The organism is Agromyces bauzanensis (assembly GCF_014645655.1).
GTDB lineage: Bacteria > Actinomycetota > Actinomycetes > Actinomycetales > Microbacteriaceae > Agromyces > Agromyces bauzanensis.
In genome coordinates this window covers 168,250-282,294 of the sequence record NZ_BMMD01000001.1, presented here as the reverse complement: position 1 = coordinate 282,294, position 114,045 = coordinate 168,250, and the positions used below count along the sequence as shown (strand labels likewise).

The 114,045-nt window shown below is 70.9% G+C and carries 99 protein-coding genes, 3 tRNA genes, 1 other RNA gene and 2 pseudogenes (2 of these 105 cut by a window edge); 47 read left to right on the top strand and 58 right to left on the bottom strand.

The window, feature by feature from the left end; all coding sequences use genetic code 11:
• The 3 genes in view from IEX31_RS01370 to IEX31_RS01360 are tightly spaced (at most 44 nt apart) and all read right to left on the bottom strand, a layout consistent with a single transcriptional unit that may run on beyond the window.
• Nucleotides 1-152, bottom strand: the 5' end (the start) of a protein-coding gene (locus IEX31_RS01370; RefSeq protein ID WP_188741630.1) for an acetolactate synthase large subunit. It extends 1,651 nt beyond the left edge of the window; only the first 152 of its 1,803 coding nucleotides appear in the window; the start codon lies at nt 150-152; its stop codon lies beyond the left edge, outside the window.
• Nucleotides 153-196: 44 nt separating this feature from the next.
• A complete protein-coding gene (gene ilvD / locus IEX31_RS01365; protein WP_188741629.1) occupies nt 197-1,891 on the bottom strand; it encodes a dihydroxy-acid dehydratase in 1,695 nt (564 codons plus the stop codon).
• A gap of 10 nt (nt 1,892-1,901) precedes the next feature.
• Nucleotides 1,902-4,154, bottom strand: a complete 2,253-nt coding sequence (locus IEX31_RS01360) for a bifunctional alpha,alpha-trehalose-phosphate synthase (UDP-forming)/trehalose-phosphatase (protein WP_188741628.1) — start codon at nt 4,152-4,154, stop codon at nt 1,902-1,904.
• A 135-nt stretch (nt 4,155-4,289) separates the two neighbouring features.
• Between IEX31_RS01360 and IEX31_RS01355 the strand changes: the two genes are divergently transcribed.
• Nucleotides 4,290-5,156 carry a sugar phosphate isomerase/epimerase family protein gene (locus IEX31_RS01355; RefSeq protein WP_188741627.1) on the top strand — a complete coding sequence of 289 codons (867 nt, stop codon included), beginning with the start codon at nt 4,290-4,292 and terminating at the stop codon, nt 5,154-5,156.
• Nucleotides 5,157-5,178: 22 nt separating this feature from the next.
• Here the strand turns inward: IEX31_RS01355 and IEX31_RS01350 are convergent, their stop codons facing one another.
• Genes IEX31_RS01350 through IEX31_RS01340 form a run of 3 tightly spaced genes read right to left on the bottom strand, consistent with a single transcriptional unit; the run spans nt 5,179 to nt 10,660 of the window.
• Complete coding sequence (locus IEX31_RS01350; protein ID WP_188741626.1) at nt 5,179-7,140, bottom strand: YhgE/Pip family protein; 1,962 nt, start codon at nt 7,138-7,140, stop codon at nt 5,179-5,181.
• Between the two features lie 17 nt (nt 7,141-7,157).
• Nucleotides 7,158-10,046: an MMPL family transporter gene (locus IEX31_RS01345; RefSeq protein WP_188741625.1), complete on the bottom strand. Its 2,889-nt coding sequence runs from the start codon at nt 10,044-10,046 to the stop codon at nt 7,158-7,160.
• Nucleotides 10,047-10,054: 8 nt separating this feature from the next.
• Nucleotides 10,055-10,660 carry a TetR/AcrR family transcriptional regulator gene (locus IEX31_RS01340; RefSeq protein WP_188741624.1) on the bottom strand — a complete coding sequence of 202 codons (606 nt, stop codon included), beginning with the start codon at nt 10,658-10,660 and terminating at the stop codon, nt 10,055-10,057.
• Between the two features lie 110 nt (nt 10,661-10,770).
• Here IEX31_RS01340 and IEX31_RS01335 point away from each other — a divergent pair, with 110 nt between their 5' ends.
• The 7 genes from IEX31_RS01335 (at nt 10,771) to IEX31_RS01305 (ending at nt 15,217) form a co-directional block, all read left to right on the top strand.
• On the top strand, nt 10,771-10,959 hold the full coding sequence (locus IEX31_RS01335) for a hypothetical protein (RefSeq protein WP_188741623.1): 189 nt from the start codon (nt 10,771-10,773) through the stop codon (nt 10,957-10,959).
• Between the two features lie 182 nt (nt 10,960-11,141).
• Entirely contained in the window at nt 11,142-11,573 is a 432-nt protein-coding gene (locus tag IEX31_RS01330; protein ID WP_188741622.1) for a hypothetical protein, read from the top strand.
• A 131-nt stretch (nt 11,574-11,704) separates the two neighbouring features.
• A complete protein-coding gene (locus tag IEX31_RS01325) occupies nt 11,705-12,361 on the top strand; it encodes a biotin transporter BioY (RefSeq protein ID WP_188741621.1) in 657 nt (218 codons plus the stop codon).
• Entirely contained in the window at nt 12,358-13,038 is a 681-nt protein-coding gene (locus tag IEX31_RS01320; RefSeq protein WP_188741620.1) for an energy-coupling factor ABC transporter ATP-binding protein, read from the top strand. The genes IEX31_RS01325 and IEX31_RS01320 overlap by 4 nt, the downstream gene beginning before the upstream one ends.
• Complete coding sequence (locus tag IEX31_RS01315) at nt 13,035-13,628, top strand: energy-coupling factor transporter transmembrane component T family protein (protein WP_188741619.1); 594 nt, start codon at nt 13,035-13,037, stop codon at nt 13,626-13,628. Before IEX31_RS01320 ends, IEX31_RS01315 begins: the two co-directional genes overlap by 4 nt.
• A 45-nt stretch (nt 13,629-13,673) precedes the next feature.
• On the top strand, nt 13,674-14,249 hold the full coding sequence (locus tag IEX31_RS01310; protein ID WP_188741618.1) for a GNAT family N-acetyltransferase: 576 nt from the start codon (nt 13,674-13,676) through the stop codon (nt 14,247-14,249).
• A gap of 29 nt (nt 14,250-14,278) precedes the next feature.
• The gene (locus IEX31_RS01305; protein ID WP_188741617.1) at nt 14,279-15,217 is read left to right on the top strand and encodes a 5'-3' exonuclease; all 939 of its coding nucleotides are present in this window, start codon (nt 14,279-14,281) and stop codon (nt 15,215-15,217) included.
• A 75-nt stretch (nt 15,218-15,292) separates the two neighbouring features.
• On the opposite strand, the gene IEX31_RS01300 is transcribed toward IEX31_RS01305, so the two are convergent.
• Nucleotides 15,293-18,253 (bottom strand): metallophosphoesterase, encoded by a 2,961-nt coding sequence (locus IEX31_RS01300; RefSeq protein ID WP_188741616.1) that lies wholly within the window; start codon nt 18,251-18,253, stop codon nt 15,293-15,295.
• 188 nt (nt 18,254-18,441) lie between these two features.
• Nucleotides 18,442-18,514 (bottom strand) — tRNA-Lys (locus IEX31_RS01295).
• 116 nt (nt 18,515-18,630) lie between these two features.
• On the opposite strand from IEX31_RS01295, the gene IEX31_RS01290 reads away from it, so the two are divergent.
• The 4 genes from IEX31_RS01290 to IEX31_RS01275 all read left to right on the top strand — a co-directional run bounded on the left by IEX31_RS01290 (nt 18,631) and on the right by IEX31_RS01275 (nt 21,441).
• Nucleotides 18,631-19,533, top strand: a complete 903-nt coding sequence (locus tag IEX31_RS01290) for an inositol monophosphatase family protein (protein ID WP_188741615.1) — start codon at nt 18,631-18,633, stop codon at nt 19,531-19,533.
• 1 nt (nt 19,534) lies between these two features.
• Nucleotides 19,535-20,458 (top strand): LLM class F420-dependent oxidoreductase, encoded by a 924-nt coding sequence (locus IEX31_RS01285; RefSeq protein ID WP_188741614.1) that lies wholly within the window; start codon nt 19,535-19,537, stop codon nt 20,456-20,458.
• A gap of 96 nt (nt 20,459-20,554) precedes the next feature.
• Complete coding sequence (locus IEX31_RS01280) at nt 20,555-20,755, top strand: hypothetical protein (RefSeq protein ID WP_188741613.1); 201 nt, start codon at nt 20,555-20,557, stop codon at nt 20,753-20,755.
• Nucleotides 20,756-20,925: 170 nt separating this feature from the next.
• Complete coding sequence (locus IEX31_RS01275) at nt 20,926-21,441, top strand: septum formation family protein (RefSeq protein ID WP_188741612.1); 516 nt, start codon at nt 20,926-20,928, stop codon at nt 21,439-21,441.
• Between the two features lie 34 nt (nt 21,442-21,475).
• Here IEX31_RS01275 and mgrA read toward each other — a convergent pair whose 3' ends face one another.
• Nucleotides 21,476-22,537 carry an L-glyceraldehyde 3-phosphate reductase gene (gene mgrA, locus IEX31_RS01270; protein WP_188741611.1) on the bottom strand — a complete coding sequence of 354 codons (1,062 nt, stop codon included), beginning with the start codon at nt 22,535-22,537 and terminating at the stop codon, nt 21,476-21,478.
• Between the two features lie 153 nt (nt 22,538-22,690).
• Nucleotides 22,691-23,060, bottom strand: a transfer-messenger RNA (tmRNA) gene (ssrA, locus tag IEX31_RS01265).
• Between the two features lie 294 nt (nt 23,061-23,354).
• Here ssrA and IEX31_RS01260 point away from each other — a divergent pair.
• From IEX31_RS01260 to IEX31_RS01250, 3 genes are all read left to right on the top strand, one after another.
• Nucleotides 23,355-25,553: a glycoside hydrolase domain-containing protein gene (locus IEX31_RS01260; protein WP_188741610.1), complete on the top strand. Its 2,199-nt coding sequence runs from the start codon at nt 23,355-23,357 to the stop codon at nt 25,551-25,553.
• 92 nt (nt 25,554-25,645) lie between these two features.
• Complete coding sequence (locus IEX31_RS01255; RefSeq protein ID WP_188741609.1) at nt 25,646-26,935, top strand: glycosyltransferase; 1,290 nt, start codon at nt 25,646-25,648, stop codon at nt 26,933-26,935.
• Between the two features lie 119 nt (nt 26,936-27,054).
• A complete protein-coding gene (locus IEX31_RS01250; RefSeq protein WP_188741608.1) occupies nt 27,055-27,720 on the top strand; it encodes an SIMPL domain-containing protein in 666 nt (221 codons plus the stop codon).
• Nucleotides 27,721-27,727: 7 nt separating this feature from the next.
• Here IEX31_RS01250 and IEX31_RS01245 read toward each other — a convergent pair whose 3' ends face one another.
• Nucleotides 27,728-28,462, bottom strand: a complete 735-nt coding sequence (locus IEX31_RS01245) for a tyrosine-protein phosphatase (protein WP_188741607.1) — start codon at nt 28,460-28,462, stop codon at nt 27,728-27,730.
• 83 nt (nt 28,463-28,545) lie between these two features.
• On the opposite strand from IEX31_RS01245, the gene IEX31_RS01240 reads away from it, so the two are divergent.
• Both IEX31_RS01240 and IEX31_RS01235 read left to right on the top strand, forming a co-directional pair.
• Nucleotides 28,546-29,034, top strand: a complete 489-nt coding sequence (locus IEX31_RS01240) for a hypothetical protein (protein ID WP_188741606.1) — start codon at nt 28,546-28,548, stop codon at nt 29,032-29,034.
• Nucleotides 29,027-29,335, top strand: coding sequence for a transcriptional regulator (locus tag IEX31_RS01235; protein ID WP_188741605.1), 309 nt, complete (start codon nt 29,027-29,029; stop codon nt 29,333-29,335). Before IEX31_RS01240 ends, IEX31_RS01235 begins: the two co-directional genes overlap by 8 nt.
• A 1-nt stretch (nt 29,336) precedes the next feature.
• Here the strand turns inward: IEX31_RS01235 and smpB are convergent, their stop codons facing one another.
• The 3 genes from smpB to ftsE form a co-directional block, all read right to left on the bottom strand.
• Nucleotides 29,337-29,813 carry an SsrA-binding protein SmpB gene (smpB, locus tag IEX31_RS01230; protein ID WP_188741604.1) on the bottom strand — a complete coding sequence of 159 codons (477 nt, stop codon included), beginning with the start codon at nt 29,811-29,813 and terminating at the stop codon, nt 29,337-29,339.
• A gap of 116 nt (nt 29,814-29,929) precedes the next feature.
• Nucleotides 29,930-30,841: a permease-like cell division protein FtsX gene (gene ftsX / locus IEX31_RS01225; RefSeq protein ID WP_188741603.1), complete on the bottom strand. Its 912-nt coding sequence runs from the start codon at nt 30,839-30,841 to the stop codon at nt 29,930-29,932.
• Nucleotides 30,838-32,193, bottom strand: coding sequence for a cell division ATP-binding protein FtsE (gene ftsE / locus IEX31_RS01220; protein ID WP_188741602.1), 1,356 nt, complete (start codon nt 32,191-32,193; stop codon nt 30,838-30,840). The genes ftsX and ftsE overlap by 4 nt, the downstream gene beginning before the upstream one ends.
• 149 nt (nt 32,194-32,342) lie before the next feature.
• Between ftsE and IEX31_RS01215 the strand changes: the two genes are divergently transcribed.
• On the top strand, nt 32,343-33,092 hold the full coding sequence (locus IEX31_RS01215) for a gamma-glutamyl-gamma-aminobutyrate hydrolase family protein (protein WP_188741601.1): 750 nt from the start codon (nt 32,343-32,345) through the stop codon (nt 33,090-33,092).
• A 21-nt stretch (nt 33,093-33,113) separates the two neighbouring features.
• Complete coding sequence (locus IEX31_RS01210) at nt 33,114-33,542, top strand: cupin domain-containing protein (protein WP_188741600.1); 429 nt, start codon at nt 33,114-33,116, stop codon at nt 33,540-33,542.
• A 30-nt stretch (nt 33,543-33,572) separates the two neighbouring features.
• Here IEX31_RS01210 and prfB read toward each other — a convergent pair whose 3' ends face one another.
• The gene (gene prfB, locus IEX31_RS01205; protein WP_188741599.1) at nt 33,573-34,679 is read right to left on the bottom strand and encodes a peptide chain release factor 2; all 1,107 of its coding nucleotides are present in this window, start codon (nt 34,677-34,679) and stop codon (nt 33,573-33,575) included.
• 70 nt (nt 34,680-34,749) lie between these two features.
• Between prfB and IEX31_RS01200 the strand changes: the two genes are divergently transcribed.
• On the top strand, nt 34,750-36,021 hold the full coding sequence (locus tag IEX31_RS01200) for an MFS transporter (RefSeq protein ID WP_188741598.1): 1,272 nt from the start codon (nt 34,750-34,752) through the stop codon (nt 36,019-36,021).
• Between the two features lie 10 nt (nt 36,022-36,031).
• On the opposite strand, the gene IEX31_RS01195 is transcribed toward IEX31_RS01200, so the two are convergent.
• Nucleotides 36,032-36,991: a hypothetical protein gene (locus IEX31_RS01195; RefSeq protein WP_188741597.1), complete on the bottom strand. Its 960-nt coding sequence runs from the start codon at nt 36,989-36,991 to the stop codon at nt 36,032-36,034.
• Between the two features lie 533 nt (nt 36,992-37,524).
• On the opposite strand from IEX31_RS01195, the gene IEX31_RS01190 reads away from it, so the two are divergent.
• Together IEX31_RS01190 and IEX31_RS01185 are read left to right on the top strand one after the other, a co-directional pair.
• Nucleotides 37,525-37,713 carry a hypothetical protein gene (locus tag IEX31_RS01190; protein WP_188741596.1) on the top strand — a complete coding sequence of 63 codons (189 nt, stop codon included), beginning with the start codon at nt 37,525-37,527 and terminating at the stop codon, nt 37,711-37,713.
• Nucleotides 37,714-38,043: 330 nt separating this feature from the next.
• Nucleotides 38,044-38,697, top strand: a complete 654-nt coding sequence (locus IEX31_RS01185; RefSeq protein WP_188741595.1) for a hypothetical protein — start codon at nt 38,044-38,046, stop codon at nt 38,695-38,697.
• Between the two features lie 3 nt (nt 38,698-38,700).
• Here IEX31_RS01185 and IEX31_RS01180 read toward each other — a convergent pair whose 3' ends face one another.
• The 10 genes from IEX31_RS01180 to IEX31_RS01135 all read right to left on the bottom strand — a co-directional run bounded on the left by IEX31_RS01180 (nt 38,701) and on the right by IEX31_RS01135 (nt 45,949).
• A complete protein-coding gene (locus IEX31_RS01180) occupies nt 38,701-39,150 on the bottom strand; it encodes a pilus assembly protein TadG-related protein (RefSeq protein WP_188741594.1) in 450 nt (149 codons plus the stop codon).
• A complete protein-coding gene (locus IEX31_RS01175; RefSeq protein ID WP_188741593.1) occupies nt 39,147-39,593 on the bottom strand; it encodes a hypothetical protein in 447 nt (148 codons plus the stop codon). Before IEX31_RS01175 ends, IEX31_RS01180 begins: the two co-directional genes overlap by 4 nt.
• Nucleotides 39,568-39,921, bottom strand: a complete 354-nt coding sequence (locus IEX31_RS01170; RefSeq protein ID WP_229662016.1) for a TadE/TadG family type IV pilus assembly protein — start codon at nt 39,919-39,921, stop codon at nt 39,568-39,570. The genes IEX31_RS01175 and IEX31_RS01170 overlap by 26 nt, the downstream gene beginning before the upstream one ends.
• 32 nt (nt 39,922-39,953) lie before the next feature.
• The gene (locus tag IEX31_RS01165; protein WP_188741592.1) at nt 39,954-40,133 is read right to left on the bottom strand and encodes a hypothetical protein; all 180 of its coding nucleotides are present in this window, start codon (nt 40,131-40,133) and stop codon (nt 39,954-39,956) included.
• Between the two features lie 54 nt (nt 40,134-40,187).
• Nucleotides 40,188-41,135: a type II secretion system F family protein gene (locus tag IEX31_RS01160; RefSeq protein ID WP_188741591.1), complete on the bottom strand. Its 948-nt coding sequence runs from the start codon at nt 41,133-41,135 to the stop codon at nt 40,188-40,190.
• A complete protein-coding gene (locus IEX31_RS01155; RefSeq protein WP_188741590.1) occupies nt 41,123-41,986 on the bottom strand; it encodes a type II secretion system F family protein in 864 nt (287 codons plus the stop codon). The genes IEX31_RS01160 and IEX31_RS01155 overlap by 13 nt, the downstream gene beginning before the upstream one ends.
• Nucleotides 41,983-43,215, bottom strand: a complete 1,233-nt coding sequence (locus IEX31_RS01150) for a TadA family conjugal transfer-associated ATPase (protein ID WP_425549679.1) — start codon at nt 43,213-43,215, stop codon at nt 41,983-41,985. Before IEX31_RS01150 ends, IEX31_RS01155 begins: the two co-directional genes overlap by 4 nt.
• A gap of 127 nt (nt 43,216-43,342) precedes the next feature.
• The gene (locus IEX31_RS01145; protein WP_188741589.1) at nt 43,343-44,128 is read right to left on the bottom strand and encodes a sulfite exporter TauE/SafE family protein; all 786 of its coding nucleotides are present in this window, start codon (nt 44,126-44,128) and stop codon (nt 43,343-43,345) included.
• Nucleotides 44,129-44,200: 72 nt separating this feature from the next.
• Complete coding sequence (locus tag IEX31_RS01140; protein WP_188741588.1) at nt 44,201-44,503, bottom strand: rhodanese-like domain-containing protein; 303 nt, start codon at nt 44,501-44,503, stop codon at nt 44,201-44,203.
• Nucleotides 44,504-44,512: 9 nt separating this feature from the next.
• Entirely contained in the window at nt 44,513-45,949 is a 1,437-nt protein-coding gene (locus tag IEX31_RS01135) for an MBL fold metallo-hydrolase (protein WP_188741587.1), read from the bottom strand.
• Between the two features lie 217 nt (nt 45,950-46,166).
• Between IEX31_RS01135 and IEX31_RS01130 the strand changes: the two genes are divergently transcribed.
• Nucleotides 46,167-47,840: an alkaline phosphatase D family protein gene (locus tag IEX31_RS01130; RefSeq protein ID WP_188741586.1), complete on the top strand. Its 1,674-nt coding sequence runs from the start codon at nt 46,167-46,169 to the stop codon at nt 47,838-47,840.
• A gap of 46 nt (nt 47,841-47,886) precedes the next feature.
• On the opposite strand, the gene IEX31_RS01125 is transcribed toward IEX31_RS01130, so the two are convergent.
• On the bottom strand, nt 47,887-49,011 hold the full coding sequence (locus IEX31_RS01125) for an aminopeptidase P family protein (RefSeq protein WP_188741585.1): 1,125 nt from the start codon (nt 49,009-49,011) through the stop codon (nt 47,887-47,889).
• Nucleotides 49,012-49,202: 191 nt separating this feature from the next.
• Here IEX31_RS01125 and IEX31_RS01120 point away from each other — a divergent pair, with 191 nt between their 5' ends.
• Together IEX31_RS01120 and IEX31_RS01115 are read left to right on the top strand one after the other, a co-directional pair.
• Nucleotides 49,203-50,438 carry a cation:proton antiporter domain-containing protein gene (locus IEX31_RS01120; RefSeq protein ID WP_188741584.1) on the top strand — a complete coding sequence of 412 codons (1,236 nt, stop codon included), beginning with the start codon at nt 49,203-49,205 and terminating at the stop codon, nt 50,436-50,438.
• Between the two features lie 95 nt (nt 50,439-50,533).
• Entirely contained in the window at nt 50,534-51,211 is a 678-nt protein-coding gene (locus tag IEX31_RS01115) for a hypothetical protein (RefSeq protein ID WP_188741583.1), read from the top strand.
• Here the strand turns inward: IEX31_RS01115 and IEX31_RS01110 are convergent.
• From IEX31_RS01110 to IEX31_RS01090, 5 genes are all read right to left on the bottom strand, one after another.
• Entirely contained in the window at nt 51,208-54,111 is a 2,904-nt protein-coding gene (locus IEX31_RS01110; protein WP_188741582.1) for an arylsulfatase, read from the bottom strand. The two genes, IEX31_RS01115 and IEX31_RS01110, sit on opposite strands and share 4 nt — an antisense overlap.
• A gap of 161 nt (nt 54,112-54,272) precedes the next feature.
• A complete protein-coding gene (locus IEX31_RS01105; protein WP_229662049.1) occupies nt 54,273-55,175 on the bottom strand; it encodes an SMP-30/gluconolactonase/LRE family protein in 903 nt (300 codons plus the stop codon).
• A 13-nt stretch (nt 55,176-55,188) separates the two neighbouring features.
• The gene (locus IEX31_RS01100; RefSeq protein ID WP_188741580.1) at nt 55,189-56,880 is read right to left on the bottom strand and encodes an FAD-dependent oxidoreductase; all 1,692 of its coding nucleotides are present in this window, start codon (nt 56,878-56,880) and stop codon (nt 55,189-55,191) included.
• A gap of 61 nt (nt 56,881-56,941) precedes the next feature.
• Entirely contained in the window at nt 56,942-58,396 is a 1,455-nt protein-coding gene (zwf, locus tag IEX31_RS01095; protein WP_229662015.1) for a glucose-6-phosphate dehydrogenase, read from the bottom strand.
• Complete coding sequence (locus IEX31_RS01090) at nt 58,393-60,273, bottom strand: glycoside hydrolase family 15 protein (protein ID WP_188741579.1); 1,881 nt, start codon at nt 60,271-60,273, stop codon at nt 58,393-58,395. The genes zwf and IEX31_RS01090 overlap by 4 nt, the downstream gene beginning before the upstream one ends.
• Before the next feature lie 145 nt (nt 60,274-60,418).
• Here IEX31_RS01090 and IEX31_RS01085 point away from each other — a divergent pair.
• Nucleotides 60,419-60,500, top strand: a tRNA-Leu gene (locus IEX31_RS01085).
• A 32-nt stretch (nt 60,501-60,532) separates the two neighbouring features.
• Here IEX31_RS01085 and IEX31_RS19490 read toward each other — a convergent pair.
• Nucleotides 60,533-60,802, bottom strand: a complete 270-nt coding sequence (locus tag IEX31_RS19490) for a three-helix bundle dimerization domain-containing protein (protein WP_373285484.1) — start codon at nt 60,800-60,802, stop codon at nt 60,533-60,535.
• Nucleotides 60,803-60,873: 71 nt separating this feature from the next.
• On the opposite strand from IEX31_RS19490, the pseudogene IEX31_RS18600 reads away from it, so the two are divergent.
• The 3 genes and pseudogenes from IEX31_RS18600 to IEX31_RS01065 form a co-directional block, all read left to right on the top strand.
• Nucleotides 60,874-61,185, top strand: a pseudogene (locus IEX31_RS18600) (nitroreductase/quinone reductase family protein); the annotation flags it as partial.
• Between the two features lie 71 nt (nt 61,186-61,256).
• Nucleotides 61,257-61,364: pseudogene (locus IEX31_RS01070) on the top strand (short-chain dehydrogenase); the annotation flags it as partial.
• Between the two features lie 93 nt (nt 61,365-61,457).
• A complete protein-coding gene (locus IEX31_RS01065) occupies nt 61,458-62,168 on the top strand; it encodes a GNAT family N-acetyltransferase (protein WP_188741576.1) in 711 nt (236 codons plus the stop codon).
• Between the two features lie 165 nt (nt 62,169-62,333).
• Here IEX31_RS01065 and IEX31_RS01060 read toward each other — a convergent pair whose 3' ends face one another.
• The gene (locus IEX31_RS01060; RefSeq protein ID WP_188741575.1) at nt 62,334-63,203 is read right to left on the bottom strand and encodes an LLM class flavin-dependent oxidoreductase; all 870 of its coding nucleotides are present in this window, start codon (nt 63,201-63,203) and stop codon (nt 62,334-62,336) included.
• Between the two features lie 210 nt (nt 63,204-63,413).
• On the opposite strand from IEX31_RS01060, the gene IEX31_RS01055 reads away from it, so the two are divergent.
• Nucleotides 63,414-64,232: a DedA family protein gene (locus tag IEX31_RS01055; protein WP_188741809.1), complete on the top strand. Its 819-nt coding sequence runs from the start codon at nt 63,414-63,416 to the stop codon at nt 64,230-64,232.
• Nucleotides 64,233-64,394: 162 nt separating this feature from the next.
• On the opposite strand, the gene IEX31_RS01050 is transcribed toward IEX31_RS01055, so the two are convergent.
• The gene (locus IEX31_RS01050; protein WP_188741574.1) at nt 64,395-65,330 is read right to left on the bottom strand and encodes a cation diffusion facilitator family transporter; all 936 of its coding nucleotides are present in this window, start codon (nt 65,328-65,330) and stop codon (nt 64,395-64,397) included.
• Between the two features lie 60 nt (nt 65,331-65,390).
• Nucleotides 65,391-66,326: an NAD-dependent epimerase/dehydratase family protein gene (locus IEX31_RS01045; RefSeq protein WP_188741573.1), complete on the bottom strand. Its 936-nt coding sequence runs from the start codon at nt 66,324-66,326 to the stop codon at nt 65,391-65,393.
• A gap of 93 nt (nt 66,327-66,419) precedes the next feature.
• Here IEX31_RS01045 and sigJ point away from each other — a divergent pair, with 93 nt between their 5' ends.
• A complete protein-coding gene (gene sigJ / locus IEX31_RS01040) occupies nt 66,420-67,361 on the top strand; it encodes an RNA polymerase sigma factor SigJ (protein WP_188741572.1) in 942 nt (313 codons plus the stop codon).
• Here the strand turns inward: sigJ and IEX31_RS01035 are convergent.
• The 3 genes from IEX31_RS01035 to murI are packed head-to-tail and all read right to left on the bottom strand — an operon-like array spanning nt 67,358 to nt 69,608.
• Complete coding sequence (locus tag IEX31_RS01035; RefSeq protein WP_188741571.1) at nt 67,358-67,978, bottom strand: non-canonical purine NTP pyrophosphatase; 621 nt, start codon at nt 67,976-67,978, stop codon at nt 67,358-67,360. The two genes, sigJ and IEX31_RS01035, sit on opposite strands and share 4 nt — an antisense overlap.
• A gap of 5 nt (nt 67,979-67,983) precedes the next feature.
• Nucleotides 67,984-68,757, bottom strand: coding sequence for a ribonuclease PH (gene rph / locus IEX31_RS01030; RefSeq protein WP_308423461.1), 774 nt, complete (start codon nt 68,755-68,757; stop codon nt 67,984-67,986).
• Complete coding sequence (gene murI / locus IEX31_RS01025; RefSeq protein WP_188741570.1) at nt 68,754-69,608, bottom strand: glutamate racemase; 855 nt, start codon at nt 69,606-69,608, stop codon at nt 68,754-68,756. Before murI ends, rph begins: the two co-directional genes overlap by 4 nt.
• Nucleotides 69,609-69,719: 111 nt before the next feature.
• Here murI and IEX31_RS01020 point away from each other — a divergent pair, with 111 nt between their 5' ends.
• Nucleotides 69,720-70,994, top strand: a complete 1,275-nt coding sequence (locus IEX31_RS01020) for a nicotinate phosphoribosyltransferase (protein WP_373285489.1) — start codon at nt 69,720-69,722, stop codon at nt 70,992-70,994.
• Between the two features lie 79 nt (nt 70,995-71,073).
• Here the strand turns inward: IEX31_RS01020 and IEX31_RS01015 are convergent, their stop codons facing one another.
• The 3 genes from IEX31_RS01015 to IEX31_RS01005 form a co-directional block, all read right to left on the bottom strand.
• On the bottom strand, nt 71,074-71,361 hold the full coding sequence (locus IEX31_RS01015) for a DUF3039 domain-containing protein (RefSeq protein ID WP_188741568.1): 288 nt from the start codon (nt 71,359-71,361) through the stop codon (nt 71,074-71,076).
• A 63-nt stretch (nt 71,362-71,424) separates the two neighbouring features.
• Nucleotides 71,425-72,999 carry a hypothetical protein gene (locus IEX31_RS01010; RefSeq protein WP_188741567.1) on the bottom strand — a complete coding sequence of 525 codons (1,575 nt, stop codon included), beginning with the start codon at nt 72,997-72,999 and terminating at the stop codon, nt 71,425-71,427.
• A complete protein-coding gene (locus IEX31_RS01005) occupies nt 72,975-73,820 on the bottom strand; it encodes an ABC transporter ATP-binding protein (RefSeq protein ID WP_373285488.1) in 846 nt (281 codons plus the stop codon). The genes IEX31_RS01010 and IEX31_RS01005 overlap by 25 nt, the downstream gene beginning before the upstream one ends.
• 409 nt (nt 73,821-74,229) lie before the next feature.
• Here IEX31_RS01005 and IEX31_RS01000 point away from each other — a divergent pair, with 409 nt between their 5' ends.
• Together IEX31_RS01000 and IEX31_RS00995 are read left to right on the top strand one after the other, a co-directional pair.
• Nucleotides 74,230-74,784 carry a hypothetical protein gene (locus IEX31_RS01000; protein ID WP_188741566.1) on the top strand — a complete coding sequence of 185 codons (555 nt, stop codon included), beginning with the start codon at nt 74,230-74,232 and terminating at the stop codon, nt 74,782-74,784.
• A gap of 232 nt (nt 74,785-75,016) precedes the next feature.
• Entirely contained in the window at nt 75,017-75,709 is a 693-nt protein-coding gene (locus tag IEX31_RS00995) for a phosphocholine cytidylyltransferase family protein (protein WP_188741565.1), read from the top strand.
• 86 nt (nt 75,710-75,795) lie between these two features.
• Here IEX31_RS00995 and IEX31_RS00990 read toward each other — a convergent pair whose 3' ends face one another.
• On the bottom strand, nt 75,796-76,332 hold the full coding sequence (locus IEX31_RS00990; protein WP_188741564.1) for an ECF transporter S component: 537 nt from the start codon (nt 76,330-76,332) through the stop codon (nt 75,796-75,798).
• Between the two features lie 83 nt (nt 76,333-76,415).
• On the opposite strand from IEX31_RS00990, the gene IEX31_RS00985 reads away from it, so the two are divergent.
• Both IEX31_RS00985 and IEX31_RS00980 read left to right on the top strand, forming a co-directional pair.
• Nucleotides 76,416-77,231: an ABC transporter permease gene (locus IEX31_RS00985; protein WP_188741563.1), complete on the top strand. Its 816-nt coding sequence runs from the start codon at nt 76,416-76,418 to the stop codon at nt 77,229-77,231.
• Entirely contained in the window at nt 77,231-78,004 is a 774-nt protein-coding gene (locus IEX31_RS00980; protein WP_188741562.1) for an ABC transporter ATP-binding protein, read from the top strand. The genes IEX31_RS00985 and IEX31_RS00980 overlap by 1 nt, the downstream gene beginning before the upstream one ends.
• A 29-nt stretch (nt 78,005-78,033) precedes the next feature.
• On the opposite strand, the gene IEX31_RS00975 is transcribed toward IEX31_RS00980, so the two are convergent.
• Nucleotides 78,034-79,278: an HNH endonuclease signature motif containing protein gene (locus IEX31_RS00975; RefSeq protein ID WP_188741561.1), complete on the bottom strand. Its 1,245-nt coding sequence runs from the start codon at nt 79,276-79,278 to the stop codon at nt 78,034-78,036.
• A gap of 190 nt (nt 79,279-79,468) precedes the next feature.
• Here IEX31_RS00975 and IEX31_RS00970 point away from each other — a divergent pair, with 190 nt between their 5' ends.
• Nucleotides 79,469-80,479, top strand: a complete 1,011-nt coding sequence (locus IEX31_RS00970; RefSeq protein WP_188741560.1) for a hypothetical protein — start codon at nt 79,469-79,471, stop codon at nt 80,477-80,479.
• Here the strand turns inward: IEX31_RS00970 and IEX31_RS00965 are convergent.
• From IEX31_RS00965 to IEX31_RS00945, 5 genes are all read right to left on the bottom strand, one after another.
• On the bottom strand, nt 80,476-81,720 hold the full coding sequence (locus IEX31_RS00965) for a CDP-glycerol glycerophosphotransferase family protein (protein WP_188741806.1): 1,245 nt from the start codon (nt 81,718-81,720) through the stop codon (nt 80,476-80,478). The two genes, IEX31_RS00970 and IEX31_RS00965, sit on opposite strands and share 4 nt — an antisense overlap.
• A 162-nt stretch (nt 81,721-81,882) precedes the next feature.
• The gene (locus IEX31_RS00960; RefSeq protein ID WP_188741805.1) at nt 81,883-82,728 is read right to left on the bottom strand and encodes a glycosyltransferase family 2 protein; all 846 of its coding nucleotides are present in this window, start codon (nt 82,726-82,728) and stop codon (nt 81,883-81,885) included.
• 85 nt (nt 82,729-82,813) lie between these two features.
• Nucleotides 82,814-83,626 (bottom strand): CDP-alcohol phosphatidyltransferase family protein, encoded by an 813-nt coding sequence (locus tag IEX31_RS00955; protein WP_188741559.1) that lies wholly within the window; start codon nt 83,624-83,626, stop codon nt 82,814-82,816.
• Between the two features lie 5 nt (nt 83,627-83,631).
• A complete protein-coding gene (locus tag IEX31_RS00950; protein WP_229662013.1) occupies nt 83,632-84,687 on the bottom strand; it encodes a glycosyltransferase family 2 protein in 1,056 nt (351 codons plus the stop codon).
• Nucleotides 84,688-84,796: 109 nt separating this feature from the next.
• Nucleotides 84,797-86,416, bottom strand: coding sequence for a S1C family serine protease (locus tag IEX31_RS00945; RefSeq protein ID WP_188741558.1), 1,620 nt, complete (start codon nt 86,414-86,416; stop codon nt 84,797-84,799).
• A gap of 167 nt (nt 86,417-86,583) precedes the next feature.
• Here IEX31_RS00945 and IEX31_RS00940 point away from each other — a divergent pair, with 167 nt between their 5' ends.
• Nucleotides 86,584-87,819: an aminotransferase class I/II-fold pyridoxal phosphate-dependent enzyme gene (locus IEX31_RS00940; RefSeq protein ID WP_229662012.1), complete on the top strand. Its 1,236-nt coding sequence runs from the start codon at nt 86,584-86,586 to the stop codon at nt 87,817-87,819.
• Between the two features lie 27 nt (nt 87,820-87,846).
• Here the strand turns inward: IEX31_RS00940 and IEX31_RS00935 are convergent, their stop codons facing one another.
• Complete coding sequence (locus tag IEX31_RS00935) at nt 87,847-88,671, bottom strand: carbon-nitrogen hydrolase family protein (RefSeq protein ID WP_188741557.1); 825 nt, start codon at nt 88,669-88,671, stop codon at nt 87,847-87,849.
• A 129-nt stretch (nt 88,672-88,800) separates the two neighbouring features.
• Between IEX31_RS00935 and IEX31_RS00930 the strand changes: the two genes are divergently transcribed.
• The gene (locus IEX31_RS00930; protein ID WP_188741556.1) at nt 88,801-89,487 is read left to right on the top strand and encodes a hypothetical protein; all 687 of its coding nucleotides are present in this window, start codon (nt 88,801-88,803) and stop codon (nt 89,485-89,487) included.
• Here IEX31_RS00930 and IEX31_RS00925 read toward each other — a convergent pair.
• Nucleotides 89,421-89,696: a hypothetical protein gene (locus IEX31_RS00925; protein ID WP_188741555.1), complete on the bottom strand. Its 276-nt coding sequence runs from the start codon at nt 89,694-89,696 to the stop codon at nt 89,421-89,423. The two genes, IEX31_RS00930 and IEX31_RS00925, sit on opposite strands and share 67 nt — an antisense overlap.
• A gap of 232 nt (nt 89,697-89,928) precedes the next feature.
• On the opposite strand from IEX31_RS00925, the gene IEX31_RS00920 reads away from it, so the two are divergent.
• The 3 genes from IEX31_RS00920 to IEX31_RS00910 all read left to right on the top strand — a co-directional run bounded on the left by IEX31_RS00920 (nt 89,929) and on the right by IEX31_RS00910 (nt 94,167).
• Nucleotides 89,929-90,498 carry a PadR family transcriptional regulator gene (locus IEX31_RS00920; RefSeq protein ID WP_188741554.1) on the top strand — a complete coding sequence of 190 codons (570 nt, stop codon included), beginning with the start codon at nt 89,929-89,931 and terminating at the stop codon, nt 90,496-90,498.
• 37 nt (nt 90,499-90,535) lie between these two features.
• The gene (locus tag IEX31_RS00915) at nt 90,536-92,233 is read left to right on the top strand and encodes an ABC1 kinase family protein (protein ID WP_188741553.1); all 1,698 of its coding nucleotides are present in this window, start codon (nt 90,536-90,538) and stop codon (nt 92,231-92,233) included.
• Nucleotides 92,234-93,123: 890 nt separating this feature from the next.
• The gene (locus tag IEX31_RS00910; protein WP_188741552.1) at nt 93,124-94,167 is read left to right on the top strand and encodes an MBL fold metallo-hydrolase; all 1,044 of its coding nucleotides are present in this window, start codon (nt 93,124-93,126) and stop codon (nt 94,165-94,167) included.
• 1,030 nt (nt 94,168-95,197) lie between these two features.
• On the opposite strand, the gene IEX31_RS00905 is transcribed toward IEX31_RS00910, so the two are convergent.
• From IEX31_RS00905 to IEX31_RS00895, 3 genes are all read right to left on the bottom strand, one after another.
• Nucleotides 95,198-95,271 (bottom strand) — tRNA-Met (locus IEX31_RS00905).
• 213 nt (nt 95,272-95,484) lie between these two features.
• Nucleotides 95,485-98,409: a UPF0182 family membrane protein gene (locus IEX31_RS00900; protein WP_373285483.1), complete on the bottom strand. Its 2,925-nt coding sequence runs from the start codon at nt 98,407-98,409 to the stop codon at nt 95,485-95,487.
• Nucleotides 98,410-98,503: 94 nt separating this feature from the next.
• Entirely contained in the window at nt 98,504-99,571 is a 1,068-nt protein-coding gene (locus IEX31_RS00895) for a YlbL family protein (protein WP_188741550.1), read from the bottom strand.
• Nucleotides 99,572-99,837: 266 nt separating this feature from the next.
• On the opposite strand from IEX31_RS00895, the gene IEX31_RS00890 reads away from it, so the two are divergent.
• Nucleotides 99,838-101,157 (top strand): zinc-dependent metalloprotease, encoded by a 1,320-nt coding sequence (locus IEX31_RS00890; protein WP_188741802.1) that lies wholly within the window; start codon nt 99,838-99,840, stop codon nt 101,155-101,157.
• Between the two features lie 814 nt (nt 101,158-101,971).
• Here the strand turns inward: IEX31_RS00890 and IEX31_RS00885 are convergent.
• Both IEX31_RS00885 and nudC read right to left on the bottom strand, forming a co-directional pair.
• Complete coding sequence (locus IEX31_RS00885; RefSeq protein WP_229662011.1) at nt 101,972-103,759, bottom strand: ATP-dependent helicase; 1,788 nt, start codon at nt 103,757-103,759, stop codon at nt 101,972-101,974.
• On the bottom strand, nt 103,744-104,709 hold the full coding sequence (gene nudC, locus IEX31_RS00880; RefSeq protein WP_188741549.1) for an NAD(+) diphosphatase: 966 nt from the start codon (nt 104,707-104,709) through the stop codon (nt 103,744-103,746). The genes IEX31_RS00885 and nudC overlap by 16 nt, the downstream gene beginning before the upstream one ends.
• 104 nt (nt 104,710-104,813) lie before the next feature.
• On the opposite strand from nudC, the gene IEX31_RS00875 reads away from it, so the two are divergent.
• Complete coding sequence (locus IEX31_RS00875; RefSeq protein ID WP_229662010.1) at nt 104,814-106,058, top strand: phosphotransferase; 1,245 nt, start codon at nt 104,814-104,816, stop codon at nt 106,056-106,058.
• Here IEX31_RS00875 and IEX31_RS00870 read toward each other — a convergent pair.
• Both IEX31_RS00870 and IEX31_RS00865 read right to left on the bottom strand, forming a co-directional pair.
• Nucleotides 105,980-109,291: an ATP-dependent DNA helicase gene (locus IEX31_RS00870; RefSeq protein WP_188741548.1), complete on the bottom strand. Its 3,312-nt coding sequence runs from the start codon at nt 109,289-109,291 to the stop codon at nt 105,980-105,982. The two genes, IEX31_RS00875 and IEX31_RS00870, sit on opposite strands and share 79 nt — an antisense overlap.
• Complete coding sequence (locus tag IEX31_RS00865; protein ID WP_188741547.1) at nt 109,288-112,392, bottom strand: UrvD/REP family ATP-dependent DNA helicase; 3,105 nt, start codon at nt 112,390-112,392, stop codon at nt 109,288-109,290. Before IEX31_RS00865 ends, IEX31_RS00870 begins: the two co-directional genes overlap by 4 nt.
• Before the next feature lie 94 nt (nt 112,393-112,486).
• On the opposite strand from IEX31_RS00865, the gene IEX31_RS00860 reads away from it, so the two are divergent.
• The 3 genes from IEX31_RS00860 to IEX31_RS00850 form a co-directional block, all read left to right on the top strand.
• Complete coding sequence (locus IEX31_RS00860; protein ID WP_188741546.1) at nt 112,487-112,711, top strand: DUF3107 domain-containing protein; 225 nt, start codon at nt 112,487-112,489, stop codon at nt 112,709-112,711.
• A gap of 2 nt (nt 112,712-112,713) precedes the next feature.
• A complete protein-coding gene (locus IEX31_RS00855; protein ID WP_188741545.1) occupies nt 112,714-113,064 on the top strand; it encodes a hypothetical protein in 351 nt (116 codons plus the stop codon).
• Nucleotides 113,065-113,927: 863 nt separating this feature from the next.
• Nucleotides 113,928-114,045 carry the 5' portion of a beta-ketoacyl-ACP synthase III gene (locus IEX31_RS00850; RefSeq protein WP_188741544.1) on the top strand. Its footprint extends 923 nt past the window's final position, so only the first 118 of its 1,041 coding nucleotides appear in the window; its start codon is at nt 113,928-113,930; its stop codon lies beyond the right edge, outside the window.

Below are 114,045 nucleotides of genomic sequence, written 5' to 3'. Positions count from 1 at the left end.
ACGGGGAGGATCGCGCCGCCGGGCAGCCCGAAGACGTCGGTGATGCCGAGCATCTCGAGCGAGCGGACGACCGCCTCGGCACCCGTGAGCTCCACGGGTGCGCCAGGCGGCACTGGGGCGGGCGACGGCACGGGGGTCGATTCCGTGGTCATTCGGTTCCTGTTCTGATGGCGGTTGTGTGCGGGAGACGCAGCACTCAGCCCGTCGTGGCGCCTTCTGCGGCGGAGCGCACGAGCTTCGAGTACTTCGCGAGGACGCCACGGGTATAGCGCGGGGGAAGCGGAGCCCAGCCTTCACGGCGGGCAGCCAGCTCGGCATCGTCGACCAGTAGGTCGATGGAACGAGCTGCGATATCGACCCGTATCAGATCACCATCGCGCACGAAGGCGATGGGACCTGCGTCCACCGCTTCGGGTGCCAGATGGCCGATGCACAGCCCGGTTGTGCCGCCTGAGAATCGACCGTCCGTCAAGAGTAGTACATCTTTCCCGAGGCCCGCGCCCTTGATGGCCGCCGTGATGGCGAGCATCTCGCGCATGCCGGGGCCGCCCTTCGGGCCCTCGTAGCGGATCACCACGACGTCGCCGTGCTTGATGTCGCCGGCGGTCAGCGCGTCCATCGCGGCGCGCTCGCGCTCGAAGACCCGGGCGGGTCCTTCGAACGTCGCGGCGTCGAAGCCCGCGGTCTTCACGACCGCACCGTCGGGCGCCAGCGAGCCGTGCAGGATCGTGAGACCGCCGGTGTCGTGGATCGGGTTGTCGAGCGTGCGCAGCACTTCGCCGTCCAGCGGCGGGATGTCCAGCTCGGCGAGGTTCTCGGCGAGCGTCTTGCCGGTGACCGTGAGCGCGTCGCCGTGCACGAGCCCCGCGTCGAGCAGCGCCTTCATGAGCACGGGGAGGCCGCCGCGGCGGTCGACGTCGTTCATGACGTACTTGCCGAAGGGCTTCAGGTCGCCCACGTGCGGCACCTTCGCGCCGATGCGGTTGAAGTCGTCGAGCGTGAGCTCGACGTCGGCCTCGCGCGCGATCGCGAGCAGGTGCAGCACGATGTTGGTCGAACCACCCAGCGCCATGCCGACCGCGATCGCATTCTCGAACGCCTTCTTGGTGAGGATCTTCCGCGCCGTGATGCCCTGCTCCAGCAGGTTGACGACGGCCTCCCCGGAGCGGTGGGCGTAGTGGTCGCGGCGGCGGTCGGCCGCGGCCGGCGACGCCGACCCGGGCAGCGACAGCCCGAGGGCCTCGGCGACCGATGCCATCGTGTTCGCGGTGTACATGCCGCCGCACGCACCCTCGCCTGGCGCGAACGCGCACTCGATGCGGTGGGCGTCCTCCTCGCTCATCTTGCCGGCCCTGACCGCGCCGACCGCCTCGAACGAGTCGATGATCGTGATGTCCTTCTCCGTGCCGTCGGACAGGCGCACCCAGCCGGGCGCGATGGAGCCGGCGTAGAGGAACACGGAGGCGAGGTCGAGTCGGGCGGCGGCCATGAGCATGCCCGGGATCGACTTGTCGCAGCCCGCCAGCAGCACCGAGCCGTCGAGGCGCTCGGCCTGCATCACGACCTCGACCGAGTCGGCGATGACCTCGCGCGACACGAGCGAGAAGTGCATGCCCTCGTGGCCCATCGAGATGCCGTCGGAAACCGAGACGGTGCCGAACTGCAGCGGGTAGCCGCCACCGCCATGCACCCCCTCCTTGGCAGCCTGCGCCAGGCGTGCGAGCGAGAGGTTGCAGGGCGTGATCTCGTTCCAGGAGCTCGCGATGCCGATCTGCGGCTTGTCCCAGTCGGCGTCGCCCATGCCGACGGCGCGGAGCATCCCCCGGCTCGTGGTGGCTTCGATGCCATCGGTGACGACGCGACTACGGGGCTTGGGATCGAACTCCGACATGCATCCGAGTCTAGGACCAGTGCGCGACGGCCTCGCGCGCGCTGTCGCGGGCATCGGCGAGCACCTCGAGCAGGGTCGCGACATCCTCGGGACTGCGCACCCGGTAGGTCGCGATCGACTTGCCCTGGCCGACCTTCACGCCCACGTCCTCCGCGTAGAGGGCGGCGAACGCGTCCTCGTCGGTGACGTCGTCGCCGACGTAGATGACGGCGCTCGCGCCGACGTGCTGGCGCAGCCGCGTGAGCGACTCCCCCTTGTCGCTCGAGCGAACCGAGAACTCGAGCACGGACTTGCCCGCGCGCACGGTGATGCCCTGCACCTCCCATTCGACGCGCTGGCGCGCCGCCTGCTGCAGTGCAGTGCCCGCCGTGGAGCTGAGCTGCCGCGTGTGCAGGGCGAGGCCGGCGGGCTTGCGCTCCACCCAGGCGCCGTCGGACCCTGCGGCGACGTCCTCGAGGATCTCCGCGAGTCGCTGAAGCCGCGCGAACTCCGAGTCCCGGAGGTCGATCGTCACCTCGCCGGCGTCGAGCTGCAGTTCGACGCCATGCGAACCGCTGAGCAGCGTGCCCTCTGGCGGGCTCGCCACCTCGCCGAGGCTCGCGAGCGCGCGGCCCGAGACGATCGCCACGCGCGTGTCGTCGGTCTCGGCGAGCCGCTGGATCGCCGAGCGCGCCCGCTCGGGCGCGCGGGCGTCCTCGGGCCGGTCGACGAGCGGGGCGAGCGTGCCGTCGAAGTCGAGCGCGACGAGCAGCAGCTCGGTCTCGGCGATGCGCCCGAGCGCGGTGCGCAGCGGGTCGGACACGCCGGGCTGGATGATCCCGGCGCCCGTGAGCGTCTCGAGGAACGTGGCCGACCAGTTGGCGACGTCGTTTTCGCGCACGCGCTTGCGCAGGGCTCGCATGCGACGGGTGCGTTCGCGTTTCGGCATCCGAACCGCCTCGACCATGGCGTCCTTCAGGCCCTCGATGTCGTGCGGATTCACGAGCACCGCCTGTCGGAGTTCGTCGGATGCCCCGGTGAACTCGCTGAGCAGGAGCACGCCGTCGTCGTCGAACCGGCAGGCGACGTACTCCTTGGCGACGAGGTTCATGCCATCGCGGAGCGCCGTGACGAGCATGACGTCGGCGGCGAGGTAGAGCGCGACCATCTCCTCGCGGGGGTAGCCGTGGTGGAGGTAGGCGATCGCCTGGTGCCCGAGCGTGGAGTGATCGCCGTTCAGGCGCCCGACCATGAGCTCGATCTCATCGCGGAGCTGGCGGTACGTCTCGACGCGTTCGCGCGACGGACTCGCGACCTGCACGAGCGTGGCCGTCTCGACCGAGAGTCGCCCGTCGCGCAGGAGCTCGCCGAACGCCTTCATGCGGTGGCGGATGCCCTTGGTGTAGTCGAGGCGGTCCACGCCGAGCATGATCGTCTCGGGGTCGCCGAGGCTCGACCTGATCTCGCGCGCACGCGCCTGCACCTCGGGCCGGCGCGCGATCTCCTCGAAGCCCGCGACGTCGATCGAGATCGGGAAGTGGCGGGCGACCACGCGACGCGTCTCGCCCGCCTTCCGGCTGTCGGGCACGTCGATGATGGTGCCGCGGGTGGTGTAGCCGAAGAGGCGCCGGACTGCGCGCGAGAAGTTGCCCGCGTCGGCGGCGCGCTGGAACCCGATGACGTCGGCTCCGAGCAGCCCGTCGATGACCTGGCGCCGCCACGGCAGCTGCGAGTAGATGCCGTAGGCCGGGAACGGGATGTGGTTGAAGAAGCCGATCACGAGGTCCGGACGGCTCTCGCGGAGCATCCGGGGCACGAGCTGCAGCTGGTAGTCGTGCACCCAGACGACGGCGCCGTCGGAGGCCGCGCGCGCGGCCGCCTCGGCGAAGCGGCGGTTGACGCGCACATAGGCGTCCCACCATTCGCGGTGGAACGAGGGCGGGGCGATCACGTCGTGGTAGAGCGGCCACAGCGTGTCGTTCGAGAAGCCCTCGTAGTACTCCTCGAGCTCCGATGCGGTGAGCGGCACGGGGATGATCGAGATGCCGTCGTGTTCGAAGGGGTCGAACTCGCGGTCGGCGATCCCCGTCCATCCGACCCAGGCGCCGTCGGCGGCGCGCATGACAGGCTCGAGCGCGGTGACGAGTCCTCCGGGCGAATTCCGCCACTGCGTCTCGCCGTTCGGGCCGGCCTGATAGTCGACGGGGAGCCGGTTCGAGACGACGATCATGTCGTAGGCGTGCTCGACATGGAGCTCGTCGCGTTCAGGTCCAGGGGCGTGCATGTGGCGGATGTCCCTCCTCCTCGCGCTCCGTTCAGGCTAACAGCCCACCGCTCACGGCCCCCGGCTCACCGCCTCCGCGGCCTCCGTCCACAGCCCCCCGCCGACGCTCAGGGTCCGCGGATAGACTGCCGCCTGATGATCCGCGTCGGCATGAGCACCACCTGCGTCTACCCACTCGAGCCCGAGCACGCCTTCCGCCTTGCGAAGCTCGCCGGCTACGACGGCATCGAGATCATGGTCACGCAGGAGGAGTCGACGCAGCAGCCCGAGCCGCTGCTCGAGCTCTCGCGTCGCTACTCGCTGCCGATCCTCTCGATCCACGCGCCCGTGCTGCTGCTCACGCATTTCGTGTGGGGCCGGGACCCGCGCGTGAAGCTCGACCGAACGGCCGCGCTCGCAGCCGCGGTCGGCGCCGGCAGCGTGGTGGTGCATCCGCCGTTCCGCTGGCAGGCGACGTACGCGTCGAACTTCCTCTCCATCGTCCGCGAGATCTCGGAGAAGTACGACGTCGAGATCGCCGTCGAGAACATGTTCCCCTGGCGCGCGGCGGGGCGGAACATGAAGGCCTACGCGCCGGGCTGGGATCCGCGCATCATGGACTGCGACGCGGTCACGCTCGACTTCTCGCACGCTGCGCTCTCGGGCGTCGACAGCCTGCAGTTCGCGAACGACCTGGGAGATCGCCTGCGCCATGTGCACCTGTGCGACGGGTCGGGCGCGATCGGCGAGGGGCAGATCTTCGACGAGCACCTGTTGCCGGGCCACGGCCGGGAGCCCGTCGCCGAGGTGCTCGAGACCCTCACCGCGCGGGGTTGGACCGGATCGATCGTCGCCGAGGTCAATACGCGCAAGGCGAAGTCCGAACGCGAGCGGCTGGAGCTGCTCCGGGAGACCCTCGAGTTCGCCCGCCGGCACACGCAGCCGACCCGTCGTCGCCGCGTGCTGACGCGGTCGCGCCGGGCGCTCGAGGCGATCATGCCGGGCCACCGGCACGAGACCTGACGCATCCGTCCCTGCTTCGCCGTCACCCGAGCGCGGTCGCCGCGAGGCCGATCGAACGGATGCCGCGCCGCCGGCCCACCACCACGGCCGTGCCGATGACGCCGACGAGTCCGAAGAGCGACACCATGCCGGCGGCCGTCGCGACCGCGGCGCCGCCCGCGCCCGCCACGATGAGCTGCATCCCCTGCACCGCCCACGTGAGCGGAAGGAACGGGCTGATCGCCTGGAACGGGCCGCTCAGCACCTCGATCGGGTAGAGCCCGCCGGATGCCGCAAGCTGCAAGGCCACGAGCACGAGCGAGACGAGCAGTCCCGCCCGCCCGAGCCACGCCGTGAGGAACGCATGCACGGCGGTGAACGCGAGCGCGAGCAGCGCGGCGAACGCGAACGTCTGGGGCAGGAGCGTCCAGGCGACGCCGAGCGCGCCGTGCATGAGCAGTACGACCGCCACCGCCTGCGCGAGGGCCACGAGGCCGGCGCGCGTGAGCGTACGAGCCACGAGGCCGCCCGTGGAGGCCGTGCTCCGCAGCGCCTCCCGGCCGAACGGCCGGAACACGAGGAACATTGCCATCGCGCCGAGCCATAGCCCGATCGCGGCGAACAGCATGCCGATGACCTCGCCGATCGTGCCGATCTCGTTGTCGCGCCCGGTGGTGGAGGTGACGGGCTCGGCGACGACGTCGGCGGTCGCCTGCGCGTCGATGTCGGTGAGCGCCTTCGCCTCCTCCGCGCCGGTGGCGAGGCCGTCGGCGAGCGCGGCCGCGCCGCCCGCCAGCTCGGTGGCGCCGCTCGCGGCATCCGCGGCACCGCTCGAGAGCTGGGTCAGGCCCCCGGCGAGCTCGCCGACCCCGCCCGCCATGCCGTACCCGCCGTCGCGGATGCCGACCGAGCCCGCCGAGAGCTCCGCGGCGCCCCCGGCGAGGCCGGAGATGCCGCCCTGGATGCCGTCGATGCCGGAGCGAGTCGCGGCGGCGAGGGTCTGGCCGCCCGTGGAGAGCTGGTTGAGATCGCCCCGGATCGCGTCGATGGCCCCTGCGGCCTCGGCGATCTGCGGATACTGGGCGATGAGCTCGGCGTTCGCGGGGTCGGCCACGAACGCGTCGAGGCGATCCGCGATGGGACCGACGTCGGTCTCGATCTGCGCGACGCCCGCGCTGATGCCGCCGACGTACTGGTCCCATCCATCAGAGAGCCCGTCGAGGCCCGCCGCGCCGGCGTTGAGCTCGCCGAGGCCGTCCGCGATCCCGTCGACGCCGCTCGTGTACTGCGCCACGCCGTCAGCGTAGTCGGTCATGCCGTCGGCGAGCTCGGTCGCCCCGGCCGCCGAGGCCGCGACGCCGCCCGAGAGCTCGCCGAGGCCGCCGGCGAGCGAGCCGACGCCCGAGGAGATCTGGGCCGCGCCGTCGGCGGCGTCGCCGAGCGAGCCGCCGAGCGCCGCGAGGTTCGTGTAGAAGCCCTCGAGGTACTGCTGGGTGAGCTCCCGGCCGAACGTCGTCGTCATGGCGTCGCCGACCGACTGCGCGACCGAGCCCGCGAGGTAGCCGTGGGCGTCGTCGGTGCGGATGTCGAGATTCGCCTTGGTGGGCTCCTCGCCCGAGAGCGACGTCACCGAGGCCGAGAAGTCGTCTGGGATCGTGAGCACCGCGTACGCGTCGCCCGCGGCGAGGAGCTCGGCGGCCTCCTCGTCGTTCGAGATCGTCCAGTCGAAGCCCGCGGTGTCGGGATCGGTGAGCTCGGTGACGAGCAGGCGCCCCGCGAGCACGGGCTGCTCGGTGCCGTCGGGCAGCGTCAGCGTGACCATCTCGTCGTTGTTCACGACGACGGCGGGAATGGCCTTCATGTTGTCGTCGGCACCCGCGAACGCCCCCGAGACGAGGCCGGCCACGGCGAGCGGCACGGCGACGACGGCGGCGACCAGCACGCCGTAGCGCACGCGGCGCTGGACCGGGGTGGATCCGAAGAGCCGGGAGAGCTTGCCGCTCATCGGTGCACCATCGTTTCTCATCGGTTGACCTCCTGCAGGGACGAGACGGGTTCGATGATGCGGATGCCGCGTGCGGCGAGTTCGGGGGCGGTGCCGGGTTCCACGGCCGACGTGCCCAGCCCGACGATGATCGTGACCGACGCGGGGACGAGCCGGGCGAGCGCGCGCCAGAGCCCGACGCTCGCCGAGCCGGGGTCGTCGTCGAGATCGATCGACACGGCCTTCGGACGCTCGGCGAGCGCCGCCGAGACGGCGACGAGCGCGCGCGCCTCGGCGCCGAGCGAGGCCAGCGGGGTGTCCACCGAGAAGCGCGGACCGTCGGGTCCGTGGCCCGCCGCGTCGGCGGCGCGGGCGACCCACGAGCGCACGAGGCGGTTCGACGGGGCGACGCGGTACCACGGGCGGGTGGCGTCGACCCGGCGGGCGACGAGTTCGCCCACGCTCCCGCCGGTCGCGACATCCGTCGGCAGTTCGGCGATCGCGACGCCGCGCATGACGGAGCCCGACCCGGTGGGCAGCGGATGGCCGAGCACCGCGAGGCGGCCCGACACGGGTGCGAGGCGGCCGGCGAGGGTCGCGGCCACGACCCGGCGATCGACCGCGTCTCCGCGCACGACGAGCACGCCGCCGGCGGGCACGTCGACCGTGAGGGGGCCGATCGGCCGCTCGGGGAGGCCGAAGACGCCGTCGTCGATGTTGACCGCGGCCGGACGTGCGGCGGCCCACTCCTCCTGATCGAGGTGCGAGCGAAGCCCCTCGCCCTCGATGTCGACGTCGGGCAACCGCTTGTCGAGCCACTTCGGCAGCCACCAGGCCGCGCGCCCGGCGAGCGCCATGGCGGCGGGGACGAACGTCATGCGCACGAGGAAGGCGTCGAAGGCGACGCCGACGGCGAGCGCGAACGCGATGCCCTTGATGACGCCCGAACCCTCGGGCACGAAGGCGAAGAAGACGAAGAACATGATGAGCGCGGCGGCGGTCACGACGCGCGCGGCGTGCTGGAAGCCGTGCACGATCGAGCCGCGCGGCTCCCGCGTCTTCACGAACTCCTCGCGCATGCCCGAGACGAGGAAGACCTCGTAGTCCATGGCGAGTCCGAACAGCACCGCGAGCAGCAGGATCGGCAGGAAGCTCAGGATCGGGCCGGGCTGGACGTGCAGGAGGTCGGCGAACCACCCCCATTGGAAGATCGCGACGGTCGCCCCGATCGCGGCGAACGCCGAGAGCAGGAAGCCGAGCGCGGCCTTCACGGGCACGAAGATCGAACGGAATACGAGCAGCAGCAGCAGGATCGACAGCCCGACCACGATGAGCGCGAACGGCACGAGTGCGTCGTTCAGCCGGTTCGAGATGTCGATGGTCACGGCGGTGTAGCCCGTGACGGCGATGGGCGTGCCGTAGTCCGCCGCGATCTCGGGCGCGAGGTCGCGGATCTCCTCCACGACCGCCTTCGTCTCGGGCGAGTCGGGTGCGCTCTCGGGGATGACCTGGATGATCGCCGTGTCGGCGGTCTCGTTCGGCAGCCCCTCGCCCACGTACGCGATGCCGTCGAGCTCGGCGATGCGCGCCCCCACAGCGTCGAGGTCGTCGAAGATGTCGGTCGTCTGCGTGATGTCGACGGTGACGATGAGGGGGCCGTTGTAGCCCGGCCCGAAGCCGTTCTCGATCATCTCGTAGGCCTCGCGCTGCGTGGAGCCCTCGGGCTCGGACGCGCCGCTCGGGAGGTTCAGGTCGAGGCTGGCAGCGGGAATCGCCGCGGTGCCGAGCAGGCCGATGACGAGCACGACGAACACGACGGGCGCCTTCAGCACGAGGTCGACCCAGCGGCGGCCCATGGTGTGCCGGCCGCGGTCGTCGTCGGCGTTCGCGCGGCGGTGGGCGCGGCTGCCCGGCTTCGGGATGAGCCGCTTCCCGAGCACGCCGAGCAGCGCCGGCAGCAGCGTGACGGCGCCGAGCACCGCGACGAGCACCGCGAACGCCGCGGCGATGCCCATGACGCTGAGGAACGGGATGCCCACCACGAGGAGCCCGAGGAGCGCGATGATGACCGTCAGGCCCGCGAAGACGACGGCGCCACCGGCGGTGGCGACGGCCTCGGCGGCGCTCGCTTTCGGATCCTGTCCGCGCGCGAGCTGCGTGCGATGTCGCGACAGGATGAAGAGCGCGTAGTCGATGCCGACCGCGAGGCCGATCATCACGGCGAGCATCGGCGCCGTGCTCGACACCGTCGCGAAGGCCGCGACGAGCGAGATGCCGCCGAAGGTGGCGCCCACGCCGACGAGGGCGGTGAGCAGCGGCATCCCCGCGGAGAGCAGCGACCCGAACGTGATGAGCAGCACGACGCCGGCGAACAGCACGCCGAATACCTCGGTGATGGTGAGGCCGAAGGTCGTGTCCTGGAACACCTCTCCGCCGAACGCGACCGTGAGGCCGGCGTCGCGGCCGATGTCGCCCGTGGCAACCACCGCGTCGATCGATTCGTCGGTGACGCCCGTCGTGGGGGCGTCGAACTGCACCTGGACGTAGGCGGTGCGCGCGTCGCCCGAGACCTGGTCGCCCGCGTACTCGTCGAACGGCCCGAGCACGCTCGCGACGCCGTCGACCTGCTCGAGCTCGGCCTCCATCGCCGTGATCGCGTCGCGGTAGGACTCGGATTCGACGGATGCCCCGTCGGGCACTTCGACGACGGCCTTCGCCGAGGCGCCCGACGTCTGCGGGAACACGGCGGCGAGCTGGTCGATCGCATCCTGCGACTCTGTGCCCGGGATGGCGTAGGACTCCTGGAGCTGGCCGCCGAGCCCGATGCCGACGCCGAGGAGCGCGGCGAGGGCCACGGCCCAGGCGATGATGACGAGCCAGGCCCGCCGGAAGGCGAATCGTCCGATTCGGTGGAGGAACAGCGCCATGAGCGGCCTTATCGGGTCGGGCGGCCCTCGGCCGGGATGAGCAGTTCGGAGAGCACGGAGATGAGCGCGGCGCGCACGTCGGCGTCCTCGGCCTCGGCGCGCCGGCCCTCCTCGAGAAAGGTCGCGCCGGCGACGAGCGTGTAGGCCGCGCCGGCGAGCGCGACGCCGAATCGCATCTGCTCGCTGAGCGGGGCATCCGCTTCGCAGATCGAGTCGGCGAGGCCGCGGATGGCCGTGTTCGCCCGCTCGATCACGGGGGTGCCGCGCAGGGACTGGCCCTGGTTCACGAAGGTGTGCACCGCAAGCCGGTTGCCGAGGAGGAAGTCGACGAACCGCTGGATGAACTCCGCCCGTGCCTCGACGGACCGGCCGCTCGCGACGAAGTCGTCGAGGAGCTCCTCGAGGGCGTCGACCGCGGGACCGATGGCGGCCTCGAGGAGGGCCTCCTTGGACGAGTAGTGGTAGAGGACGCTCGACTTGGAGTAGCCGGCCTGGTCGGCGATGTGCTGCAGCGAGCTCGCGGCGAACCCGATGGTCGAGAACTGCTCGAGGGCGACCTGGCGGAGTCCATCGCTGGCGCGCACGCGTGACGGCGTTGGGGCGTCGGTGGGCATGCCATCGACCGTACTTGACCGATCGGTCAGCTCCTGACCGATCGGGCAGATACACGGTTGACTCACAGACGTGCTCACGGTCGCGGGAGGCGAACGGGTAGCGTTGCGGCATGCGCAAGTACCTCTTCAGTGGAGCAGTGCTCAGTTCGATCTTCGGGGGCATCGCGGTCATCCGGTCCACGATCGCCGGGCCGCGGGACTGGCGCCTCATCCTCATGTGGATCTCATGGGCAGCGAGCCTCGCCATCGCGATCGGCACCGTCGCCGACGAGTCGAAGCGCGCCGAGCTCACCGAGTAGCATCGTCGACGGAGCCCCCCTCCCCCCGCCTCGCTCCCCCCGCCTCGCCGGTTCCGAGCATTTCGTGCAAGCCGGCGAACGCGGCGTGTCAGCCGCGATCCGCGAGTCGAGGCCCGAGACTGAAGTAGACCGACCGCACGGCCCGAACCGTCCGGCCCGAACGCCACCGAGAGGGGTCACCGATGTTCCGCCGCTGGCGCAGAGCGAGGCTCGCAGCCCAGGCCTCCGCCCACGCCGCCGCCTCGGCGCCGCGCCCCACCGCGGCCGACCTGCGTGGCGAACACCTCTTCGAACTGCTGAACGCGAAGCTCGCCGAGTTCATCGGACCCGGCGGTTCCTGGTCGCTCGTGCGGCGCACCGAACAGGACACCGACCAGATCTTCCGCGCGATGCTCACGCACCAGATCGCCGCGGAGCTCACCCGCACGGTGCTCGACGAACGGGAGTCCGTCGCGGTCGTCGTGCCGGCCGAGAACGAGCCGCTCGCCCTCAGCTGGGTGCCCGCGCCGCTCGTCGTCTGGGCCGACCCCGTGGTCGTGGCCGAGACCGAGACGGATGCCGCGACGCTCCCGTCGATCGGCCAGTCGGCCGACCTCGAGGCCCGCGCCGCCTGAGCGGCCCGCGGCATCCGCGTTCCAAAATCCGCCGCCGATTCTTGTACGGCCGGATCGAGCAGCCGCTCCCCGGCATTCGTAGCGTGAGTTCACGAGCCGTTCGGCTCCACGCCACGAACCCAAGGGGAACGATGACCGTCGCCCAGACTCCAAGCGGCCGCACCGCCGTGCGCAGCTCGGCGCGCGACCTCGCGCAGATCGCCGTCTTCGCCGCGCTCATCGCGGCGCTCACGCTGCCCGGCACCATTCCGGTCGGCATCGGCGTGCCGATCACCCTCCAGACCCTCGGCGTCATGCTCGCCGGCGCCATCCTCGGCGCGCGGAAGGGCGCCCTCGCCGTGACCGTGTACGTCGCGCTGGGCCTCGCCGGCCTGCCGATCCTCGCGGGTGCCACGGGCGGGCTCGCCGTGCTCGTCGGCCCGACCGGCGGCTACCTGGTCGGTTTCATCCTCGGCGCCCTCGTGATCGGCTGGCTCGCCGAGCGGCTCACACCGCGGCTGCAGTTCTGGACTCTGCTCATCGCGACGTCCGTCGGCGGCATCCTCGCGGTCTACCTCGTCGGCATCCCGTGGCTCACCGCCGTGACCGGCATGCCGATTTGGGCGGCGATCGCCACCGGCAGCCTGCCGTTCCTCGTCGGGGACGCGATCAAGGCCGTCATCGCTGCGCTCGTCGCCGCCGGCGTGCACCGCGCCTGGCCCGGGCTCATCGCCGAGAAGTCATGGCCATGGCGCCGATCGCGCGCCGCCGCACCCTCGACCGAGACGGCCGCGACCGACATCGGATGAGCGAGATCGTCTTCGAGCAGGTCACGCATCGCTACGACGGCGAGGTGGTGCTGAGCGACGTCTCGCTGCGCCTCGCGGAGCGGCGCATCGGCGTGATCGGGGCGAACGGCTCAGGCAAGTCCACGCTGGCGCGACTCGTCAACGGACTCGTCGCTCCGACCGCCGGCCGCGTGCTCGTCGACGGGCTCGACGTCGCGCGCCATGGCCGCGAAGTGCGCCGCCGCGTCGGCTTCGTCTTCACCAACCCCGACAACCAGATCGTGATGCCCACGGTGCGAGAAGATGTCGCGTTCTCCCTGCGTCGGCTGCGGCTCGATGCAGCAGATGCCGCTGCGCGCGTCGATCGCGCGCTCGACCGGTTCGGCCTCGCCGAGCTCGCCGATCGCCCGGCTCACCGGCTCTCGGGCGGGCAGAAGCAGCTGCTGGCGCTCGCCGCGGTGCTCGTGGCGGAGCCCGCGATCGTCGTCGCCGACGAGCCGACCACGCTGCTCGATGCCCGCAACGCCCAACTCGTCGAACGGCACTTCGCGGAGCTCGACCAGCAGCTCGTGCTCGTCACGCATCGGCTCGAGTCCGTCGAGTCGTTCGACCGGGTGCTCGTGGTGGAGGGCGGTCGCATCGTGGCCGACGGCTCCCCCGCCGAGGCGGTCGGCGCGTACCGGAATCTCATCCGATGATCGGGTCGTACCGGCCCGGCACCTCGGCGCTGCACCGGCTCGGCGCAGGCGCCAAGCTCGTGGGGCTGGCGGCATCCGTCGTCGTGATCGCCCTGCTCCCTGAATGGTGGATGCTGCTGATCGCCCTCGTGCTCGCACTGCTGGGTTTCGCGGTGGCGGCCATTCCGCCACGCGACGTCGTGACGCAGCTCGTGCCTGTGCTCTGGATCCTCCTCGTCGCCGCCCCGCTCAACGCCCTGTTCTCGGGGTGGGAGTCGGCGGTCGAGATGTCGCTGCGCGTGACGGCCTGCGTCGCGCTCGCAGCGCTGGTGACCCTCACGACCCGCGTGTCGGCGATCCTCGACTCCGTGCGGGCGGGCCTGCGCCTGTTCGGTCGTCGCCTCGACCCCGAGCGCGTCGGCATCGTGCTGGCGATGACGATCCGAGCGGTGCCGCTCATGACCGAGATCGTCCGCGCGGTGCTCGAGGCCCGACGCGCGCGCGGCGTCGAGGGGTCGCTGCGTGCGGTGGCGGTGCCGGTCATGGTGCGGTCGCTGCAGACCGCCGACGCGATGGGCGAGGCGCTGGTGGCGAGGGGCTTCGACGACTGACGCGGCTCGCGTTTCGGCGCCGGGTGTCACTGCAACAATGGGACGGTGAACACCTCGTCCCGCCCGCCGCTCTCCGCGCTCGACGTCGGTGTCGAGCCGGCGGAATCCGCCGACGACCACGAGCGGGCCAGTGCGATCGCCGAACTCATCAACGTCGTGTACGACCAAGCCGAGGCCGGCCTGTGGACCGCCGGTGCCCGCCGCACGGACCCCGAGGAGGTCGCCGGGCTGATCCGCCACGCGGAACTCGTGACGGCGCGCGCCGATGGCCGCGTGGTGGGCGCCGTTCGGGTGCAGCGCCTCGACGACGGCCTCGCCGAATTCGGGATGCTGGCCGCGGATCCTGAGCGCCGTGGACTCGGCATCGGCCGCGCCCTCGTGGCCTTCGCCGAACGCTGGGCGGTCGAGCACGGACACTCGGACATGCAGCTCGAACTCCTTGTGCCGACGACGTGGACGCATCCGTCGAAGGAGTTCCTCCGCGAGTGGTACACCCGCATCGGATACTGCGAGGTGCGCACCGGCGAACTCGGCGAGCTCTACCCCGAGCTGGCGCCGCTGCTCGCCACGACGTGCGATCTGGTCGTGTATCGCAAGGGGCTCGGCGCCGCCGACCGGTGATCGTGGGCGGCACATGGCAGGATCGCGGTGTGACCGACCGCCTCATGTTGCTCGACACCGCCTCGCTCTACTTCCGCGCCTTCTACGGCGTGCCCGACTCGATCAGGCGTGCTGACGGCACCCCCGTCAACGCGGTGCGGGGCCTCGCCGATATCATCGCCCGGCTCGTGTCCGACTTCGAGCCGACTCACCTCGTTGCCTGCTGGGACGACGACTGGCGACCGCACTGGCGAGTCGAGTTGATACCGAGCTACAAGGCGCACCGCGTTGCCGAGCTCGTGCCGTGCGGGCCCGACGTCGAGGAGGTGCCCGCCGCGCTCGCGGCCCAGGTACCGATGATCCGCGAGTTGCTCACGGAACTCGACGTGACGGTGATCGGCAAGCCCGATCACGAGGCCGACGACGTCATCGGCAGTCTGGCCGCACAGGCCACCATGCCGATCGACGTCGTCACCGGCGATCGCGATCTCTTCCAGCTCATCGACGACGCACGTGCCGTGCGCGTCATCTACACCGCTCGCGGAATGAGCAGGCTCGAGGTCCTCACCGACGTCTCGGTCGTCGCGAAGTACGGCGTGCTGCCCGCGCAATACGCCGACTTCGCGGTGCTGCGCGGCGACGCGTCCGACGGCCTGCCCGGCGTCCCGGGCATCGGCGACAAGACCGCGGCGAGCCTGCTGCGGCAGTTCGTCGACCTCGACGGGCTCGTGGCCGCGGCATCCGACCCGACCGCACCTCTCTCAGCGGGAATGCGCGCGAAGATCATCGGAGCTGCCGACTACCTCGAGGTCTCGCCGACCGTCGTCGAAGTCGTGCGCGACCTCGACCTCGGCGAGTTCGCCGCCCGCATCCGGCCGCTCGACACCGCCCACCTCGCGGAGGTCGAACGCCTCGCCGCCGAGTGGAACCTCGGCGGTTCGGCGCAGCGCGTGCTGCGTGCGCTCGGCAACGACGTCGCCGCCACCTGACCCGCGGTCGTTCCCCGGCTTGCGTCGGTCTTGGGATGCCGCGTACCCCTCTCGATGTTCCTCAACGTATGGCGTCTACTTCTTGCCGACTCCGACGGTGATCGGCGTCTCGGCCGTCGACGCGACATTCCAGCCGTCGCTGACCTCGATGTAGTACTGCAGCTCAGGCGACTCCAGGAATGCCTGGGCGATCTCGGCCGTGAGACGGTCGCCGTCGATCGACATGTCGACCGAGACGTAGTGTTCGTCCGGTGCGGTCCGGTAGTACAGCCGGCCCCACGCGATGCGGAGGTTGTCGATCGCCTCTGCGCTGATGACGGCGTTCGACTTCTTGTCGACATCGGACTGCGAGATGACGCCGATCACCGGCGGCTCGCCGTCGAGGTTGTACTGCTGAGGATCGACGAGCCCGGGCCTCCGGGCGCCGAACGTCTGGAACACGTCCATCGTGGTGCCCGAGGCCGGGACCTTGAACCGCGCCGCGCCCGCCTCGCTCGCCTCCGCGGTCGACCACCGGAGGGTGCTCAGCACGGTGCCGGCCTTGTCGCGAAGGGTGGTGCCTCCGCTCCGGGCCCACCCGTCCTTGCCCTGCACGATGTAGACGGGCACCTCTGCAGGCACACTGTAGGTGCGGCGGAAATCGTCGATCGTGAGGCGGTCGGCATCGCCCCATTCCGGGTGGGGGCTGCGCTTCGCCCACAGGACGGCCGCAGATCGCGCCGGAAGCACCACCCCCGTGGTGTTCGTCCCGTCCGTGGTCACGGTGAGCGGCGTGCTGTCGTAGAGCAGGTCGTACGTCGCGTTCAGGTCGATGGCCTCGTCGGAGCTGTTGTAGAGCTCGACGTACTCGAACAGGTGATTGCCGCCCGCCTGCGGGTACTGCACCGACCGGTTGAGGTCGGTCGGGTTGACGGCGCTCACGAAGACCGGCATCGCCGGCGATGGCGTACCCAGCTGCGGGATCACGGTCGGGATCACCGGCAGGCCGGTCGCCCAGCTCGCGACATCAGCGAAGTCCTGCGCGATCTCCTCGCCGGGGAGGGCGAGGTTCTTGAGGTTCAGGTACGCGACGCTGCCGTTCAGGGGGTAGTACATGGCGAGGGCGTCGGCATAGGGTGTGGCGCCGATCGAGAACGGGATCTCGTTCGTCTGGCCCAGCACGGCAGCGCCCTGGCTGCCGCTGCGCGCCACCTCGGTGCCGTTGAGGTAGGCGCGAAGGATGTCGCCGTCGTAGGTCATGACGGCTCGGTAGTGGCTGCCGGGCTCGATCTGGCCGAGGTACAGGTCCTTCGCACGCCCACCGACGAAGGTGCGCCCCACGAGCTCGTTGTGCCCGTCGACGAAGAGGCCGATGCCGGTCGTGTTGGAGTTGCTCGCGATCACCTGGCCCACCGGCACGGTCGCGTGCACCTTGAACACCACATCGAGCGTGTACCGGTTGGCGATCTCGGCGTGCTGGCGCTCGGTCAGGTCGAAGGTGATGGTGTTGTAGCGCCCGTCGGTGGTGAACGCCTGCCTGCCGATCGTCGAGTCCTCGGCGATGCGAACGGTTCGGAACGGCTCTGCCGGGGTCTTGTAGGCCGAGCGGTCGTCGGGCTTGCCGTTCGCGAAGTCGACGAGCAACACGTCTTCGGCTTCCGTCTCGGCCGGCGGAGTCTGGATGGTCGTCGTGAGCGGAGCGCTGGCCTTGCCGAACGATTCCGTCGCGACGACGGCCAGGGCATATTCCCGGCCGGGGGTGAGCCCGGAGATGGTCCACTGATGCCGTTTCGCCTGCTCGTCGAAGTCGAGGTAGAAGTCCGACGGCTTGCTCAGCGTGGCGGCTATCGCGCCGGTCGGCGGATCGGTCGCCGTCAGGGCGTACGAGTACACGAAGTCCGCTGCCGTCGCCGCGTCGAACTCGACGGTCGCGTGATGCGGTTGCACGTCGACCACCCTGAGCTTCGCGTTGCCGGAGAAGGACGGCGCCACGCTCTGCTGGGCGCGCTCGTCGGTGTAGACGAAGGTGCTCGGATCACCGAATGGGGCTCGGATCACCCAATCCTGCTTGATCGGATGCGAGTTGTGGAAGTCGCGGCGTTCGATCTCGACCTGTTCGGGCCGGATGTCGACGACCAGGCCGTTCGCCGCATCGAAGCGATCGGGCACTTCGGCGAACGAGCCCTCGAGGCCGCTGAGATACCAGAGCGCGCCCGTGTTCACCGAGGTGAAGTCCCGTTGGTGGATGGCGCGTTCGTCGGCGAGTGGCGAGTGGGTGTGCCCCGCGAACACGATGGCCTGCGGGTACTTCGCGAGCACGGGCCCCAGTGCCGCCGGGCTGTTCGCGCTGCGAAGTGTCGTGTTCCGCACCGGCTGGTGCACGAACACGAAGATCGGCTTGTCGGGATCTGCTGCCTCCGCGGTGGCGAGCTGCGCCTCCAGCCACTGCGTCGAGTGTTCACGGAAATCTCCCGCGGGTATGCCGCTCTCCGTGGTGAGGCCGATGAACGTGTACCCGCCGACGTTGATCACGTTGTCGACCGAATCCGAGCCGTTGTTGACCACGGCGTTCATCGCACCCCGGTTCACCTGCTCGACGAACAGCCGGCGCACCTCGTCGACCGACCAGTCGCCCTCGTACTCGGGGCGGAACTCGTGGTTTCCCCCCGTCGCGAGCACGGCCGGAGCCGAGCCGGGCTCGGCGAAGACCTCGTTGAAGACGCGTGTGAACCGCTCGTACTCACCTTCGAGCCCGTTGTCGACGAGGTCGCCGTTGAGGACGAGCAGATCGACATCGCGTTCCTGGTAGAAGTGGAGGGCGTTTCGAAGGTGCTCCTCGCGCAGCCGATTGTCGACCGCGCCGCCCTCCGGGGCCTCTTCGTCGACACCGAAGTGCAGGTCGCTGATCACGCCCACCTCGAGCCCCTCGGCAGATGCGGTCTGCGAAGGAGCCGCCAGCGCAGCGGTCTGCCCTGCGAGCGGAGCCGATGCGAGCGCCAAGCCGAGAGCGGCAACCGTCGCAATCGACCGAGTGATGCGGTAGACGTGGAACGACATGTTGATCCCCCCGGCGAGTACCTGAATTCGACGAGGAGGCTATTCCGGTCGCGTCACGTCGGACTGGAGCGGGCATGAAATGCCCGCAGCCAACGGGTGAACGGGCGCTGTCAGGTGCGCCGTCCATTGCCGAACGCGCGGCGTGAAATGAAGAGGCCCCGAACCTGGCGAGAGGTTCGGGGCCGCAGTGCACCCCCAGGGACTTGAACCCTGAACCCACTGATTAAGAGTCAGTTGCTCTGCCGATTGAGCTAGAGGTGCATGGTTCGGGATGTCTCGACGAGCCCGAACCGAAAGATCACATTATCAGGCGAGAGGCTGCGAGCGCCAATCGGAGTGCGGCCGGGCGCGTCAGGCGCGTCGGTAGGCTGGGTCGAGTGACCGCCGCCCCTGACGAACACCTCACCCCAGACCTCACCGACGACCTCAGGCTCGCCCTCGAGCTCGCCGATCGCGCCGACGCCGTCTCGCTCGCCCGCTTCCGCGCGGTCGACCTCGACGTGCAGACGAAGCCCGACCGCACACCTGTGACCGAAGCCGATCTCGCGGTCGAGCGCGCCATCCGCGACCGGCTCGCCGCGGCGCGCCCCGGCGACGGCATCCTCGGCGAGGAGTTCGGCACCGAGGGCGACTCCGCACGGCAGTGGATCATCGACCCCATCGACGGCACCGCGAACTTCCTCCGCGGCATCCCCGTCTGGGGCACCCTCATCGCGCTCGCGATCGACGGCGTGCCGGTCGTCGGCGTCGCGACCTCCCCCGCCATGGGCCGACGGTGGTGGGCCGCCCGCGGCATGGGCGCGTGGACAATCGAGTCGGCCGCCGAGGCGGGCGCACGTGTCGACGCACCCGACGAGACGGCAACGGACGAAGGGCGGGCGGATGCGGCATCCGCTCGCTTCCCCGGCGCCCGGCGCCTGCGCGTGTCGGTCGTCGAGCGACTGGCGGACGCCTCGCTCAGCTTCCAGAGCCTCGCCCAGTGGCGGCAGGCCGGCTACCTCGACCGCCTGCTCGCGCTCGGCGACCGGGTGTGGCGGGACCGTGCCTACGGCGACCTGTGGTCGTACATGCTGCTCGCCGAGGGGCTCATCGACATCACGGGCGAGTTCGACGTGAAGCCATACGACCTGGCCGCGCTCGTGCCCATCGTCGAGGAGGCCGGCGGCCGGCTCACGTCGATCACGGGTGAGCCCGGTCCGTGGCACGGCAGTTCGCTCGCCACGAACGGCCGACTGCACGACGCGGTGCTCGCCGTGCTGGCCGAGGGCCGGGAGGTCTGACATGGAACTCTGCATCTTCACCGAGCCGCAGCAGGGCGCGAGCTACGACGACCAGCTCGCGCAGGCCGCCGCGACCGAGCGCCTGGGCTTCGACGGCTGGTTCCGTTCCGACCACTTCCTGCGCATGGGCTCAGGCGACCCGCTTCCGGGACCGACGGATGCCTGGACCACGCTTGCGGGCCTGGCCCGCGAGACCCGTCGCATCCGGCTGGGCACGCTGGTCTCCTCGGCGACGTTCCGGCACCCGTCGATCCTCGCCGTCCAGGTCGCGCAGGTCGACGCCATGTCGGGCGGGCGCGTCGAGCTCGGGCTCGGCACGGGCTGGTTCGCCGCAGAGCACACGGCCTACGGCATCCCGTTCCCCGAGAAGCGGTTCGGCATGCTCGAGGAACAGCTCGACGTCATCACGGGACTCTGGTCGACGCCCGTCGGCGGCACCTTCGGCTTCGCGGGCGAGCACTACACGCTCGCGGGCTCCCCCGCCCTGCCGAAGCCCGTTCAGGAGCGCGTGCCCGTGATCATCGGCGGCGCCGGTCCGCGCCGCACGCCCGCGATCGCCGCACGCCACGCGACCGAGTTCAACATCGGCTTCCGTTCCGAAGAGGTCATCGTGCGGGCCTTCGACGGCGTGCGCCGGGCCTGTGAGGAGGCGGGCCGCGACCCGGCGACGCTGCGCCGATCCGTCGCGCTGCCCACCGTCGTCGCCACCGACGACACCGACTACCTTCGACGGCTCGAGGCCATCGGCGCCGATGTCGACACGTTCGCCGACGTGAACATCGCCGGGACCCCGGATGCCGCCATCGACAGGCTCCTCCGCCTGCGCGAACTCGGGGCCGATCGCGTCTACCTGCAGCTGGTCGACCTGCGCGACCTCGAGCACCTGGAGCTTCTCGCCGCGGAGGTGCTTCCCCACCTGCACTAGGGGTCGCGCCGGGGCCGACTTCGGGGTTATCTTGCTCACAAGAGGGGGCGGGGCTCTCAGGGGGAAGAGTCGGCGATGCAACGCAGACGGACTCGGGTGCCGGACCAGCACGACGCGCTGGGCCCGGAGGACGACCCGTACCTCGCGTACCTGATCTGGCGCGAGGAACGGGACGCCGCGGCGCGCTCCGAGCAGCCGTCGGAGGATGAGCAGGCGATCGCCGAGCCCGGGCGTCGATCGTGGGTGCGGCGCCTGGCCGTCTGGCGCCGCACGGACTCGGACGAACACGACCGCTGAGCGCATGGGCAGGCCCGGCTGGGCGCAAGGGAGCCCATGGGGACTTCCATCCCATCGCGCGGAGTGGGTGGCCGCCGATAGGCTGGCGCCGCCGCGCTCCCACGGACCCCTTCCACTGCCCGGCGACGCGGCATCCGCTCACCCCCGCCCTCGCCCCGAAAGGCCGCCGCATGACCGCTCGCCGCTCCCTCGTCCGCACCCTCATCGCCGCCGCGGCCCTGACCGTGGCGCTCCCCCTCACCGGCTGCAGCGCGGTGCTCGACCTGCTGCCGATCGGCGCGCCGCAGCCCGAACGCGACGAGACCACGCGGGAGATCGTGGAGGAGGGCGACGCCGATGTCTTCGCGCTTCGTGTCGGCGACTGCATGAACATGGTCGAGGAGGAGGTCGTGAGCGAGGTGCCCGTGGTGCCGTGCGGTGAGCCGCACGACGAGGAGGTGTACTTCGACTTCACGCTCGACGACGGCGACTACCCCGGCGACGACGCGGTGCTCGAGGCATCCGATTCCGGATGCCTCGGCGAGTTCGAGCCGTTCGTGGGCCTCGCCTACGAGTCGTCGATGCTGGACTTCTACGGCTACCGCCCGACCGCCGAGGGCTGGGCCGCCGGCGACCGCACCGTGTCGTGCGTGATCTGGGACCCGGCCGGCCCGGTCTCGGGCTCGCTCGCCGGCGCGGCGTACTGACGCGGCCGTGACCGGCGCCCGTCGCGGCCGCCGGTCACGGAGACGGGCGCAGCACCGGCAGCCCCCCACCGTGCCGGGCATCGGCCCAGAGGTCGATGCCGGCGTCGCCTGCGAACCGGTCGATCTCGGCCAGCTCCTCGGCCGTGAAGTCCAGGTGCTCGAGCGCGGCCACGTTCTCCTCGAGCTGACCGACGCGGCTCGCACCGATGACGAGGCTCGTGACCCGCTCGTCGCGGAGCGCCCACGCGAGCGCCAGCTGTGCGAGCGACTGGCCGCGCCGCTCGGCGAGCGCCGCGAGGGCCCGCAGGCGATCGAGGTTCTCCTCGCTCAGCATCCCGCGGTCGAGCGAGCCGTCGGTCGCCGCGCGCGAGCCTTCGGGGATGCCGCCCAGGTACTTGTCGGTGAGCATGCCCTGTGCGAGCGGCGTGAAGCCGATGACGCCGAACCCGAGTTCGCCCGCCGCGTCGAGCAGCCCCTCGGTCTCGATCCACCGGTTCAGCATCGAGTACGAGGGCTGGTGGATGAGGAGCGGCGTACCGAGCTCGGCGAGCATGGCCGCGATCGTCCGGCTGGCCTCGGCACTGTACGACGAGATGCCGACGTGGAGCGCCCTGCCCGAGCGCACCGCATGGTCGAGCGCGGCGGCGGTCTCGTCGAGCGGCGTCTCGGGGTCGGGCCGGTGCGAGTAGAAGATGTCGACCGAGTCGAGCCCGAGCCGGGCGAGCGAACGGTCGAGCGACGAGAGCAGGTACTTCCTGCAGCCGCCCACGCCGTAGGGACCCGGCCACATGTCCCACCCGGCCTTGGTCGAGAGCACGAGCTCGTCGCGGTGGGGCCGGAGGTCGGTCGCGAGCAGTCGGCCGAAGTTCTGCTCGGCGGCCCCATACGGCGGGCCGTAGTTGTTGGCCAGGTCGAAGTGCGTGATGCCGAGATCGAATGCGCGGCGCACGATCGCGCGCTGCGAATCGAGCGGCCGGTCGTCGCCGAAGTTCTGCCAGAGGCCGAGGGAGATCAGCGGGAGCTTCAAGCCCGATCGCCCGGTGCGGCGATAGGACATGCGGTCGTAGCGGTCGGGTGCGGCGAGGTACGTCGACATCGCTCCATCATGCACCCAGCAGCGGGACACCGGTCCGCGACCGGCGGCGGGCCGTGAGCGCACGAGAGGGGCGGCCCGAACCAGACCGCCCCTCTCGGGACCGCAACATGCGACAACGGCCAGGCCGCCGGAGGCGTTGCTCCGGCCGGCACCGTGTGGAGATGGGGGGAATTGAACCCCCGTCCATCGCTGTGATTCCACGCCTTCTCCGGGCGCATCCTGTGCAAGCGTTCTGCTCGGCCCCGACCTTTGCCACAGGCACCCAAGTCGACAGGCCCAGCCTGAAGAAAGTCCCGCACGACGCTCAGGCGACGACGTGCAGCAAGTTCCCTAGATGACGCCAGCGACCGGGGCGGGAACAGACCCGGGCTGACGGACTATCGGGCTCGCTTAGGCAGCGAGGGCGAAGTCAGACTGCTTCTTTTCGGCAGTTATTGGTTTGCAGGGAGCGTTCACGAGATAACCCTGCATCCTCGGCCCGCTTCTCGTGGGTTCGCAGACGATGTCGAAACCGATCATCCCCGTGTGTCGCCTGACCGGTTCCAAGACCGGTTCGGCGGGCCGTTGTCGCACGCTGTGGAGTTTCCAACCCGCCGTGCCCGAAGGTTCGGCGGCCTTTCAGGATACAACAGGCGACCGCGCGTCGCCATTCCCCGACGACGGGATGCCGCAGCCGATCCCTCGGCAATCGTTCATCAGCCGGTAACCCACGGGAGGTCGCGAGCACATATCGTCCCGGCATGGACATTTTCGCCCGTGCCGTCCGCAGTGCGCGAACATGCCTGCAACACGGCGCCCGGCGCCATCCGGGAGCCGCATGATCGGCCGTGTCGATCCGTTCATCGGCACCGAGATCACCGACCTTCCATCCCCCACCGGCATCGCCGCCACGTGGTGGTGGCCGAAGCCGCAGGTGGGCAACACTCATCCTGGGGCGACGTATCCGCTCGGGATGGTGTCGGCGTGCGCGTACTCGGGCGCGTATCCCACCGGCTACGGGCGATACGACCTCAGCACGGAGGGGGTGCCGACCACGATCCACGACGACGACGTGGCATCCGGGTTCACGCACTTCCAGCAGTCGGGCACCGGCGCGATCCGCAAGTACTACAACTACTTCCGCGTGACGCCGATGCTCGAGCCCCTCGACGTGCTCGGTCGCACGTGGGAGATCCTCGACGAGGCGGCGGAGCCGGGCTACTACGCCGCGACGCTGGGCTCCGGCATCCGCGCAGAACTCACCGTCGGGCCGAAGAGCGCCGTGCACCGGTACACCCTCCCGCGCAATCCGAACGCGCGCATCGTGATCGACTTCTCGCTCGGCGGGCTCGCGATCCCCCATGGCGAGACGATCCCGCTGAGAGCGAAGCTCGAGTCGATCGGACCGGGCATCGCACAGGGCGAGATCGTCGTCGAGGGCGCGCCGCTCGCCGTCTACATCGAGTGCGACGCGAAGTCGTGGCGCCAGATGCTCTGGTACGACCGTCGGCTCATGCCGGGCGGCACACGACTCGCGTTCGACCACATCCGACCGACCACGCTGCGCCCGTTCGGCATGATGTGGGCCGGGCCGAGCGAACCCGGCCAGACCATCGAGGTGCGCATCGGCTTCTCGCTGCGTGGCGTGGAGCAGGCGCGTGAGAACCTGCGGCGCGACTGCGGCGTCGGACCCGCTCGATTCCCCCACCGGCGCGACCGAACGAAGAAGGCCTGGCGACGTCACCTGAAGACGATCACGGTCGACGCGCCGACCGCCGACCGGGAGACCGTGTTCTCGACGGCGCTGTACCACTCGCTCATCAAGCCGTGCCTCGCACCGGAGGAGAGCCCGTTCTGGCCGTCCGAGGGGCCGTTCGTGTTCGACCTCAGCACGATGTGGGACATCTACCGCACGCAGCTCCCGCTCATCACCGCGTTGCTGCCCGAGAAGGCGGTGGAGCTCGGCACCGCACTCCTCACGATCTGCGAGGAGGAGGGCAACTTCCCGATCGGGTATCGGATGGCGCGGGGCAGCGACCGTTTCTCGAGGCAGGGCTCCGCGCTCGCGCAGACGTTCCTCGCCGACCTCTGCCAGCTCGGCCTGCCCGGCCTGGACTGGGAATGGGCCCTCGTGCACATGCACACCGACCTGCGCCGAACATACGGCGAGGACTTCCTCCTGCGCGGAGTCGCACATCCGATCAGCCACACGCTCGACCTCGCCCACGGCTACTGGTGCACCGCGAAGGTCGCCCAGCGCGTCGGCGACCGGGCGCTCGTCGACGAGTTCACGACGCTCGCCGCCCGCTGGGTGAACGCGTTCGACGACACCACCGGCCTGTTGCTCGACTCGACGTTCTACGAGGGGAGCAGGTACAACTACTCGTTTCGCCTGCTCCACGACATGCGCAACCGGATCGGACTGGCCGGCGGCGACGACGCCTTCGTGCGGATGCTCGACGCGTTCTTCGGCTTCGGTGCCGAGCCGGTGCGCCAGCCCGGCGTGCGGCCCGGTGTGGAGGAGCTCGCGAACGGCTACGCGCTCGGGCGCTTCGAAGGACTCAACAACGAGCCCGACATGGAGGCGCCGTGGGCCTACCAGTACGCCGGCCGACCCGACCGCACCGCCGAGGTGGTCCACGCCGCCGTGCACCAGCAGTTCGGCACCGGGCGCGGCGGCCTGCCCGGCAACGACGACTCCGGCGGCCTGAGCTCCTGGTACGTCTGGGCCTCGCTCGGGTTGTTCCCGGTCGCGGGCCAGAACCTGTTCCTCCTCAATGCACCGTCCTTCGCCGAAGCGGAGCTGCGCCTCGGCGAGGGCGAACTGCGCATCGAGACCACGGGCTTCGTCGAACCCCGTCGCGACGGTCCGCCGCAGTACGTTCAGTCCATGGCGTTCAACGGGGACCGGCTCGACCGCACCTGGCTGCGGGGCGACGAGCTCCACCGCGGTGGCCGATTACTCGTCGAGCTCGGTCCCGAACCGAGCGGATGGGGCCGAAGCGCCCGCCCACCGTCGGCGTCCGACGCCGACTGACCGACTCGCCGACCGCGAGCCGGCGCCGCGACCCGAACGGCGCCCGCCCGCACGCCACGACCGCACGCCCGCATCGAACGAAGGACGCGCCCATGAACACCAAGCCCCGCAACCGCCTCGTCATCGTCAACCGCGCCGATCCCGTGATCTGCGGCCACTCCGTCGAGGGGCGCAATCTCGCCGAAGCGGCGCTCGAACGGGGCTTCGACGAAGTGCGCATCATCACGTGGCCGATCGAACGACTCGAGGCCACCGGCCTCCCGCTGAAGCCGCTCGACCGGATGCTCCCATACAGTCCCGGCATCTTCGTCGAGCGTCCCGAGCCCGTCGGCGACTACAAGGTGCCCGATGGCCGCTACGTCGCGGGCATCACCGGTCGGCTCGTCGAGCTGTTCACCGACGGCGTGCCGACCGTGTGCCTCTCGCTCTACCTGAGCCCCCACACGGTCGCGGTCACCGACGCGGTGCGGGCCGCCTGGAGCACCGGGCTCCCGGTGCGGGTCACCACGATCGCCGAGGCCGTGGGGTCGGATATCACGAACGTCGTGCGTTCGTCCGTCAACGAGGGTCGCTTCGGCGCGGCGGCGCACATCCTCTCCAGCTACCTCGCGCAGGACCACTGCGTCGCCGTCTCGGAGTACACGCGCGAACTCATCATCGCCTCGGCGGCCGAGATCGACGCGTGCCACGGCACGCACTTCGCCGAGCAGTGCCGTGACCGCATCCGCATCTCCTACCCCGCCATCGACACGTCGCAGTACCTCGACCTCGATCCCGACCTCGTCGACGGCGTGCTCGCCGCCCGTGGGCTCGAGCGCGACGGCTACGTGCTGTTCCTCTCGCGCCTGACGACGGCGAAGGGGATCGACGACCTCATTGCGGGGTTCGAGCGCACCCCTGCCAACATGCGCCTGCACCTCGTGATCGCGGGGCGTGGATCCGAGGCCGGCGCATTGCGGGCACGTGCCGACGCGTCTTCGATCTCCGATCGCATCGTCTTCCTCGACGACGTCGACGATGCGGAGAAGCCCTACCTGATGGCCGGATGCGCCGCCTACGTGCTGCCCAGCAAGCCGCGTCCCGAGTTCGTCGAGACGTTCGGCATCGCCCTCGCCGAGCAGATGCTCGCGGGCGGCGGCGCCGTGATCACGACGGAGACGGGCGGCATCCGGGAGGCCGTCGGAGAGCACGCCACCATCGTGCCCGTCGACGACCCCGATGCGATCGCGACGGCCATCGACGAGGCGCTCGCACTGCCGCCCGAGGAGCGCGCCGCTCGCGCCGCGCGCGCCCGCGCCCACGCGCTGCAGTTCGACCGCGGTGCGGTGTTCGACCGGCTCTTCGCCGGCGCGGGGGCGCTGCCCGCGCGGGCGCCCGCTTGAGCACGAGCGCCACCGACGTCGGCCGTGCCGGCCGGACTCGGTCGTATGCTGGGGGCGACCGCACGGACGCGACCGCGAGCGCGCGACCCAGCATCGTCCGCACGCAGAGGGGGCCACGCATGCCGACCACGATCGCCGTCACCGGCCGTGCCGAGGAACGCATCGCTCCCGAGCTCGGCGCGGTCGCCCTCTCGATCGGCGCGCAGGGCGCCGTTCGCGACCACGTGGTGGGCAGCACCACGGCCGCGCACGACCGCGTGCTCGCCCAGGTGCGTGAGCTCGAGGCATCCGGTGTCCTCGACACCTGGTCGGCCGGCCAGCTTCGCGTGTGGTCGTACCGGCCTTGGAACAGCGAGGGCAAGCAACTGCCGCTCGTGCACCAGGCGAGCGCCGAGGTCGAGGTGGTGTTCACCGACCTCGCACGACTCGGCGAGTGGGTCGGCGACGCGGCCGGGGCGGCTGAGGTCGCCATCGGCGGCATCGAGTGGCGGTTGACGGATGCCACCCGCCGACGTGTGCGGGAGGCGGCGCAGCGGGCAGCCGTCGCCGACGCGCTCGCGAAGGCGCGGGTCTACGCGTCGGCCCTGGGTCTCGGCGATCCCACGCCCGTCGAGCTCGCCGATCACGGCATGCTGAGTGCGCAGCCGATGCCCGGTGCGCCGAAGACGATGATGATGCGCACGGCAGCCGACCTTGGCGGCGGATCGCAGGGCACGGAGTTCGCCCCCGCAGAGATCGTGATCGAGGCATCCGTCGATGCCCGCTTCACGGCGGAAGCGGCCTGACCACTCTTCAGTCGGTGATGAGCAGGCCCTCGAGGGCGGCGAGCTCGTGCAGGGCGAGCCCGGCCGCGAGCAGGTACTCGCGGGTCGACCCGTGCGTGCGCTCGACCGTGTAGAGCATCCCTTCGATGGCCTCGGGCGGGCTCCCGCCCATGAGCACACGCAACTCGGGGGTGTCGGGAATGCCATTCTCGCCGATGAGCGCGACCATCTGCTCGAGCCATTCGCCGGCGAGGTTCGCCTCGGTGCGCGCGTAGTCCTCGATGACGGCGTCGCGGTGCACGCCCACGGCGCTGAGGGCGAGGGCGACGACGACCCCCGTGCGGTCCTTGCCTGCCGTGCAGTGCACCACGACCGATCGCTCGCTGGCGCCGGCGATCTCCCGGAGCGCACCGACGACGACTGAGGTGTGCTGCGTCACGATGCGGTGGTAGAGCGCGTCGAGCGAGATGCCGCGCGCACCCTGCGAAGCGCCCGACCCCTCGAAGACCGGCAGGCGCAGCACCTCAACGTCGAGGCCGTCGAGGTCGTCGGGCATGACCGCCGCCTCGTTCTCGTCGCGGAGATCGATCACCCTGCCGACGCCGAGCCGCCGGAGCTGGGCGCGGCCCTCGTTGCCGAGCCGGTGCAGCCCGTCGGAGCGGAAGAGGACCCCCTCGCGCACCCGCCCGCCGACCGCCGGAAGCCCGCCGACGTCGCGGAAGTTGTACGTGCCGGGGATCGGGATGCGCGTCGAGGTCTCCATCGCGATGAGCCTACTCGCGCAGCTTCAGGAATCCTCCGAGCGTTGACTTTCTACACAGGAAAGTACTTGCTATGCTGGCGAGCATGAGCGACCACGACGACCACTCCCCTATCGACGACTCCCCCGTCGATCGCGACGCCATCGACCGCGACGCGGCCGGGGCGCAGCTTCACGAAGCCCGTGCCGCAACCCGCCGGGTCGCCGTCGAGGGCTCCGCCTCGGCGTCCGCGTGGCTCACCGGGCTCGCCGCGGCATCCGCTGTGTATCTCGCCGCGCTCGGGTGGTTCGCACGCACCGACGAAGCCGAGGTGCTCGGCGTCTCGCTGGCCTTCGCGGCCGTGCTGGGCGTGCTCGCCGTCGTGCACCTCCGGCGCGTCCGCGCGTCGAGCCTCGGCTTCTCGCGACGTTTCGGCACCGCCATGGGCGCGTGGGGCGCGTGCTTCGCGGCGTCCCTCGGCGCGGGGCTCCTGATCTTCCCCGGATCCGTGGCGTTCTTCGCCGTCGCCGGAGCGATCACGGCCGTGCCGCCGCTCTGGGGGTCGCTGCGCGAGCTGGTGGTGGTCCGTGGCTGATCGGCCGGATGCCCCGCACCCGCGCCACCGGCTCGACCCGTTGCTGCAGCGTCCGGTGCCGTTCTCGATCGCCGCGCTCCTCGCCGCGGCCGACGAGGCCGAGTTCGCCTTCGTCCGCGATGCGGTGGAGTTGAGCGACTCGGCACTCAGCAAGCAGGCCGCCGCCCTCGAGGCGGCCGGCTACGTCACCGTGCGCAAGGGCTACCTCGGCAGGGTTCCCCGCACCTGGCTGTCGATGACGTCGAAGGGGCGGGCGGCCTTCGCCGTGCACCTCGACGTGCTGCGCGAGATCGCCGGCTGACCTAGTCGCCCAGGTTGCGCCGGGTCGCGATCGCCCGCGCGGCCTCGCGCTTGTCCTGCCGCTCGCGCAGCGCCTGCCGCTTGTCGTACTCGCGCTTGCCCTTCGCGACCGCGATCTCGACCTTGGCCCGCCCTTCGCTGAAGTAGATCGAGAGCGGGACGAGCGTGTAGCCGCCCTCCTTGGTCTTGTGGCTGATCTTCACGATCTCCTGCTTGTGCAGCAGGAGCTTGCGCTTGCGTCGCGGCGCGTGGTTGTTCCACGTGCCTTCGGTGTACTCGGGGATGTGCACCGAGTCGAGCCACATCTCGCCACCGTCGATGAACGCGTAGCCGTCGACGAGCGACGCGCGGCCCTCTCGGAGCGACTTCACCTCGGTGCCGGTGAGCACGATGCCCGCCTCGTACGTGTCCTCGATCGTGTAGTCGTGCCGCGCCTTGCGGTTGGTCGCGACGACCTTCTGACCGCGTTCCCTGGGCACGGTTCACTCCTCGGTTCGATGACGGATCCGTCCGGCGCATCCGGAGGCAGCCGTTCAGTCTAGCCGACCACGGTGATCGACGAGGCACGCCGACGCGGATCGAGCCTCGGTCGCACCTAGACCTTGAGGTACCTCGTGATCGCGATGCCCGCCGAGGCGGCCGCGAGCAGCACGCCCACGAGGATGAGCAGCGGCACCACGATGAGCGCGTCGCCCAGGTCGACGAACGTGAACGAGAGCGTGTCGGAGAGGTAGCCCTGCACGAAGAACTGCACGATCGCGATCACCGCGCCGCCCGCGAGCAACGATCCGAGGAGCCCGGCGAACACGCCCTCGAGCACGAACGGCGTCTGGATGAACCGGTTGGAGGCGCCCACGAGCCGCATGATGCCGAGCTCGCGCCGTCGCGAGAACGCCGAGAGCCGGATGGTCGTCGCGATGAGCAGTGCCGCCGCGACGAGCATGATCGCCGCGATGGCGATGGCCGTGTAGCTCGCCGCGTTGAGCACGTCGAAGATCTGGTCGAGGTATCGACGCTGGTCGACGACCTGCTCGACGCCCGCGAGCCCCGCGAGGCTCTCGGCGAGCACGGCCGCCTGCGACGGATCGACGAGGTTCACCCAGAACGTCTCGTTGAGCACCTCGGGCGTCACGTAGTCGGCGGCGGGCGTGCCCTCGAACTGCTCCTGGAAGTTCTCGTAGGCCTGCTGGTGGTCCTCGAAGTAGAACTCGTCGATGAACGGCGCGAGTGTGTCCGAGGCGAGCTGCGACTCGACGGCGGCCTTCTGCTCCTCGGTAGCCTCGCCGTCGATGCACCCCGCGGCCGTCGACACCGACGTGCAGAGGTACACCGCGACCTGGGCCCGGTCGTACCAGTAGTTCTTCATCTGCGCGATCTGCAGTTGCATGAGCGCCGCCGTGCCGACGAACGTCAGGGAGATGAACGTGACGAGCACGACCGACACGACCATCGAGGCGTTGCGGCGCAGGCCGTTCGCGGCCTCGGACAGCACGAGCCCGAGCCTCATCTCGTCGGCCCCACTTCCTGGTCGTCGTCGCCCGCGCGCGGTCCGCCCGGGGCACGCAGTCCGAGTCGCTCTGCGAGCGTCAGGTGCTCGGATGCCGCGGATTCGGGCGCGCCGGGGGCGGTCGCATCGGATCCGGCTTCGGGCTCTCCATCGGGGACCGTCACCACGCCGGTGGCGGCCGCGGTGATCGCCGCCGCGGCATCCGTCACCTCGTCGCGTTCCTCGGGCTCGACGTAGAGCGGCTGCTTCTCGTCCATGACCTTCCTGCCGACCTTCGGCGCCGCCCGCGTGATGGGCGCGCGCGCGGCTGCCGTGCTCGGCGTGCCCTCGGTGGCCGCGCCGTCGGGGGCGGCGGCGGGCTTCGCGGGCTTGGCGGGCTTCGCGGCCTTCGCCGTCGTCGAGGACTTCGCCGTCGTCGAGGACTTCACGGTCGTCGAGGACTTCGCGGTCGTGGACGTCTTCGCGGTCGAGGTCTTCGCCGTCGTCGCGGCCGTCGCGGCCTTCGTCGGCCCGGGCGCCCTCGCCCTCGCCTTCGCCGTCGTGCCGGATGCCGCGGCCGCGGCCTGCGCGGACGACCCACCCAGCACCGCGGCGACCGCGTCGGCGTCGGCGTCGGTCGCCGCCGCGGGCTCCGCGATCTCTGGGGTCTCGGCCTGCTCCTCGGCGACGCCGGCCCCGTAGCCGGCGGCGCGTTCGTCGCGCACGACCTCGCCTGCGGAGAGCTCGATGACGCGTCGCTGCATCTGGTCGACGATGCCGGCCTCGTGCGTCGCCATGACGACCGTCGTGCCGCCCGCGTTGATGCGTTCGAGGAGCGTCATGATGCCGGCGCTGGTCACCGGATCGAGGTTGCCCGTCGGCTCGTCGGCGAGGAGGATCTGCGGCTTGTTCACGATCGCGCGGGCGATGGCGACGCGCTGCTGTTCGCCACCGGAGAGCTCATGCGGCATCCGCTTGCCCTTGCCGTCGAGCCCGACGAGCTTCAGCGTCGCGGGCACGGCCGAATGGATGAATCCGCGTGACTTGCCGATGACCCGGAGCGTGAACGCGACGTTCTCGAAGACGTTCTTGTTCGGCAGCAGCCGGAAGTCCTGGAACACGACGCCGAGGTCGCGCCGGAAGTAGGGCACCTTGCGGCTCGAGATCGTGCCGAGGTCCTGCCCGAGCACGTGGATCCTGCCCTTCGTGGGCTTCTCCTCCTTGAGGATGAGCCGGAGGAAGCTCGACTTGCCGGAGCCGGAGGCGCCGACGAGGAAGACGAATTCACCGCGCAGGACCTCCACCCCGATGTCGTTCAGGGCGGGCCTCGACTGGCCGGCGTAGGTCTTGGTGACGGAGTCGAATCGGATCATGTCGGATCGAGCCTAAGCAGCATGGCGGGAAACGGCACCCACGACTCGCCAAACTCCCAACTTGGGAGACCCGCCCACATCCCGCAGGCGCCGCGCTGCACTTCCGTGAGTAGGTTGGAACGTGAGACGAACACGACACGGGAGACGTGATGACCGTTCCGACCATCGGGATCGTGGCCGACCGCAAGGCGGCCAGTTCGGGAGCGTGGGTCGACATCCCCACCGACGGGATCCCCCATGCCTACGTCGCGGCGATCGAGGAGGCGGGCGGCGCACCGCTCCTGTTCCCCAGCCTCGAGGTGCACCTGGGCGAACCGGGGCGGCTCCTGGACCTCGTCGACGGCCTGTTCCTGCCGGGCGGCCGAGACCTGGACGCGACGCTCTACGGCAGCGAGGCGCATCCGACGAACGACGCCCCGCTGCGGGTGCGCGACGAGCTCGAGATCGCCCTCACGCAGCTCGCGCGCGAACGCGGCATGCCCGTGCTCGGCGCCTGCCGCGGGATGCAGGTGATCAACGTGGCCCTCGGCGGCACCCTCGAGCAGCACCTGGGCGACCGGCTCGACCTCACGCCGCACCGCGCGGAGTACGGCATGCACACGTCGCATCCCGTGGCGATCGAGCCGGACACGCTGCTCAGCAGCATCACGCACGAGCTCGAGTTCGACATCTCGTCGCATCACCACCAGGGCGTCGACCGGCTGGGCGAGGGACTCGTCGCCGCCGCGACCGCACCCGACGGCGTCGTCGAGGCCATCGAGGCGACCGAGGGGGCCTTCTGCCTCGGGGTGCAGTGGCATCCCGAGGAGCGCCTCGACCCCGAGGGCATCGCCCTCATCCGCGCGTTCGTCGCCGCGGCGGGCTCGAAGACCCTCGCGAAGTTCGCGATCAGGTCCTGAGTGCGCCGATACAGTGGCTTGGTGACTGATTACCAGGTGCTGGAGATGGGCGGACTCGACGAGTGGCGGGAGCACTTCGGTGGCTTCCGTCCCACGACCTCGCGCGACGGTCGACGCGTCGTCGATCACGACCTCACGATGCAGTACATCGGCATGACCGCGAACGCATTCGAGCCGGGCGAGGAGGCGGGCTACTGGCACACGCACCACCGCGTCGAGGAGCTGTACGTCTTCCTCGCCGGACGTGGCCAGATGGGCCTCGACGACGAGGTCGTCGACGTCGGGCCCGGCACCGTCGTGCGAGTGGGCCAGGGCGTCTGGCGCACGTGGCGTTCGGTGCCCGACAGCCCCGAGCAGCTGCGCTGGCTGTGCATCCGTGCCGGGGGCCACGAACTACCGCACCTTCCCGACGACGCCACGCGCGACGAGGAGCGTCCGTCGCCCTGGTGAGCGCGCTGCGCACCGCGCGTCAGCCGTGCGTCAGTCCTGCTTGCGCTTGCGCCACTTGATGCCGGCGGCGATGAACCCGTCGAGGTCGCCGTCGAACACCTGGCTCGGGTTGCCCACCTCGTACTCGGTGCGCAGGTCCTTCACCATCTGGTACGGCGCGAGTACGTAGGAGCGCATCTGGTCGCCCCAGCTCGCGGTGATGTTGCCCGCCATCTCCTTCTTCTGGGCGGCCTCCTGCTCCTTCTGCAGGAGGAGCAGGCGCGACTGCAGCACGCGCATGGCGGCGGCGCGGTTCTGGATCTGCGACTTCTCGTTCTGCATCGACACGACGATCCCCGTGGGCAGGTGGGTGAGGCGCACGGCGGAGTCGGTCGTGTTCACCGACTGGCCGCCGGGGCCCGACGAACGGAAGACGTCGACCCGGATGTCGGACTCGGGCACGTCGATTTCGCCGGCCTCCTCCATGAGCGGGATGACCTCGACCGCGGCGAAGCTCGTCTGCCGTTTGCCGGCGGCGCCGAACGGGCTCATGCGTACGAGCCGGTGCGTGCCGGCCTCGACCGAGAGCGTGCCGAACGCGTAGGGCGCGTCGATCTCGAATGTCGCCGACTTGATGCCGGCCTCCTCGGCGTAGCTCGTGTCCATGACGGTGGCCTTGTAGCCGTGCTGCTCGGCCCAGCGCAGGTACATGCGCATGAGCATCTCGGCGAAGTCGGCGGCGTCCACGCCGCCGGCGCCGGCACGGATCGTGATGACGGCAGGGCGGTCGTCCCACTCGCCGTCGAGCAGCGTCTGCACCTCGAGGTCGCCGATGGTCTGCTGCAGCGCGGCGAGCTCGGTGCGCGCCTCGGCGGCGCTCTCCTCGTCGCCCATCTCGTTCGCGAGCTCGACGAGAACCTCGAGGTCGTCGAGCCGAGAGTCGATGCTCTTCACCCGGGCGAGCTCGGACTGCCGGTGGCTGAGGGCGCTCGTGACCTGCTGGGCCTTCTCGGTGTCGTCCCAGAGGTCGGGCGCGCCGGCCTCCCCGGAGAGCCGGGCGATCTCGGCCTCGAGGGCGTCGACGTCGACGACGGCACGGATGTCGCGGAAGGTGGAGCGCAGCGCGGCGATCTCCTGCGTGAGGTCAAGATCCAACATGGCGTCACCAGCCTAGTGGCCCGCGCTGGGCGCGACCTGCGCGGTCGACCCAGGTGTACCGTCGAGGGTGATGACCGACTCGACGCCCTCGTTCTCGTGGCGCTCGATCATCCTCCCGGCTTACCTGCCGACCTTCATCTTCTCGTTCGGCGAAGGCGCGCTCATCCCGGTCATCCCCGTCGTCGCGACGGAGCGGGGCGCCTCGCTCGCGATCGCCGGCCTCATCGCGTCGATGCTCATGGTCGGCGAACTCGTGGGCGACCTGCCGGCCGGATGGCTCGTCGCCCGCATCGGCGAGCGCAACGCCATGATCGGCGCGGCGATGCTCGCGGTCACGGGCGCCCTCATCGCCGTCGTCTCCCCCACGGCACTCGCGCTCGGCATCGGCGTCTTCCTCCTCGGTCTCGCGACCTCGGTCTTCGGGCTCGCACGCCACGCGTTCCTCACGAGCTACGTGCCGGCACGCGTGCGGGCGCGGGCCCTGTCGACCCTCGGCGGCGTGTTCCGCGGGGGCTGGGCGGTCGGCCCGTTCGCCGCGGCGGCGATCATCGCGTGGTCGGGTTCGCCCGAGCTCGTGGTGTGGGTGCTCGTCGCCGCATGCTTCGCGGTGGTCATCGTGCTGCTGCTCCTGCCCGACCCCGAGCGCACCTTCGGGGCGGCGCGGATCGTGCGGTCGGCATCCGTCGGCGCGCTCACCGAGGGCGAGGCCGAGGCGGATGCCGCGTCGCACGGCGTGTTCCGCGCGATCGCCGCGAACCGCGCGGTGCTCGCCCGCGTGGGCACTGGCGTCGGGTTCCTCGGCGCGGTCCGCGCGAGCCGCACCGTGATCCTCCCGCTCTGGGCGGTATCGATCGGCATGCAGGCCGACACCGCCTCGCTCGTGATCGGCATCGCGGCCGCGATCGACTTCGGGCTGTTCTACGTGAGCGGTCAGGTCATGGACCGGTTCGGGCGGCTCTGGGGAGCGATCCCAGGTCTCATCGGGCTCGGCGCCGGGCACATCCTGCTGGCCTTCACGCACGACGTGTCCGACAACGACGTCTGGTTCGTGGTCGTCGCCGTGCTGTTCGGCATAGCGAACGGGCTCACGAGCGGCGTGCTGCTGACGCTCGGCGCCGACCTCGCACCGAAGGGCAACCCCGCGCCGTTCCTCAGCGCGTTCCGCACGATCGGCCATGCGGGTCACGCGGTGGCGCCGCTGCTCATCTCCGCGATCACCTCGGTCGCCTCGATCATGGCGGCGAGCGCGGCCGTCGGCGTGCTGGGCTTCGCGGGCGCCGCGATCCTCTGGCGGTACGTGCCGCGCTACGTGCCCCGCCGCCCGCGCGACACGCACGACTGAGGCGAGCGGTTCACTCGAGCTCGGCGAGCGCCGCCTCAGCCGCCTCCACGTCGCCGCGCGCCCGGTCGACGGCGACCGCGGCCTTGGCGCGCACCCGCTCCGCCTCGCGCTCGTCACGCTCTGCCTCGGCGATCTCGGCACGGAGTTCCTTCAGCCTCGCCTCGAGATCGTGGCGCTCGTCGCGGAGCTCGTCGGCGTTCCACTCGGCGGCCTGCAGCTGGTCCTCGGCATCGGCGAGCGCACGCTGGGCCGCCTCGGCGCGGTCCCTGGCATCGCGAAGGTCGGCTTCGGCCTGCCTGCGGGCCGCGCGAATCCGCTCGTCCTGCGCATCCTGCTCGGCCTGCTCGCGGGCGGCGCGGCGCTCGCCCTCGTCCACCGACTTCGCCGCTCCGGCTCGCACCGTACGTCGGTCCGATCGTGCGGGACGCTCGGCCCGCCGTTTCGAGGGGGCGGCGGATGCCTCGCCGGCGACGGCGCCGTCGAGCTCCACGGGTTCGAACCCGACGGCTTGCAGGCTCCGCACGAGCCTGCCCGTGTCCAGCGCCTGCGACGCGGCCTCGTCGACGGTGGCTGCGATCAGCGTCTGCTCGACCTCGTCGAGCACGGCACGGGAGGGAGAGCGGTCCGCGGCATCCGCGAGTTCGATCGCCTGCTGCAGGAGGGCCGTGAGCAGCCGCCGCCGCTCGCCGCCGATGCGGGTGAGCGCCCTGCCGTCGCCCGCGGCCTGCGCCTCGCGCAGTTCCTCGCCGAGGTCGTGCAGCTCGTCGAGGTCGTCGGGGTGTCGCCGCACGAGCTGGTTCGCGATCCACGCGGCGGGCGACGGCTTCTTCAGCTCGCCGATGCGGTCGCCGAGCGCCCGATCGCCGGCGGCCCTGGCGTCCTTCGCCAGGGCGTTCCGAACCGCCGTGAACTCCTCGGGCACGAGGGCGTAGAGCTCGTCGGCTGCGGCGGTGAGCGCGTCGGTCGCCATGCGCTCCATCATGGCGGGCGGGCGCGTCGGCCGCCGGTGACGCCGCGCCGCGGCATCCCGATGCCCCCGTTCCTGGGGGCGGCCGCGAACGGGCAGTGGCGACCTGGGTCCATGTCTTCGCGCTCGCAGGCCTCGTCGCCGCCCTCGCGGCCGGCGCCGCGCTCCTTCCCCCGCCCGCCCACGCCGCCGAAGGCAACGTGCACCTCACGGCACGGTGGAGGGCATCGGCGAGATCGGGTTGTCCGAGGGGCACTACACGCCCTCGAATCCCGACTTCAGTGCGGGTGCCGCCACGGTCGCGCAGGGCGGTTCCACCGACTGGTGGGTTTACGAGCCCCGCCCACGATCGAGTTCGAGTATCGAATCGTCGAACGGGGCGCACCCACGAAGTACTGGTTCGTCGGCAAGGCGAACGTCGACTCGGGCGACTCGGCGACCGCCTCGTGCTCGATCCTGCGGGAGAAGCCCGACGGCAGCCGCGTCTGGGTCGACCGGGCATCTGGTGGTTCTCCTCCCCGCACGCGACCTTCAAGGTGCATTCCCAGACCTGGGCGACCGTACGCGCGGTCATCGAGCCGACGAGTTCCGAGTACGACGAGATCGCGCTCGCGGGCGGCACGTTCAACCCCGAGAACACCGATGTCGTCGTGAACGGCGCGACCAGTGTCCGCATACCTCAGGAATACCGAAGGGGGCGTCGCGCGAGTCACGCGGACGGGTAGTCGTTGCTCAGTCCGACGGGAGTGATGCTCAAGTCGGCACGGGACATCCGGCTCAGCGCGGACTGCTCGGCGTCAGGGGGCGAAGCACGCTACGGCGAGAATGACCGCCTGCGACGCGAAGACGAAGCCGCCGATGATGATGGCGGCGAGCGAGCCGAATCGACCCTCCGTTTCCTGAGGACGACACGCGGGCGACGACTCAGACTCGCCAGATGACTCCTGAAAACGGAGGCGTGTCGCCCCGCACTGCTGCGCGGGATGTGTCAAGCCGTCGGGTAGATTCGGCTTGAGGGCCGTGGCCCCGAGGCACAGAGAGCGGAGTCACTGCGGATGGAACGACCTGACCCGGAGCAGCCCACCGCGAGTGACACGGACGCCATGGTGAACCGGATCGTCGCAGGCGAGCTCGAGTCGCTGCGGCAGGCGTTCGGTGACGGCGCCGAGTTCGCGGTCGCGGGTGCGGACGCGAGCAAGGACCGCGAACGCGTGCTGCATCGCCTCGAGTGCCCCGTGCTGGAGCCGCATCTCGATCGTCACTCGCGATGGGACGACCGGCATCGCTCGCGGCTGGCCGGCGACCCCGACTTCCGGCTGCCCGTGCCGGTGCTCATGACCCGGGAGTCCGCTCAGCACCTCGACGGCGTGCGCAGCTGCAAGATCTGCTGGCCCAACGTGCACGGCACCGACCCCAAGCCCCTGCGGCAGTTGCAGGCGAAGGGGCTGCGCCCGCACCACGTGGGCCACATGCTCTCGTCGGAGGACGGCGCCTCGCTCGGCACCATCATCCGTTCGGCGCTGCAGAGGGAGCCGATCTTCGACGGGCGCCCGCGTGACGAGGTCGAGGTCGTCACCTCGTGGCGCACGCTCTACTACGCCCCCACCGAGCCCGTCTACATCTGGGACCTCCCGACCGACGACGTGGCCATCGAGCGGAAGATCCGGTTGTTCCAGCTCCTCGGCTCGGGGCTGACGCAGATCAACTGACCCTCAGTGGAACACCGACCGCGCCGTGACGGTCACCTCGATCGGCACGACCATCGGCACCAGTTCGGTGTCGATCGGTGCCCGCCACGCCGAGCGGAGGGTGACCGTGGCGCTGCGTCCGTCGTCGGATGCCGCGCGCACGAGTTCGACGTCGTCGAGACCGGATGCCGCATCACCGAGGTACGCCGAGACGGCGGCACGCACCTCGGCGTCGTCGAGCTCGACCGCGAGCCGGTCGCCGTCGACCCGCACGGCGTCGAGCTGCCACGCCTCCGCCCCGGCGAGCGCGGCCCCGTCGGCGATCGTGAGGAGCCGCTTGCGTTCGAGGTACAGCGTGGTCGCCGAGGCCACCACGAGCACGATCGCGAGGCCGAGCACGCAGTACGAGATGGTCAGCAGCAGGGTCGATCCCCCATCGTCGCCGCCGAAGCGCGAGCGCAGGCCGGCGATCACGGTCGCACCCCCGCGAACCGCGACACGGTCTGCGTCGCGGTCGCCTCGACCGGCACGCTCGCGATCGTCGAGAGCGACAGCACGTCGGGCACGAGCGGCAGCTCCACGCGGGCGACCACCGAGACCCTGACCCTCGCCCCTGGTTCGAGGCAGTCGGCGCGGTCGCAGGCGACGCTGACGGATGCCGCGGCCGCGTCGATGCCGTAGTCGGCGAGCGTGATGCGCACCGCACGATCGACCGCGGCATCCGATGCGTCCGTGTCGGCCGCGAGCACGGCGACGCGGGCAGCCTGCCGCGCGGCACCCTCGACGCCCAGCGCGCCGGCCTGCACGGCGGCGACCGCGAGCACGAGGTAGACGAGCGGCACGAGCAGGATGACGCCGACCGTGAGGAACTCGAGCGACGCCGAGCCGTCTTCAGTCGACCGTCTCGACCGCTGCATGGCCCGAGACCTCCAATGCGCGCTCGGGTCCGAGGAGGCCGACGACGGGGAGCGTCGTCCGCACCGTCACCTGGATCGCGGGGATCCCTCCGATCGACGTCGACGTCGCGCTGACGCCGTCGGCGTAGTCTGCGGAGATGGCCGCGGCGATGAGGTCCTGCGTGCGCGCTACGCCGTCGGCGGCGGACGAACCAGCGAGCGCCGCGTACCTCGCGCCCTCTGCGGCCGCATCGAGGAGCGTGTTGCGTACGTGCAACGCCAGCGCGAGCTGCACCACCGCGAGGGCGAGCACCGTCAGCAGCACGCCCACGAGCGTGAACTCGGCCACGGCCGACCCCCGCTCGTCCCGGATCAGGATGGTCAGAACCCGAGCACCCGGCTGATCGCCTGGTCGAAGACGCCGCTCAACGCGGGCCCGGCGAGACCCCAGATCACGATCACGAGCCCGGCCGTCATGAGCGTGATGAGCACCCAACCGGGCACGTCGCCGTGTTCCTCGCGCAGGCGCTCGATGATCCGGTTCGGCATGGTCATGGTCATTCCTCTCGTCGGTACACCTTCGGGTGTGTCGATGGTTCATCGTGCGGGCCGGCATCAGAAGCCCGCCTGGAGAACGAGGTAACCCGGGAACAGGGCGAAGGCCACCGTCACGGGAAGGATCAAGAAGATGAGCGGCACCAGCATCGCGATCTCCTTGCGGCCGGCGAGCTCGATGATGGTGCGCTTCGCCTCTTCGCGCGCATCGCCCGCCTGGGAGCGCAGTACGGTCGCGAGCGGCGCGCCCCGATCGAGTGCGCCCAGCACCTGGTCGAGGGCACGAGCGAGCGCCGGATGGTCGAGTTCGTCGCGGAGGTCGGCGAGCGCGCGCCCGAGCGACGCCCCGGCGCCGACCGAGGTGACGACGCGTGCGAACTCGCCGGGCAGCTCACCGGAACCGGCCGTCGCGACGCGTCGGATGGCGTCGAGCATGCCCTCGCCCGCGGTGAGGCTCAACGTGAGGAACTCCAGCACCGTGGGCAGTTCGGAGGAGATGCGGGCGAGCCGTCGACGCGCACGTCGCTGCAGCATCCAGTCGCGCACGACTGCGCCGAGCGCCGCCGACACGAACGGGAAGGCGATCCGCACCATCGCCGGCATGGCCGTGAATGTCGGCACGACGAGCGCGAGTGCCGAGGCGACCGCGAACGCCCCGGCAGCCCATGCGAGTTGCTCGCCGCGGAAGCGTTCGACCGATGCCGACGAACCGGCCTGGCGCAGGCGCCTGGCGACCGCCTCACCGCCGCCCAGCCATGCCGAGAGGAACGAGCGAAATCGACGAGCGGCGGGCATCACGACGAGGCCGAGCACCGGGGTGGGATCCGCAGATCGGCGGGCGAGCAAGGCGCGCGCCTCGGGCGAGAGGTCGGCGACGTACGGTGCGACGCGCTCCATGAGGCGGGGGCGTCCGATGCGCGGCACCGCGGACGTGACGAGCCAGAGCCCGATCCCGAGGACGATGCCCAGGGCGATGCCGAGCGGCGACACCGCACTCAGCGGAACCATCTTCGCTCCTCCGGGAGGCGTCCGAGCGCTATCATCGCGCGGTAGGCGACGAGCGTGACGGCGACGCCGACCACGATCAGCATGCTCCCAGCCGCCGAGTCGTAGGCCTCGAGCGTCTCGGGGCGCGAGGCGAGTATGAGCAGGAGCAGCCAAGGGGCGGCGACGCCGAGCCGCGCCGCGTTCCGGATCCACGACTGGCGGGCGACGACCTCCGCGCGAAGTGCGGCATCCTCACGCAGGTAGCCGGCGAGTCCCCGCAGCACCGCGGTGACGTCGCTGCCCCCGACCTCGCGTGCCATCCGCAGCGTCTCGAGGATGCGGTCGGCGGTCGGGTCGGCGAGGGCGGACTTCAGCCGGTCGAGGCAGAGCGTGAAGTTGGCGTTCTGGCGGTAGTCGGCGTCGAACTCGGCGAACGCGGCCCTGGTCGGCGCCGGCCCGAGCCCGCCGAGTGCGGCCACGCTGTCGGGCAGCGACATCCCCGCTCGCACCGATGCGACCAGGTGATCGACGACATCGGGCCAGACCGCGCGATTGGCAGCGCGGCGCCGCTCGGCGCGGGCGCTCGCGAGCATCGGCACGATCGACGCCCCGAGCACCGATGCGACGACCGTGAGCACCGGCACCTGGAACACGGCGTGCGCGAGCGCCCCGACGAGCATGCCGAGCGCGCCGCAGACGATGGCGACGACGGGCAGCGGCACGGCACCGAGTCCTGCAAGCGAGAGGACGTCGCGAACAGCGGCGAGCGCTCCATTCCGCTCGGAGCGCGTGTCCGCCCGCGCCGGCCACAGCAGCGGCGAGAGCACGAGGAGCACGCCCAGACCGAGCACGGCGCCCAGCATGAGGCTCATGCGACGGCCCGTCCGAGCACGATCTCGGGGTCGAGCCCTGCAGCCGCGTATTTCTCGAGGCGCACGGGTCGTGCGCCAGTCGGCTCGAGAGCGCCTCGGCGACGGTCGAAGATCGCCTCGGCGACGATGGCGGAATCCGTCGTCGCTCCCGTGACCGCCGCGATCTCCATCACGCGGCGCGAGCCGTCGCGCTCGATGCCGAGGTGCACCACGACGTCGATGCAGCTCGCGACCGTCGGAACGACGAACGACGCGTCGATGTTGCGTCCGGCCAGGAGCGGCAGTGTGCACAGCTTCACGAGCGCGTCGCGCGCGGTGTTGGCGTGGATGGTGCACATGCCCGGCAAGCCGGAGTTCAGGGCGATCAGGAGGTCGAGGCTCTCGGCCTCGCGCACCTCCCCCACGACGAGCCGGTCGGGGCGCATGCGCAGCGCCTCCTTGATGAGGCGGCGGAGCGTGATCTCACCGGTGCCCTCGAGACTCGCCTGGCGGCACTGCATCGCCACGACGTCGCGCACGCCGAGCTCGAGCTCGAACGTCTCCTCGACCGTCACCACGCGATCGTCGAGACGCGCCGACGACATCAGGGCATTGAGCATGGTCGTCTTGCCGGTATGCGTCGCCCCCGAGACGAGGATGTTGGCGCCGGCGAGCACGCTCATGCGCAGGAACTCCGCTGCCTGCCGGGTGAGCGAGCCGAGCTCGACGAGCTGGCCGAGCGTGCGGATGCTGCGATGGAACTTGCGGACGTTCACCGCCCAGTGCGCCCGCGTGACGTCGGGAATGGCGACGTGCAGCCGCGAGCCGTCGGGCAGGGACGCGTCGACGAAGGGCGACGACAGGTCGACCCGGCGACCCGAGTGCTGGAGCATCCGCTCGACGAGCTCGCGCACCTCGCGGTCGGAGAGCACGACCGTGGTGAGCTCGGCGACGCCGTCACGCGCGACGAACACGCGCGTCGGCGCGTTGATCCAGATCTCCTCGACCGTCGGGTCGTCGAAGAACGGCTGCAACGGTCCGTAGCCGGTGATGGCCGCCACGACGTCGCGTGCCGTGCCCGGCTCGTCGCCGAGCTGCGCGTGCGCACCGGCGAGTGCACGCTCGCTGTACCGCCGCACCTCCTCGTCGGCATAGCGGGCGGCGAGCGCGCCGTCGCCGATGAGATCGACCCCGTCGCGGAGCACCCGCGTGCGCACCCGCTCGGCGATCGTGCGCACGGGGTCGGTCATGCGCACCATATTGGCGGCGAGCGGATGCCCCGCCGCGGACTTATCCACAGGCTGGCGCGCCAGCGGGCCCACTCCGTCGCGCACTCCAGGTGCGAGCCGCGGCAGGATCGACCTGCTGCGCGGTCGGTCAGCCGCCCGAGAAGAGGGCGACCAGCGCGGGCGCCTCCTGGAAGATGACGAACCCGCCGACGACGAGCACGAAGATGCCGAAGCCCTTGCGCAGCGCGGTCTCGGGGACCTTCCCGGCCAGGGCCGAGCCGATGAACGAGCCGGCGATCGCGATCGCTGTGAAGGCGAGCACCACCGGCCAGTCGAGCTGCACGCTGAGGAGGTAGCCGCTCAGGCCGGCGAACGACTTCATCGCGATGACCAGCAGCGACGTGCCGACCGCGACCGCCATGGGAAGTCCGCCCAGGAGGTTCAGGGCCGGAACGATGAGGAATCCGCCTCCGGCGCCGACGAGCCCGGTGGCGATGCCGACCGCGAATCCGTCGAGGAGGATGCGCGCCACCGGCAGCGTTCGCGGTTCGCCGGTCGGGTCGGCCGTCTTCCTGCGGCCGCGGATCATGGCGGTCGCCGTGGCGATCATCATGATGGCGAACAGGACCATGAGGACGGGGCCGGGGATGTAGCCGCCGAGGATGCCGCCGAGGAACGCGCCGGCCATCCCGGCGGCGCCGAAGATGAGGCCGGTCTTCCACCGCACTCGTCCGGCGCGTGCGTGCGAGAAGACGCTCACGGCGCTGGTGACCCCGACGATGAACAGGGATGCCGCGATCGCCTCCTTGGGGCCCATGCCGAGCACGTAGGTGAGGATCGGCACGGTGAGGATCGACCCGCCGCCGCCCATGAGCCCGAGCGCCACGCCGACGAGCACCGCGAGCAGCAGCGCGATGACGAGTCCGATTTCCATGTACCGACTTCCGTGGGTGTTCAGCGGCGTGGCCCGCGACCGTGAGGTGCGGGCCACGCTGCGGGGAGGGTGTCACCGATCGACAGGCAGTCCCGCCCGGGACCAGGCGATCATGCCGCCCTCCATGTTGTCGACGCGGAAGCCGGCGGTCTTCAGGACCTCGGTCGCCTGACGCGATCGGTTGCCCGACCGGCAGATCGCGATGACCGGCCGAGCGCGGTCGATCTCACCCAGCCGCGACGGCAGCGTGCCGAGCGGGATGTTCTTCGCGCCCGGAACCATGCCCTCGGCGACCTCGTGGATCTCGCGTACGTCGATGAGCTGGTCGGCGCCGCCCAGGCGCTCCCGGACCTGTGCGACGGTGATGTCCGCCATGGTCGCCTCCTATGCAGCCTTCGAAACGGGGGATGCCTCGGTGACCGGCACATTGCCGGGAACCCGGGTCCAGCCGAGGTACGAGCCGTCGAGCTCGACGACGTCGTATCCGGCGCGGCGCAGGGCACTGGAGGCGACGCTGTTGCGCACGCCGCTCTGGCAGTAGGTGACGATGGTGCCGTGCTCGGGCAGCTCATCGGTGTGCCACATCACGCGACCGCCGCTGAGCTGGGCGGCACCGGGCAGGTGCCCTTCCGCGTACTCGGTCCGGTTGCGTACGTCGAGGAGCAGGTCGTAGTCGAACCCGGGGAGCTCCTCGGGCTGCAGCAGCCTGGGTGCGACCAGGTCCACGCCCTCGAGCGAGGCGATGAACCCGGCGACGGAGTCGATGCCGACGCGCACCAGATGGTCGCGCAGCTGCGTCGCCTCGTTCACGTCGGCGGCCAGGAGCACGAGCGGTCGCTGCTCGACCTCGGGGTCGACCACCCACGCCCCGTAGCTCGCCGCCTTGGCGATGCCCGGGATGTTCAGCGATCGGGCGACGGTGCCCTCGTGCACGGCCGTGTTGTGCCGCGTATCGACGAGGATGACCTCGTCGGCGGCGAGCTCGGCGCGCAGCCGCTCGGGCGTGTACTCGGCGAGTTCGTCGGACTCGCCGATGACCGCCGGTCCGACCTTGTTCTGCACCTTCATCCGCGCGAAGTAGGCGTGCGCGTCGGGCTGGCCACTGAGCAGCTCGTCGACGAATCCCTGCTCGTCGTTGTCACGCAGGTACCCGCTCCACCAGGAGAACGCCCGCTCGTATCCGACGGTCGACGATGCGATCGCGCCGAGCGCCTTGCCGCACGCGCTCCCGGACCCGTGCGCGGGTAGCACCTGGACGTAGTCGGGCAGGGTGAGGAACCGGTTGCGCAGGCTCACGAAGAGATCGTGCGCGCCGCGGAAGCGAGTGTCGACGCCACCCGCGGCCTCATCCAGCAGGTCGGGACGCCCGAGGTCGCCGACGAAGACGAAGTCGCCGGTGAGCATGAAGCCGGGCTCCTCTGCCTGGGCGCCGTCGGTCACGAGGAACGACAGGTGCTCGGGGGTGTGACCCGGCGTATGCACCGCCGTGACGGCGATGTTGCCGAGGGTGATCTCGTGCCCGTGCTTCATGCGAACGGCGCCGTCGAAGGCGGGGCCGTAGGTCCAGTCGGGGCCGCCCTCGTCCGACACGTACATCGTCGCGCCGGTCCGTGCCGCCAGTTCCCGCGTGCCCGACAGGTAGTCCGCGTGGATGTGCGTCTCGGTCACCGCGGTGATCGTCATGCCGTTCTTGCGCGCGAGCTCGAGGTACACGTCAAGGTCGCGACGCGGGTCGACCACGATCGCCTGGCCTTTCGCCTGGCAGCCGACGAAATAGCCGGCCTGGGCGAGGTCCTCGTCATAGATGCGTTCCAACAGCATGTCGGCTCCTTGTCTCAAGATCGCGAGTCGATGGGCGACGAACTCATCGACGTCGATACCCTAGGGGTATCACTCATAATACCCCCCGGGTATCGAGAGTTGTCAACTCGGCCGCGTCGACGGCACGCGTCTGGCGTGACGAAGCCCCTCGTGACGGGGCACCGCCGCCGCGTCAACCCGTGGCCACGCCGCCGGTTCGCGCGATAGAACGGAATCCATGTCAGCATCGCCCCTCGTACTCGGCCCGATGCTGCGGTACGTCGACGAGACCTCCGCCAGCGTCTGGGTCGAGACGCGCGCGGACTGCCGGGTGAGCGTCCACCGCGACGGGCGCACGTGGCACGCCCGCACGTTCGCGGTGCACGGCCACCACTACGCCCTCGTCGAGCTCGACGGCCTCGAGCCCGGCACGGAGCACCCGTACCGCGTCGAGCTCGACGGGGAGCAGGCGTGGCCGGAGCCCGAATCCGAGTACCCGCCACCCCTGATCGTCACGCGAACGCCGGGCCGACCGCTGCGGATGGCCTACGGCTCCTGCCGCACGAGCGTGCCGCACGACCGCTCGGGCAACCGCACGCACGGTGTCGACTCGATGCGCACGTTCGCCTCGGCGATGGCGGCCGGCCGCGACATCCGACCCGATCTGCTGCTCTTCCTGGGCGACCAGGTCTACGCCGACCTGACGTCGAAGGAAATGCAGGAGTTCATCCGGGCCCGGCGTGACATCCGCAAGGAACCCGGCAAGGAACTGAAGGACTTCGAGGAGTATGCGCACCTCTACTGGCTCGCCTGGTCGGATGAGGCGAACCGGTGGCTGCTCTCGACCGTGCCGACCGCCATGATCTTCGACGACCACGACGTGCGCGACGACTGGAACGCCTCGCTCGACTGGAAGAAGAGGATGGAGGCCACCTCGTGGTGGCACGGCCGCATCGTCGCGGGCCTGGCGTCGTACTGGGTGTACCAGCACCTCGGCAACCTGTCGCCGAAAGAGCGCGCCGACGACGAGCTGTGGCAGCGCGTCGCTGCGCACCACGGCACCGAGGAACTCGACCTCAGCGAGGCACTCGACGCGTTCGCCGACCGGGCCGATCAGGACCCCACGAGCTTCCGCTGGAGCTACTCGCGCGACGTCGATGACGTGCGCCTCATCGTGGTCGACTCGCGGGCCGCGCGCGACCTCACGCCGTCCGCCCGAGGGCTGCTCGACGCCGAGGAGCTCGCGTGGTTCGACGACCGGCTGCGCGGCGGGTTCCGGCACGTGATGGTGGCCACGTCGCTGCCGTTCCTCCTGCCCATGGGCCTGCACCATGTCGAGGCGTGGGACGAGGCGATCGCGCAGGGCGCGTGGGGAAGGGCGGCTGCCTGGGTCGGCGAGCGACTGCGGCAGGCCGTCGACCTGGAGCACTGGGCGGCGTTCCAGGACAGCTTCCAGGCGGTGGCCCGCATGGTGACCGAGGTCGCCGACGGCGAACGCGGCCCGGCCCCACAAACCGTCACGTTCCTGTCGGGCGACGTGCACTTCTCCTATCTCGCCGAGGTCGAACGCGAGGGCGGCGGGCGCATCCTGCAGTCGGTCTGCTCGCCCGTGCGCAACCCGCTCCCCCGCTTCCTGCGCTGGTTCGCGGTGGTCATGTCGTACGGCGCCGCGACCCCGGTGGGCGCGGCGGCCGCGCGCTCGGTGAAGGTTCCAGATGCCCCGTTCCGCTGGCACACCGTGAAGGGTCCGTGGTTCGACAACAACCTGGTCCTGCTGCAGGACGGACCCGACGGACTGAAGCTGACGTGGCACACCGGCGTGGTGGTGAGCGACGACGAGCTGCACCCGAAACTCGAGGAGGTGGCATCCGTCACCGTGCCCGCCGTCAGCGGCGCACCGATCGAGTCATGACGGCCGGCCCTCTGAGAACCGAAGAGGCGAGACCGCGGGCCGCCTCCTATTCGACGATGTGGAGGCCGTGGTCGGAGTTGTTGAACCGCTCGCCGCCCGTGTCGGTGACCGTGACGATGTCCTCGATGCGCACACCGAAGCGCCCGGCGAGGTAGATGCCCGGCTCGATCGAGAAGCACATCCCGGGCCGGAGCGGCTGCTCCTCGCCTTCGACCATGTACGGCGGCTCATGGGTGGTCACGCCGATTCCGTGGCCCGTGCGGTGGATGAACGCCTCGCCGTACCCCGCGTCGGTGATCACCGCCCGGGCAGCCCGGTCGACCTCCTGGCACGGCACTCCCGGACGCACCGCCTGGAACGCCGTCTGCTGCGCCCGCCTGACGATCTCGTGCACCTCCCGCACCAGCGCAGACGGCTCGCCGACGCAGACCGTGCGGGTGGTGTCCGACCCGTAGCCGTGCATGAGGCCGCCGAAGTCGAGCACGACCGCATCGCCCTGCTCGATCACACGATCGCCGGCCTCGTGATGCGGGTTCGCCCCGTTGGGGCCCGAGCCGACGACCGTGAAGTCGACCTGCTCATGCCCGAACTCGCGCAGGAGCGCGTCGAGGTCTGCCGCCACCTCCGTCTCGCGCCGGCCGGCGAACCGCACGTTCACGATCTCTCCGTAGGTCGCGTCGGCAGCGGCGCCCGCCATCGCCAGACGAGCGAGTTCGTTGGCGTCCTTGATCGCGCGCATCATGGGCAGGCCCTGGCTCGACGCCCGGTACCGGGTGTCGGGCAGGGTCGACTGCAACCCGAGCAGGTGCATCGCCCACGCCGAATCCGAGATCCCGAACCGCCCCTCGTGGCGCAGCAGTCGAGCGGCCGACTCGTAGGGGTCCGCTCCGTCGACCCAGTCGACGATGGCCACGCTCGCGGCGCCCTCGGCGGCCTCGGCATCGGGTCGCTCGAGCACGGGCACGAGCAACGTCGGCTGCACGTCGGGCGCGAGGGCCAGCATGGTCAGTCGCTCCGTTATGGCGGTGGGGCGGTAGCCCGTGAGCCACGCCAGGTCAGGTCCGGGCGTCACGATGACGCCGTCGAGTCCCGCCGCGAGCGCATCGTCGACCGCGCGAGCCATCCGGGCCGCGTAGTCGTCGCTCGTGAACGGGATGGGTGCCGAGCTCATCGGTCGATTCATCATGGGCCTCCGTGCCGACATGCTCCCACCGCACCGCACCGCCCGTCGGGGCGAAGGTCCCGACCTGACGGAGCGACAGGACCAATGGCCCCTCTCTCCCGTCGACCCACAGAGATGCTGAGACCACCTCGGCATGGGCGCCGTGCGGTCACAGCGACGACGCAGTGAGGCAGGTGGGAATGGACGCGGTGGCGGTGCTGCTGGTGCTGGCGGCGATCTTCCTCTGGGGAACCGTCGCGGCTCGGTTGGAGCGAGCCGACCTCGCCGCACCGATCGTCTTCACGGCCCTCGGCGCGGGCCTGGTGGGCCTCGGGCTGGTCGACGCCGGCGCGGCGCCGGAGACGCTGAAGCCGCTGGCCGAGATCGCCTTGGTCTGGGTGCTCTTCTCCGATGCCGCACGAGTGCGCGTCCAGGACCTGCGCGCCGACCTCGGCCGGTACTCCCGCCTGCTCGGCATCGGCCTGCCCCTCACCATCCTCGCCGGGTGGGGGCTGGCGAGGTGGCTCTTCCCGGAGCTCGACGGCTGGCTCGCGCTGCTGGTCGCCGCGGCGCTCGCCCCCACGGACGCGGCGCTCGGCGTGCCTGTTGTGACGAACCCGGCCGTGCCGTCGCGGATACGACGGCTGATCACCGTCGAGAGCGGCCTGAACGACGGCATCGCGACGCCCGTCGTGATGTTCGCGATCGCCGGTGCGGCGGCCGTCGAGGGCGTGGAGGGCGCAGCGGGCCTCGCCACGGCCCTCGCGCAACTCGCGATCGGCGCGCTCATCGGCGTCGTGATCGGCGGAGCGGGCGGCGCCCTGTTGCGCCTGACACGCCGCATGGGCTGGGTCGCCGAGGACTTCGCCGGGATCGCCGTCCTGGCGCTCGCCCTCGTCTCCTACGTGCTGGCCGTCGTCGTCGGCGGCAACGGATTCGTCGCGGCGTTCTGCGGCGGGCTCGCCTTCGGCGCGACCGCGGGGCGTCGCGGCCGGGCGGAACTGGTATTCCTCGAGCAGGCCAGCGGCCTGGTCTCACTTCTGGTCTGGCTGGCCTTCGGTGCGATCGCGATCCCGATTCTCCTGGACCGCCTCAGCCCGGCCCTGGTGCTGTACGCAGTCCTGAGCCTCACCATCGTGCGGATGCTCCCGGTCGCGATCGCGACGATCGGGTCGGGCCTCGACCGCAACACGGTGCTGTTCGTGGGCTGGTTCGGTCCGAGGGGGCTCGCATCGTTGGTATTCGCCCTGCTCGCGCTGGAGGAACTGGGCGAATCCGACGCCGCCCTCGCCGTCACCGTCATCGCCGCCACCGTATTCCTCAGCGTCGTCGCGCACGGCGCCAGCGCGGCACCCCTCGCGGCACGGTACGGCCGTGCGGAGGCGGCACGCGGACCCGAGCCGGGCGGCGCGGTCGCCGACGTGGCCGTGCGCTGACTCCCGCGTCGTCATCCCGAGGCGCCCATGCTCGACGACACTGCGTCGCCGACTCACGACGGAAAAGGCGGAGAAGAGGAGGGCTGAGGAGCGTCATGACGGATGATCTCAGTGCAGGAGCGACCGAACCCCCGGTTGCGACTCCACCCTTCTGGCGGACACGGCGCGGAGCGGCGCTTGCGGGAATCGCGTTCGCCCTCCTGCTCATGGCGGCGATGATCCTCCTGCGCCTCGCGGCATCGGAAGGCGGATTCGAGGAGTTCCGCTCGGATGCCAGGCGGAGGACCCTCATCCTGTGGGGCCTCAATCTGGTGCCGTTCGCGGGCATCGCGTTCCTGTGGTTCATCGGAGTGGTGCGCGAGCAGCTGGCCGAGATCGAGGATCGGCTCTTCTCGACCGTCTTCCTCGGCAGCGGCCTGCTGTTCCTGGCGATGTTGTTCGTCGGAGCCGTGACGTCGGTCAGCATGCTGGAGATGGTCGCGAGCCCGAATGCGAACGCCGATCTGTGGGCGTTCAGCCGCAGCAGCACCCAGACGATCGTCTCGGTGTACGCGATGCGGATGGCGGCGGTCTTCACCCTGTCGGTGAGTTCGGTCGGGCTGCGGACCTCATCCGTGCCCCGCTGGGTCTTCTACCTCGGCTATCTCGTCGCGCTGGTGCTGATCCTCGCATCCGGCGAGCGCGAGTGGACCCCGCTGCTCTTCCCCGCGTGGGTCCTGCTCCTCAGCATCGTCATCCTGTTCACCCACCCCGGGCGACGCAGAACGCGCTAGCCCGCTGCACCCGAGCCGACCCCGGCTGCGCCGGCGGCGTGGTGCAGCTGCTGCTCGACCGAGTGCGGCGCGGGCTTGAGGTCGAACACGACCGTGCGCACGTCGCCCGTGAACGCGTACGGCGCCCGGTCCTTGTAGGCGGCGTCGACGACGAGGCCGTTATCGCGCCCGATGTCCATGCCGGAGTACGAGCTGAACGCGACGGGCACGGTGCGGTCGATGCGGCCCTCGCCGATCTTCGTGCCGTTCGCCCACAGCGACGCCGTTCCGCCGGTGCCCGGCTTGACCTCGTCGGCGTCGAACTGCATCCGCACTGCGACCTCGCCCGTCGGCAGCGGCTCGGTCGACACCTGCCGGTACTGCTCGACGCCCAGCATCGAGTAGGTGTGGTGCAGGAGCCCGTCGCCGTCGACCCAGAGCGCGAACCCGCCGATCTCGTCGGCGTTCGCGACGATCACGCCCTCCGCGCCGCCCTCGGGCACGACTAGTTCGCCTTCGATGGCGTAGGAGCGCCCGTAGATGCGGGGGATCATGCCGCGCTGCACGTTCTGGACGTCGCCGTGGAAGGTGAACCGGGTCGTGGTGGGCAGCGGCGGGAGGATGCCGAAGAAGACCGACATGCCGCCGAGCAGGGGCAGGACCCTGTTGCGCTCGGCCTCCTGCCAGAAGAGTTCCTTCAGCTCGGCGAGCTTCTCGGGCTGCTCGGCGGCGAGGTCGTGCGCCTGAGTGAAGTCGTCGGGGAGGAAGTAGAGCTCCCAGGTGTCCTGCTCGGGGTCGTACACGCCCGGTGCGAGCTTCGCGATGGTCGCGGGTGAGAAATCCCACGGGATCCGGTCGAGCCGGGCGCAGGCCCACCAGCCGTCCTTGTAGATCGCGCGGCAGCCCATGGACTCGAAGTACTGCACCGTGTGGCGCTCCGCGGCGGCCGCATCGTCGAAGGTGTGGACGAAGCTCGTGCCGTCCATCGGCTCCTGCTCGATGCCGTCGACGGACTTCGCCTCGGGCAGCCCGACCGCCTCGAGGATGGTCGGACCCACGTCGATCACGTGCGTGAACTGCGAGCGAAGCTTTCCACCCCCGGGGATGCGGTCGGGCCACGCGACCACCATCGGGTTGCGCGTCCCGCCGAGGTGGCTGCCCGTCTGCTTGCCCCACTTGAACGGGGTGTTCCCCGCCCAGCCCCACGCCGCGGCGTAGTGCGGTGCCGTGTCGACGCCGCCGAGCTCCTCGATGCCGCCGTGCCGGTCGATCAGCTCGAGCTGCTGTTCAGGCGTCAGCGGAACTCCGTTGAGGAAGGTGAGCTCGTTGAACGACCCCGTGATGGTGCCCTCCATGCTCGCGCCGTTGTCGCCCCAGATGTAGAAGATGAGCGTGTTGTCGAGGTCGCCCATCTCCTCGATCGAGTCGATGAGCCGCCCGACGTTCCAGTCGGCGTTCTCGGAGTAGCCCGCGAACACCTCCATCTGTCGTACGTAGAGCGTCTTCTCCGCATCCGACAGCGAGTCCCACGCGGGGAACAGGTCGGGCCGCTCGGTGAGCTCGGCGTCCTGCGGCACGATGCCGAGCTCCTGCTGCCGCGCGAACACCGTCTTCCGGTACTCGTCCCAGCCGGCGTCGAACTTCCCCTTGTAGCGGTCGGCCCACTCGGATTCGACGTGGTGCGGGGCGTGCGCGCAGCCGGTCGAGTAGTACATGAACCAGGGCTTCTCGGCGTCCTGCGCTCGCACCGCGTGCAGCCACTCGACGGCCTTGTCGGTGATGTCGTCGGGGAAGTAGTACTGCTTCCCGTCGGCACCCTCCGGGACGCCGATTGTCGCGTTGTCCTGCGTGATGATCGGGTCGTACTGCCCCGCGGCGCCGCTCAGGAAGCCCCACCAGTGGTCGAAGCCCCAGCCACTCGGCCAGCGATCGAACGGGCCGGCCGCGCCCTGCACGTTGTCCGGCGTGAGATGCCACTTGCCGAAGCCGCCCGTCACGTACCCGTTGTCCCTGAGCACCCGGGCGACGGGCGCGCAGCTCTTGGGCACGGCGGCCGTGTAGCCGGGGAACGGTCCGGGGTACTCGGCGATCGAGCCGAAGCCGACCCGGTGCTGGTTGCGCCCGGTGAGAAGCGCCGCTCGCGTCGGCGAGCAGATCGCCGTGACGTGGAATCGGTTGTAGGTGAGGCCCATTTGCTGCACGCGCGTCATATTCGGCGTGTCGATCGGTCCGCCGAACGTGCTCGGGTTGCCGAAGCCGGCGTCGTCGATGAGCACGACGAGCACGTTCGGGGCGCCCGCGGGTGGCTTCGGCGTCATGACGACGGTCCAGTCCGCGACGGACTTGTCGATGGTGCGGCCGGCCGTGCCGCCGAATGACGGGTCCTTCAGCGGCAGCACGGTGCGGTCGGGCGCGAACTTCCCGGCCGCCTCGGCGAGCGACTCCTTCAGCCGGGAGATGCTGCGGCCGTCGGACTGCGCGATCGACTTCGCCGGCGATCCCGGGAGCGCCTGCTCGACCGCGAGCCGGTGCTCGTCGTGGAACACGGCGACGATGCCCGCCCGCCCGGGCGGCAGGTTCGCGCCGATGCTGTCAGCGATCCCGCTCTTCAGGCGGTGGTCGGTGAAGACGCCCGCCAGGGCGCCGCCAGCCGCACCGACGGCGATCGCGGGGATCAGGGCCGGCGCGAACAGACCCACCGCGAGTCCGACACCCGCGCCCCAGCCAGCACCCCTGCGACCGAGGTGGTCGCCCGTGTCGGCGACGGTCACCTCGCCGTCGGCCTCGTGCACCACGAGGATCGCGCCCTCGATCCGCACCGTCTTCGCCCTCACGAGTTCGACCAGCGCGTCGAAGTCCCGTCGGGCCGTGTCGATGTCCGGATATCCGGCCACCAGCACGTCCATTGCACGCTCGTCCATGTCATCCCCCTCGAATGTCCTCGCCGCGCGACACGTCCTGCGCCGGCCGGCACGTCCGACGGTACGCACACGGCTTGCCGGCGACCGGGACCTTAGCCCCTCATCGCGTCATCCGGGTGGCGATGGAGGCACCCGGCGGCCGGTCTCAGCTCGTGATGAACTCACGTTCCCCACCAGTCTGGATCGGGGCGGAACGGCTCGGCGGGGCGGCCCGTGGCATCCGTCTCGATCCGGTACACGAGCCCCGCGGCGGGCTCGGCCCGGCGCTGATCGTCGGTCCAGTTCTCGGTCGCCGTCGTCACGTAGAGGCGGTGCAGGCCCGGTCCGGCGAACGCGCAACAGGTGGACTGCGCGGCCGGCACGGTGAGCACCTGCCGAAGGGCGCCGTCGGGCGTGTAGCGGTGCACACGCCCTCCGCCGTAGATCGCCACCCAGAGGTCGCCGGATGCGTCGACGGTCATGCCGTCGGGCGATCCGACCTCTTCGGGCACCGAGACGAGCACGCGACCGTCGGAGATCGTGCCGTCGGCGCCATCGAACGCGAAGGCGTGCACCACCCGGGGCCCGCTGTCGACGAGGTACATCGTGCTCCCGTCGGGACTCCAGCCCAGCCCGTTCGAGATCGTCAGGTCGCGCAACACCACGTCGACCCGGCCGTCGCGGTCGAGCCGGTACAGCGCGCCGCCGCCCTCATGGTGATCGTCGGCCAGCGTGCCCGCCCAGAACCGTCCCTGCGGGTCGCAGGCGGCATCGTTCATGCGGGTGCCCGCCTCGGCCACGTCGGCGAGGATCGTGCGAATCGAGCCGTCGGGTCGCAGGTGCAGGAAGCCGCGGCCGGCGGCGAGGATCCAGCCGTCGTCGCCGTCGATCGGCGCGACCGCGCCCACCGTGCCGGGAACGTCGAAGGCGCGCACCGGGATGAGCGCGCCGTCGTCGCCGACGCGGTCGCGGAAGACGCGTCCGGCGAGGATGTCCACCCGCAGCAGCTCGCCGCGTCGCCCGTCCCAGCGGGCGCCCTCGCCGAGCAGCGTCTGCTCGGTCGTGACGGCGACGGCCCGCGGCATCCGCTTCACCGCATCACTTCATCGACACGATCGCGCGCGACAGCATGCCGCCCGAGACCACGTGCGCGTCGATGCCACGCTGTCGCAGGAGTCGCGCGGCCGTGTAGGCACGCTGGCCCGACCGGCACACCACGTGCACGGCCCGATCGCGTGGAACCTCGTGGAGCCGGTCGCGCAACTGCCCGAGCGGAATGTTCACGGCACCCGGCACGCTCTCGACCGCGAGCTCGGGCATCTCCCGCACGTCGAGCACGAATCCGCCGTCGATCGACTCCCAGTGGCTGAGCGGAAGGTCGCCGCGCAGCACGTCGGCGGCCACCATGCCAGCGAAGTTGATCGGGTCCTTCGCGCTGCCGTACGGGGGCGAGTAGCAGAGCTCGGCCTGCTCGAGGTCGAAGACCGTCGCGCCGAGCTGGATCGCCAGGGCGATGTGGCTGATGCGCTTGTCGACACCGTCCTCGCCGGCGGCCTGCGCTCCCAGCACGCGCCCGTCGGACTTGCGGAAGATGAGCTTCATCGCGATCGGCCGAGCGCCCGGATAATAGCCGGCGTGCGAGTTCGGGTAGAGGTAGATCTTCTCGTAGTCGGTGTCGCCGAGGCGCTGCAGCGTCTTCTCGCTCGCTCCCGTCCACGCGATCGCGTCGCCGAACAACCCGACGATCGAGGTGCCCTGTGTGCCGCGGAACGCCGAGTCGCGCCCCGCGATCACGTCGGCCGCGATGCGGGCCTGCCGGTTCGCGGGCCCCGCGAGCGCGATGAGGCTCCACTCCCCCGTCACGAAGTCGCGCACCTCCACGGCGTCGCCGACGGCGAAGATGTCGGGGTCGCTCGTGCGCATGTGCTCGTCGACCCGGATGCCGCCGCGCTCGCCGATCTCGAGGCCGGCCTGCTGTGCGAGCTCGGTCTCGGGCCGCACACCCAGCGAGAGGATCGCGAGGTCGGCCGGGAACGTCCTGCCCGACTGCGTCGTGACGGTGAGCGCCTCGCCCTCGTCGTTCCGTTCGAACCGGGCCACCCCGTCGCCGACGACCACGTGCACGCCGTGGAGTTCGAGGAAGTTACGGACCAGGTTGCCGTACTCGAGGTCGAGCGGCGTGAGCACCTGGTCGGCGAGCTCGAGCACGGTCACGTCGAACCCCCGGGCCACGAGGTTCTCGGCCATCTCGAGGCCGATGAACCCGCCACCGACCACGACGGCGTGCATCTTCGGCCGCACGGTCTGGAAGCCGGAGTACTTCTCCATGCCCGCGAGGAAGCTCGTGCCGCGCTCGATCCACTCCCGGATCTCTCGCGCGTCGGGCACGGTGCGCACCTGGAAGATCCCGCGCAGGTCGATCCCGGGGATCGGTGGCCGGATTGAGCGCGCCCCTGGAGCCAGCACGAGCTTGTCGTACGATTCGGTCGTCACGTCGCCGGTCCCGACGTCACGGAGGTCGACGGTCTTCGCCACCGGGTCGACTCGGACCGCCTCGCACCCGGTGCGGCAGTCCACGCGGAAATGCTCACGGAACAGGCGCTCGCTCGCCACCAGGAGATCCGACTCGCGCTCGATCACGTCGCCGACGTGGTACGGCAAGCCGCAGTTCGCGAACGAGACGTACGGACCCTTCTCGACCATGACGATCTCGGCGTCCTCGTCGAGTCGCCGCAGTCGCGCGGCACATGATGCGCCCCCAGCGACTCCACCTACGATGATGACCTTCATCGGTCCATTCCTTGCTCCCTCACGTGTCTGGTCGATCAGGCTCCGTCGTGCGCTCGCGCCGTCAGATCCACGGGTCGCGCCAGCCGCCGTGGTCGGCCACGAGCGCATTCGCGTCGTAGGGGCCCCACGTCCCGGGCGCGTATGCGCGCAAGGGCGTCGGGGCGTCGATCAGCGGCTGCATGACGCGCCACGCCTCCTCGACCGTGTCCTGTCGCCCGAAGCGCGCGCTGCGGCCTTCGATCGCGGCAAGCAGGAGCACCTCGTACGGGGTCGGGCCCTCGCCGCCCTTCGCCGTGAACTCCATGTCGAGCTCGACGGAACTCGGCGTGGCGGCATCCGCTCGCTGCGCATTCAGCACGATGCGCACGCCCGTCGACGGGTCGAGCCGGATCACGAGCTGGTCGGGTTCGGTGTCGGCGCGACGCAACTCGAACCCGAGTTTCGGCGAGTGCTTGAAGACCAGCCTCACCTCGGTCTGGGTCACCGGCAGGCGCTTGCCGGTGCGGATGAAGAAGGGCACGCCCGACCAGCGCCAGTTCTCGATCTCGAGCTCCAGCGCGCAGAACGTCTCGGTGGTCGAGTCGGCTGCGACCCCGTCGACCTCGCGATACCCGTCGAACTGGCCCCGCACGTACCGCGCGGGGTCGGCCTCGACCATGGACCTGAACAGCGAGGTCTGCATGTCCTTGATCGTCTCGACGTCGCCGTGCGATGGTGCCTCCATCGCGATGGCCGCGAGCAGCTGCATCAGGTGGTTCACGACGACGTCGCGCAGTGCGCCGACCGGTTCGTAGAAGTTGCCGCGCCCCGCGATGCCGAAGTCCTCGGCCATCGTGATCTGCACGCAATCGACGTAGTTGCGGTTCCACACGGGCTCGAGCATCGTGTTCGCGAACCGGAGGTAGAGGATCTCCTCGAGGCCCATCTTCCCGAGGTAGTGATCGATGCGGTACAGCTGCGACTCGTCGACGTATCGGTGCAACTCGGCGGCGAGTTCGCGGGCCGACGCCAGGTCGTGCCCGAACGGCTTCTCGATCACGAACCGGCCGCGCGCGGAGAGTCCGGCCTCTGCGAGCCCCTTCACGACGGTCGCGAACAGGCTCGGCGGCGTCTCGAGATAGTACACCGGTGCGCTCGAGCCGCCGATCGCCGTGGCGACCCGCTCGTAGGTGCCGGCGTCGGCGAAGTCGCCGTGCACGTAGCTCAGCCGATGGCAGAGGCGCTCGAACACCTCGGGATCGATCGCCTCGCCCGTGCCGGCGATCGAGTCGCGTGCTCGATCGAACAGCCGGTCCAGCGTCCAGTCTTCGAACGCCACGCCCACGATGCGGCACTCGAGGAGGCCGCGCTGCTCGAGCCGGTACAGGGAATGGAACGTCATGACCCTCGCCAAGTCGCCCGTGATCCCGAAGATCACGAGGACATCGCCGCGCACGCCGCCCGCCGCTTCCGTCTCCGCTTCCCGCGCCATGGTCTCCTCCTGGTCCCGCCTCCGGGCGGTCGGCTCGTCGGTCATGCCCCGCGCCGTCCCTTCTGGAGGACCGCCTCGACGTCGCCCGAGCCGTGGTCGAGCTGGTAGTCGAGGTTCACGGCGGCGTTGATGAGGGCGAGATGGCTGAACGCCTGCGGGAAGTTGCCGAGCTGTTCGCCCGTGAGCCCGATCTCCTCGGCGTACAGCCCGAGGTGGTTCGCGTACGTGAGCATCTTCTCGAACACGAGCTGCGCGTCGTCGAGCCGGCCTCCGCGCGCGAGCGCGTCGACGTAGAAGAACGAGCAGAGCGTGAACGTCCCCTCCGAACCGCGGAGTCCGTCCGGCGAGGCGGCCGGGTCGTAGCGGTATACGAGGCTGTCCGAGACGAGCTCCTTGTCCATCTCGTCGAGCGTCGCGAGCCACATCGGATCGCGCGGCGCGACGAATCCCATGAGTGGCATGAGCAGCAGCGACGCGTCGAGCACGTCGGTGTCGTAGTGCTGCACGAACGCCCCACGGTCGGGGTGCAGTCCCCGTTCCATGACCTGCTCGTAGATGCGGTCGCGCTGCTCGATCCACGTGGCGAGCGGCGCCGGACGGCCGTGCCGGCGAGCGAGCCGGACGCCGCGGTCGAGCGCGACCCAGCACATGAACCGGCCGTAGGTGAAGTCCTGGCGCCCGCCCCTGGTCTCCCAGATGCCCTCTTCGGGCTGGTCCCAGTTCTCGCAGACCCAGTTGAGCAGGTCGCGGATCTGCGCCCACCCCTGGTGGGGCAGTTCGAGCCCGTGCGTGTCCGCGAGGTGGATCGCGTCCATCGCCTCGCCGTAGATGTCGAGCTGGAGCTGGTCGGCGGCGCCGTTGCCGACGTGCACCGGGCTCGAGCCGCGATATCCCTCCAAGTCGTCGAGGGTCTCCTCCACGAGGTCCGACGAGCCGTCGACCCGGTACATGATCTTGAGCGGCCCCGATCCGGTGCCGACGCTCTCCCGGATGCGGTCCATCAGCCAGTCCACGAACGCCTCGGCCTCGTCGGTGTAGCCGAGGCCGAGCAGTGCGTACACGGAGAACGACGCGTCGCGCACCCAGGTGTACCGGTAGTCCCAGTTCCGCTCGCCACCCACCTGCTCGGGGAGCGCGGCGGTCGGCGCCGCCACGAGCGCGCCCGTCGGTGCATAGGTCATGAGCTTCAGCGTCATCGCCGACCGGGCCACCATCTCGCGCCACCGTCCGCGGTAGGTCGAGCGATTGTTCCAGTCCCGCCAGTACTGCCGGGTCGCGAGGAACATGTCGACGACGTCGTCACGGGAGAGCGGGCCGGGCTCGCCTTCGCCCGACTCGAACACGATGCCCGTGATCTCGCCGACGTTGAGGGTGGCCGTCACCCGCAGGCCATCGTCGACGAGTTCGACGTGGCCCGCGCGCTCGGTGCCGCGGAGGATGGGTTCGCCGACCCGGCGCACGGTGAGCGTCGCGTCGTCGGACGAGAACACGGCGCCATCGTCGCGCAACTCGATCTCGTGCGACGACCGGCCGTAGTCGAAGCGGGGCTGGATCTCCACCACGAAGTCCATCGAACCGCGCACCACCCGGATGAGCCGCACGAGCCGGTGATGGTCGGTCGCGGGCCCGTCGGCGACGGGCATGAAGTCGATCACCTCGCCGACGCCCACCTCGGTCATGAATCGCGTGATGAGGATCGCGGTGTCCGGCAGGTACAGCTGGCGGGTGACGTAGTCGCCGGCGGCGGGGCGGGCGCTACAGTAGCCACCGCGCTCCTGGTCGAGCAGCGAGGCGAACACGCTCGGCGAATCGAAGCGCGGGAAGCAGAACCAGTCGATCGTGCCGTTCGTGGCCACGAGTGCGGCACATTGCAGGTCGCCGATCAGGCCGTGATCGGCGATCTCCGGATATTCGTCAGCCATGAGGTCCCCCGTCTCCCCGCGGCATCGTGACACGCCGCCGCGCTCGCCGGGAGGTCGAAGGTCCCGACCGGCGGATGCCGCCGCCCGCCGCCAGTCGGTCGACCCGTGTTTGCGGTGGACGAACGCCTAGACTGATGGGGCACTCGCGGGAGTGGTGAAATCGGCAGACACGCAGGATTTAGGTTCCTGTGCCTTCGGGCGTGTGGGTTCAAGTCCCACCTTCCGCACTGGATGCGCCGGAGCGCGTCATCCCAGCGGGTCAGCCTTTGCCGGCGCGGAGCATCGGCGGTGCGGGCGGCGCATCCGGCGGGTCGCCGATGTGCGTCGGTCTGATCCCCTCGTCGCGAAGTCGCTTCCGCGCATCGTGCTCGACGAGCACGGGAACGAAGTCACGGATGCGATGGCCGTCGAGTGCGAGATGGACGTCGTTGACGACCTCCTCGACATGGTTGCGCGGAACACCGGGGAACCGCTCGGCGAGACGATCGGCGACCTCTTCGACCGCCCTCTCCTCCTCGGACTCGTTCATGATGCGAGCTTCGCCGAGACATCCCTCTTCATCAAGCCCCCAGTTCTCGAATTCACGAACAGACTCCGACCGTGAAGAGCACGGGCGGGCGTCGCGCAGATCTCCCTCCACGCTGGTTCGTGCGTCTCTTCTGGCGTCTGCACCGGAGCCTGTATCGCCTCACCGGTGGACGAATAGGGCTCTGGCGCCCGAAACGCACGGGTTGGGGCACGCTCCATCTGACCACGACAAGGCGGCGAACGGGCCGCGAACGGAGTGTGATCCTCGGCTACGTCGAGGGCGGCCCGGACCTCATCACGGTGGCCATGAACGGCTGGGCCGAGCCCGAACCGGCATGGTGGCTCAACCTGCAGGCGCATGCGGATGCGAAGGTGGCCGTCCGCGAGAGGGCCGACCGCAGGGTGATCGAGCCGCTACGATGTTGCTCCACCGGGCGGCCGAGGCGATCGATGCCGCGGAGGCCGAGGCGCTCGCGGCATCCATCACCTTCCTGCTCAGCGACGAAGGCGTGAACGTGAACGGCGTCGTGCTCGCGAGCGACGGCGGCTGGTCGGCCGCCTGACCCGAATCCCGCGTCGCCCCGGGGCGATGACGGCACCACGCGTAATGGCGCCAGGCGAGCCCTTGGGTAGGATCGCCTCGAGAGCGAGCCGCGATGACCGAGCCGAGCATGACCCCCGCCAGGGCGCCGCTTGGGTCGCGCCCACGAGATCGTGCCCGGGCCGCCATCGCTCGGCTGTCCACGTACAGCCCCGTGCGCCGGCCGAGCTGGATGCGCGGACCGGCCGTGCCCGATGGCGTGCGGTCGCCCACCATCGTCACCGAGCGCCTGGTGCTGCGACCCCATCGGATCCGCGAGGCCCGTGCCTGGTACGCGCTGCAGTCGGATCCCGAGGTGCTGCGCTACCTGGCGTGGCCGCCACGGTCGCGTCTCAGTTCGTTCAAGCACCTCCTCGACCGGACGCACCACACCAGCCTCCTGCGCAAGGACGATTTCCTCGCGCTCGCGGTGGTGCGCGACGGGAAGCTCGTCGGCGACATCTCGATGCACTTGCGCAAGGTCGAGTTGCCCGAACGGCAGTTCGAGATCGGCTGGATCATCGCCACCGATCAGCAGGGGCACGGCTACGCGCGGGAGTCCGCCGAGGCCATGCTGGGCCTCGCATTCGACCGGATGCACGCGCAGCAGGTGATCGCGAAGATGCGGTCGCAGAACGAGGCGTCGAGGATGCTCGCCACGCGATTGGGCTTCGTCGAGGTCGTGAATGCGAACGACACGAGACTCATGGCCCTCGACCTGGACAGGTACCGGACGTCCCGCGGCCACCCGTCCGACGCTGGCGGCGGTGCCGCCGAGGAGAGTTGAGACGCCGTCGCCCCTCGTCGACGATGCCGAGGGGCGCGCGAGGTCAGCTGACCCGCGTCGCCTCCTTCTCGTGCTCCAGTTCGCCCACGATGGCGACGATCGCCTCGGTGGACGGACGCTGCTCGCACAAGCCCCCTTGCCGCCGAAGTCGTGAACCCGACAGCGCTACGGACGCGGCGGCCCGGCCGTGATCCGTGCCCGCGCGTGCTCGGCGACGCGGTCCGCCGGCACCTGCCAGTCGGACTCGAGCCACCACGTCACGCCCGCGTCGGCCCAGGGGCGCACGACCGCGGCATCCGCCTCGGCGTCGGTGCCGCTCGTGGTGCCCTCCTGGATGATGTCGAACGGGCGAGCGGCGAGACCCGCCTGCTCGCGCTCGGCACGGATCCAGGCGATCGCCTCGGCGGCGATCTCGGGCGTGTAGAGCCGGGCCTGATCGCGGGAACCATCCGGCGAGGCGCCGGGCGGCGCGTAGTTCGGGAGCCACCCGTCGTAGTGCACGACGCGGCGCATCGACTTCATGCGCGGCCAGAGACCGACGACCCAGATCGGGATGCGCGGCTCCTGCACGATCGCCGGTGGGAGCATCGTGTCGGTGCGCGTGACGCGGTAGTGCTCGCCCTCGTACTCGAACGGCTGAGCCTGCCAGAGGTGCTGGATGACATCGAGCCCCTCGTCGAGCAATTCGGCTCGGACGCGTCGACCGGGGTCGTCCTCGAAGATCCAGAAACGCTCCTCCACCTCGGCGGGCACGCCGAGTCCCGCCGAGAGGATGATGCGGCCGTTCGAGAGCCGGTCGACGGTCATGGTCTGCCCCGCGAGCTCCCACGGGCGGCGGCGCGGCACCGGCGTGAGCATGGTGCCGAGCCGGATGCGATCAGTGACCATCGCCGCCGCCGCGAGGGTCGACCACGGGTCGGTCGCCCAGATGCCCTCCCACACGAAGAAGGCGTCCCACCCGGATGCCTCGGCGAGCCGCGCGAGCTCGACCGCGAGGTTCGGCTCGGTGCCGGTGAAGATGAACCCATACCGCATGCGGGCGACGTTATCGGCGACCGCCGACAGCCGACCCCCCGCCACGTCGCGTGAGCGCTGCGCAGAGGTCTGCCCGCGTCATCCGCCCGGGAATGATTCGGTGCTCGCACCCAGTCGGGCGGGTCATCCGCTGGGTAGACTGCAACGACACCATGCCGCCCGCTGACCGGCATCCGCCGTGCCCGACGACGACGACAGGAGATCCCTGTGATCCATACCGCCCTCATTCCGTGGCTCGACCCAGAGGTGATCATCGCCTCGGCCGGCCCATGGGCGCTCCTGGTGGTCTGCTTCATCGTGTTCGCCGAGACGGGCCTGCTCGTCGGGTTCCTGCTCCCCGGTGACACGCTCCTCGTCATCTCGGGCCTTCTGTCGCACTCGACGCCCGCCGCCCCCAACGGCGTGTTCGGGATGAGCATCTGGTGGGTGTCGCTCCTCATCGGCGTCGCGGCGTTCCTCGGCGGCGAGGTCGGCTACGAGATCGGACATCGCGGCGGCCCGAAGGTGTTCGAACGCAAGGAGAGCGGGCTCTTCAGCGTCAAGAACGTCGAGCGCACGAACGCGTTCTTCGAACGGTTCGGCGGTCTCACCATCATCCTCGCGCGGTTCGTGCCCGTCGTGCGCACCTTCGCGCCGGTCGCGGCGGGCGTCGGCCACATGCGGCGCGTGCGCTACACCCTCTACAACCTCACCGGCGCCCTGCTCTGGGGCTTCGGGCTCACGATGTTCGGGTACCTCATCGGTTTCATCCCGCCCGTCGCGTACCTCGTTCGCGAGTACATCGACGTCATCCTGCTCCTCGCGGTGGGCGGCACGGCCGCCGTCACGCTCTGGCACTACTTGCGTGAGCGCAGCAAGGCCATGAAGCTCGCGGCCTCCGGTGCGGACGTGGTCACCGACGAGGAGGAGGCCGAGGAGCTCGTGCTCGACCCAGACGTGTTCGACCGCCCGCCGCACTTCGACGGCGACCACCGCGGCGACCACGGCGCCGGCCGGGCGGGCGACGAACGCCCGCCGCACGACCGCTGAGACCGCCGAGACCGCTGCGATCGCTGAGGGTCAGACGAACCAGCCCGTCGGCCCCACGTCCGAGCCCATCCGCGGCACGTACTGTTCGAAGTACACCCGTGAGGGGTGCTCAGCGAATCCGACGCAGGCCGCGCCCGCCCGGTGAATCCCCGAGCAGCCGCATCACGGATGGTGGTGCGGCAGCTCGTGCCCGGCTCGGCCGGCCGGCTCGAGCTGGAACGTCGAGTGCGCCACGTCGAAGTGGTCGGAGAGGCATCCGCCCAGCTCGTCGAGGAGTTCTCCCGCTCGACCCGAGGCGAAGACCTCGGGCTCCACCTCGACGTGGGCGCTGAACACGGGCGAGCCCGACGTGATCTGCCAGACGTGCACGTCGTGCACGGCGACGACGCCGGGCGTGCCGAGCAGGTGATCGCGGATCTCCGCCACGTCGGTGTCGGGCGGGGCGGACTCGAAGAGCACCCGCACGACCTCGCGCAGGAGCGCGAGCGCACGCGGCACGATGAGCGCGGCGATGAGGAGCGACGCGATCGGGTCGGCGGCATCGAATCCCGTCACGAGGATCACCCCGCCCGCCACGATGACGAGCACCGAGCCGATGAGGTCGCCGAGCACCTCGAGGTAGGCGCCGCGCATGTTGATGGACTCCGCGGCGCCGCCGCGCAGCACCAGCATCGCGGCGACGTTCGCGGCGAGCCCGAGCACGGCCACGACGAGCATCGGCCCGCCCTGCACCTCGTGCGCCTCGCCCTCGCCGCCCGTGACGAGCCGGTCGATCGCCGAGATCGCCACCGAGCCCGCGACGACCACGAGCACCACGCCGTTCACCAGGGCGCCGAGCACCTCCGCCCGGCGGTAGCCGTAGGTCTGCCGGTCGGTCGCCGGACGCGCGGCCACCATCGCGGCGATCAGCGCGACGACGAGGCCGATGAGGTCGCTCGCCATGTGGCCGGCGTCGGCGAGCAGTGCGAGTGAACCGCTGAGGAGGCCGCCCACGACCTGCACTACGAGGAACGCCGCGATGATCGCGATCGCCACCACGAGCCGGGTACGGTTCGCGGCCGCCCCGTGGGCGTGCCCGTGGTCGTGCGAGTGTGCCATGTCCCTTCCAGCGTAGGCGCGGATGCCCCGACACCGCCGTGATGGGAATGAGACGCGTTCTCAGCCGAGTCCGGTGCGGAAGCCCTCTCGCCAGGTCGGCCACGCTGGCTTCCACCCGAGTTCCCGATTCGCCTTCGCGTTCGACGAGCCCCGGATCTGCGTCATCATCGAGACGCCGTGTTCGCCGATGAGTGGTCTGGCCATCCACGCGGGAATCCGCAGGGGCGGCTTCGCCCCGATCGCGCGTGCGAGCTCGGGAAGCCATTCCGACACCGGCGCCGGTTCGTCGTCGACGATGTTGTAGAGGCCCGGCGCGCCACGCGTCACGGCGATCGCGGTGGCGGATGCCGCGTCCTCGATGTTGCAGAACGACCACACGCCCGTGCCGCCGCCGACGACCGGGAGCTTCCGAGCCCTGACCATCACGACGATCGCCCCGCCCCGCCCGATGTCGTTGCCCGGGCCGTACAGGTTGCCATAGCGGAGCGCCAGCCCCCCGGCATCCGTCGTCCGCTGCTCGACGTACCGGATTCCGGCGAGCGTCTCGCGCGACGCCCTCGTCGGGTTCGAGTCGAGCGGGTCCTCCTCCGTCTTCACCGGCCCGCCCGTGCGCTCGTTCGGCCAGCCCGTGTAGCTCTGCGCGATGAAGCGCCCGACACCCGCCTCGGCGGCGGCCGCGAGCAGGTGGTCGGTGCCGCGGGTGCGCAGGGCGTTCGTCGCGGCGAAGCCCTGATCGAAGTGCTTCGTGTCGCCGACCTGCCCCTTGAGCCCGGTGAGCTGGTGGATGATCGCGTCGGGGTGGGCGTCGAGCACCGCACGACGCACGGATGCCGCGTCGAGGCCGTCCATGACGACGCCGGTCGCGCCCACCCGCTCGAGCTCGCCGAGGCGCGCCTCGCTCCGTGACGTGCCGACCACCTCGTGCCCTGAGGCCACGAGCAGCGGCACGAGCCTCGTTCCGACGGCGCCCGTGGCGCCGGCGATGAATACCCGCATGATCGATGTCTCCTCTTCTGTCACCCCCTACGACGGGCGACCCCGTTCATCTGTGACAGGCGAGCGAATTCGGGGTTGTGCGATGCTCGAATCATGCCCGGAACCGCCGTCGTGCCCGAAGAGCTCCGACCGCTGATGTTCTCGATCGCCTACCGCATGCTCGGCAGCGTCGTCGAGGCCGAAGACGTCGTGCAAGATGCGTACCTGCGCATCGAGGAGCGCCGCGTCGCAGGCCTCAACATCGAGAACCCCGAGGCGTTCGCCTCGACCGTGGCCACCCGGCTTGCGATCGACGCCCTGCGGTCGGCGCGCCGGCGGCGCGAGGTCTACGTCGGTCCGTGGATGCCCGAGCCGCTTCCCGACGACGACGCCGACCCCGCGCACCGGGTCGAGCGCGACGAGACGCTCTCGTTCGCGTTCCTCGCGGTGCTCGAGCGGCTCGGTCCGGTGGAGCGGGCGGTGTTCCTGCTCCGCGAGGTGTTCGCCTACGACTATCCGGCGATCGCCGAGATCGTCGGGCGCGACGAGCCGGCGTGCCGGCAGATCCTGCACCGGGCGAAGGCTCGCATCGCCGACGGCCGCCCGCGATTCGATGCCGACGAGGAGCGCGATGCCGAGCTCACCGACGCGTTCTTCGCCGCGCTCGAGGCAGGCGACGTCGACCGTCTCGTCGGCGTCCTGGCCGACGACGTCGTGTTCTACGGCGACGGCGGCGGGCGCGCGCCCGCCATCCGCGAGCCGCTCCGCGGTTCGGTCGCGGTCGCGCGATTCCTCGCCGGACTCGTCCGGCGCGGTGCCCTCATGGGCGTGCGCCATGAGCGGCGACCGGTCAACGGCACTCCCGCCCTCTGGGTGCGAGCGCCCGACGGGGCACTCCTCAGCATTCTGATGGTGCAGTTCGACACCGGCACCGTGCAGGTGATCGCGAACCAGCTCAACCCCGGGAAGCTCACGCACCTCGGACCGGTCGGCGACCTCTACGCCCTGATCGGCGGCGGCGCCAGCAGCAGCAGCGACGGCGCCCCGCCGGCTTAGGAGCCGCCCTGCGCCGCGGCGATGCGCGTGAGTTCGGGCACGAGCGCCGCGAATGCGCGGGCACGATGGCTGTGCGCGTTCTTCACCTCGGGTGCGAGCTCGGCGGCCGACACCTCGAAGCCCTCGGGCACGAAGATCGGGTCGTAGCCGAAGCCGTGCACGCCCGCCTGCGTGGCGGCGATGCGGCCCGGCCAGTCGCCCTCGGCCGCGAACTCGTGCAGCGTTCCGTCGGCCGCGGGCACCACGAGCGCGATCGTGCAGTGGAAGCGCGAGGTGCGGTGCGGATCGCGGATGTCGCCGAGCTGCGCCAGCAGCAGCTCGAGGTTCGCCTGCGCCCCCGCCTCGGGCCCCGCCCACCGCGCCGAGAAGATGCCGGGAGATGCGCCCATCACGTCGACCACGATGCCGGAGTCGTCGGCGAGCGCGATGCGCCCGGTGTGCGCCGCCGCGGCGCGCGCCTTGATGAACGCGTTCTCGTCGAAGCTCGTGCCGTCTTCGACCGGCTCGGGGCCGTCGTAGCCGAGCACGGTGAGTCCGGGCATCCGCTCGCCCAGGATCTTCTGGAACTCCCCCACCTTGTGCTGGTTGTGGGTCGCCAGCACCACCTCGAGCGCCATCGGCGTCACTCGCCGGCTGCGGCGAGCGCGGCCTGTTGCATGATGGTGAGCTCGGTCGTGCCGACAAGGGCGAGATCGAGCAGCGAGTCGAGCTCGCGGCGGTCGAACGGTGCCCCCTCGGCGGTGCCCTGCACCTCGACGAAGAGTCCGCGGCCGGTGGCGACGACGTTCATGTCGGTCTCTGCGCGCACGTCTTCGACGTAGGCGAGGTCGAGCATCGGCGTGCCGTCGATGATGCCCACCGAGACGGCCGAGACGGTGTCGATGAGCGGCTTCGCGCGCTGGCCGATGAACTTCTGCTCGCGCGCCCACTCGATGGCGTCGGCGAGCGCGACGTACGCGCCCGTGATCGCGGCCGTACGGGTGCCGCCGTCGGCCTGCAGCACGTCGCAGTCGATCTGGACGGTGTTCTCGCCGAGGCCCTTGGTGTCGACGACCGCGCGGAGGCTGCGGCCGATGAGGCGGCTGATCTCGTGCGTGCGGCCGCCGATGCGGCCCTTCACCGATTCGCGGTCGTTGCGAGTGTTCGTCGCACGCGGGAGCATCGCGTACTCGGCGGTGATCCAGCCCTTGCCCTTGCCCGACATCCACCGCGGCACGCCGTTCGTGAACGACGCCGTGCAGAGCACCCTGGTGTCGCCGAACGAGATGAGGGCGCTGCCCTCGGCGTGCGCGCTCCAGCCGCGCTCGATCGTGACCTCCCGCAATTGGTCGGCTGTGCGGCCGTCGGCGCGGATGAGGTCGGCGTGCGCTGCCAGGGGGTCGGATGCCTCGGTCATGCGTTCTCCTGTCGAAGCTCTCGAAGGCGGTCGTGGTGGGGAAGCGTGAGCGCGCCGGTCTCGACGAGCTCCACGCTCGGGATCTCGGGCGCGATGAGCCGGTGCGCGAGGTCGAGGAAGGCGCTGGTCGAGTCGCCCGTCGCCTCGTAGCGGTACGTGGGCGGGGTCGCGGCGCGCCGCTCCATGCCGTTCGACACCAATACGCGGTAGACGTCGTTGGCGGTCTCGACGTCGCTCGAGACGAGCGAGACCTGCTCGCCCATGACGTACGAGATCGCACCCTTGAGGAACGGGTAGTGCGTGCAGCCAAGCACGAGCGTGTCGACGCCCGCCCCGCGGAGCGGGGCGAGGTACTCCTCGGCGACCGAGAGCAGTTCGTCGCCGCTGGTGACCCCGGCCTCGACGAACTCGACGAAGCGCGGGCACGCCGCGGAGGACAGCTCGAGGTGCGGGGCCGCGGCGAACGCGTCGTCGTAGGCGCGCGACTGGACGGTGCCGACCGTGCCGATGACGCCGACGCGGCCGTTGCGCGTCGTCGCGACGGCCCGGCGCACGGCGGGCTGGATCACCTCGACGACGGGCACGTCGTAGCGCTCACGGGCGTCGCGGAGCATGGCCGACGAAGCGGTGTTGCAGGCGATCACGAGCATCTTCACGCCCTGCGCGACGAGGTCGTCGAGCACGGCGAGTGCGTACCGGCGCACATCGGCGATGGGCTTCGGCCCGTACGGCGAGTGCTCGAGATCGCCGATGTACAGGATCGACTCCTGCGGCAGCTGGTCCTTCACGGCACGGGCCACCGTGAGACCGCCGACGCCGGAGTCGAAGATCCCGATCGGTGCATCCGTCACGACATCCAAGCTTAGGTGAGCACGGACGCCCCGGGCCCCCGCACCGGGCGCCACTAGGCTGACCGTGTGACCGGGTCTGCTGCGCTCTTCACCGACCGCTACGAGCTGACGATGGTGGATGCCGCGCTCCGCGACGGCGCCGGCCATCGCGAGAGCCTCTTCGAGGCGTTCGCCCGGCGTCTCCCCGACGGCCGCCGGTACGGCATCGTCGCGGGCGCCGGCCGGCTCCTCGAGCTCATCGACCGATTCCGCTTCGAGGACGCCGAGCTCGAGTGGCTTCGCGAACACGAGGTGGTGCGACCCGAGACGCTCGACTGGCTCGCCGACTACCGGTTCAGGGGCGACATCTGGGGCTATCGCGAGGGCGAGGCGTACTTCCCGGGCTCGCCGCTCATCACCATCGAGGCGACGTTCGCAGAGGCCGTGATGCTCGAGACCCTCGTGCTGTCGACGCTGAACTACGACTCCTCGGTCGCGAGCGCCGCCGCGCGCATGGTCTCGGTCGCACTCGGCCGGCCGATCGCCGAGATGGGTTCGCGCCGCACGAGCGAGCACGCCGCCATCGCCGCCGCGCGCGCCGCGTACATCGCGGGCTTCGACGCCACGTCGAACCTCGAGGCGGGCCGCACCTGGGGCATCCCGACCATGGGCACGGCCGCGCACGCGTTCACGCTCCTCCACGACACCGAGGAGGACGCCTTCCGGGCGCAGGTCGCGGCGTTCGGCCCGAAGACCACCCTGCTCGTCGACACCTACGACATCGCGCAGGGCGTCGAACGGGCCGTGCAGGCGGCCGGAACCGGACTCGGGGCCGTGCGCATCGACTCGGGCGACCTGCCCACCGTGGTCGCCGCGGTGCGCGAGCAGCTCGACGGCCTCGGTGCGGTCGACACGCGGATCACCGTCACGAGCGACCTCGACGAGTTCACGATCGCGGGCCTCTCGGGCGCGCCTGTCGACGCCTACGGCGTGGGCACGGCGGTCGTGACCGGGTCGGGGTTTCCCGCGGCGGGCATGGTGTACAAGCTGGTCGCCCGCCGCAACGACGCCGGCGAGTGGGTGGCGGTCGCGAAGTCGTCGACCCAGAAGCTCAGCGTCGGCGGCCGCAAGAACGCGGCACGACGGCTGGACTCCACGCGCACCGCGCGCGAGGAGCTCATCTTCATCGGCGACGGCCCCGAGGGCGAGGCGGAGTTCGAGCCGGGCGACCGGCTGCGCCCGCTCATGGTGCAACTCATGGAGGGCGGTGTCGCCGACCCCGCCTTCCTCGGCCCCGCGGGCACCTCGGCGGCGCGAGCGCATCGCGCCGAGGTCATGCAGGAGCTGCCCATCGAGGCGTTCCGACTGGGACGCGGCGAACCGGTCATCCCGACCAGCTATCGCTGAGCGCCGTCGCTGGTCGAGGAACGAGCGCGGCCTCCGGTGGTCGAGCAGCGAGCGCACCGAGCGTATCGAGACCCGAGACCTACTCCGACTTCATGCGCTCGTAGATCTCCTTGCACGTGGGGCACACGGGGAACTTCTCGGGGTCTCGCCCCGGCGTCCACTTCTTGCCGCAGAGCGCCTTCACGGCCTTGCCGGTGACGGCCGACTCGAGGATCTGCTCCTTCTTCACGTAGTGCGAGAACCGCTCGTGATCGCCGGGTTCGATGTGCTCCTCTTCGAGCAGCTTCTCGAGTTCGCGGTCGAGCACGGAGGTGCCTCCGCCTGGCGCGTCGGGCTCGGCGATGCTCGCGCGTACGGGTTCGATCATGCGCTCGATTCTACGCGCGGATGCCACGACCGCGGCCGTCGGGTCGCACGATCGTCGCCGGGACTACGCGCGCATCGCGGCCGCGAGGATCTCGGGACCGCGGCGCTCGAACACGCGGCCGCCGAGCCAGATCCCGACGACGAGCACGAGCAGGCCGAGTCCCACGCCCGCGGCGAACGACGCGGTGTGCCACGACGGGTCGACGAAGAGCCCCAGTGCCGCGAACGCGATCGCGGGCAGGGCGACGAGGAGCGAGCCGAACATGGTGATCGACTGCACGAGGGCCGTGATCGCTCCCGACGACTGCGGCTGCTGGAACGGGCTGTCGCCGGGCTTGACGGCGGGGTACGGGAACCGCGCCGAGGCGATCGAGCCGACGCCGAGCCCCGCGAACAGCAGCGCCGTGCTCACGCCGACGATGGACGGCAGGAGCCGCCCGTCGCCGAGCACGAACACCGTGACGGCGCTGCCGAGACCGATCACCACCGCGCCGGTGATGAGCACCGGCACGAGCCGGCCCGTGCGATCGGCGGTGCCGCGCACGCCCGAGGCGGTGTGCAGCCAGATGGCCGTGCTATCGAAGGCCGTGTCGTTGTGCAGCGACCAGCCCAGGAGCAGGCACATGAGCGGCACGGGGATCAGCGCCGTGTACGCGAGCGGGATGCCCGCGAGGCCGAGCGGCACGATCACGAGCACCGGCACCACGGGGATCATGAGCACCGACACCCAGTACCGCGCATCGCGGAACCAGTAGGTGATGCTGCGGGCGGCGATGGCACCGGTCGCGGTATGCGGCAGCCGATCGAACCAACCGAGGCCCCGGTAGCTCTTCGCGGATGCCTCGCGGCCGGGCGAGACGAGCACCTGCGCGACGACGGCCTCCCACGCGAACCACAGCACGCCGAGGGTCGCGATGGCGATCAGGAGCTTCAGCACGGCGGCGCCCCAGTCGCCGGCCGCAGCGTCGCCGGGTGCGGCGAACGCGGCGCCGAGCGGCGTCCAGCCGAGAGGGCCGGCGATGGACTCGAGCACGTCGAGGCCGGAGCTCGCCCAGTCGATGGAGATGAGCACGACGATCACGGGCGACAGCAGCACGACGAGCAGGATGCCGAGCACGCCACTCACTTCGCGGGCGCGCCGGGTCGCGAGCAGCACCGAGGCGATCGACGTCGCGAGGCGGGCGAGGAGCAGGCAGGTGGCGAAGGCGAGCCCGGCGCCGAGGATCGCCATGACGGTCTCGCCGACGCCGCGCGACCAGGTCACGACGGTGCCGGTGAGCACGACCGCGAGCGCGAAGGCCGGGATGCCGATCGTCGCCGACACGGCGAGGCCGATCGCGAGCGTGCGGTTCGGCACGCCGAACAACGCGAACCGGCGCGGATCCATGGTGTCGTCGACGCCGAAGGCGAGCGGGAACACGACGAACCCGATGAGGGTCGCGCCGCCCGCCACGATGAACACGTCGCGGATCACCTCGACGTCGTCGATGAACCGCAATCCCACGAGCGAGACGAACAGCAGCGTGGCGGCACCGACCCCGTACACGAGCCCGACGACGATGCCGACGACCTGCCAGGGGCTGCGGCGGAAGATGTTCGCGAGCAGGCGCAGTTTCAGTCGGAGAAACTGTGCAACCATTCCATGCCTTCCGCTGCCTTGCGTCCGCCGGCGAGCTCGACGAAGCGGTCCTCGAGGGGGTGCCCGAGGCGTACCTCGTCGAGCGTGCCCTGGGCGAGCACGCGGCCGCCGATGATGATGGCCGCGGAGTCGCAGACCCGTTCGATGAGATCCATGCTGTGGCTCGAGAGGAGCACGGTGCCGCCCCCGCCGACGTAGCGCTCGAGGATGTCGGTGAGGTTCGCTGCCGAGACGGGGTCGACCGACTCGAACGGCTCGTCGAGCACCAGCAGGCGCGGGGCGTGGATCATCGCGCACGCGAGCGCGATCTTCTTGGTCATGCCCGCGGAGTAGTCGGCCACGAGCCGGTCGACCGCGTCCTCGAGGCCGAAGGCCGCAATGAGCTCGACGCTCCGCTCGCGCACGGTGCGGTCGTCGAGCCCACGCAGCGAGCCCGAGTAGTAGAGGAGCTGTGCACCCGTGAGCCGGTCGAACAGCCGCAGGCGGTCGGGAAGCACGCCCGTCATGCGCTTGGCCGCACGCGGGTCCTTCCACGCGTCGACGCCGTTGATGTGCACCGCACCGGCGTCGGGGCGCAGGAGCCCGGTGACCATCGAGAGCGTCGTGGTCTTGCCGGCGCCGTTCGGCCCGACGATGCCGAAGAACGATCCGGCTCGCACGTCGAGCGTGATGCCGTCGACGGCGGTCGTGTCGCCGAATCGCTTCACGAGCCCTTGGATCGTGAGCACGCGCGGCGTGTTCGGCGCAGGCGCCGGGCGGGCGACGCGAAGGGTGCGCTTCTTGCGCGGCTTCGGGACGCGCGGCGCCGGGATGACGGCCACGGCCTGGTCGGCGTCGGATGCCGCGGGCGCCGCGGTCTCGGCGGCATCCTCGGTCACCGGCAGCGCGGCAGCGACCGGCGCGACGGCTTCGGCCTCGACCGGCGCGGGCGCCCCGGCGGGGACATCCGTCACCGTGTCGACCGGCGCCTCGACCGCAACCGGCGGATCGAGCTCGGCGAACGCCGGGGGCGCGTCGGCCGCGGCCGCGGCCGCGATCGCCACTGCGGCGACGTCGACGGGGCGTTCACGCGGGGTCTCGTCGATCTCGGCCGTGTCGATCGCCGTCGCGCCGACCGCGGTCTCGTCGAGCCCCGAGACGGGCGGCGTCGACACCGCGGGCGACGCGATCGTCGTGGCATCCGTCTCGCCCGACTTGCGGTTTCCCCGCTCGGCGGCGGTCGTCTCGGTCGTGAAGGCTGCAGCCACCTGCAGGCGCTTCGCCGACGTGGCCGCGGTTGCGCGCTTCCTCGCCGTCGGCGAGGTCGCCGTCGTCGGTCGCGCCGTGCGTGCCGTCCTGGCGGCCTCACCGCGCGAGGCGGCAGCCTTCGACGACGCCGCCCGCGATGCCGCAGTTCGCTTGGAGGGAGTCGGCTCCTCGGTCTCGTCGCCCGACGCAGCAGGCTTCACGCCCTTCGATTCGGGGGACGCACCGGCCGCACCCGTCGCGCCGGACTTCTTCGCGGCCGCCTTCGCCGCGGTCCCCTCCGCCGCCGCCGCCTTCGCCGCCGTCGAGCGCGGCGTCTTCGCGGGCTTCGTCGACTTCGCGCCGCCCGATGCCGCAGACGATGTGGAGGCATTCGCACGCTCCGAACCCGTCGGCGCCGAGTCGTGCTGCTCCGTCTCGCGCGCTGGACGCGCGTCGGAAGTCCCCCGATCGGCGGACACCCCCGTGCCGGTGCCTTCGGGAGCTTCGTCGTCGTATTCTGAGGGCGAAACGGAAGTCACCAAGACAACCTACCAATGAGCACCCTACCGACGCGCCCCACCGCCCCCCGGATGGGGGTATTCTGCAGTTTTCCTGAACTTCGTATCACGATCCCACTACGACCACGCCAACCCCCATGTGCCGCGGAAGGGTCCCCGGTATCCTGTGAATGGACATAACGGCGTGTCCACATGTTAACTTCCGGATGAACAGACGACGAACAAACGGCGACGTGCGTGTCGCGGCATCCGCCACCTCCGAAGGAGATGCAGTGACCACCCAGATCGTGATTCTCGCGGCCGGCATGGGGAGCCGGCTCGGGCGATCGCTCCCCAAGCCCCTCACCGAGCTCGCCGACGGCCGCACCATCATGCGGCAGCAGTTCGACAACATCGAGCACGCCTTCGGCGGCAACGCCAGCGTGACGATCGTCGTGGGCTACAAGCTCGAGCACATCATCGAGGCGTTCCCGCAGGCATCGTTCGTCTACAACGAGGAGTACGACCAGACGAACACGTCGAAGAGCCTCATGCGCGCGCTCGCGGCATCGCAGCCGGGCGGGGTGCTCTGGATGAACGGCGACGTGGTGTTCGACCCGAGCATCCTCGACCGCGCGATGCCGTTCATCGCGCGCGACCAGTCGTTCGTCACGGTCAACACCGCGAAGGTGTCCGACGAAGAGGTGAAGTACACGACGACCGCCGAGGGGTACATCAACGAGCTCTCCAAGACCGTCAAGGGCGGGCTCGGCGAGGCCGTCGGCATCAACTACGTCTCCAGCCGCGACAAGGGGATGCTCCTCGCGCACCTCTCGCGCGTCGGCGACCAGGACTACTTCGAGCGCGGCATCGAGCTCGCCATCGAGAAGCACGGCATGCTCGTCGAGCCGATGGACGTCTCCGACCTCTACGCGGTCGAGATCGACTTCGCCGAGGACCTCGAGCGTGCGAACCACTTCGTGTGATCCCGCACCACAGCAGCGAAGAGCGGATGCCTCGCGGCATCCGCTCTTCGCATGTCGGGCGCTGACCGGGCCGGCGGTCGTGACGCTCAGGCCGCCTGGGCCACTCCCGCCTTGGCGAGCCGCGCCGCGATGACGCGCCCGATCCACGTGAACAGCACGGGGCTCAGCACCCACAGCGGCAGGGCGATCGCCCACGCCCACCAGGCGTAGTGCTCGGCGCCGAGGCCGATGAAGACGGCGACCGCGATCACGAGTCCGGAGAAGCCGGCGGCCACGTAGAAGAGCCATGGATCCCAGCGCCGGTACCGCGTCACGAGGAAGGGGACCTCGATGAGCAGCCCGACGAGCAGTCCGGCGCCCACGTAGCGCCACAGCCACCACGGTGCGAACGCGGCGCCGACCAGTCCCGCGATGAGACCCGCGAGCACGGCCGCACCGGGTCGCTTCAGGAGCGCGAGGGCGATGACGCTCGGCAGGAAGTGCGTGCCGACCGTCAGGCCGTAGAGCATCGGCCCGAACACGGCGAACGCGGCGGCGAGGTATCCCGATGCGCCGGCGACCACGCCTCCGACGACGCCGATCGCGGCGCAGCTGAGCAGGACCCTGGTACTGGTGCGGTGCACGACGCTCCTTCCGACCGGGTCGCGGCGCGCGCTGACCGCCTCCTCCAAACCTACCGCCGCGGGGCATCTACGATGAGATCGTGATGAGCGCGCTATCGGTCGGGGGCGCCGGCGACACGCATCCGCTGCAGCGGACGCCATGGATCCGGTATCGACACTCCCTCTGGCTTCTCACGACCCGCGACCTCAGGGTGCGTTACTCGACGTCAGCGCTCGGGTACCTGTGGTCGGTGCTCGACCCGCTCCTGATGGCGGGCATCTACTGGTTCGTGTTCACGCAGGTGTTCCAGCGGCCGTTCGGCACCGATCCGTACATCGTGTTCCTGATCTCGGCGCTGCTGCCGTGGATGTGGTTCAACGGGGCCGTCTCGGACTCGACACGTGCGTTCCTCAAGGACGCCAAGCTCGTGCGCTCGACGAAGATCCCCCGCACCATCTGGGTGAACCGCATCGTGCTCTCGAAGGGCATCGAGTTCGTGCTCGCGCTGCCGGTGCTCGCGCTCTTCGCCATCGTGCTCGGTGCGACGGTCGGCTGGCAGCTCGTGCTCTTCCCGCTCGCCATGCTGCTGCAGGTCGTGCTCACGGTCGGCGTCTCGCTCATCGTGGCGCCGCTCGTGGTCTTCTTCCGCGACCTCGAACGTGCGGTGAAGCTCATCCTGCGGTTCCTGTTCTATGCGTCGCCCATCGTCTACGGGGTGTCGAACCTGCCAGAGGAGCTGCATGTCTGGGCCGCGTTCAATCCGCTCTCGGGCATCTTCGGGCTCTACCGTGCCGGATTCTTCCCCGACGAGCTCGACTGGTTCAACGTCGTCGTGTCGGCCGCCATGTCGATCGCGCTGCTCGCCATCGGGCTGCTCGTCTTCCGCGGCAGCGTGCGCCAGGTGCTGAAGGAGATCTGATGACGGATGCCCCAGCCATCTCGCACGCGTCGACGGCGGCTCGCGCCATCCGCGTCGAGAACCTCGGCGTGCGGTTCCGGCGCAATCGCCGCGGCCGTCGCCTGTTCAAGGACCTCTTCGCCGGACGCCGACGCCGAACGCGCCCCGACGAGTTCTGGGCGCTGCGGAACGTGTCGATCGAGGTGCACGAAGGCGAGGCGATCGGCGTTGTCGGGCGGAACGGCCAAGGCAAGTCGACCCTGCTGAAGCTCGTCGCGGGCGTGATGATCCCCGACGAGGGCTCTGTCGAGGTGATGGGCGGGGTCGCCCCGCTCATCGAGATCACGGGCGGCTTCGTCGACGACCTCACGGTGCGCGACAACGTGTACCTCACCGCCGGCCTGCACGGCATGACCCGAGCGCAGATCGACGCGAAGTTCGACGAGATCATCGGGTTCGCCGACATCGGCGACTTCCTCGACACGCCGTACAAGCACCTCTCGAGCGGCATGAAGGTGCGCATCGCCTTCGCCGTGATCTCGCAGCTCGAGGAACCGATCCTGCTCGTCGACGAGGTGCTCGCGGTCGGCGACAAGGCGTTCCGCGAGAAGTGCTACCGGCGCATCGAGGAGATGCTCGCGAGCGGCCGCACGCTCTTCTTCGTGTCGCACAACGAGCGCGACCTGCGCCGGTTCTGCACGCGCGGGCTCTACCTCGACAAGGGCGCTCTCGTGCTCGACGCCTCGATCGACGAGGTGCTGGAACGCTACAACGCGGAACAGGGCGGCAAGTAGAGTCGCGGCGGTCGCGCCGCCAGGCCACCTCAACCCGTGCGCTCCGCGGCTTCGTCTTCGCCCGGCCGCCCAAGGGGTCTCACCAGCCCATCGGGCGGCAAGTCGTACCAGCGCCCCGCGGGACTGTGCCACCGGATCGTGCCGTCGGACCGCTGCCAGACACGCCAGCCGGTGTGATGTTTCAGACGATGGTGGCCGCGGCAGAGGGCGGAGAGATTGTCGTGGTCGGTGCATCCGTCGTGCTCGCTCGCGACGGTGTGGTCGAGGTCGCTCTCGCTCGCCGGCCGCGCGCACCCGGGGAACCGGCACCGCCCGTCGCGGATGCGCAGCCATGCGGCGAGGTCGGCGGGCACCCTGCGTGTCGAGCGACCGTAACGGAGCGTTGCGCCGGACACCGGATCGGTGAGGATCGTTCGGAACGAGGGCACGTGCGCGAAGAGGTGCCGGGCCGTCTCGGTGTCGATGGGGCCGTAGTTCTCGAGCATGACCGGCTGCGCACCGTGCCCGAGGAGGGTGAGCGCCGGGATGACGAGATGCACCGTCGCGCGCACGGTGCCGAGATCGCCGGGCTCGGGGACCGCCGCAGCGTCGGCTCGACCGAGTAGCAGACCGACGGCCGCGTCGGCCTCGCGCTGCGGCCTGGTGCGCACATCGCCCGCCTGTCGTACGGCGACGGCACTCGCCACTCGCGCCCGGATCGCGACCGCCTCCTCAGCGGCGCACAGGAGGTTGACCCAGGTCATACCGTCGTGGGCCGGCTCGATGACGAGCCGCCGCTCGTCGAGCGCCCGTCGCTTGCGGGCCTCGGCGGCCGTGGGCCGGTACCGATGCTGCATGCGCACGAGCGCCCTGCGGAACCCGGTCGTCGTCATGCGGCGGGCCTTCTCGATCGCCTCCTGCTCGAACTCGGTCGCCCGCTCGCGGGGAACGAACCCGACCGCATCGATGAGCGCACGCACGTGATGCAGCGACACGTCGCCGACGGCGAGCGCCTCAGCCGTCGCAGGCAGGTCGACGAGCGCCGAGGCATCGTGCATCATGGCCGTGGCGGTGCGTTCGTGCACCTGCAGCGATGTGGCGAGCTCGGCCGAGCAGGCGCGGTCGGCCCACTCCCGGTTGTCGCGTTCGGTGCGCGCAGGATGCGCCTCGACCGTGCGCATCAGCAGACGGAGCTCGCGCACGCGGCGCAGCTGCTCGGCTTGCAGGGAGCGGATGGAGCGCTCGAGCTCGGTGACTCGGTCGAGCGCCTCCGCGAGTCGGGCTGTGGGTTCCACGATTTCATTCGATCATGACCCACCGACATTTGAAATACCCCTTGATCAGGGAATTCGCCTGTGGACAACTGCTCGGCCCATCGGCCTGTGGAGGACGAGTCGTGACCCCCTCGCCCGCGACCGTGGAACTCCAGCGTCTCGATGCAACCCCCGGCATCCGCTCGGCTTCGGCGCTTACGATCGAGACACCATGACCGAACGCGTGCACAAGATCACCTCGATGGGCCCGAGCGCTCCGCGCGAGAGCGAGCCCGAGAACACGCCCGGCGGCCCCGATGGCGCCCAGGCCGACCTCGGCCGAGCGCACGGCGTCGAGCGCGGCATCGATGCCGTGCTGTCGATCCAGCGTCCGGTCGTCGTGGCGCACCTCCGCGGCATCCGCCGTCGGTTTCCGAACGCCACCCCCGACCAGATCGTGCGCATCCTGGAACGCCGCTACCTCGCCGCGGTCACGACGGGCGGCGTCACGGTAGGTGCGACCGCGGTCATCCCCGGCATCGGCACTGGCGTCACGCTCGCGCTCTCCAGCGTCGAGACCGCCGGCTTCCTCGAGGCCACGGCGCTGTTCGCGCAATCGGTGGCCGAGGTGCACGGCATCGCCGTGGAGAACCCCGAGCGGGCCCGCGCCCTCGTGATGACCCTCATGCTCGGCCGCGAGGGCATCGACCTCGTGCGCCAGCTCGCGGCGCAGGCGACCGGGCAAGGCGTGGCCCGCAGCGCCTACTGGGGCGAGCTCGTCACGAACAGCATGCCGAAAGCCGTCATGGGCACCGTGGTCGACCGACTGCGCACCGTCTTCATCCGGCAGTTCGCCGTGCGCGGTGGCGTCGGCGTCATCGGCAAGGCCATCCCGTTCGGCATCGGCGCGGCCATCGGCGGGGCCGGGAACCACCTGCTCGGCCGCAAGGTGCTGCAGCAGTCCCGCCTGGCGTTCGGGGCGCCGCCCGCCCTGCTCCGGCCCGATCTCGAGCCGCGTGGCGACGACTCGATGGTGAAGACCGCGGCCCTCCGGATGTCTCGGGCCGGCCTCGCGCTCGGCGGATTCGCCGTGAGCTCGAGCCGCGGGCTGCGCGCCGCGGCAGCGCGGGCGGTGCGCGGACGGGGTCGATCGGAGCCACAGGCGGCCATCGATGCTGCGGACCGCACGGAAGTCGCCGAGGACGCCCGCGACCCCAAGGACCCCGAAGCCACGCGCGGCTAGGCGCCGAGCGTCTCCGCCTCGTCTTCGTCCTCCTCCTCGAACTCGTCGACCTCCTCCTCGCCCGCGTGCAGCGTCGCGAAGCGCTCCCACTCGGCCATGAGGTGGTCGACGGCGTCGTGGAACCGCTTCGTCGTGACGCCGGGGGTGGTGTCGCCGAAGTACCGCTCGACCCAGATGCCGAGCCGTTCGAGCGCCGCCGCGTCGTGGGCGACCTCGTCGACGCGGGCGACCATCGACGCGGCATCCGTCGCCTCGAGCCACTCGCAGGCCTGCAGGTACCCGCCCGTGTCGATCTGGGCCTCGGGATTCGCGGGCCGGGTGATGAGCAGCTGCTTGCCGGCCGCGAGCCGGTCGTACACCATCGCCGAGATGTCGACGATCGCGACATCCGCCGCCGCCAACTGCCAGCCGAGCGACGGACCGTCGTCGTAGACGTGCTGCGCCGTCGGGTCGGCGGCATTGGCCGCGGCGATGGCCGCGATGATCTCGCGATTCGCCGCGCCGTACGCGTGGTCGCCGATGCCCGACCGCGGGTGCGGCCGGTAGATCATGCGGTGCCGACCCGTGGCGAGGAGCCCGCGCACGAGCTGGACGCCGTGCGAGGTGATCGAGCCGTAGGCGGCCGCCCCGCGATCACCCTCCCAGGTGGGCGCGTACAGCACGACGTCGCGCTCGTCGGGCGTGTAGGGCAGCGACGTTCCGTCGAGGTAGTGGTCGGCCTGCGGTCGTCCTATGGGGATGGCCCGCTTGTCGAAGTCGTAGTCCCACAGCACCTTCTCGAGCCTCGCGCGTGCCGCGTCGCCCGCGATGAGTGCGTAGTCGTACGCCTTGAACTGGTTCGTGGTCATGTACATCTTGTCGGACTCGCCGTGGTTGATGAACACGTGCCAGCGACGCCCGTAGCGCATCATCTGGAAGTTCTTCGCGTTCTGGTTCACGTAGAACACGACGTGCAGGTCCTGGTCGTGGATCACCTGCTCGAGGTCGACGACCCGCCGCACGTAGGCGACCGGCAGTGGGGATTCGTCGAGGAGCGCGAGCGCCGCGCCCGAGGTACGGCTGAGGATGAGCACGGGGTACGTCTGCGCGAGCTCGGCGAGCGGCTTGTACCACTGACGCAGCTGGTAGAGGTTGACCCGGCCGTCGGCGAAGTACACCCCGATGCGGTACCGGTGCGGCTCGAGCGGAGGCAGTTCCGCGAGCCGGGCGAGCAGCTCCCGCTGGCCTCGCCGCGACTGCATGATGTCTTTGGCCAGCTTGACGGCGCGCTGGGCGTCCCTGCGAAATCTCACCGTCCAAGGGTAACGAGCGGGTGAACGCCGGATGTCCCGGGGGTGGCCGCCGGGGCCGACCGAGAGCCGATCGTTACGCATCGCACCAGGCGCGGGCGTGCCGCGCGCGGGTCAGACCACGGGCGGTCGCCCGGCCAGCGTCATGCGCCACACCGTGCGCCACCGGATGGGACGACGCTCCTCCGCGTCCTCCCCCCAGCCCGCGCGCCAACCGCCGAACCAGGCGCGCAGGGCCGACGGGTTCCGCGCCCAGCGCAGCACCTGGATCACCGTCCACGAGCCCACGTACAGCGGCACGAGCAGGGCGGGCAGGTTGCGGCGGGCGAGCCACACGCGATTCCGCGCGTTCAGCCGGTGATAGTACGCGTGGCGGGCCGGATCGATCACCGGATGCCCCGCCTCGAGGTCGCCCGCATACCAGGCGACGTGGCCGGTGTCCCAGACCCGCCACGCGAGTTCGATGCCCTCGTGCGCGTAGAAGAACGGATCGGCCCACCCGCCCGTGGCATCGAACACCGCACGCGGCATGAGCACCGCGCCCTCCCAGCACGAGAACACGCTGCTCGAGTGCGCGGGGTCGCCCTTCCGGATCCGCGGGATCCACCGGCGTGGCGAGACCCGGCCGGCCGGGTCGACGACGCGGGGCTGGATGAGCCCGATCTGGGGCCGGGCCGCAAGGAGGCGGCATCCGTCGGCCAGGAACCGGGGGCTCGGCAGGAACGCGTCGTCGTCGAGGAAGAAGAGCACGTCGCCCGCGATCTCGGGCACGCCGCGGTTCCGGCCGGCGGGGATGCCGAGGTTCTCGGGCAGGTGCAGCGTCTTCACCTCGGCGGGAAGCGGCGGAACAGCACTCGCGGGGTTCCACCCGTTGCCCACGCACACGACGTCGACCGTCACGTCCTCCTGGTCGAGCACGCTCCGGATGCCGCGTGCCAGGTCGACGGGCCGGGTGCCCATCGTGAGCACGACCACGCCGACGCGCGGAAGGTTCGCTGAGCCCGTCGAAGCGGACGCCCCTTCGGCAGGCTCAGGCACCGGCGCGTCAGGCGCGGACACGGCGGGACGCCATGATCGCGATGAAGTGACCGACCAGGGAGAGCGCAGCGAGCGGCAGGAGCGCCACGACCACGATGCGATCGACGAGCGGCTGGCCCGCGACGAGGCCGACGAGCGCGGCGGCGAACACGATGAGCGTGAGCTCGACGGAGTGGTACAGGCGGTGGAACGGCACGAATCGGGCGGCCTTGCGCAGCTTCGCGATGAGCCCGCCGCGGGGCGCGGTCTCGCCGTGGGTGTCGGCGAGCTTCGGCAGCCCCGCGTTGGCGCGGGCCACGTGCACCATGTCGTTGAGCGCCTTGTTCAGCACGATGACGAGGGCGAGCAGCGCCGCGATGGTCGTCCAGAGGAAGTCGGCGGGGAGCTCGACGGGGTATGCGGCCGCGCGGATGCCGAGCGCGAGCGGGATGAGCGCCTCGGTCGTGTAGTGCCCGACCTTGTCGAGGAACACGCCGGCCGGCGACGACGTGCGGCGCCAGCGGGCGACCTCGCCGTCCGAGCAGTCGACGAGCATCTGCAGCTGTCCGAGCACCACGGCCAGGAGCGCGCCCCAGACACCGGGGATGAGCAGGGCGGCGGCGGTCGACCAGCCCACCAGGATCATGAGGCCCGTGACGCCGTTCGCCGAGATCGACGTGTTCAGGAGCAGCCACGTGAGGTACGGCGAGAGGTTGCGGAGGTAGAGCGAGGCCGTCCAGTGCTCGGCGTTGCGGCGGCCCCGCACCTCGGGCGGCTGCGTGACCGCGCGGAGCTCGGCGATCGACGTGGGCCTGGCCGCGGCCTGACCGGCTTGGGACATCCGCGTCACCTTCCCGTGTGCTTTGCGATGTTGCTCGTGAGCGAGAGGTAGCCGAGCACGAAGCCGATCCCCCACGACACGTGTATGCAGGGCAACACTACGAGAAACCACGCGGCCGTGCGCGCGCCGCGACCGCGGGCGTACACGAACGTCGCGACGACGACGAACAGGGCGTAGACGGCCGGTACCGCGAACCCGACGAGGAGCCACGGCGCGAAGTCCATCGCGGCCTGCACGATGCCGCCGATGCCGACGAGGATGCCGAGGAGGACACCGAGGACCATGACCGGCGGCACGAAGTACCGCAGCCCGTTCGAGGCCGGGAAGCGCCGCGCGAGCTCACCGCGCCAGAGGCCCGTCGAGAACATCTGGCGCGCGAGCCGCTCGACCGTGGAACGGGGCCGGTACGTGACGCCGAGCGCCGGCGTGAACCAGACGGTGCCACCGGTCTCGCGGAGACGCCGGTTGAGCTCCCAGTCCTGCCCGCGCTTGATCGTCTCGTCGAAGAGGCCGACGCGCTCCAGCGCGCTCCGCCGGAACACGCCGAGGTAGACGGTGTCGGCGGGGCCCTCGGCTCCGCCGACATGGAACGCCGAACCGCCGAGGCCCACCCTGGTGGTGTAGGCGAGGGCCACGGCCCGCTCGAACGACGTCTCGCCCCTGGCGTCCATGATGCCGCCGACGTTGTCGGCGCCCGTGCGCTCGAGGGTCTCGACGGCGATGCGCGCGTAGTCGGTGGGCAGCATCGAGTGCGAGTCGACGCGCACGACGACGGGATGCCGCGCGGCGCGGATGCCGATGTTGAGCCCGGCGGGCGTCGACCCGACCTCGTTCTCGAGCACGCGCACGTCGGGATGCCGCTCGGCGAGGTCGGCGACGAGCTCGGCCGTGCCGTCGATGGACGGGCCGAGGGCGATGAGCACCTCCACGGGACCGTCGTAGTCCTGCGCGAGAATCGACTCGACGGCCGCGCGCACGTGGGTGACGTCGTTCAGCACGGGCATGACATAGGAGACACCGACGAGCGACGACGGTGTCGCCTGGTGGTGCTGGTCGGGCATGTTCCTCACTCGCTCGGGTCGATCGAGCCTAGCAGCCACGCCCTTCGCAGAGGAGGAGGCCGGGGTCCTGCGGACCCCGGCCCTCCTCGCCTCGCTCAGCCGTGGCCGGTCAGCCCTCGAAGGTGCCGAGCGTGACGTCGACCGTCTGCGATTCGCCGTCGCGCGTGAAGGTGATCTCGGCCGAGGCGCCGCCCGCCAGCGCGCGCACCTGCGCGGTGAGGTCGGTCTGGTCGGTGATCGGGACCCCGTTGAACCCGGTGACCACGTCACCCGCCTGGAGGCCGGCCTGCTCTGCCGCGCCGCCGGGGGTCATCTCCGAGATGAGGGCGCCGACGATGGTGCTCGTCTCGTCGGACTCGGCTGCCGTCACGGTCGCGCCGAGGAGACCGTGCGTCGCCGATCCGTCCTCGATGATCTCGTCGGCGATGCGCTCGGCGAGGTTCGACGGGACCGCGAAGCCCACGCCGATGTTGCCCGCCTGCGTGGTGGAGCCGCCGGTCGACAGGATCGCCACGTTCACGCCGATGAGCCGGCCCTCGGAGTCGACGAGCGCGCCGCCCGAGTTGCCCGGGTTGATCGCGGCATCAGTCTGGATGACCGGCAGCGACACCCGGCCGGCGTCCGCCGACGGCTGCTGCGACTGGCCGCCCTCGGGGTCGGGCAGGTCGAAGAAGAAGTCGAACGGGCTCTCGGAGCCGTCGCCCCCGCCCTCACCGTCACCCTGGTCGTCGGGCGTCTCGGGCGCGGCCGACGACGCCACGTCGATCGACCGGTTGAGTGCGCTGATGATGCCGTTCGTGACCGTGCCCGAGAGGCCGAGCGGCGCGCCGATGGCGATCGCCGTGTCGCCGACGTTGAGCTCGTCGGAGTCGGCGAACTCGAGGGGCGTGAGGTCGGACGCATCGACGAGCTTGATGACCGCGAGGTCGGAGAGGGGATCGGTGCCCACGAGATCGGCGTCGTACAGGCGCCCGTCGCTCGTCTCCACCTTGATCACGGGGTCGCCCGTCGCGCCGTCGAGCGTCACGACGTGCGTGTTGGTGAGCACGTAGCCGTCCTCGGAGAGGATGATGCCCGAGCCCGTGCCGCCGGCCTGACTGCCCGACACCGAGATGGTGACGACGCTCGGGCTCGCCTTCGCTGCGACCGCCGTGATCTGGTTCACCGAGTCCGTGTCGTTCACGACGATGTTCTGCGCGGATTCCGAGCCGCCGGTCGATGCGGGCGAGTCGTTCGCCGTGACGAGCGCGGTGATGCCCGCGCCCGAGGCGCCGCCGATCAGTGCGGCGGCGACGATCGCCGCGGCCACGCCGAGTCCGACGCGGCGTGGCTTCGGTGCCGGTTCGCCGGCGACGGCCGGGCCGCCGGGGGCGGCGCCGTACGGCGGCACACCCGCCAGGGGCGTGGTGGGCTGCGTCTCGCCGGGGCGCGGGCCGCCGAAGGCGGGCGGCACCTCGCCCGAGATCGGCCGGGTCTCGCCGGCCGCGGGTGCTGCCGGATGCCCGTACTGCGGCGCGTGGTACGGCTGCGGCGCCAGGCCGGGTTGGTACACGGTGCCGGTGGCGGGGGCCGCCGCAGGCGCTGCGGGAGCCTCGGCCGCGGGCGGCACTGCGGGGGCCTCGGCGGGCTGCGGCTGGGCCGCCTCCCCGGCAGGCAGGTTCGTCGAAGCGGTCTCGGCGACGTCGCCCTGCCGGGCCTCGCCGGTAGGACCGCCGGTGGTGTCGGTCATGATTGCTCCTTCCAAGTCGGTGCCCAGCATCCAGCCCGAAGCTGTGTGCGGCATCGGCAAAGTCTGTGATCCGGCTATCCCCGAGCAGTGATTCGTCCGAACACGGATGTCTCCCGAGCACGCCCCTGCGCCAGCGTAGCGGCCGCAGCCTGACGTACGGTGAGAGCGTGAGCGACTTCTCCCCCGCACCCGGCCTCCGCCCCTGGCAGCGCACCGCCGCGGGCGCCGGGCTCCTCGCGGCCGACGGCTCGATCGCGGCAACCATCTTCGCCGAGATGAGCGCGCTCGCCCAGCGCACGGGCGCCATCAACCTCGGCCAGGGCTTCCCCGATGAAGACGGACCGGCCGAGGTGCTGGATGCGGCACGGCAGGCCATCGCCGACGGGGTCAACCAGTATCCCCCGGGCATCGGCGCCCCCGTGCTGCGCGAGGCGATCGCCGCGCACCAGGCCAGGTGGTACGGGCTCGACGTGGACGCGGCATCCGAGGTGCTCGTGACCGCCGGCGCCACCGAGGCCCTGGCCGCGACGATCCTCGCGCACGTCGACACGGGCGATGAGGTCGTGACGTTCGAGCCGTCCTACGACGGGTACGCGGCGCTCATCGCCCGAGCCGGCGGCGTGCACCGCACCGTTCCGCTGCACTGGCCTCCGGAGCAGCACAGGCCCGACTGGCGGGTCGACCTCGCCGAGCTCGACGCGGCGGTGACCGATCGCACGCGCCTCATCCTCGTGAACTCGCCGCACAACCCGACGGGCGCCGTGCTGGGCGACGACGTGCTCGAACGCATTGTCGAACTGGCGGTGCGGCACGATGCCCTCATCGTCACCGACGAGGTGTACGAGCACCTCACGTTCGGCGTGGCGCACCGGCCGATCGCCGCGATTCCCGGCGCTCGCGAACGCACGATCTCGATCTCGTCGGGCGGCAAGACCTTCGCCACCACGGGCTGGAAGATCGGCTGGCTCACCGCCCCGGCCCACCTCGTCACGAGCGTGCTCGCGGTCAAGCAGTACCTCACTTACGTGAACGGCGCTCCGTTCCAGCCGGCGATCGCCACCGGACTGGGCCTGCCCGATACGGTCTTCAAGGATGCTGCGGCCTCCCTCCGCGCCAAGCGCGACGTCCTGACCGCCGGCCTCGAGGCGGCGGGCTTCACCGTCTCGCTGCCCGATGCCGGGTACTTCATCGTCGCCGACGCCGCTCCGCTCGGCTACGACGACGGTGCGGTGCTGTGCCGGGAGCTCCCCGACCGGGCAGGGGTCGTCGGCGTGCCGGTGTCGGCCTTCGTGCACGCCGACCGGCAGCACGCGTATCGCAGCCTCGTGCGGTTCGCGTTCTGCAAGCGCCGCGACGTGCTCGGCGAGGCATCCTCGCGGCTCGCGCGGCTCGGCTCGCGGTGAGCCGGCTCAGCAGTCCGCGGTGACCGTTCAGCGCTCGATGACGCGGAACCGGCGCAGCTCGAGCGCCGGGTTCACGCGGCGCACCGACTCGATGCGTTCGCGCGAGATCCACGCGACCGCGACATCCGTGGCCTCGCCGATCGTGGCCAGCTCGATGCCCATCGGGTCGACGATCATGCTGTTGCCGGCCCCGACCGGCGGCGCGTGATCGGCCGCAGCGACATAGACGGTGTTCTCGAGCGCCCGCGCGGTCGTGAGCACTCGCCAGTGCGCTTCCTTCAGCGGGCCGCGCACCCACTCCGCGGGCATGCACACGACGTCGGCGCCGGCGTCGACGATGCGCCTGGTCACCTCGGGGAAGCGCGCGTCGTAGCAGGTCTGCAGGCCGAAGCGGATGCCGCCCGCCTCGAAGACCTCGGGAGCGTCGAGCTCCCCCGGCGCCACCCACTCGGACTCGCGCTGCCCGAACGCGTCGTAGAGGTGGAGCTTGCGGTAGCGTGCGACGACGCCCGTGCGCGGCGCGATCGCGACCACGGTGTTCGCGACCCGGCGCTCGACCTCGAGCCGCTCGATCATGCCAACCACGAGATGCGCGCCGAGGCGGTCGGCGAGCGCGGCGAGCGCGGTCGTGAACGCGCCGCCGACGGGCTCGGCGGCATCCAGCCACGACGCCTCGGGCGTCGGCGTGAAGTAGCTCGAGTACTCGGGGAAGACCACGAGCCGTGCACCGCGCGCGACGGCCAGTTCGGCGAGCCGCGCGATCTCGTCGAGGTTCGCCGCGCGATCGTCGCCGGGCGCGAACTGCGCCACGGCGATCGCGAAGCCGGGATCGGTGGGGGTCGAGTCGGCCATGCGGCCAGCCTATGCGAGCCGCTCATCAGCGTGGCGGTGAACGAAATCGCCCTGCGTGTCGTCTTACGAGGAGGGACGGACACGAGAGCCGCCCACGTGGTATTCGAACTCGAACGAAGGAAGATTCCCGTGAACACGACCATCACTCGTCTCGCGATCGCCGCCGGAGTACTCGTCGCCGGCGCGATCGCCACGACCATCCCCGCGTCGGCGATCGGCGGGGCGGCGGCCGACACCGGCAACCCGAACGACAGCCCCGTACACGTGGACGTGCTCGCGCCGAGCCGCGGCGACCACGCCGGCCTCGACGGCGCCGGCTGGTTCGTCGACCTCTCGCTCGAGTACCACGACGGGCTCGCGGCGGCGGGCTTCTCCGCGCTCCAGCTGACCGGCCCCGCGGCGCACAACGACATCGACCCCTTCCCCGGCACCTTCTCGACGGGCGCCGACGACCGGCTGCCCGGACTCGTCGTGCTGACCTCGACGACCAGCAGCACCCGGCCCGGTTTCTCGGGGCCCGGCACCAACCTCGCCAACCTGTTCAACCTGACCGGCATCACCGATCGGTCCGAGGGGGCCGCGGAGATCTGGGACGCCTGGCTCGTCGGAGCCCCGATCGCCGGCGAGGACGTCGACACCGTCCTCACCGTGGCCGTGATCGACGACCTCGACGGCAACGGGGTCTTCGACGATGCACCGGCGGTCGTACCCGACGCGAACCAGGACGGCGCGGTCGACAAGCACGATCTTCAGCAGATCGGCGTGGCCTCGAACATCGTCACCGTGCCGTTCCGACTCAACGGCGACAGCGCGTAGGCGGGCCGGGCGGTGACGATCTCCCCCACCGCCCTGACCCACGCGAGATCGAGTGCGAGGTTCAGGGTGTTCACGACCACGCCGGCGAGCAGCGACAGGTTCACCAGGACGAGGACCTCCTGCGTCGCCTCGGTGAGGAACGGCACGACCCGCCACGTCGGCCACACGTTCACGAGCAGGAAGAACACGACGTTCACCACGATCGCCACGGCGTAGCCGACCCTCCGGCCTGCCGGCCGGGCCGGGGCGCGCGCCGGCCGCGCGCCGGACGACGACCGCGGATCCGTGGATATGCCCCCATGGTGCGGCTCGACCGCTCGGTGCGCCGGGCCGAAGGTCCCGGAACGCGAAGGCTGACGCGTCACTGGCAGTCCCGCTCTGAGCGATGTATCGTTATATATCGGTACAGACGGATGAGATCGCTGCCGCAAGGAGGTCGTCATGAACGGTTCGTACTCAGGGGATCCATTCGGGTCGCGTTCTCGCGGACCCGGCACGGGGTGGTCGGGCGCCGGGCTGTGGGAGGCGATGGATCAGCTGAAGGATGCGTTCGAGCAGCGCGTGGGCACCCGTATGGGGAGAGGTGACGTGCGAGCGGCCGTGCTCGCCCTCCTGGCGGAACAACCGATGCACGGCTACCAGATCATCCACGAGATCGAGTCGCGCAGCCATGGCATGTGGAAGCCGAGCCCGGGCTCGGTGTATCCGACGCTGCAGATGCTGGCCGACGAGGGGCTCATCACCGCGGAGGAGTCCGGCGGCAGGAAGACGTACTCGCTGACCGACGCAGGGCGGGAGGAGACCGAGCAGTCGAAGGACCGTTCGGCACCCTGGGAGATGCCCGGCATGCGGGATGCCGCGAGCGCGACCGCGATTCCGAAGGCGGGCGCCCAGCTCGCCCAGGCCGCCGCCCAGGTGGCGCGCAGCGGGTCGCCCGCGCAGGTGACGGAAGCGGTGGCCGTCCTCGACGAGGCGCGGCGTAGGCTGTACTCCATCCTCGCCCAGAACTGACCGCGTGACGCCAGCACGTCGGCGTCAAGGAGACTCCATGGCCGACGTCAGGAATTCGCGCGCCCGCTACCGGCGGCTCCTGCGGTTCGCCGCGCGGTACATGGCAGAAGAGTGGTGGTTCGAGCTCTTCCTGCCTTGGATCGGGTTGGCGACGTCGGCCGCGCGCGGGCGTCCGGCGAGGCTCCGGCGCATCGCGCGGAACTTCCACACGCTGGCCGTCGAGCTTGGCGGACTGATGATCAAGGTCGGGCAGTTCATGTCCTCTCGATTGGACGTGCTTCCGCCCGAGATCACGAAGGAGCTCGAAGGACTCCAGGACGAGGTTCCCCCGGAGGAGTTCTCGGGGATCCGCGCGCTCGCCGAAGCCGAACTCGGAGTGCCGCTGGAGCACGCGTACTCCTTCTTCGACCCCGCACCGCTTGCGGCGGCATCCCTCGGCCAGGCCCACCGTGCCCGGCTGACGCCCGCGGAAGCCGCCGAGACCGGGTTCGCCGACGTTGTCGTCAAGGTGCAGCGACCGGGGATCGAGGCGATCATCGACGTGGACCTCGCGGCCCTCCGCAGGGTGGCGGGATGGCTGAACCGAGTGAAGCTCGTGTCGAGCCATGTGGACCTGCCCAGGCTCGTCGAGGAGTTCGCACAGACCAGCCTCGAGGAGATCGACTACCTGCACGAGGCGCTCAACGCGGAGCGATTCGCCGAGGAATTCGCCGGCGACGAGCGCGTGCGGGTGCCCGAGATCGCGTGGGAGCGCCTCACGCGGCGCGTGCTCACGCTGCAGGACGTGACCGCGATCAAGATCAACGACCTCGCGGGCCTGCGCGCCGCCGGCATCGACCCGTCGGAGGTGGCGGCGGACTTCGCGCCCGTGATGCTCGATCAGCTGTTCGTGGACGGCCTCTTCCACGCGGACCCGCACCCCGGCAACATCTTCGTCACGCCCCTCCCCGCCGGCTCGCGCACGGACGGACGCGACTGGGCACTGACGTTCGTCGACTTCGGGATGATGGGCGAGGTCCCCGACTCCCTGCGTCAGGGCCTGCAGCGATTCCTGATCGCGGTCGCCTCACGCAACGGGCGGCAGCTCGTCGACAGCGTCAAAGGTCTGGGCGTGCTGCTGCCGTCCACCGACACCGCCGAGCTCGAGCGGGCCATGACCGAGCTGTTCGCGCGCTTCGGTGGCATGGGATTCGCCGACCTCCGGCAGCTCGATGAGAGCGAGCTGCGTGGATTCGCCATCGAGTTCAGCGACACGATGCGCGCGCTGCCGTTCCAGCTTCCCGAGAACTTCCTGCTCATCATCCGCGCGATCTCGCTCACCTCGGGGATGTGCAGCTCGCTCGATCCCGAATTCAACATCTGGAACGCCGTCGAGCCCTACGCCGCTCGGCTGCTGCGCGACGAACGAGGCGGCGTCGTTCGGGCGTTCGCGCAGGAGACCGTCTCCATCGCCGGGATCGCAGCCCGGCTGCCCCGCCGTCTCGACGACCTGGCCACGCGGCTCGAAGACGGGAAGCTCGCCGTCGCGACGCCGCGCCTCGACCAACGTCTGCGACAGCTCGAGCGGACCGGACGTCGGGTCATCTCGGCGATCCTGTTCGCCGGCCTGCTCATCGGCGGCATCCTGCTCCGGCCCGATGACGTGGTCTTCGGCACCGTACTCATGGTGGCGTCGGCTGTGCCGCTGCTGCACGCCCTGTTCGCAGGGATGCTCGGCCCGCGCGGGCCGGGCTGAGCAGGGTCGGGTCAGTCGGCCTCGTCGCCGCGCGAGCTTACATTCACTCCGAGATTGAGTTCACGTTCGCTCCAGCCAGTGCGATCGCTCACGCCTCCGCCGCCCGCGCCTTCTCGTACAGCCCCATCGCCAGCACGACCGCGGCGATCTGCGCGGCCGGCCGTTGACTTGGCCGAAGAGACACCCGGATTGGACCGCGACGCACTTGGCCTCGTGTTGGCCGCAGTAGCCCCATGCCGGTGGCTCACACGAACACAGCGGCATCCGATTCGATGACGACGGCGTTCCGGTCGGGTTCGTCAAGGAGTCGACTCTCTTCGCGTGGCCGTTGACCGACATCGGGACGAACACGCTGTAGGCGGTACGGTCCCGCCCGAGGTCCACGACAACCGTCGACCGGCTTCTGCACCACGCCCACGTCTGCCAAACCAGCGGCGACTCCATCCGGCTCACCGAAGCTCTTGCCGGGACAGGAGTCACCGCGATGAGCTAACCGCCCGCAGCCGCTTCATGGCCAACGCCACCCAAACCCTGGTGGGCAGATCTGTTGGCCATGACTGGGCAGTTCCCGTGGCCACCAGCGGGCAATTCTGCTGGCCGCCCCCGGGCAGTTCCAAATGGCCTTTGACAGGCGCTGTCCTCGATGGCTCGTCGGGCTTACCGGCGTGGGACGTCGCGAGCCGGCTCACCTGGACGTTCGGCTTGGAGAACCTGCACGGGATGAATTTGCTCTCAGCACTTTGCCAAACCGCGATGCACGCACGCCGAGCCGGCCAATGAGAAGGCACCGAGCGGCGCACGATCGTTCGCGAGCCGGGGGTCATCGATCCTTGGGCGCCTGGTGGCTACGCGGTGTGATTACATAATGTGGTGAACCTACGGAAGAGAAGATGACTGGCCGGCGACCGCGTCGCGTGCTCGGCGCAAGTGCACGGCCGACGTCGCAGCGGCAGGTCGACGCGTGGGCGGACTATCGACTTCCGCCGGTCGAGTGCGTGCGACCAGGGCTGTGGAGCGTGCCGGTGGAGTGCCTCGAGTTCCCGATCCGCTACACCCTCGCTTATCTACTCGTCGGCGACGATGGACGCTACATCATCGTCGATCCCGGCTGGGACAGCGGGCCCAGCCGGGATCACCTGCGCGCCGGCATCCGCACCGCCGGCCTGAGCGAGGAAGACCTCGTCGGAATCGTCGTGACCCACGCGCACCCCGACCATCTCGCACTCGCTCCCGCAGTCGCCGATCACACCGGCTCCTGGATCGGCATGCATCCCCGAGAGGTATCGCACCTCGACGTACACCGCTCGGCGGATGAGCTCGTCGCGCGGGATCAAGCTCAGCTGTCGGCGTTGGGCGTCCCCGCCGGGGAGCTCGACGACGCAACGCCAGACATTCTGGAGATCGAGCGCTACCGCCCCGCCCGCACACTGGACTACGAGATCGTCGACGGCGACCGGCTTCCACTCGTCGGCCGTGACGTCCGCGCCATCTGGACACCCGGCCACACCGACGGTCACTTGAGTCTCGTCGACGTCGACAACGCGGTCGTTCTGACAGGCGACCACGTGCTTCCACGGATCTCGCCGTACGTCGGGATGCTCGATGCAACTCTCCACGACCGGAACTCGATAGCCGACTACCTCTCGTCCCTCGAGCTCCTGCGCCCGTGGGACGGGTACGAGGTCGCTCCAGCGCACGAATACCGCTTCGAGAACCTTGGCGACCGGCTCGATGAGTTGCGTGACCACACGCAGTCGCGTTCGAAAGAGGTCGCCGCTGTCCTCCGCGAGGACCCGCATGCGACGGTGTGGCAGATCGCGCAACGCCTCAGCTGGTCACGCGGGTGGGACTCGCTCGACGGGCGCAACCGCCGGGCGGCGCTGGGCGAGACGAACGCGCACGTGCTTCACGTCCGCCTTCACGTTCGCCTCTGACGATGTCGCGACGGTTGCGGTTCTTGGGGCGCTCCGCGGTGGTCGAGCGTCGGACGACTGCTTCACGTGTGCGCTCACACTCAGCACGGACGTGGTCGCGCACCTTCAGGCTGTCCACCTCGGGCCCCACCTTCTCCACTACGCCGGCGCCCTCGTAAACACCGATTTTCGGTACGCCGGCACCGGTATGTCGCCCGTGACGACGTGTTCGTCCGAGTGACACAGGCCGGATGCCGCCAGCTTGACGAGCACCTCGCCATGCTTCGGATCGTCGAGCTCGACATCCTCGATCGTCCTGTCCCGCTGAGCCGCGTCGCTTTGCTCCGCAGGGCCTCGCGTGCCGCTTCCTCGGTCTCGCCGCTGACCCGCCAGTCGTAGCAGGGCGCCGCTGTCGTCTCGGGTGGCTCCACGGGCCTGGTAGCGGCTGTTCTCGAGACGAGTGACGCCGATCCTGCCCAGCTCGCCTGCCGGGAGCCGTGGCCTACCCATGTCGCTGATCGCCCACCCATCTGAGGACGTCGGCGAAGTCGTGGCGTACGTGCCGACTTAGCTTGCGAATCGTGCCGTCCGTCACCCGGTAGATGGCTGCAACCTCCGCGGGGGATCAGGTAGCTCTCTTCCGCAACCATGCCCAAAAGGTAGCAGGCAATACGTGTTTTACGTACGTTTGATCGCGATCTAGGATTTCTTCGTGTCAGACGCAACTTTGCGTGGGATGATGATGACATGACGGATGCGCAGCACTCCCACATGACCAGCACGTCCGATGTGGTGTCACTTCGGGTCAATCACCTGCTGTTCATCAACCGGATGTCCCAGCGCGAGCTTGCGATGCGTCTCGGTGCGAAGCCCACCACCATCTACAGCAAGATGAGCATGGCGAACCGCTGGAACCTGGACGACGTGATGGGGCTCTCGCATGAGTTCGCGGTGAGCCCGAACTACCTGCTCGGCCTCGAGCCGATCGAGTCGGCGGTCGCGGTGAATACGAAACGCCCGGCCTCCGAAGAGACCGGGCGTTCCGATTCGGTTGCGGGGGCAGGATTTGAACCTACGACCTCTGGGTTATGAGCCCAGCGAGCTACCGAACTGCTCCACCCCGCGGCACAAGAGACAACACTAGCAGGCGGGTGATCCGGCTCCAAATCGAAGCCGGCCGAACATGCCCTCGCCCTGCGGCACGGCCGTCGGGAAGATCTGCCACGGCATCTCGTCGTGCCCGGCAGAAGTCGGATGCCCCGTCTATCGGCACCCGTTCGTCCCAGTTCGCCCGGTTGTCGTCGAGCCATTCACCGCCGCGGAGCTCGACGGAACCGGTCACTGCCCCTCCGCGGCCTGCGGCTCGGCCTGAGGCTCGGCCTGGGTGAGTTCGAGCAGTTCCGCGACGATCTCGGCAAGCCTCGCGTCGGCGCGGCCATACGATACCCAGTCGCCCTCGCTGAGCGCGGTCTGCTTCTCCTCGATCAACACCTTGGCCTCGTTCAGCAGCGCCTGCACCTCGTCGGTCGGTGCCACGGGCGTCGTCGGCTCACCCTCCCCAGGCGGCGTGGTGGGCTCGGTGCCGGGCTCCACCTCGTTGTCGCCGGCGTCCGCACCCGAGTCACCGCCGAAGAGCACGTCGAGCGCGAGGTCGAGCGTGTCCTGGAACGCGATCTGGTCGCCGAACGCGACGAGCACCTTCTGCAGCAGCGGGTAGCTCGTGTTTCCGGTCGACTGGACGTAGACGGGCTGCACGTACAGGAGGCCGCCGCCCACCGGCACGGTGAGCAGGTTGCCGTTGATCACGTCGGACTGGCCCTGCTTCAGGATGTTCAGCTGGGCCGAGATGCTCGGGTCGCCGTCGAACTGGTTCTGCACCTGACCGGGGCCCGGCACGTTGTCGTCCTCGGGCAGCGCGAGCAGCCGCAGCTTGCCGTAGTCCTCGCCGCGCTCGCCGTCGGCCGAGCCGGCGTCGGAGTCGACCGCGAGGTATCCGCGCAGCACGTTGCGGCTCTGCTCGCCGCGCGCCTCGGGGATGAACGTCGAGTACAACGAGTACGACGGGGCATCCTGACCGGGCATCTGCATCGTCAGGTAGTACGGCGGCTGCAGGAAGGTCGTGTTCGCGCCGGCCGTGGGCTCCTTCGGCGTCGTCCAGGCATCCTCGCGGGAGTAGAACGATCCCGGGTCGGTCACGTGGTAGCGACCGAGCACCGCCCGCTGCATCTTGAACAGGTCGGCCGGGTAGCGCACGTGGCTGAGCAGGTCGCCCGACATCTCCTCCATCGGCTCGAGCGCGGAGGGGAAGATCTTCTGCCAGGTCTGGAGGATCGGGTCCTCCTCGTCCCACGCGTAGAGCGTCACCGAGCCGTCGTAGGCGTCGACCGTGGCCTTCACCGAGTTGCGGATGTAGTTGACCTCGTCGAACGGCAGGGTCGCCGGCAGCCCCTCGCTGTCGGCGATGGCCTCGCTCATGCTCACCTTGTTCGAGTACGGGTACTGGTCGGTGAGGGTGTAGCCGTCGACGATCCAGACCAGCCGGTCGTCGACGACCGACGGATACGTGTCGGAGTCGAGCGTGAGGTAGGGCGCGACCTTGCGCACCCGCTCGATCGGGTCGCGGTCGTACAGGATCTGCGACTCGGGATTCACGGCGTCGGAGAGGAAGATCTGCTCCGACTGGAACTTCAGCGCGTAGGCGAGCTTGGTGAAGACGTTGTCGAGCTTCGGCCCGCCGTCGCCTTCGAACGTCGTGCGGGTCTCGCGCTCGCTGTCGCCGCCGGCCGGGTAATCGAGCTCGATCGCGTCGTCGCCCTCTGGAGCCCCGACGATCGAGTAGTCGGGCGAGTCCTCGCCGAAGTAGACTCGAGGCTCGAAGTCGGGAAGCACGCCCGTCGACGGGATGCCGGACTGGAGGAAGACAGGCTGTCCGTCGACGGAGCGCTGGTTGCCCGCGGCCGCCACAATGCCGTAGCCATGGGTGTACACGATGTGCGAGTTGAACCATGTCTCCGCGTCGCCCAGTCCGTCGAGCGCGAGGTCGCGCACGGCCACCACGGTGTCCTGCGTCGCGCCGTCGATGTCGTACCGGTCGACGTCGAGCGCGTCGGGGAACTGGTAGTACTGGCGGAACTGCTCGAGCTGCCGGAACGCCGGGCTGATCACGAGCGGGTCCATGAGCCGGATGTTCGCCGTCGTCTGGGCGTCGGCCCGCAGGGCACCGGGCTCGGCATCGGTCTTCGCTTCGAACGGGATCAACTCGATGTCGGACACCCCGTACGCGTCACGCGTGGAATCGATGGCCTTCTCGATGTACGGCGCCTCCAGCGTCTTCGCGCTCGGGTCGACCTGGAACCGCTGCACGACCCACGGGTACAATGACCCGATGATGAGGCTCGACACGATGAGCAGGGCCGTGCCGACCAGCGGCAGCCGCCACCGGCCGATCGCCGCGGTGACGAAGAAGAGCACGGCGACCACCGCGGCGATCGCCGCGAGGATGCCCCGGCCCGGGATGACGGCGTTCACGTCGGTGTAGGCGGCGCCCGTGATGATCGGGCCCGCCTCGGAGACCGTGGCGTACTGGTCGAACCAGATGCTGATCGCCTGCAGCAGCAGGTACACGCCCGCGGTGGCCGCGATCTGGACGCGCGCCGACTTGGAGATCACGACCTCGCGGCCGCTCACGCGGATCGAGCCGTACAGGTAGGCCGTCGCGACGACGAGCAGCAGGGAGAGGAGGACGACCGCCGAGGCGAATCCGACGATGGAACGGTAGAACGGCAGCTCGAAGACGAAGAACCCAACGTCGAACCCGAACTGCGCGTCGGCCGTGCCGAACGGCGTGCGGTTCAGCCACGTGAGGGAGAGTTGCCAGCGGCTCGACGCCGAGACGCCCGCGAAGACGCCGAGCACGACGGGGATGCCGTACATGGCGAGGCGCCGGAGGGGCTCGAAGACCTCCTGGTAGCGGTCGAGCTGCGAGTTCAGCTTGGCGTAGACCGGCCTCGTGCGGTACGCGATCTGGATCGAAGCCCACACGGGCACGGCCATGGCCACGAAGCCGATGAAGAAGAGCACCACGCGGGCGATCCACTCGGTCGTGAGGACCTCGAGGAACCCGAGCTGGTCGTACCAGAGCACGTCGGCGTACAGGCCGACGAAGACGAAGAACGCGATGACGAGCACTGCCACCACCCCGATCGTGATGGCGATGGGGGCGCGGCGGCGCGGAATCCTCGGTGCTTGCGGCTGTGCTGACAATCTCGGCCTCGTGTTCGGTCGCGATGGGATCGAGATTCCATCCTATGGTCGCAAGGCTTGGAACCAGCTGTTCAGGGGGCTTGGAACCGGCTGTTCAGGAGGCGGGGCAGGACGCGAATTCCGAAGTGTCCGCGCCATCGGCGACCGCCTCGACGACCGAGCGCGCCTCGTCGAGCGTCGAGACCGCGAAGACGGTCAGACCGTCGGGGACATGTCCGGTCACCTCGGTGCAGTTCGACTCGGGTGCGAGGAACCACTCGGCACCCGCCTCCTCGGCGCCCCACAGCTTCTGCCGGATGCCGCCGATCGCGCCGACCTCGCCCGCGGAGTCGATCGTGCCGGTGCCCGCGACGATCTCGCCGCCCGGCATCGCCCCGGGGGTGAGCTTGTCCACGATTCCGAGCGCGAACATCATGCCGGCACTCGGGCCGCCGACGTCGTCGAGCTGCAGCGTGACGTCGATCGGAAACTCGTAGCGCATGCGCACGCCCACGCCGAGCACCACGGCGTCGTCGCGTTCGACGGGCGTGACGGCGACCGTCTCCTCGGTGCCGTCGCGCACGACCACGAGGTTCGCCGCAGCGTCCGTGCCGTTCCGCCGCACCGCTTCCCGCAGCTCCTCCACCGCGTGCACTGGCTCGCCGTTCACCTCGGCGATGACATCCCCCTCCTCGAGCACGCCCTCGGCGGGCGAGCCCTCGACGATTCCCGCGACGGTCACCTCGCGCGGGAAGTCGTAGCCGAGCTCCACGAGCGCCGCCGCGATCGCGTCCTGCTGCGAGTCGACCATGGCCGCTTCGTTCTGCGCGTCGCGGTCGGCGTCGCTCAGGCCGGGCGGGAAGATCGCCTCGACTGGCACCGCAGAGCGGGTGCGGTCGAACCAGGCGCCGAGCACCTCGAGCCAGTTCGGCGTCTGCCCGGGCCGGCCCAGGACGGTCACCGTGAGGAGATTGAGCTCGCCCTCGGTCGGGAAGGTCTCCTCGTCGGGGATCTCGATGAGCGGGATCTCCTCGTTGCCGCGCTCGGCGACCCCGAGCGTGTCGTACACGGGGCCGGGCTGCTCGATCACGTACGGCGACGGCAGCAGCGCGAACAGCAGGGCGATGACGGCGGCAACGACGATCGCCCAGCCGCCGATGCGCTTCCCGAGCGGACGGCGCATCGTCGCGGCATCCTCATGCCGGCGGGGGTCCGCGGACACCGGGGACCCATCGTCGAAGATGCTCAACCCAGTCCTCCCGGCGGTGCCTGATCGCGTACGGGCGTTGTTCGCGAAGGGCGGACACCCGGAAGGCCAAGCCTAGGCCATTTCCCAGACCCGTTCCCTGAGGCGGCGCTACGGTTGGAGGAACGCGACTGGAGGTGGCTCACGTGGCCGATCGGGACGACGAGCCTGGCGACCGGAACCCCGAGGAGGAGTTCCGCGAGATGCTCCGCGAGCTCCTGTCCGGAGCCGGCGGCATCGATCCGTCGCAACTCGCGAGCGCCGCGGGGCTGCCCAACGATCCGGCGAGCATCGCCGCCCTGTTCGGCCAGTTGCAGCAGGCGATGAACCGCGGCGACGACGGCATCGACTGGAGGGTGGCGCTGCGCCAGGGTGAAGAGCGCGCGGCATCCGGCCAACGGCAGATCGCCGACGACGACCGAGCGCGCCTCGACCAGGCCCTCCAGGTCGCGTCGCTCTGGCTCGACGAGGCCGTCGACTTCTCGGCGCTGCCCGAGACCCCCGAGCTGCTCACCCGCCGCGCGTGGGTGACGGCCACCATGCCCGTGTGGACGCAGCTCGCCGAGCCCGTCGCACTCAGCATCTCCGACGAGCTCACGCGTGTGATGAGCGAGCAGGCGCCCGAGGAGCTGCGCTCGATGATCCAGGGCGCGAGCCGCATGATGCGCGGCATCGGAGGAGCGCTGTTCGCGATGCAGCTCGGCCAGGTGGTCGGGCAGCTCGCGACCGAGGTCGTCTCAGGGGGCGACATCGGCATCCCGCTGCAGAACGACGGCCGCGCCGCCCTCCTGCCCCAGAACGTCGCCGAGTTCGGCGAGGGCCTCGACATCCCGCTCGACCAGGTGGAGCTCTACCTCGCCGTGCGCGAGATCGCGCACGCACGACTCTTCCGCCACGCCCGCTGGCTCCGCCTGCACCTCATCACCGCCATCACCGCCTTCGCGCGCGGCATCGACATCGACACCGATCGGCTCGAGCAGCTGGCCGAGGGGTTCGACCCGTCGAACACCGAGGAGCTCCGCAACGCGGTGGTCAACGGTGCGCTCATCCGCCCGAAGAGCGACGCGCAGGAGGCCGCGCTCGGCAGCCTCGAGTCGATGCTGGCGCTCGTCGAGGGCTGGGTCGACGCCGTCACCGCGGATGCCACGGGGCGGCTGCCGCGCTCCGACGCGATCGCCGAGTCGATCCGCCGCCGTCGCGCGTCGGGCGGCCCCGCCGAATCGGCCTTCGCGACGCTCGTCGGACTCGAGCTCCGCCCACGCCGGCTGCGTGACGCGACCGCGATGTGGCGCGCCGTGACCGACGCCGTCGGCGTCGAGGCCCGCGACGCGCTCTGGGCGCACCCCGACCTGCTCCCGACGGCCGCGGACCTCGACGACCCGAGCGCGCTCGTCGCGCGCCTCACGGGAACGCGCACGGCCGCGTCCGACGCCGACGACGAGTTCGACCAGGCGCTCGAGCAGCTGCTCCGCGGCGAGACCCCCGCCGCGCCGGGCGAAGACGGCGAGGAGCCGAAGGGCTGAGCGCGCCCGGCCCGCCTCCACCGAGCCTGTGGACGGATGCAGCGAAGCCGGCGTTATGTCGGGCATGCTCCCGGCATGGCACCGCGGATCGATCCCACCCTGCCCCTCGTCTGGCGCTCTCCCACCGACCTGCAGCTCGGCGCGGCGGAGGCCCGCGTCATCCTCCCCGACGCGGGCGACCTCGAGGCGAATCTGATCGCCGTCCTTCGGCACGGCGCGAGCCGGTCGACGCTCATGACCATGGGCACGGGTCTCGGCGCGACGGCCGAGCAGGTGCGCGTGCTTCTCGCGAGGCTCGAACCGGCGTTCCTGCCGGGGGCCGAGCGCGAGCCCGAGCACGGGCCGCAGGACGCGCCCAGCACCGCCGCCGCGCCGCCGCTCGTGGCGCTCGACGCCGACGGGCTCCTCGGCCGCCGGCTCGCGTCGAGCCTCACGGCGCTCGGCTACGTCGCGGCCGACGCGCGCGACGCGGTCGAGGAGGCGGCCCTCGCCGTCATCTCCGCCCCGTGGGTCGTGCCGCCCGCGCGGTACCTGCCGTTCCTCCGTCGCGACGTGCCGCACCTCGCCGTCATCTTCGACGACACGGGCGCCCGCGTGGGCCCACTCGTCGAGCCGGGCACGGGACCGTGCCTGCGCTGCCTCGATCTCGCGAGGCGCGACGCCGACGCCGCCTGGCCGGCCATCGCGGCGCAGCTCGCCGGCAGGCCCGCGGCCAGCCGCACGCCCCGCGCCGAACTCGATGCGAGCGCACTCGCCACGGCGGTCGTCGACGACCGGCTCGCGCACGGCCTCACCGGTCTGGCCGCCGCGTCGCTCACGCTGGAGCGGCCGGGCGCCCTCCCGCGGCGCCGCCGCCACGAGCCGCATCCCGACTGCGGGTGCCGAACTCCTGCAGGAACCGCGACGGCTCCCGTTCACCTCGCTGTCCGCCGCCCCGGCGAGGCCAGCTCAGCGACAGCCGGCGCCGTGCCCGCGTGATGCCCACGTAGAGCAGGCGCCGCTCCTCGTCGATGGCGTCGAAGCCCGTCGCATACGAGATCGGCAGCATGCCCTCGGTGAGCCCAACGATGTACACCTCGTCCCATTCGAGGCCCTTTGCCGAGTGCAGCGTCGCGAGCGTCACGGCCGACACCGTCGGTTCGTGCTGCGCTTCAGCTCGGGCGCGCAGCTCGTCGGCGAACTGGCGGAACGTGGTGCCCTCCGGTGCATCGTCGACGAGGCGCGCGATCGCGTTGAGCGACTCCCACCGCGCCCGCACGGCGCCGGGACCGTCGGGCGGCTGCACGGTCCAGCCGAGCGAACGCAGCACGTCGCTCACCGACTTGAAGAGCGGCTCCCCCGCGATCGTGAGTGCCGCGGCGCGCAGCGCGTGCACCGCCTCGCGCACCTCCGGCCGGTCGAAGAAACGCACCGCCCCGCGCACGCGCGAGCCCACGCCGACGTCGTCGAGCGCCCGCTCGAGGATCGCCGTCTGCGAGTTCACGCGCATGAGCACGGCGATCGTCTCGGGTGCCGCCCCGGCGTCGACGCGTTCCCGGATGCGCATGGCGACGCCGCGGGCCTCGGCGAGCTCATCGGCGTAGGACACCACGTCGGGTTCGATGACGGATGCCGCGGCGACATCCGAGGCCTCGGGTACGTCGTCGGCCACCGCCACGAGCTCCAGCGCACCGGGTCGGCCCCGCATGAGCCGGTTCGCGACGCCGATGATCGCGGCGGTGGACCGGTAGTTGCGCTCGAGCCGCACGACGATCGCGTCCTCATAGCGACGCTCGAAGTCGAGCAGGTACCCGGGCGTGGCGCCGGCGAACGAGTAGACGGTCTGGCTCGCGTCGCCCACCACGCAGAGGTCGCGGCGACCGCCGAGCCACAGGTCGAGCAGCTGCTGCTGCGCGGGCGACACGTCCTGGTACTCGTCGACCACGAAGTGCCGGTAGCTCTCGCGCACGTGCATGGCGACCGACGGCTCCGACTCGATCATGCCGGCGGTCGCGAGCAGCACGTCCTCGAAGTCGAGCGCGCGCCGCTCGTCCTTCAGCTGTTCGTAGCCCGCGACGAGGGCGAGCATCTGGTCGGGGGTGAGCGAACCAGGCGCCCCGCGGCTCGCGAGCCGCCGCTCGTAGTCGTCCATGCCGAGGGCGCTCACCTTGCGCCACTCGATCTCCGCGGCGACGTCGCGGAGGGTGGCCACGTCGACGCGCAGCTTCAGCCGCTCGGCGGCCTCGCCGAGCACGCGTCCCTTGTACTCGAGCACGCGGGGGGCGCTGCCGCCCACCACGAGCGGCCAGAAGTGGTTGAGCTGCGCGAGCGCCGCGGCGTGGAACGTGCGCGCCTGCACGCCGCCGGCGCCGAGCACTCGCAGCCTGGCCCGGAGCTCGGCGGCAGCGCGGGCCGTGAAGGTGAGCGCCATGACACGCGCCGGATCGTAGGCGCCGGACGCGACACCGTAGGCGATGCGGTGCGTGATGGCGCGAGTCTTGCCGGTGCCGGCGCCCGCGAGCACGCATACCGGACCGAGCAGGGCCTCGGCCGCCACGCGCTGCTCGTCGTCGAGGGCGCCCAGCAGGGGGTCGTCGGATGCCGCGGTCACGACGTGATCCACGGCATCCCCTCGTCGACCGGGCCGCCGTACCAGCGCTCCAACAGCCACCGGGCGATCGAGCTCCCGCCTGGCAGCCCGATGTCGGCGTTCGCCCCCGAGAGCTCCTCGCGCGTGAACCAGCGCAGCTCCAGGATCTCCACGCCGTCGGGCCGGGCGCCGGCGGGCACGGCACCGGCGGCCACGCGCGCGGTGAACCCGATCATGAGGCTCGCGGGAAGCGGCCACGGCTGCGACGCCGCGTACTCGACCCGATCGACGGCGAGCCCGGCCTCCTCGCCGATCTCGCGGACGACGGCCGACTCGAGGGACTCCCCCGGCTCGACGAACCCCGCGAGGAGCGAGAAGCGGTTCTGCTCCCACAGCGCGTTCGAACCGAGCAGCACGCGATCGTCGTCGTCGGTCACGAGCACGATCACCGCGGGGTCGGTGCGCGGGAAGAGCAGCGTGCCGTCGCGGTCGCACTTGCGCGCCCAGCCCGCCTGGATCACCTTCGTCGTCGACCCGCAGCGCGGGCAGAACGGGCTCGACTCGTGCCAGTTGGCGAGCGCGAGCGCCTCGGTGAACAGCCCCGCGTCGCGGTCGCCGAGCACGGGCACGGCCGTTCGGAGCCCCGCCCACCGCGCCGTCTCGGACTCGATGCGGGACGCGGCATCCGCATCGAACACCCTCACCTCGACAGGCGTGCCCGACGGCACGGCCCCGTCATCGGTCACCGTGCGCCCGAGATAGCAGCGCAGGTGCGGCTCGGGCAGTTCGCCCACCCGACGGAAGTCGAGGGTCGGCGCCGAGCCGTCGACCTGCTCGGCGAGCAGCACCCGACCGCGGTGCATCGCGATGACGCGAGCCTGAGGATCGGCGTCGAAGCGCTCTGCGAACGCATCGTCGGCACGGGCCTCACCGTCGCGGTCGAGGGCGGCGCGCGCAAGCGGCGGGGCGGTCGGTTCGCGCACTGCACACCTCTCTGCACGTCTGAGCCCGCTGCGCCAGCGGGCGGAGTCGGCGGGAGTGCGTGGCGGTCGCCCGGGAGGCGGACTCACGTGCTTAAGCTGTGGCCATGGCCAGACCCCCTCTCACTCTAGCCGCGTTGGCCACAGCGGCGGTGCCCGGCCTCGAGGTGCGCGGGGCCCGCACGCACACCCGTCGCAGCCACGGAGGGTTCGACAGCGTCCTGCTCCGGGCGGCCGACGGACGGCATCTCGTCATCCGCGCTCCGCGCTCGCAGAGCGCGGAGTCCGAGCAGTCCGCCGACCTCGTCGCCATCCGCGCCATGACCGCGGGCATCCGCTCGTTGCTGCCCTTCCGGGTGCCCGCGTTCGTCGGACAGGCCCCGATCGACGGCACCCGCGCGATCGTCACGGAGTTCATCCCCGGCGGCGTCATGACGGCCGACGAGCTGACCGAGCACGAATCGCTGGCGTGGTCGGTGGGCACCGCCATCGCCGCGATCCACACGCTGCCCGGGGGCTTCGTCGGCGACGCCGGCCTGCCACGGGAGACCGCGGAGGAGGCGCACGACGGCGTCGTCGAGCTCATCGGGCGGGCGGCCGACACCGGTCACCTGCCCGCGGCGATCCTGCGCCGGTGGGAGCAGGCGACGGACGACCGGGTGCTGTGGCGATTCCGGCCGACCGTCGTCAACGGCTCGCTCACCGCCGACTCGATCCTCGTCGACGGCGACACGGTGACGGCCGTCGTCGGCTGGGGGGCGCTCGCGATCGGCGACCCGGCGCGAGACCTGCACTGGCTGCTGACCTCGCGCGGGACATCCGCCGAGTTCGCGCTCGAGGCGTACACGCGGGGCCGCGCCCGGGTGGCAGACGCCCACCTGCCGCAGCGCGCGCTGCTCTACGGCGAGCTCGAGCTCGCGCGGTGGCTCCTGCACGGCGTGGAGCGGCGCGACGCCGCGATCATCGACGACGCCGTCTCGCTCCTCGACGGCCTCGTCGAGCGCGTCCACGACCGGTCGAGCGAGCCGCTCTCACCCGACACCGGGCCGATCCTCGCCGTCGACGACGTCGAGCGTCTGCTCGACGACACGCCCCGCGACAACCTGCCGCGGGAGGGCGGCGCGACGCTCCTCACCGACAGCTACGACTTCTCGGAGCTCGAGCGCAGCGAGGCCGGCGAACGGCCACTGGTGCCTGCGGATGCCACGGCGCCGATTCCGCTCGACCTCAGCGACTGGGGGGACGCGGCACCGCCCGAGACGCCTCGGCCGCCTCACCGCGACACGGACGCGGCAGTGGGCGCGGAGCCCACCGCCGAAGCCCAGGCGCGCCGCAACGCCGCCTCGTCGTAGAGACGGTCGGGCCTGATGACGCGGTCGTCCTCGACGAAGTAGAACACCGCGTCGATCTCCTCGGGCGCAACGCCCGCCCACGTCGCGTACGCGAGGCGGTAGAGGGCGAGCTGCGTCTGCTTGAGCTCGAGGTCGTGCTCGTCGCGCGGTGCGGCGCCGGTCTTCCAGTCCACCACCTGATAGCGGATGCCGCGTGCGGCGAGTGCTCCGCCGGGCGGCACCTCGTACACCGCGTCGAGCTTGCAGACGAACACGTGCTCATCGATCGGCAGATGCAGCTCGAGCTCGACGGCGATGGGTCGGCGGCCGCCCCACTCGGAGGCCTCGAAGGTCGCCTGCAACGCGCGCAGGCGCTCGGGGGCGGCATCCGCGAGAACGGATCCCCGCTCGTCGCCGTCGCCGCCGGCGAGGGCCGACCATCCGGCGTCGATCGCGCCGGCCTCGCCGAGGCCCGTGGACCGGTGCTCGACCCACGCGTGGAAGAGGGTTCCGATACGAGTGGCGCGGAACGGACGCTGCGGCATGGGACGGCGGAGTTGCTCCGCGACGGCCGCGGGGGCGTCGACGTAGTCCTTGAACCGCGACGCGGGCACGCGCGCCGGGATCGGCGGGGCACCCGGGCCCTCGAACCGGCGGCGGCGCTCCTCGATGAGCAGCCGCAGCTCGTCGGCGAGCCGCGGACCGATGCCGGCGCCGCTCGGCCCGTCGGCAGCGGCGCGCACGGCGTCGGCGGCCGCGTGCACGCGCGTGCGTCGCGCGCCGAGCGGGTCGAGCGGCCATCGCTCGCGCGTCGTCGCGCCGGCACGGAGGTTCTCGTCGGCGAGCGGCGCGAGCGGCAGCGCCGCGGGGTCGACGACGCCCGCGACGGCGAGCTCGCGCAGGAACGGGCTCGGTGTGCGCGGCGCCCTCTGCGTCGACCACCACGACCCGCTGAGCAGCAACTCGTCGCGCGTGCGCGTGAGCGCCACGTACGCGAGGCGACGCTCCTCCTCCGCGTGGCGCTCCCGGTTCTCGTCGGCGAACGCACGCACGCCGGCGTCGAACTCGGCCTGGCTCTGCACGCCCCGCCACGGCAACTCGGGCAGCTCATCGCGGTCACCCCTGAAGTCGCTCGGCAGCTCGCCGAAGGCGAGCCACCCCTTCGTGGTGCGCGGCTTCGACGGGAGCTCCTCGTCGACCATCCGCGGGATCGCGACGAGATCCCACTCGAGGCCCTTCGACCCGTGGATCGAGAGCACCTGCACGGCGCCCGGCTCGGGGTCGTCCTGCCGAGGCGCCAGCCTGTCGCGCTGCTCGGCCTCGGTGAGCCATCCGAGGAAGGCGCCGAGCGTGGGGTGCTCGGCGAGGTCGGCGAAGCCTGCGAGCAGGTCGTCGAACGCCTCGAGGCTCGGCGCGCCGAGGGGCTGCGACGCGTTCGCCGCGACCTCGATGTCGAGCAGGAGCTCCTGCACGACGAGGTGCACGAAGTCGACCAGCGGGAGGCCCGCGCGGCGGCGCAGCGACTGGAGCTGTGCGCCCGCGCGGCGCATGCGGCCGAGGCCCGTCGCGCTGAAGCCCTGCAGGGCGCGGTGCCCGTCGGGTGCCGTGAGCAGGAAGTCGAGGGCGTCGACGATCGACGGCGACTCGTCGGGCGCGATCGACGACCTGAGCCCCGCCCGCACGTCGTCGTCAAGGCGACGACTCGCGAGGTCGCGGTCGGCGAGCCAGCGAGCGAGCGCGTGCAGCGCGGTGAGGTCGGCCGGGCCGATGCGCCAACGCGCCCCGCCGAGCACGCGCACGAGCTCGGAGCCCGCGGTGGGGTCGTGCAGCACGCGCAGCACGCACACGAGGTCGGCGATCACGGGCTGGTCGAGCAGCCCCGCGACGCCGAGCACGTGCACCGGCACGCCGCGCGCACGAAGCGCGCCCGTGAAGACGCCGACGTTCGCGAACGTGCGGCACAGCAGGGCCCCGCTCGGGGCGGCGCCGTCGCCCGTGCGACTGAGGCGCGCGGCGAACCAGCGCGCCACGAGGTCGGCCTCCTCCTCGATGGTCTCCGCCCACGCCACGTGCAGCCCTCCGGGGCCGGCGAACGGGGAGGCCGCGAGCGGCGCCTTCGGGATCCCGGCGTCGAGCGGCCCGATGAGCGTGTTCGCCGCATCGAGCACGATGCGCGGATTGCGCCAGCTCGTCGAGAGGTCGTACACGCTGCACGTGCCCTCGGGCGCGAAGTCGTCCGCGAAGCGGGCGAGGTTGGCGGCGCTCGCGCCGCGCCATCCGTAGATCGACTGGTCGGGGTCGCCGACCGCCATGACCGAGTGCCCTCGGAACAGCGTCGAGAGCAGCCGGGTCTGCACGACGCTCGTGTCCTGGTACTCGTCGAGCAGCACGGTGCGCGCCCGCTCGCGGTACGCGGCGACGACCTCGGGATGCCGCTCGCAGATCGCGAGGGCCAGCGCCACCTGGTCGGAGAACTCGACGTAGCCGCGCTCGCGCTTCGCCGCCGCGTAGGCGTCGGCGAGGTCGAGGAGCGGCGGCAGCGCGCCGACCACGCCGAGCGCGTCGGTGAACGTCTGGAAGTCGGTGCGCTTGCGCGGCGCCTCGATGGGCAGGCCCTCCATGGCGAGGAACTCGCGGGCGAAGGCTCGCACGTCGCGACTGTCGGCGACGTTCTCGGCGAGGGCACGGCTGAGCGCGAGCACCGCACCCGTGACCCGGTCGAGCGACGCGTCGAGCTCGACGAGCCGGGGGTCGGCCGATGCGCTCGCGACCGAGCGGGCCAGGAGCCACGCGGATGCCTCTCCCAGCACCGACGCGTCGGGCTCGCGCCCGATGAGCATCGCGTGCTCGCGGTAGATGGTGCTCGCGAAGGCGTTGTAGGTGCTCACGGTGGCCGACTCGAGCGGGTCGAGCTCGACGGCGGCGATGCCCTCGGCCACGAGCTGCGCGACCCGCTCGCGCACGCGGTCGGCGAGCTCGCCGGCGGCCTTGCGCGTGAACGTGAGGCCGAGCACCTCGGGCACGGCGACATGCCCGTTCGCGAGAAGCCACACCACCCGGTTCGCCATGGTCTCGGTCTTGCCGCTGCCCGCGCCCGCGACGACGACGCTCGCGCCGTGCGGATCGGCCTCGATGACGGCGCGCTGCTCGTCGGTGGGCAGGTGGAGCCCGAGGCGCGCGGCGATCGTCGCCGCGCCGATCGCCGAGCCTTCGCCGGCACTCGAGCCGACCGCACTCGTTCCGGCATCCGTCATGCCGACACCGCGGGAACGAGGTGCACACGGTACTGCCACGCGCCGAAGCGGGAACGGAAGCCGAGCTCGCCCGGGCCCTCGAACGTGCTCCCGGCCATCACGCGGCCGACCTCCGCGAGCCGCTCGCGGAACTCCGACTCGGCGGCGTCGTCGAACGGCTGCTGCGCGCGCTCGGTGTAGCCGACGCCGCGCGTCGGCCGGGCGACGTAGACGAGCTTCGCACCCCCGATCGCACCGGCGTTCGGGACCTCACCGGCCCGCGCCGCCAGTTGGTAGGCCGCGAGCTGCGGATGCCGCGCCGCCTGCTCGACGGTGGGCGGCGTGCGCCCCGTCTTCAGGTCGACGATCACGGTCGTGCCGTCTGGCGACGCCTCGATTCGGTCGATGGTGCCCGTGATCCGCACGCGGTCGACGACGAGCGTGAACCTGCCCTCTGCACCGAGCAGCACCTTGCCGTCGTCGGCGAACGCCGCGAGGTAGTCGGCCGCGCCCTCGACCATGCGCCGCGCGCCACGCCGCTCGCGTTCGGCGACCCAGCCCGCCTCGAACCTGAGGTCGCGCCAGCGCGCCTCGACGGCCGCCCAGAGCGTCTCGATGCTCGTGTCGCCGTCGTCGCGAGCGCCCGCCTCCTCGACGACCGCGTGCACGATGGTGCCGATCGACGCGGCGACGCCCGACGGCGGCGATGCCACGTGGTCGATGAACCACCCGAGCGGCGACTCCTCGGCTCGGTCGATCTGCGACGGCGACACGGCGACGAACGCCTCGGGGTCGTCGAGGTCGACGAGCGGCGCCGTGGTCGACGGCTCGGCGAGCCCGTACCAGTCGTCGGGGTGCGCGCCCGGCACGCCCTCCTCGGCGAGCAGCGCGAGCGCGGCCGCGGCCTCGGGGTCGGCCGAGGCGACCGTCTCGCGGCGGAGCGAGCCGACGAGCCCGCGTAGGTGCAGGGGCCGACGGCGCGACCGGACCCGCTCGGTGGCGTAGCCCATGAGCATCGACGGCTGCTCGTCGTCGTTGGCCGTGCAGCTCAGCACGAGCTGGCGCTGCGCACGCGAGGCCGAGAGGACGAAGAGGCGCAGTTCGTCGCCGCGCACCGACGCGCGCGACTCGGCCGCGCTCTCGGGGTCAGGCAGCGGCGCACCCGCCCGTGCCGCCGCCACGACCCGCGGCAGCAGGCCCGCATGCAGCAGCGTGCCGCGGGGCCGGAGGTTCGGCCACACGCCGTCCTGCAGGCCTGCGACGACGACCACGTCGAACTCGCGGCCGATGAGGGCCGGCGGCGTGGTCACGACGACCGATTCGGCGCTGCGCTGCGGCGCCAACGAGTCCTCGGGGAGCTCGTTCGCGAGCACCTCGTCGACGAACCTGCCGGCGGCCGCCTCGGGCTCGCGTTCCACGAAACGCGTCGCCGCCGCGAACAGCGCGACCGCCGCGTCGAGGGCGCGGTTCGCCTCCTCGGCGAGCACGCCCGTGCCGCGCGCCTGCGCGCCCCACTCGGAGGCGAGGCCGCTGCCGTCCCACAGCGACCAGAGCACCTCCTCGATGGTGCCGCCGCCCACGGCGACGCCGCGTGCCGCCGCGAGGAGCTTCGCCACGCGCCCGGCGCGCCGGCCGGGAGCGGCGTCGATTGTCTCGAACCCGCCCGGCGCCGACAACGCGTCGACGAGGAGCTCGTCGCCCGACCGCGAGCCACCCGCCGCGAGTTCCTCGTGCCGCAACGCGAGACGGAGACGGCGCAACCCGACGCCGTCGAGCCGCCCCAGCGGCCCGGTGAGCACCTCCATCGCGCGCTCGGCGGTGAGCGGCTCGCGATCGAGCGCCAGCGAGGCCGCGACGAGCAGCGCGGCGGCGGCCGGCGCGTCGCGCAGCGCCGTGCGGGCCGCGTCGCCCGCGGTTGGCACGTCGGCGAGCGCCAGGCCGCGTTCGAACGCGGGCACGTCGGCGCCGGCGCGCAGCACGACGGCCATCGACGACCACGGCACGCCGTCGAGCAGGTGCCGTTCGCGCAGGAGTGCGGCGACGGACTGGCACTCGGCCGCATGCGAGTGCGCCTCGATGCCGAGCACCGGGGCCAGCGGGTCGGCATCGACGACGTCGTCAGGTACTTCGAACGTCGCCTGCCGGTGCGTTCCGCCGAGGGCCGTGCCGATGTGGGACGTGGCCGAGCGCACGACCTCGCGGATGGCCGACCGGCCGCGCAGCACGCGCGGGAGTTCGATGCGGCGAACGGGGGCGCCGTCGAGCACGGTCGACAGCGAGCCGAGGAGCTCGGGCCGGCCCCCTCGGAATCCGTTGCTCGCAACGTCGGGATCGCCGAACGCGACCACCGCGACGCCGCGGGCCGCGAACGCGCCGAGCATGGCGGCGGTGGCCTCGGTCGCCTCCTGGGCGTCGTCGACGACGACGAGCCGGAGCCGGGCGAGGTCGCCGAGCGCTGCGGATGCCGCGGCCTCCGTCGTGCTTCGCCGCACGATCGTCGCGGCGAACGCGGCGAGTTCGGCGGAGTCGAACTGCGTCGGCCGCACCTGCTCCTTCACCTCGGCGTACTCTTCGAGGAACGCGGCCGCGGCGACCCATTCGAGCCGGCCCGCGCGCTCGCCGAGGCGGGCGAGCGCCGTGGCGTCGACGCCGTGCTCGACCGCGCGCATCATGAGGTCGCGGAGCTCGGAGCGGAAGCCCCGCAGCCCGCGCACCTCGGGACCCAGCGAGCCGGGCCACGCCGGGCCGAAGCCGTCGCGGATGCCGCCCTCGAGGAGGTCGCCGACGATCTGGTCGTGCTCGGCGCCCGTGAGCAGCGTGACGGGCGCACCCGTGGCGGCGCGCACGAGCTGGAACGCGATCGAGTTCGCCGTGCGGGCGAGCGGCCCCCGGGTCGTGACGCCGAGCCGCACGGCCAGCTCGTCGCGGAGCGCGGTGGCCGAGGCGCGGGTCGCCGTCAGCACGAGCACCTCGTCGGTGCCGTAGCCGCGGCGCTCGACGCGGTCGGCCACGAGGTCGACCACGAGCCGCGTCTTGCCGCTTCCGGGCGGCCCGAAGACCGCGGCGTGCGCGCCATCGGGAAGCGTCGCGACGGGGTTCGGGAGGGTCGCGGTGGCGGGCATGCCTGAACGGTAACGCGTTCCGCCGACAGTGAACGGGTACGGCCCGGCGCGGCCCGTGTCGTAGTGTTTCAACCACAGAGCAGAAAGGCGCACCGTGGACGTTCGCATCGGCATCCAGAACTCCCCCCGTGAACTCTCGTTCGAGTCCTCGCAGACGGCGGCGGAGGTGGAGCAGGCCGTCGCGGCGGCCCTCGCCGGGCAGTCTGCGCACCTGAAGCTCACCGATGCCAAGGGCACGGTCTACGTGGTGCCGTCGGCGGCCGTCGCGTACGTCGAGATCGGCTCGGAGGAGTCGCGCCGAGTCGGATTCGTCGCCTGACGATGGAGCTCCTGTTCGTCGCGCTCGGCGGGGCGATCCTCGGCCTCGCCGCACGGTACGCGCTCCCCCGTCGGCACACGTACGGCAGCGCCCTCGTGCCGGCGATCGGCACCGGGGTCGCCGCCGTCGTGTGGGTCGGGCTCACGTGGCTCGGCTGGCCGTGGGACGGCGGCTGGATCTGGGCGGTCTCGCTCGTGGCCGCCGGCCTGGCGTCCGCGGCGGCCGCCCTCGTGATCGGCCCGCGCCGCGAGCGCGGCGACGCGGAGCTCTTCGAGCGGCTCGCACGTCCGCGGGGCGGGGGCGGCGAGGCGGCGCGCCGCGACACCGGCGACCACCGCGCGCTTCAGCAGTGACATCAGCATGACGACGACTGCAGCGACGAAGCCGTACACGCCCTCTCTGGTGCTCGGCGGTCCACGTCGCGCGGCGCAGCAGCTCGCCGATGAAGAGCGGCACCATGCCGAGCAGCAGCAGCACACCGGGCAGCGCGATGTCGACCTCACCGTCGCGGATGAAAGGGTAGTTCCCCTGAAGCTCAACCCCGCGCACGCCGAGCACGTAGAGGTGCACGATCGAGGCGACGCCCAGCAGGGCGAACACGATGCCGAGCGCGATGAGCACGATCGCGGTCGGCGACGTCGTTCGCCTGGCGCCGTCGCGCACTCGGGTCTGCGACCTCGGCTGCCGGGCATCGTCGCCCACACCGTCGCCCGAACCGTCCGACGTGACACGCAGGGTGCGCACCGCGAGTTCGGTGTCCTGCCTGATGTCGGCGAAGTAGCCGAGGTCGGTCGTGGTGAACTCGAACTGCACGGTATTGGAGCTCTCCGGCGTGAACACGACGTAGATCGCGCCGATCGACATCGGCGTCGGCACGTACCGCGACGAGAGCGGTGAGCCACGGGTCGCGGCGTCGCGACAGCGGCGACTGCACGTCATCGAGGGCGTCGGCCAGGTTCTCGATCGGACCATCGACCTCGAGGAAGTCGGCGATCTCCTGTGGCCCGTCACGACGGGCACCGGGTGTCGCAGGCAACGGCCCTGCGGCTGCCGCGGGACGAGCGGCTGATCGTGGAGCCGAACTACTTCGAATCCGAGGAAGAACCGCCGCCCGCTCGACGCGCGACGCTGCCGACCCCCACGCGACGGGAGCACGGCTCGCGAGATCCTCACAGCCGGTGTGCAGACAGCTCCCCGCAAGTTAGAGTATTGAGCGATGACCCGATTGCGAACCACCACCCCGTCCGGATATTCGCGCATCCTCGGAGTCGGAGGTGCCCGCGGCAGTCTCGTCGTCACCAACGACGAGCTCGCGGAGCCGCTCCGCAGCTCAG

Coding starts and splice junctions, on each gene's coding strand:
- ilvD (WP_188741629.1), bottom strand. CDS start 1,891: ATGTCGGAGTTCGATCCCAAGCCCCGTAGTCGCGTCGTCACCGATGGC.
- IEX31_RS01360 (WP_188741628.1), bottom strand. CDS start 4,154: ATGCACGCCCCTGGACCTGAACGCGACGAGCTCCATGTCGAGCACGCC.
- IEX31_RS01355 (WP_188741627.1), top strand. CDS start 4,290: ATGATCCGCGTCGGCATGAGCACCACCTGCGTCTACCCACTCGAGCCC.
- IEX31_RS01350 (WP_188741626.1), bottom strand. CDS start 7,140: ATGAGCGGCAAGCTCTCCCGGCTCTTCGGATCCACCCCGGTCCAGCGC.
- IEX31_RS01345 (WP_188741625.1), bottom strand. CDS start 10,046: ATGGCGCTGTTCCTCCACCGAATCGGACGATTCGCCTTCCGGCGGGCC.
- IEX31_RS01340 (WP_188741624.1), bottom strand. CDS start 10,660: ATGCCCACCGACGCCCCAACGCCGTCACGCGTGCGCGCCAGCGATGGA.
- IEX31_RS01335 (WP_188741623.1), top strand. CDS start 10,771: ATGCGCAAGTACCTCTTCAGTGGAGCAGTGCTCAGTTCGATCTTCGGG.
- IEX31_RS01330 (WP_188741622.1), top strand. CDS start 11,142: ATGTTCCGCCGCTGGCGCAGAGCGAGGCTCGCAGCCCAGGCCTCCGCC.
- IEX31_RS01325 (WP_188741621.1), top strand. CDS start 11,705: ATGACCGTCGCCCAGACTCCAAGCGGCCGCACCGCCGTGCGCAGCTCG.
- IEX31_RS01320 (WP_188741620.1), top strand. CDS start 12,358: ATGAGCGAGATCGTCTTCGAGCAGGTCACGCATCGCTACGACGGCGAG.
- IEX31_RS01315 (WP_188741619.1), top strand. CDS start 13,035: ATGATCGGGTCGTACCGGCCCGGCACCTCGGCGCTGCACCGGCTCGGC.
- IEX31_RS01300 (WP_188741616.1), bottom strand. CDS start 18,253: ATGTCGTTCCACGTCTACCGCATCACTCGGTCGATTGCGACGGTTGCC.
- IEX31_RS01285 (WP_188741614.1), top strand. CDS start 19,535: ATGGAACTCTGCATCTTCACCGAGCCGCAGCAGGGCGCGAGCTACGAC.
- IEX31_RS01275 (WP_188741612.1), top strand. CDS start 20,926: ATGACCGCTCGCCGCTCCCTCGTCCGCACCCTCATCGCCGCCGCGGCC.
- mgrA (WP_188741611.1), bottom strand. CDS start 22,537: ATGTCGACGTACCTCGCCGCACCCGACCGCTACGACCGCATGTCCTAT.
- IEX31_RS01260 (WP_188741610.1), top strand. CDS start 23,355: ATGATCGGCCGTGTCGATCCGTTCATCGGCACCGAGATCACCGACCTT.
- IEX31_RS01255 (WP_188741609.1), top strand. CDS start 25,646: ATGAACACCAAGCCCCGCAACCGCCTCGTCATCGTCAACCGCGCCGAT.
- IEX31_RS01250 (WP_188741608.1), top strand. CDS start 27,055: ATGCCGACCACGATCGCCGTCACCGGCCGTGCCGAGGAACGCATCGCT.
- IEX31_RS01245 (WP_188741607.1), bottom strand. CDS start 28,462: ATGGAGACCTCGACGCGCATCCCGATCCCCGGCACGTACAACTTCCGC.
- IEX31_RS01240 (WP_188741606.1), top strand. CDS start 28,546: ATGAGCGACCACGACGACCACTCCCCTATCGACGACTCCCCCGTCGAT.
- ftsX (WP_188741603.1), bottom strand. CDS start 30,841: ATGAGGCTCGGGCTCGTGCTGTCCGAGGCCGCGAACGGCCTGCGCCGC.
- ftsE (WP_188741602.1), bottom strand. CDS start 32,193: ATGATCCGATTCGACTCCGTCACCAAGACCTACGCCGGCCAGTCGAGG.
- IEX31_RS01215 (WP_188741601.1), top strand. CDS start 32,343: ATGACCGTTCCGACCATCGGGATCGTGGCCGACCGCAAGGCGGCCAGT.
- prfB (WP_188741599.1), bottom strand. CDS start 34,679: ATGTTGGATCTTGACCTCACGCAGGAGATCGCCGCGCTGCGCTCCACC.
- IEX31_RS01200 (WP_188741598.1), top strand. CDS start 34,750: ATGACCGACTCGACGCCCTCGTTCTCGTGGCGCTCGATCATCCTCCCG.
- IEX31_RS01195 (WP_188741597.1), bottom strand. CDS start 36,991: ATGGCGACCGACGCGCTCACCGCCGCAGCCGACGAGCTCTACGCCCTC.
- IEX31_RS01185 (WP_188741595.1), top strand. CDS start 38,044: ATGGAACGACCTGACCCGGAGCAGCCCACCGCGAGTGACACGGACGCC.
- IEX31_RS01175 (WP_188741593.1), bottom strand. CDS start 39,593: ATGCAGCGGTCGAGACGGTCGACTGAAGACGGCTCGGCGTCGCTCGAG.
- IEX31_RS01165 (WP_188741592.1), bottom strand. CDS start 40,133: ATGACCATGACCATGCCGAACCGGATCATCGAGCGCCTGCGCGAGGAA.
- IEX31_RS01160 (WP_188741591.1), bottom strand. CDS start 41,135: ATGGTTCCGCTGAGTGCGGTGTCGCCGCTCGGCATCGCCCTGGGCATC.
- IEX31_RS01155 (WP_188741590.1), bottom strand. CDS start 41,986: ATGAGCCTCATGCTGGGCGCCGTGCTCGGTCTGGGCGTGCTCCTCGTG.
- IEX31_RS01150 (WP_425549679.1), bottom strand. CDS start 43,215: ATGACCGACCCCGTGCGCACGATCGCCGAGCGGGTGCGCACGCGGGTG.
- IEX31_RS01145 (WP_188741589.1), bottom strand. CDS start 44,128: ATGGAAATCGGACTCGTCATCGCGCTGCTGCTCGCGGTGCTCGTCGGC.
- IEX31_RS01140 (WP_188741588.1), bottom strand. CDS start 44,503: ATGGCGGACATCACCGTCGCACAGGTCCGGGAGCGCCTGGGCGGCGCC.
- IEX31_RS01135 (WP_188741587.1), bottom strand. CDS start 45,949: ATGCTGTTGGAACGCATCTATGACGAGGACCTCGCCCAGGCCGGCTAT.
- IEX31_RS01130 (WP_188741586.1), top strand. CDS start 46,167: ATGTCAGCATCGCCCCTCGTACTCGGCCCGATGCTGCGGTACGTCGAC.
- IEX31_RS01125 (WP_188741585.1), bottom strand. CDS start 49,011: ATGAGCTCGGCACCCATCCCGTTCACGAGCGACGACTACGCGGCCCGG.
- IEX31_RS01120 (WP_188741584.1), top strand. CDS start 49,203: ATGGACGCGGTGGCGGTGCTGCTGGTGCTGGCGGCGATCTTCCTCTGG.
- IEX31_RS01115 (WP_188741583.1), top strand. CDS start 50,534: ATGACGGATGATCTCAGTGCAGGAGCGACCGAACCCCCGGTTGCGACT.
- IEX31_RS01110 (WP_188741582.1), bottom strand. CDS start 54,111: ATGGACGAGCGTGCAATGGACGTGCTGGTGGCCGGATATCCGGACATC.
- IEX31_RS01105 (WP_229662049.1), bottom strand. CDS start 55,175: ATGCCGCGGGCCGTCGCCGTCACGACCGAGCAGACGCTGCTCGGCGAG.
- IEX31_RS01100 (WP_188741580.1), bottom strand. CDS start 56,880: ATGAAGGTCATCATCGTAGGTGGAGTCGCTGGGGGCGCATCATGTGCC.
- zwf (WP_229662015.1), bottom strand. CDS start 58,396: ATGACCGACGAGCCGACCGCCCGGAGGCGGGACCAGGAGGAGACCATG.
- IEX31_RS01090 (WP_188741579.1), bottom strand. CDS start 60,273: ATGGCTGACGAATATCCGGAGATCGCCGATCACGGCCTGATCGGCGAC.
- IEX31_RS19490 (WP_373285484.1), bottom strand. CDS start 60,802: ATGAACGAGTCCGAGGAGGAGAGGGCGGTCGAAGAGGTCGCCGATCGT.
- IEX31_RS01065 (WP_188741576.1), top strand. CDS start 61,458: ATGACCGAGCCGAGCATGACCCCCGCCAGGGCGCCGCTTGGGTCGCGC.
- IEX31_RS01060 (WP_188741575.1), bottom strand. CDS start 63,203: ATGCGGTATGGGTTCATCTTCACCGGCACCGAGCCGAACCTCGCGGTC.
- IEX31_RS01050 (WP_188741574.1), bottom strand. CDS start 65,330: ATGGCACACTCGCACGACCACGGGCACGCCCACGGGGCGGCCGCGAAC.
- IEX31_RS01045 (WP_188741573.1), bottom strand. CDS start 66,326: ATGCGGGTATTCATCGCCGGCGCCACGGGCGCCGTCGGAACGAGGCTC.
- sigJ (WP_188741572.1), top strand. CDS start 66,420: ATGCCCGGAACCGCCGTCGTGCCCGAAGAGCTCCGACCGCTGATGTTC.
- IEX31_RS01035 (WP_188741571.1), bottom strand. CDS start 67,978: ATGGCGCTCGAGGTGGTGCTGGCGACCCACAACCAGCACAAGGTGGGG.
- rph (WP_308423461.1), bottom strand. CDS start 68,757: ATGACCGAGGCATCCGACCCCCTGGCAGCGCACGCCGACCTCATCCGC.
- IEX31_RS01020 (WP_373285489.1), top strand. CDS start 69,720: ATGGTGGATGCCGCGCTCCGCGACGGCGCCGGCCATCGCGAGAGCCTC.
- IEX31_RS01015 (WP_188741568.1), bottom strand. CDS start 71,361: ATGATCGAACCCGTACGCGCGAGCATCGCCGAGCCCGACGCGCCAGGC.
- IEX31_RS01010 (WP_188741567.1), bottom strand. CDS start 72,999: ATGGTTGCACAGTTTCTCCGACTGAAACTGCGCCTGCTCGCGAACATC.
- IEX31_RS00985 (WP_188741563.1), top strand. CDS start 76,416: ATGAGCGCGCTATCGGTCGGGGGCGCCGGCGACACGCATCCGCTGCAG.
- IEX31_RS00980 (WP_188741562.1), top strand. CDS start 77,231: ATGACGGATGCCCCAGCCATCTCGCACGCGTCGACGGCGGCTCGCGCC.
- IEX31_RS00970 (WP_188741560.1), top strand. CDS start 79,469: ATGACCGAACGCGTGCACAAGATCACCTCGATGGGCCCGAGCGCTCCG.
- IEX31_RS00965 (WP_188741806.1), bottom strand. CDS start 81,720: ATGCAGTCGCGGCGAGGCCAGCGGGAGCTGCTCGCCCGGCTCGCGGAA.
- IEX31_RS00960 (WP_188741805.1), bottom strand. CDS start 82,728: ATGGGCACCCGGCCCGTCGACCTGGCACGCGGCATCCGGAGCGTGCTC.
- IEX31_RS00955 (WP_188741559.1), bottom strand. CDS start 83,626: ATGTCCCAAGCCGGTCAGGCCGCGGCCAGGCCCACGTCGATCGCCGAG.
- IEX31_RS00950 (WP_229662013.1), bottom strand. CDS start 84,687: ATGCCCGACCAGCACCACCAGGCGACACCGTCGTCGCTCGTCGGTGTC.
- IEX31_RS00945 (WP_188741558.1), bottom strand. CDS start 86,416: ATGACCGACACCACCGGCGGTCCTACCGGCGAGGCCCGGCAGGGCGAC.
- IEX31_RS00935 (WP_188741557.1), bottom strand. CDS start 88,671: ATGGCCGACTCGACCCCCACCGATCCCGGCTTCGCGATCGCCGTGGCG.
- IEX31_RS00920 (WP_188741554.1), top strand. CDS start 89,929: ATGAACGGTTCGTACTCAGGGGATCCATTCGGGTCGCGTTCTCGCGGA.
- IEX31_RS00915 (WP_188741553.1), top strand. CDS start 90,536: ATGGCCGACGTCAGGAATTCGCGCGCCCGCTACCGGCGGCTCCTGCGG.
- IEX31_RS00910 (WP_188741552.1), top strand. CDS start 93,124: ATGACTGGCCGGCGACCGCGTCGCGTGCTCGGCGCAAGTGCACGGCCG.
- IEX31_RS00895 (WP_188741550.1), bottom strand. CDS start 99,571: ATGCGCCGTCCGCTCGGGAAGCGCATCGGCGGCTGGGCGATCGTCGTT.
- IEX31_RS00890 (WP_188741802.1), top strand. CDS start 99,838: ATGCTCCGCGAGCTCCTGTCCGGAGCCGGCGGCATCGATCCGTCGCAA.
- IEX31_RS00875 (WP_229662010.1), top strand. CDS start 104,814: ATGGCCAGACCCCCTCTCACTCTAGCCGCGTTGGCCACAGCGGCGGTG.
- IEX31_RS00870 (WP_188741548.1), bottom strand. CDS start 109,291: ATGACGGATGCCGGAACGAGTGCGGTCGGCTCGAGTGCCGGCGAAGGC.
- IEX31_RS00865 (WP_188741547.1), bottom strand. CDS start 112,392: ATGCCCGCCACCGCGACCCTCCCGAACCCCGTCGCGACGCTTCCCGAT.
- IEX31_RS00855 (WP_188741545.1), top strand. CDS start 112,714: ATGGAGCTCCTGTTCGTCGCGCTCGGCGGGGCGATCCTCGGCCTCGCC.